At 31.8% G+C, this 115,343-nt stretch carries 99 protein-coding genes, 1 tRNA gene and 1 pseudogene (1 of these 101 running past the window's edge); 56 read left to right on the top strand and 45 right to left on the bottom strand.

The window, feature by feature from the left end:
* From GBH57_RS11665 to GBH57_RS11645, 5 genes are all read right to left on the bottom strand, one after another.
* Nucleotides 1-191, bottom strand: the 5' portion of a protein-coding gene (locus GBH57_RS11665; protein ID WP_151674667.1) for a DUF6428 family protein. Its footprint begins 277 nt before the window's first position; only the first 191 of its 468 coding nucleotides appear in the window; the start codon lies at nucleotides 189-191; the stop codon falls past the left edge of the window.
* A gap of 48 nt (nucleotides 192-239) precedes the next feature.
* Nucleotides 240-572, bottom strand: coding sequence for an ArsR/SmtB family transcription factor (locus GBH57_RS11660; protein WP_151674666.1), 333 nt, complete (start codon nucleotides 570-572; stop codon nucleotides 240-242).
* 75 nt (nucleotides 573-647) lie between these two features.
* The gene (locus GBH57_RS11655; RefSeq protein ID WP_151674665.1) at nucleotides 648-1,217 is read right to left on the bottom strand and encodes an NUDIX domain-containing protein; all 570 of its coding nucleotides are present in this window, start codon (nucleotides 1,215-1,217) and stop codon (nucleotides 648-650) included.
* A 25-nt stretch (nucleotides 1,218-1,242) separates the two neighbouring features.
* Entirely contained in the window at nucleotides 1,243-1,959 is a 717-nt protein-coding gene (locus GBH57_RS11650) for a hypothetical protein (protein ID WP_151674664.1), read from the bottom strand.
* A 91-nt stretch (nucleotides 1,960-2,050) separates the two neighbouring features.
* Entirely contained in the window at nucleotides 2,051-3,679 is a 1,629-nt protein-coding gene (locus GBH57_RS11645) for an acyl-CoA carboxylase subunit beta (RefSeq protein ID WP_151674663.1), read from the bottom strand.
* Nucleotides 3,680-3,988: 309 nt separating this feature from the next.
* Between GBH57_RS11645 and GBH57_RS11640 the strand changes: the two genes are divergently transcribed.
* From GBH57_RS11640 to GBH57_RS11610, 7 genes are all read left to right on the top strand, one after another.
* The gene (locus tag GBH57_RS11640) at nucleotides 3,989-4,525 is read left to right on the top strand and encodes an NADPH-dependent FMN reductase (RefSeq protein ID WP_151674662.1); all 537 of its coding nucleotides are present in this window, start codon (nucleotides 3,989-3,991) and stop codon (nucleotides 4,523-4,525) included.
* An 8-nt stretch (nucleotides 4,526-4,533) separates the two neighbouring features.
* A complete protein-coding gene (locus GBH57_RS11635) occupies nucleotides 4,534-4,971 on the top strand; it encodes a MarR family winged helix-turn-helix transcriptional regulator (RefSeq protein WP_151674661.1) in 438 nt (145 codons plus the stop codon).
* Between the two features lie 43 nt (nucleotides 4,972-5,014).
* On the top strand, nucleotides 5,015-5,884 hold the full coding sequence (locus GBH57_RS11630) for a pirin family protein (protein ID WP_151674660.1): 870 nt from the start codon (nucleotides 5,015-5,017) through the stop codon (nucleotides 5,882-5,884).
* A gap of 218 nt (nucleotides 5,885-6,102) precedes the next feature.
* A complete protein-coding gene (locus GBH57_RS11625) occupies nucleotides 6,103-6,279 on the top strand; it encodes a CAL67264 family membrane protein (RefSeq protein WP_235904710.1) in 177 nt (58 codons plus the stop codon).
* 75 nt (nucleotides 6,280-6,354) lie between these two features.
* Nucleotides 6,355-8,046 carry an energy-dependent translational throttle protein EttA gene (gene ettA, locus GBH57_RS11620; protein ID WP_151674658.1) on the top strand — a complete coding sequence of 564 codons (1,692 nt, stop codon included), beginning with the start codon at nucleotides 6,355-6,357 and terminating at the stop codon, nucleotides 8,044-8,046.
* 121 nt (nucleotides 8,047-8,167) lie between these two features.
* Entirely contained in the window at nucleotides 8,168-10,195 is a 2,028-nt protein-coding gene (locus GBH57_RS11615; protein ID WP_151674657.1) for a S9 family peptidase, read from the top strand.
* A gap of 22 nt (nucleotides 10,196-10,217) precedes the next feature.
* Nucleotides 10,218-10,595 carry a hypothetical protein gene (locus tag GBH57_RS11610; protein ID WP_151674656.1) on the top strand — a complete coding sequence of 126 codons (378 nt, stop codon included), beginning with the start codon at nucleotides 10,218-10,220 and terminating at the stop codon, nucleotides 10,593-10,595.
* 83 nt (nucleotides 10,596-10,678) lie between these two features.
* Here GBH57_RS11610 and GBH57_RS11605 read toward each other — a convergent pair whose 3' ends face one another.
* On the bottom strand, nucleotides 10,679-11,650 hold the full coding sequence (locus GBH57_RS11605) for an NAD(P)H-dependent flavin oxidoreductase (RefSeq protein WP_151674655.1): 972 nt from the start codon (nucleotides 11,648-11,650) through the stop codon (nucleotides 10,679-10,681).
* Nucleotides 11,651-11,781: 131 nt separating this feature from the next.
* The gene (locus GBH57_RS11600; protein ID WP_151674654.1) at nucleotides 11,782-12,267 is read right to left on the bottom strand and encodes a ferritin-like domain-containing protein; all 486 of its coding nucleotides are present in this window, start codon (nucleotides 12,265-12,267) and stop codon (nucleotides 11,782-11,784) included.
* Between the two features lie 244 nt (nucleotides 12,268-12,511).
* Between GBH57_RS11600 and GBH57_RS11595 the strand changes: the two genes are divergently transcribed.
* Nucleotides 12,512-13,108 carry a putative outer membrane beta-barrel protein gene (locus GBH57_RS11595; RefSeq protein WP_235904705.1) on the top strand — a complete coding sequence of 199 codons (597 nt, stop codon included), beginning with the start codon at nucleotides 12,512-12,514 and terminating at the stop codon, nucleotides 13,106-13,108.
* 70 nt (nucleotides 13,109-13,178) lie between these two features.
* Here the strand turns inward: GBH57_RS11595 and GBH57_RS11590 are convergent, their stop codons facing one another.
* Nucleotides 13,179-14,585, bottom strand: a complete 1,407-nt coding sequence (locus tag GBH57_RS11590; protein ID WP_235904704.1) for an exonuclease domain-containing protein — start codon at nucleotides 14,583-14,585, stop codon at nucleotides 13,179-13,181.
* Between the two features lie 155 nt (nucleotides 14,586-14,740).
* Here GBH57_RS11590 and GBH57_RS11585 point away from each other — a divergent pair, with 155 nt between their 5' ends.
* On the top strand, nucleotides 14,741-15,655 hold the full coding sequence (locus GBH57_RS11585; RefSeq protein WP_262714258.1) for a lysophospholipid acyltransferase family protein: 915 nt from the start codon (nucleotides 14,741-14,743) through the stop codon (nucleotides 15,653-15,655).
* 144 nt (nucleotides 15,656-15,799) lie between these two features.
* Here GBH57_RS11585 and GBH57_RS11580 read toward each other — a convergent pair.
* From GBH57_RS11580 to GBH57_RS11520, 13 genes are all read right to left on the bottom strand, one after another.
* Nucleotides 15,800-15,884: transfer RNA gene (locus tag GBH57_RS11580), tRNA-Ser, on the bottom strand.
* A gap of 125 nt (nucleotides 15,885-16,009) precedes the next feature.
* Nucleotides 16,010-17,011 carry an NAD(P)H-dependent glycerol-3-phosphate dehydrogenase gene (locus GBH57_RS11575; RefSeq protein ID WP_151674652.1) on the bottom strand — a complete coding sequence of 334 codons (1,002 nt, stop codon included), beginning with the start codon at nucleotides 17,009-17,011 and terminating at the stop codon, nucleotides 16,010-16,012.
* A 25-nt stretch (nucleotides 17,012-17,036) separates the two neighbouring features.
* Nucleotides 17,037-20,270, bottom strand: coding sequence for an HAD-IB family hydrolase (locus tag GBH57_RS11570; RefSeq protein WP_151674651.1), 3,234 nt, complete (start codon nucleotides 20,268-20,270; stop codon nucleotides 17,037-17,039).
* Nucleotides 20,271-20,273: 3 nt separating this feature from the next.
* Nucleotides 20,274-21,455, bottom strand: a complete 1,182-nt coding sequence (locus tag GBH57_RS11565; protein WP_151674650.1) for an alpha/beta hydrolase family protein — start codon at nucleotides 21,453-21,455, stop codon at nucleotides 20,274-20,276.
* 3 nt (nucleotides 21,456-21,458) lie between these two features.
* Complete coding sequence (locus tag GBH57_RS11560; RefSeq protein ID WP_151674649.1) at nucleotides 21,459-22,394, bottom strand: alpha/beta fold hydrolase; 936 nt, start codon at nucleotides 22,392-22,394, stop codon at nucleotides 21,459-21,461.
* Nucleotides 22,395-22,397: 3 nt separating this feature from the next.
* A complete protein-coding gene (locus tag GBH57_RS11555) occupies nucleotides 22,398-24,242 on the bottom strand; it encodes a WS/DGAT/MGAT family O-acyltransferase (RefSeq protein ID WP_151674648.1) in 1,845 nt (614 codons plus the stop codon).
* Between the two features lie 80 nt (nucleotides 24,243-24,322).
* The gene (locus GBH57_RS11550; RefSeq protein ID WP_151674647.1) at nucleotides 24,323-25,639 is read right to left on the bottom strand and encodes an ABC1 kinase family protein; all 1,317 of its coding nucleotides are present in this window, start codon (nucleotides 25,637-25,639) and stop codon (nucleotides 24,323-24,325) included.
* A 9-nt stretch (nucleotides 25,640-25,648) separates the two neighbouring features.
* Complete coding sequence (locus GBH57_RS11545; protein WP_151674646.1) at nucleotides 25,649-26,302, bottom strand: TetR family transcriptional regulator C-terminal domain-containing protein; 654 nt, start codon at nucleotides 26,300-26,302, stop codon at nucleotides 25,649-25,651.
* Between the two features lie 177 nt (nucleotides 26,303-26,479).
* Nucleotides 26,480-26,767 carry a hypothetical protein gene (locus GBH57_RS11540; RefSeq protein ID WP_151674645.1) on the bottom strand — a complete coding sequence of 96 codons (288 nt, stop codon included), beginning with the start codon at nucleotides 26,765-26,767 and terminating at the stop codon, nucleotides 26,480-26,482.
* Between the two features lie 62 nt (nucleotides 26,768-26,829).
* Nucleotides 26,830-27,882, bottom strand: a complete 1,053-nt coding sequence (locus GBH57_RS11535; RefSeq protein WP_151674644.1) for a helix-hairpin-helix domain-containing protein — start codon at nucleotides 27,880-27,882, stop codon at nucleotides 26,830-26,832.
* Nucleotides 27,883-27,971: 89 nt separating this feature from the next.
* The gene (locus GBH57_RS11530) at nucleotides 27,972-28,223 is read right to left on the bottom strand and encodes a hypothetical protein (RefSeq protein WP_151674643.1); all 252 of its coding nucleotides are present in this window, start codon (nucleotides 28,221-28,223) and stop codon (nucleotides 27,972-27,974) included.
* 267 nt (nucleotides 28,224-28,490) lie between these two features.
* Complete coding sequence (locus tag GBH57_RS11525; RefSeq protein WP_151674642.1) at nucleotides 28,491-29,294, bottom strand: AfsR/SARP family transcriptional regulator; 804 nt, start codon at nucleotides 29,292-29,294, stop codon at nucleotides 28,491-28,493.
* Between the two features lie 6 nt (nucleotides 29,295-29,300).
* On the bottom strand, nucleotides 29,301-29,909 hold the full coding sequence (locus GBH57_RS11520; RefSeq protein WP_174844035.1) for a hypothetical protein: 609 nt from the start codon (nucleotides 29,907-29,909) through the stop codon (nucleotides 29,301-29,303).
* Between the two features lie 155 nt (nucleotides 29,910-30,064).
* Between GBH57_RS11520 and glpK the strand changes: the two genes are divergently transcribed.
* The 4 genes from glpK to GBH57_RS11505 all read left to right on the top strand — a co-directional run bounded on the left by glpK (nucleotide 30,065) and on the right by GBH57_RS11505 (nucleotide 37,061).
* A complete protein-coding gene (glpK, locus tag GBH57_RS16255; RefSeq protein WP_162851993.1) occupies nucleotides 30,065-31,549 on the top strand; it encodes a glycerol kinase GlpK in 1,485 nt (494 codons plus the stop codon).
* Nucleotides 31,550-31,551: 2 nt separating this feature from the next.
* Nucleotides 31,552-33,228, top strand: coding sequence for a glycerol-3-phosphate dehydrogenase/oxidase (locus GBH57_RS16250; RefSeq protein WP_162851992.1), 1,677 nt, complete (start codon nucleotides 31,552-31,554; stop codon nucleotides 33,226-33,228).
* 244 nt (nucleotides 33,229-33,472) lie between these two features.
* Nucleotides 33,473-36,325 carry a S8 family serine peptidase gene (locus GBH57_RS11510; protein ID WP_151674641.1) on the top strand — a complete coding sequence of 951 codons (2,853 nt, stop codon included), beginning with the start codon at nucleotides 33,473-33,475 and terminating at the stop codon, nucleotides 36,323-36,325.
* A 10-nt stretch (nucleotides 36,326-36,335) separates the two neighbouring features.
* Nucleotides 36,336-37,061 carry a T9SS type A sorting domain-containing protein gene (locus GBH57_RS11505; protein ID WP_151674640.1) on the top strand — a complete coding sequence of 242 codons (726 nt, stop codon included), beginning with the start codon at nucleotides 36,336-36,338 and terminating at the stop codon, nucleotides 37,059-37,061.
* Between the two features lie 99 nt (nucleotides 37,062-37,160).
* On the opposite strand, the gene GBH57_RS11500 is transcribed toward GBH57_RS11505, so the two are convergent.
* Nucleotides 37,161-37,550: an acyl-CoA thioesterase gene (locus GBH57_RS11500; RefSeq protein ID WP_151674639.1), complete on the bottom strand. Its 390-nt coding sequence runs from the start codon at nucleotides 37,548-37,550 to the stop codon at nucleotides 37,161-37,163.
* A 98-nt stretch (nucleotides 37,551-37,648) separates the two neighbouring features.
* Between GBH57_RS11500 and GBH57_RS11495 the strand changes: the two genes are divergently transcribed.
* Nucleotides 37,649-38,284, top strand: coding sequence for an NAD(P)H-dependent oxidoreductase (locus GBH57_RS11495; RefSeq protein ID WP_151674638.1), 636 nt, complete (start codon nucleotides 37,649-37,651; stop codon nucleotides 38,282-38,284).
* A 74-nt stretch (nucleotides 38,285-38,358) separates the two neighbouring features.
* Here GBH57_RS11495 and ribB read toward each other — a convergent pair whose 3' ends face one another.
* The 5 genes from ribB to GBH57_RS11470 all read right to left on the bottom strand — a co-directional run bounded on the left by ribB (nucleotide 38,359) and on the right by GBH57_RS11470 (nucleotide 45,821).
* Nucleotides 38,359-39,507, bottom strand: coding sequence for a 3,4-dihydroxy-2-butanone-4-phosphate synthase (gene ribB / locus GBH57_RS11490; RefSeq protein ID WP_151674637.1), 1,149 nt, complete (start codon nucleotides 39,505-39,507; stop codon nucleotides 38,359-38,361).
* A 141-nt stretch (nucleotides 39,508-39,648) separates the two neighbouring features.
* A complete protein-coding gene (locus tag GBH57_RS11485; RefSeq protein WP_235904703.1) occupies nucleotides 39,649-41,202 on the bottom strand; it encodes an LptF/LptG family permease in 1,554 nt (517 codons plus the stop codon).
* Between the two features lie 78 nt (nucleotides 41,203-41,280).
* Nucleotides 41,281-41,943: an outer membrane lipoprotein periplasmic chaperone LolA1 gene (lolA1, locus tag GBH57_RS11480; protein WP_235904702.1), complete on the bottom strand. Its 663-nt coding sequence runs from the start codon at nucleotides 41,941-41,943 to the stop codon at nucleotides 41,281-41,283.
* Complete coding sequence (locus tag GBH57_RS11475) at nucleotides 41,927-44,350, bottom strand: FtsK/SpoIIIE family DNA translocase (RefSeq protein WP_151674635.1); 2,424 nt, start codon at nucleotides 44,348-44,350, stop codon at nucleotides 41,927-41,929. The genes lolA1 and GBH57_RS11475 overlap by 17 nt, the downstream gene beginning before the upstream one ends.
* A gap of 256 nt (nucleotides 44,351-44,606) precedes the next feature.
* Nucleotides 44,607-45,821 carry a Pycsar system effector family protein gene (locus GBH57_RS11470; RefSeq protein WP_151674634.1) on the bottom strand — a complete coding sequence of 405 codons (1,215 nt, stop codon included), beginning with the start codon at nucleotides 45,819-45,821 and terminating at the stop codon, nucleotides 44,607-44,609.
* Between the two features lie 125 nt (nucleotides 45,822-45,946).
* Between GBH57_RS11470 and GBH57_RS11465 the strand changes: the two genes are divergently transcribed.
* Nucleotides 45,947-49,651, top strand: coding sequence for a metallophosphoesterase (locus tag GBH57_RS11465; protein ID WP_151674633.1), 3,705 nt, complete (start codon nucleotides 45,947-45,949; stop codon nucleotides 49,649-49,651).
* Between the two features lie 4 nt (nucleotides 49,652-49,655).
* On the opposite strand, the gene GBH57_RS11460 is transcribed toward GBH57_RS11465, so the two are convergent.
* Entirely contained in the window at nucleotides 49,656-50,528 is an 873-nt protein-coding gene (locus tag GBH57_RS11460; protein ID WP_235904701.1) for a hypothetical protein, read from the bottom strand.
* A 95-nt stretch (nucleotides 50,529-50,623) separates the two neighbouring features.
* Nucleotides 50,624-51,115: a Dps family protein gene (locus GBH57_RS11455; RefSeq protein WP_151674632.1), complete on the bottom strand. Its 492-nt coding sequence runs from the start codon at nucleotides 51,113-51,115 to the stop codon at nucleotides 50,624-50,626.
* A 393-nt stretch (nucleotides 51,116-51,508) separates the two neighbouring features.
* Between GBH57_RS11455 and GBH57_RS11450 the strand changes: the two genes are divergently transcribed.
* From GBH57_RS11450 to GBH57_RS11275, 36 genes and pseudogenes are all read left to right on the top strand, one after another.
* On the top strand, nucleotides 51,509-52,948 hold the full coding sequence (locus tag GBH57_RS11450) for a lipopolysaccharide biosynthesis protein (protein ID WP_151674631.1): 1,440 nt from the start codon (nucleotides 51,509-51,511) through the stop codon (nucleotides 52,946-52,948).
* Entirely contained in the window at nucleotides 52,941-54,113 is a 1,173-nt protein-coding gene (locus tag GBH57_RS11445; protein ID WP_151674630.1) for an O-antigen ligase family protein, read from the top strand. The genes GBH57_RS11450 and GBH57_RS11445 overlap by 8 nt, the downstream gene beginning before the upstream one ends.
* 209 nt (nucleotides 54,114-54,322) lie before the next feature.
* Entirely contained in the window at nucleotides 54,323-55,372 is a 1,050-nt protein-coding gene (rfbB, locus tag GBH57_RS11440; RefSeq protein WP_151674629.1) for a dTDP-glucose 4,6-dehydratase, read from the top strand.
* 89 nt (nucleotides 55,373-55,461) lie between these two features.
* Entirely contained in the window at nucleotides 55,462-56,337 is an 876-nt protein-coding gene (gene rfbA / locus GBH57_RS11435) for a glucose-1-phosphate thymidylyltransferase RfbA (protein ID WP_151674628.1), read from the top strand.
* A gap of 253 nt (nucleotides 56,338-56,590) precedes the next feature.
* A complete protein-coding gene (gene cysQ, locus GBH57_RS11430; protein WP_151674627.1) occupies nucleotides 56,591-57,382 on the top strand; it encodes a 3'(2'),5'-bisphosphate nucleotidase CysQ in 792 nt (263 codons plus the stop codon).
* Nucleotide 57,383: 1 nt separating this feature from the next.
* Entirely contained in the window at nucleotides 57,384-57,824 is a 441-nt protein-coding gene (locus GBH57_RS11425) for a DUF2061 domain-containing protein (protein WP_151674626.1), read from the top strand.
* A 17-nt stretch (nucleotides 57,825-57,841) separates the two neighbouring features.
* The gene (gene cysC, locus GBH57_RS11420; RefSeq protein ID WP_151674625.1) at nucleotides 57,842-58,435 is read left to right on the top strand and encodes an adenylyl-sulfate kinase; all 594 of its coding nucleotides are present in this window, start codon (nucleotides 57,842-57,844) and stop codon (nucleotides 58,433-58,435) included.
* Entirely contained in the window at nucleotides 58,435-59,340 is a 906-nt protein-coding gene (cysD, locus tag GBH57_RS11415) for a sulfate adenylyltransferase subunit CysD (RefSeq protein ID WP_151674624.1), read from the top strand. The genes cysC and cysD overlap by 1 nt, the downstream gene beginning before the upstream one ends.
* Nucleotides 59,341-59,364: 24 nt before the next feature.
* Nucleotides 59,365-60,621, top strand: coding sequence for a sulfate adenylyltransferase subunit 1 (locus tag GBH57_RS11410; protein WP_151674623.1), 1,257 nt, complete (start codon nucleotides 59,365-59,367; stop codon nucleotides 60,619-60,621).
* A gap of 459 nt (nucleotides 60,622-61,080) precedes the next feature.
* A complete protein-coding gene (locus GBH57_RS11405; RefSeq protein WP_151674622.1) occupies nucleotides 61,081-63,483 on the top strand; it encodes an SLBB domain-containing protein in 2,403 nt (800 codons plus the stop codon).
* A gap of 4 nt (nucleotides 63,484-63,487) precedes the next feature.
* A complete protein-coding gene (locus GBH57_RS11400) occupies nucleotides 63,488-64,591 on the top strand; it encodes a hypothetical protein (protein WP_151674621.1) in 1,104 nt (367 codons plus the stop codon).
* Nucleotides 64,592-64,641: 50 nt separating this feature from the next.
* The gene (locus GBH57_RS11395; RefSeq protein ID WP_151674620.1) at nucleotides 64,642-65,229 is read left to right on the top strand and encodes an acyltransferase; all 588 of its coding nucleotides are present in this window, start codon (nucleotides 64,642-64,644) and stop codon (nucleotides 65,227-65,229) included.
* Nucleotides 65,226-66,194 carry a Gfo/Idh/MocA family protein gene (locus GBH57_RS11390; protein ID WP_151674619.1) on the top strand — a complete coding sequence of 323 codons (969 nt, stop codon included), beginning with the start codon at nucleotides 65,226-65,228 and terminating at the stop codon, nucleotides 66,192-66,194. Before GBH57_RS11395 ends, GBH57_RS11390 begins: the two co-directional genes overlap by 4 nt.
* Nucleotides 66,195-66,199: 5 nt before the next feature.
* On the top strand, nucleotides 66,200-67,285 hold the full coding sequence (wecB, locus tag GBH57_RS11385; RefSeq protein WP_151674618.1) for a non-hydrolyzing UDP-N-acetylglucosamine 2-epimerase: 1,086 nt from the start codon (nucleotides 66,200-66,202) through the stop codon (nucleotides 67,283-67,285).
* A 97-nt stretch (nucleotides 67,286-67,382) separates the two neighbouring features.
* Nucleotides 67,383-68,594 (top strand): polysaccharide biosynthesis protein, encoded by a 1,212-nt coding sequence (locus GBH57_RS11380; protein WP_235904700.1) that lies wholly within the window; start codon nucleotides 67,383-67,385, stop codon nucleotides 68,592-68,594.
* Nucleotides 68,595-68,596: 2 nt separating this feature from the next.
* Nucleotides 68,597-69,736, top strand: a complete 1,140-nt coding sequence (locus GBH57_RS11375) for a LegC family aminotransferase (RefSeq protein WP_151674617.1) — start codon at nucleotides 68,597-68,599, stop codon at nucleotides 69,734-69,736.
* The gene (locus tag GBH57_RS11370; protein ID WP_151674616.1) at nucleotides 69,733-70,374 is read left to right on the top strand and encodes an acetyltransferase; all 642 of its coding nucleotides are present in this window, start codon (nucleotides 69,733-69,735) and stop codon (nucleotides 70,372-70,374) included. The genes GBH57_RS11375 and GBH57_RS11370 overlap by 4 nt, the downstream gene beginning before the upstream one ends.
* 43 nt (nucleotides 70,375-70,417) lie before the next feature.
* Nucleotides 70,418-71,500 carry a nucleotidyltransferase family protein gene (locus GBH57_RS11365; protein WP_208997621.1) on the top strand — a complete coding sequence of 361 codons (1,083 nt, stop codon included), beginning with the start codon at nucleotides 70,418-70,420 and terminating at the stop codon, nucleotides 71,498-71,500.
* A gap of 159 nt (nucleotides 71,501-71,659) precedes the next feature.
* Nucleotides 71,660-73,105, top strand: a complete 1,446-nt coding sequence (locus GBH57_RS11360) for an MOP flippase family protein (RefSeq protein ID WP_151674615.1) — start codon at nucleotides 71,660-71,662, stop codon at nucleotides 73,103-73,105.
* Nucleotides 73,106-74,815 (top strand): asparagine synthase (glutamine-hydrolyzing), encoded by a 1,710-nt coding sequence (locus tag GBH57_RS11355; RefSeq protein ID WP_151674614.1) that lies wholly within the window; start codon nucleotides 73,106-73,108, stop codon nucleotides 74,813-74,815.
* Between the two features lie 89 nt (nucleotides 74,816-74,904).
* Nucleotides 74,905-76,354: pseudogene (locus tag GBH57_RS11350) on the top strand (MBOAT family O-acyltransferase).
* 10 nt (nucleotides 76,355-76,364) lie between these two features.
* On the top strand, nucleotides 76,365-77,249 hold the full coding sequence (locus GBH57_RS11345) for a hypothetical protein (protein WP_151674613.1): 885 nt from the start codon (nucleotides 76,365-76,367) through the stop codon (nucleotides 77,247-77,249).
* 166 nt (nucleotides 77,250-77,415) lie between these two features.
* The gene (locus GBH57_RS11340) at nucleotides 77,416-78,516 is read left to right on the top strand and encodes a glycosyltransferase family protein (protein WP_151674612.1); all 1,101 of its coding nucleotides are present in this window, start codon (nucleotides 77,416-77,418) and stop codon (nucleotides 78,514-78,516) included.
* Nucleotides 78,517-78,619: 103 nt separating this feature from the next.
* The gene (locus GBH57_RS11335; protein WP_151674611.1) at nucleotides 78,620-79,675 is read left to right on the top strand and encodes a GNAT family N-acetyltransferase; all 1,056 of its coding nucleotides are present in this window, start codon (nucleotides 78,620-78,622) and stop codon (nucleotides 79,673-79,675) included.
* 14 nt (nucleotides 79,676-79,689) lie between these two features.
* The gene (locus GBH57_RS11330; protein ID WP_151674610.1) at nucleotides 79,690-81,006 is read left to right on the top strand and encodes a polysaccharide deacetylase family protein; all 1,317 of its coding nucleotides are present in this window, start codon (nucleotides 79,690-79,692) and stop codon (nucleotides 81,004-81,006) included.
* Between the two features lie 228 nt (nucleotides 81,007-81,234).
* Nucleotides 81,235-82,479 (top strand): EpsG family protein, encoded by a 1,245-nt coding sequence (locus GBH57_RS11325; protein ID WP_151674609.1) that lies wholly within the window; start codon nucleotides 81,235-81,237, stop codon nucleotides 82,477-82,479.
* Nucleotides 82,480-82,583: 104 nt separating this feature from the next.
* The gene (locus tag GBH57_RS11320) at nucleotides 82,584-83,927 is read left to right on the top strand and encodes a glycosyltransferase family protein (RefSeq protein ID WP_151674608.1); all 1,344 of its coding nucleotides are present in this window, start codon (nucleotides 82,584-82,586) and stop codon (nucleotides 83,925-83,927) included.
* Between the two features lie 48 nt (nucleotides 83,928-83,975).
* Entirely contained in the window at nucleotides 83,976-85,355 is a 1,380-nt protein-coding gene (locus GBH57_RS11315; RefSeq protein WP_151674607.1) for a phenylacetate--CoA ligase family protein, read from the top strand.
* A 2-nt stretch (nucleotides 85,356-85,357) separates the two neighbouring features.
* Nucleotides 85,358-86,512 carry a glycosyltransferase family 4 protein gene (locus GBH57_RS11310; RefSeq protein ID WP_235904699.1) on the top strand — a complete coding sequence of 385 codons (1,155 nt, stop codon included), beginning with the start codon at nucleotides 85,358-85,360 and terminating at the stop codon, nucleotides 86,510-86,512.
* 12 nt (nucleotides 86,513-86,524) lie between these two features.
* Nucleotides 86,525-87,130 (top strand): sugar transferase, encoded by a 606-nt coding sequence (locus tag GBH57_RS11305; protein WP_151674606.1) that lies wholly within the window; start codon nucleotides 86,525-86,527, stop codon nucleotides 87,128-87,130.
* Nucleotides 87,127-87,726 carry an acetyltransferase gene (locus tag GBH57_RS11300; RefSeq protein ID WP_151674605.1) on the top strand — a complete coding sequence of 200 codons (600 nt, stop codon included), beginning with the start codon at nucleotides 87,127-87,129 and terminating at the stop codon, nucleotides 87,724-87,726. The genes GBH57_RS11305 and GBH57_RS11300 overlap by 4 nt, the downstream gene beginning before the upstream one ends.
* Before the next feature lies 1 nt (nucleotide 87,727).
* Entirely contained in the window at nucleotides 87,728-88,861 is a 1,134-nt protein-coding gene (locus tag GBH57_RS11295) for a DegT/DnrJ/EryC1/StrS family aminotransferase (protein WP_151674604.1), read from the top strand.
* Nucleotides 88,862-88,901: 40 nt separating this feature from the next.
* A complete protein-coding gene (locus tag GBH57_RS11290; protein WP_151674603.1) occupies nucleotides 88,902-90,836 on the top strand; it encodes a polysaccharide biosynthesis protein in 1,935 nt (644 codons plus the stop codon).
* A 114-nt stretch (nucleotides 90,837-90,950) separates the two neighbouring features.
* The gene (locus GBH57_RS11285) at nucleotides 90,951-92,315 is read left to right on the top strand and encodes a capsule assembly Wzi family protein (RefSeq protein ID WP_151674602.1); all 1,365 of its coding nucleotides are present in this window, start codon (nucleotides 90,951-90,953) and stop codon (nucleotides 92,313-92,315) included.
* A gap of 30 nt (nucleotides 92,316-92,345) precedes the next feature.
* Nucleotides 92,346-93,905 (top strand): NAD(P)/FAD-dependent oxidoreductase, encoded by a 1,560-nt coding sequence (locus GBH57_RS11280; RefSeq protein WP_151674601.1) that lies wholly within the window; start codon nucleotides 92,346-92,348, stop codon nucleotides 93,903-93,905.
* 63 nt (nucleotides 93,906-93,968) lie between these two features.
* A complete protein-coding gene (locus GBH57_RS11275) occupies nucleotides 93,969-94,427 on the top strand; it encodes a COG2426 family protein (RefSeq protein WP_151674600.1) in 459 nt (152 codons plus the stop codon).
* A gap of 23 nt (nucleotides 94,428-94,450) precedes the next feature.
* Here GBH57_RS11275 and GBH57_RS16110 read toward each other — a convergent pair whose 3' ends face one another.
* The 5 genes from GBH57_RS16110 to mnmE form a co-directional block, all read right to left on the bottom strand.
* Nucleotides 94,451-94,591 carry a hypothetical protein gene (locus GBH57_RS16110; protein WP_162851991.1) on the bottom strand — a complete coding sequence of 47 codons (141 nt, stop codon included), beginning with the start codon at nucleotides 94,589-94,591 and terminating at the stop codon, nucleotides 94,451-94,453.
* A gap of 29 nt (nucleotides 94,592-94,620) precedes the next feature.
* Entirely contained in the window at nucleotides 94,621-95,202 is a 582-nt protein-coding gene (locus GBH57_RS11270) for a Pycsar system effector family protein (protein ID WP_151674599.1), read from the bottom strand.
* A gap of 119 nt (nucleotides 95,203-95,321) precedes the next feature.
* Nucleotides 95,322-95,600: an STAS domain-containing protein gene (locus tag GBH57_RS11265; RefSeq protein ID WP_151674598.1), complete on the bottom strand. Its 279-nt coding sequence runs from the start codon at nucleotides 95,598-95,600 to the stop codon at nucleotides 95,322-95,324.
* Between the two features lie 154 nt (nucleotides 95,601-95,754).
* Nucleotides 95,755-96,114 carry a hypothetical protein gene (locus GBH57_RS11260; protein ID WP_151674597.1) on the bottom strand — a complete coding sequence of 120 codons (360 nt, stop codon included), beginning with the start codon at nucleotides 96,112-96,114 and terminating at the stop codon, nucleotides 95,755-95,757.
* A gap of 74 nt (nucleotides 96,115-96,188) precedes the next feature.
* A complete protein-coding gene (gene mnmE / locus GBH57_RS11255; RefSeq protein ID WP_151674596.1) occupies nucleotides 96,189-97,586 on the bottom strand; it encodes a tRNA uridine-5-carboxymethylaminomethyl(34) synthesis GTPase MnmE in 1,398 nt (465 codons plus the stop codon).
* 174 nt (nucleotides 97,587-97,760) lie between these two features.
* Between mnmE and GBH57_RS11250 the strand changes: the two genes are divergently transcribed.
* Nucleotides 97,761-98,126 carry a DUF4870 domain-containing protein gene (locus GBH57_RS11250; protein WP_151674595.1) on the top strand — a complete coding sequence of 122 codons (366 nt, stop codon included), beginning with the start codon at nucleotides 97,761-97,763 and terminating at the stop codon, nucleotides 98,124-98,126.
* Nucleotides 98,127-98,211: 85 nt separating this feature from the next.
* Here the strand turns inward: GBH57_RS11250 and dnaN are convergent, their stop codons facing one another.
* The 5 genes from dnaN to GBH57_RS11225 all read right to left on the bottom strand — a co-directional run bounded on the left by dnaN (nucleotide 98,212) and on the right by GBH57_RS11225 (nucleotide 103,065).
* Nucleotides 98,212-99,330 (bottom strand): DNA polymerase III subunit beta, encoded by a 1,119-nt coding sequence (dnaN, locus tag GBH57_RS11245; RefSeq protein WP_151674594.1) that lies wholly within the window; start codon nucleotides 99,328-99,330, stop codon nucleotides 98,212-98,214.
* Nucleotides 99,331-99,470: 140 nt separating this feature from the next.
* Nucleotides 99,471-101,159 carry a gliding motility-associated ABC transporter substrate-binding protein GldG gene (gene gldG, locus GBH57_RS11240; protein WP_151674593.1) on the bottom strand — a complete coding sequence of 563 codons (1,689 nt, stop codon included), beginning with the start codon at nucleotides 101,157-101,159 and terminating at the stop codon, nucleotides 99,471-99,473.
* A complete protein-coding gene (gldF, locus tag GBH57_RS11235) occupies nucleotides 101,159-101,881 on the bottom strand; it encodes a gliding motility-associated ABC transporter permease subunit GldF (protein WP_151674592.1) in 723 nt (240 codons plus the stop codon). The genes gldG and gldF overlap by 1 nt, the downstream gene beginning before the upstream one ends.
* Nucleotides 101,882-101,900: 19 nt before the next feature.
* Nucleotides 101,901-102,200, bottom strand: a complete 300-nt coding sequence (locus tag GBH57_RS11230; protein ID WP_151674591.1) for a putative quinol monooxygenase — start codon at nucleotides 102,198-102,200, stop codon at nucleotides 101,901-101,903.
* Between the two features lie 34 nt (nucleotides 102,201-102,234).
* Nucleotides 102,235-103,065: an SAM hydrolase/SAM-dependent halogenase family protein gene (locus GBH57_RS11225; protein ID WP_151674590.1), complete on the bottom strand. Its 831-nt coding sequence runs from the start codon at nucleotides 103,063-103,065 to the stop codon at nucleotides 102,235-102,237.
* A gap of 121 nt (nucleotides 103,066-103,186) precedes the next feature.
* Between GBH57_RS11225 and GBH57_RS11220 the strand changes: the two genes are divergently transcribed.
* Together GBH57_RS11220 and GBH57_RS11215 are read left to right on the top strand one after the other, a co-directional pair.
* Entirely contained in the window at nucleotides 103,187-104,140 is a 954-nt protein-coding gene (locus GBH57_RS11220) for a PhoH family protein (protein WP_151674589.1), read from the top strand.
* 115 nt (nucleotides 104,141-104,255) lie between these two features.
* The gene (locus GBH57_RS11215) at nucleotides 104,256-105,206 is read left to right on the top strand and encodes a phosphoribosylaminoimidazolesuccinocarboxamide synthase (protein ID WP_151674588.1); all 951 of its coding nucleotides are present in this window, start codon (nucleotides 104,256-104,258) and stop codon (nucleotides 105,204-105,206) included.
* A gap of 54 nt (nucleotides 105,207-105,260) precedes the next feature.
* Here GBH57_RS11215 and GBH57_RS11210 read toward each other — a convergent pair whose 3' ends face one another.
* Nucleotides 105,261-106,508, bottom strand: coding sequence for an acyloxyacyl hydrolase (locus GBH57_RS11210; RefSeq protein ID WP_151674587.1), 1,248 nt, complete (start codon nucleotides 106,506-106,508; stop codon nucleotides 105,261-105,263).
* A 91-nt stretch (nucleotides 106,509-106,599) separates the two neighbouring features.
* Here GBH57_RS11210 and GBH57_RS11205 point away from each other — a divergent pair, with 91 nt between their 5' ends.
* Entirely contained in the window at nucleotides 106,600-107,973 is a 1,374-nt protein-coding gene (locus GBH57_RS11205; RefSeq protein WP_507763217.1) for an alanine/glycine:cation symporter family protein, read from the top strand.
* A 10-nt stretch (nucleotides 107,974-107,983) separates the two neighbouring features.
* Here GBH57_RS11205 and GBH57_RS11200 read toward each other — a convergent pair whose 3' ends face one another.
* The 5 genes from GBH57_RS11200 to GBH57_RS11180 form a co-directional block, all read right to left on the bottom strand.
* Nucleotides 107,984-108,868: a hypothetical protein gene (locus GBH57_RS11200; RefSeq protein WP_151674586.1), complete on the bottom strand. Its 885-nt coding sequence runs from the start codon at nucleotides 108,866-108,868 to the stop codon at nucleotides 107,984-107,986.
* Nucleotides 108,869-108,930: 62 nt separating this feature from the next.
* Nucleotides 108,931-110,364 (bottom strand): MBOAT family O-acyltransferase, encoded by a 1,434-nt coding sequence (locus GBH57_RS11195; RefSeq protein WP_151674585.1) that lies wholly within the window; start codon nucleotides 110,362-110,364, stop codon nucleotides 108,931-108,933.
* A 73-nt stretch (nucleotides 110,365-110,437) separates the two neighbouring features.
* The gene (locus tag GBH57_RS11190) at nucleotides 110,438-111,817 is read right to left on the bottom strand and encodes a hypothetical protein (RefSeq protein ID WP_151674584.1); all 1,380 of its coding nucleotides are present in this window, start codon (nucleotides 111,815-111,817) and stop codon (nucleotides 110,438-110,440) included.
* A 75-nt stretch (nucleotides 111,818-111,892) separates the two neighbouring features.
* Nucleotides 111,893-112,969 (bottom strand): DNA topoisomerase IB, encoded by a 1,077-nt coding sequence (locus GBH57_RS11185; RefSeq protein WP_151674583.1) that lies wholly within the window; start codon nucleotides 112,967-112,969, stop codon nucleotides 111,893-111,895.
* Nucleotides 112,970-113,090: 121 nt separating this feature from the next.
* Nucleotides 113,091-114,176, bottom strand: a complete 1,086-nt coding sequence (locus GBH57_RS11180) for a M42 family metallopeptidase (protein ID WP_151674582.1) — start codon at nucleotides 114,174-114,176, stop codon at nucleotides 113,091-113,093.
* A gap of 116 nt (nucleotides 114,177-114,292) precedes the next feature.
* Here GBH57_RS11180 and GBH57_RS11175 point away from each other — a divergent pair, with 116 nt between their 5' ends.
* Complete coding sequence (locus GBH57_RS11175) at nucleotides 114,293-114,994, top strand: DUF4294 domain-containing protein (RefSeq protein WP_151674581.1); 702 nt, start codon at nucleotides 114,293-114,295, stop codon at nucleotides 114,992-114,994.
* Nucleotides 114,995-115,343: the final 349 nt, after the last annotated feature.

The raw sequence follows: 115,343 nt of genomic DNA, 5'->3' as shown, positions 1-115,343 counted from the left end.
TCATTTGCATTCCATAATTGAAAGTTTACAACTTCTTCATTACGAATAGTCCCACCGCAATCAATAAAGTGTTTCGTAATTTTTCCAACCTCGGTAACGTGAAAGTGATTAGGAACTAAGGTTCCATTTGGTAATTGAAACCCAATAGTTTCTAATTTTTCTAATGCTATTTTTACTTGAGATAGTTTCATAAAGTTATTTGTTTATTGCGATTATGCGATTAATACAGCGAAATTTTTTTAGCAACATTTGTTTTCTTGAGTTATATCTTGATTTAAAAATTGAGACATAACACTTTTCATTGCAATCCAGTTTTCTTTATGGATACAGTAACAAACACTTGTTCCTTCAACACTTCCTTTAATTAACCCTAATAGTTTTAATTCTTTTAAATGCTGTGAGATTGTAGGTTGAGCTAATCCTATTTCGTTTACTAAATCTCCACAAACACAGGAGTTAATTTTAAACAAGTGTTGTAGAATTGATACGCGTGCAGGATGACCAAACACTTTTGCAAAAAGTGCAATTTCGTTTTGTTGATCTGTAAACATTTCGGTTTTAGCTAATCCCATAATTTTCATTTATTAATCTATTGCAATATTACGATTAATATGATTGTGAACAAAGTAATTTTAGTGTTTTATTGATTATTTAATGTTATTAATTAAAAACCATTGTAAACCAATGATGGTTTTAGCATCTCTAAATTGATTGTTTTTAAGATGATTTATTACTTCTTTAGTTTTTAATTTAACAAGCTGGATATCTTCTTTTTCATATTTCATTCCACCACCTTTAAAAATTTTGTCAGCCGAATTTACTTCAGAATAATACAGTAATATTCTTTCCGAGGTTCCACCAGGGGAGACAAAAAACGAATTAATAAATGAAATTTTCGTTATGTCATATCCAATTTCTTCTTCAACTTCTTTTTTCACTCGTTCTACAGGATCTTCACCATTTTCAATTGTACCTGCAGTAAGCTCAAGAATCCAACCATCTTTATCTTTTATAGTAGGATATCTAAATTGGTTTGTGAAAAGTAAAGTGTCGGTATCTTTTTCGTAAATAAGTATTGCAACGGAATCACCTCTTTCAAAACACATTCTGTTTACTTCAATTGTTTTAGAATTAAATAATTCGTGTTCAATTGTTGCCTTCTTAATTTTGAAATAATCATCAAAAACTAATTCCTCTTTAATAATGCGATAGTTCATGTAAAATTTTATGGTACGGTGGTTTTTAGTATTGCGATGTTAAATTTTTAAACCCATTTATATTTTTCCATTGTATTAATCTTTTTGGATGTTCATTGTCATCCGGAAATTGAGATTTAATAAAATCAAATTGTTTAAAAGTTAACAACACCATTTCTCCATCATTACCACATTTTATTGGATAAAATCTGTTTTCGCTTTTTTGATTTGTTAATTCCATATTGAGCATTTTTATAAAATTAAGATATGCAATTACCCAATTATATTCAGTAAAATTACCATTGAATGCTATGTATTCAGTTCCGTTTAATTCTATTGTATGTTTCCAATAGTTTTCTATCTGCTCACTTTTTTCATTCGTATAGCTCAATTTTAAACCTAATTTTTCGAATGATAACTTGACTTTATTTAAATATTCAGTTAATCCTCCACTTTCAAATAATACTTCACAATCGACAGAATAAAAACGATTATCAGTATAATCAGTTGTCTCTCCACGCATTGTTCCAGAAAAGAAATTCCATTTATTTTTTGATTCCGCAAATCCCTTTTTAACAATTTCTAATTCAGAAGCTTCAACTAGGTTGAAAAACTCAAGGTTATCCAGTTCAGACACGATTTGTTTTCCAGATAATCTTTCTACAGTTTTGGATTCAGTTTTTAAAGATTGAATATTTTCTTTTTTCTGTTGAGAATTACAACTCAAAATTCCAATAGAAAGTAAAAAGATGAATTTTCGCATACGTTTTTTTTCAAATTATATACAACCTATTATAAAAAAAAGCCTGCTTATCTTGATATTTTCAGGACAGGCAGGCTTATTAGTATTTCAGTTAAACTTGTATTACTCCTAAGTTAAAAGGTTTTTCGATAGGAGCGTGGTTAGCAGCTTCAATACCCATACTAATCCATGTTCTAGTATCTAATGGATCAATAACAGCATCAGTCCATATTCTGCTCGCTGCATAATAAGGTGAAATTTGCTCGTCGTATCTAGCTTTAATTCTGTCGTATAATTCCTTTTCAACTTCAGGAGTAATAGCTTCACCTTTCTTTTTAAGTGAAGCAGTTTCGATTTGTAATAATACTTTAGCAGCACTATTTCCACTCATTACCGCAAGTTCCGCGCTTGGCCAAGCTGCGATTAATCTAGGATCGTAAGCTTTACCGCACATTGCGTAGTTTCCAGCTCCGTAACTGTTTCCTATAATTATAGTAAACTTAGGCACAACACTATTACTTACAGCATTTACCATTTTAGCGCCATCTTTAATTATACCACCGTGTTCACTTTTACTACCTACCATAAATCCAGTTACATCCTGTAAAAAAACTAAAGGAATTTTTTTCTGATTACAGTTGGCAATAAAGCGAGTTGCTTTGTCAGCACTGTCACTATAAATAACACCACCAAATTGCATCTCGCCGTTTTTGGTTTTGACTAGTTTACGTTGATTAGCAACAATACCAACAGCCCAGCCATCAATGCGTGCATAACCAGTAAGTATGGTTTGTCCATATCCTTCTTTATATTCTTCAAAGTCACTATCATCAACAATACGCGATATAATTTCGCGCATATCGTATTGGTCTGCTCTAGATTTTGGAAGAATCCCAAAAATATCTTTAGGATCTAATTTTGGTTTAGCAGGTTTTTCACGATTGTATCCTGCCTTATCATAATCCCCTATTTTAGAAACTATGTTCTTAATAGTGTCAAGTGCATCTTTATCGTCTTTCGCTTTATAGTCAGTAACGCCACTTATTTCGCAGTGCGTAGTTGCACCACCTAATGTTTCGTTATCAATACTTTCGCCTATGGCTGCTTTTACTAGGTAACTTCCTGCAAGGAAAATACTACCGGTTTTATCAACGATAATAGCTTCGTCACTCATTATAGGTAAGTAAGCACCGCCGGCAACACAGCTACCCATAACAGCAGATATTTGGGTAATACCCATACTACTCATTACGGCGTTATTTCTAAATATGCGTCCAAAATGTTCCTTATCAGGAAAAATTTCATCTTGCATTGGTAAATACACACCGGCACTATCAACTAAATATATTATAGGAAGTTTATTTTCAATAGAAATTTCCTGTGCGCGTAAATTTTTCTTTCCAGTAATAGGAAACCAAGCGCCAGCTTTTACAGTAGCATCATTAGCTACAACTATACATTGTTTTCCTTTTACATATCCTATTTTAACAACGACACCTCCACTAGGGCAACCGCCGTGTTCTTTATACATACCATCGCCAGCAAAAGCACCTATTTCAATACTTGATTTTTTATCGTCTAGTAAATAATCAATACGCTCTCGGGCAGTCATTTTGCCTTTCGCATGATGTTTTTCAATTCGTTTTTCACCACCTCCAAGTTTCACTTTAGTAAAGCGTTGTCGTAGGTCTGACGCTAATAATTTATTATGATCTTCGTTTTTGTTGAACTTAATATCCACGTGTATGTTGTTTTCAGCTAAAATACAAATTATCCAAAAATTACAGTAGACACAGTTGCAATTAAATGATATTATATTTTTTCTGAAATGTGCTAGAAATTTACCCTTTGACAACTAGGTAATTACCAATATTTATCTAAATAATTAACCATAAATTTTAATAAACGCATTACTTAGAAGGATACAAATTAATCATATATAGATTCCACGGAAATATATTCCTAGGAATATATTGTTTATTTTTTGTATCTTTGTAGTGTAAAATTTAAGAATAGACATCTATTGATATAGATAAAACTAGAGATAATTATGAAAAACATCATCGCATTTGCAGGAAGTAATAGTAAAGTTTCAATCAATAAGCAATTAGCTGTTTTTACAGCAGAACAGGTAGTTGATTCGAAAACAGAAGTGTTAGATTTAAACGATTTTAGTTTGCCTTTATATGGTATCGACTACGAAATAGAACACGGAATTCCAGAAGTAGCAACTCAATTTTTAGATAAAATAAAATTAGCTGATGGTATTGTACTTTCATTAGCCGAACATAATGGGGCGTATGCAACGGTGTTTAAAAATTTATTCGATTGGATGTCCCGTATTGATGGAAAATTATGGAGTAATGTGCCTATGTTTTTAATGGCAACTTCTCCAGGTGCAAGAGGTGGGGCTACTGTTTTAGATATAGCAATGGGGCGTTTCCCTTTTATGGGAGGTAATGTGGTTGCAGCTTTTTCGCTGCCAAGTTTTAACGACAATTTTTCCGAAAATGGTATTGCAGACCCTATTTTAAAGCAAAACTTTGAAGCAGAATTAGCAAAATTCTCACAAGCAATTTTTCAATAAACAGTAGTATGGGTGATCTTTCAAAAGATATAAATAGTGAGTTTCCAAACGATAAAATAAAAGCATTACTCAATATAATGTACACTGCTAGTTGGATTCAAACAAAACAAAATACATTTTTTAAACCTTTTGGTATCTCTCCACAGCAGTACAATATTCTGCGTATTCTAAGAGGTGCTGATGAAGCAATTTCTGTACAAACTATTAAAGATAGAATGTTAGAAAGAGCGCCTAATGCAACAAGGTTAATGGATAAATTGACTAATAAAAATTTTATTGAGCGTGTGGCTTGTGCTAGTGATAGGCGAGTAGTGCATATTAAAATCACGCATCAAGGGCAAGAGCTTTTATCTCAAATAGATACAGCAAACCGAAAAGATCTTTTAGAAAATCTAACACTAAAAGAGGCAGCAATATTAAGTGACTTGTTAGATAAAATAAGATAGGAAAAAGAACACGTTTTATTATTAAAACGATAAAGCAATAGTTATGAAATATAATAGCATTAAAAAATTAGGGAGAAGCGATTTTGTAAATATGGGACCCATTAAATTGCGCCAACCAATCCCTACGCAAGAAATTGAGTTACTAGATCCATTTGTGCTTTTACATCATTATGGCCCTTATCCAATTAACGAATTTAATAATCCGTTTGATCTTGGTCCACATCCACATCGTGGTTTTGAGCCCATTACATTTTTAATCCAAGGTGAGCAATTACATCGTGACTCCTTGGGTAATGAAAGTGTAGTAAAAGCAGGTGATGTTCAATGGACAACTGCTGGAAGAGGTATTATTCATGCAGAAGGACCAACAAAGGAATTTGTTAAAAAAGGAGGTGAACTTGAAGGAATACAATTATGGCTAAACCTTCCCGCTGCAAAGAAAATGATACCAGCAAATTACCAACATGTAGAAAACGAAAAATTCCTTTTGGTGAATTCTGCTGATGAGAAGGTTTCAGTTAAAGTAATCGCAGGAGAATTGGATGGATCTAATGGGCGTATTGCAACACAAACTCCCGTGAATGCTTATATGATTCACGCAAAAGAAGCTGGTTTTTTTAACCTGAAAATTTCTAAAAGTCATCAATCCCTCTTGTATTTGTTAAAAGGAAAGGTGGCAATCAATGACACAACAACTTTAGAATTGAACGAAGATCAGTTGGTTTGGTTTGAGCAAGACGGCGATGGAGCTTCTATAAAAGCTGAGCAAGATAGTATGTTGTTATTTTTATCCGGCGAACCCATCAATGAGAAAATACAAAGTTGGGGTCCTTACGTAATGAATAACCAAACTGAAATAATGGAAGCACTACGAGATTATCAGCAAGGAAAGATGGGGTATCTACCATCTTAAAAATATTTAAGTTACATGTATTTAAAGCACTCTTAGGAGTGCTTTTTTTATAGAAAAACCCGATATTTGCGACTGCTTTATTTTTTTACTGAAATACTATGTTTTTAGCTAATTATTAATTGTATTGGCATTTCAGTATATAAACATCTAAAAGCATATTTTAATATTATAACCATCGAGCGTTTATTTCTTTAAGACGCAAAACAATTAATAGTATGATGAATAAAAATACAGTCCTAGCTTGGGCAACTTTTATAATGATTTTAGTAGGCTTGGCACTTATTGCCTTAGGTGCCTTTAGATATGATGATGTAGCAGGTTGGGGTTTTGCAGCAGTAGGAATTGGTTTCTTCGCAATTGCTTGGGTTTTTAATGCCTTAAAAGGTAGAATGTAGTTCTATAAAAATAACCAGTTGCAATAAAGAGATAGAAATAAAGTAATAATAGTATTCAACTAATTTAATAATAACATGGCTGACGATAAAAAAGTGATTTTTAGCATGTCTGGATTGACTAAATCCTTTCAAAATGCACAAACACCAGTTTTAAAAAATATTTATTTAAGTTTCTTTTATGGAGCTAAAATTGGAATCCTAGGATTAAACGGTAGTGGTAAATCTACCTTATTAAAAATTATCGCTGGAGTTGATAAAAACTATCAAGGTGATGTTGTTTTTGCACCAGGATATTCTGTTGGATATTTAGAGCAAGAACCTCAATTAGATCCTGAAAAAACGGTATTAGAAATTGTAAAAGAGGGAGCTGCAGAAACAGTTGCGATTCTCGATGAATACAATAAAATTAATGACGATTTCGGTCTTGAGGAAAACTATAGCGATCCAGATAAAATGGACAAGCTAATGGCTCGTCAAGCAGATTTACAAGATAAAATAGATGCAACTAACGCTTGGGAATTAGATACCAAGTTAGAAATTGCAATGGATGCATTACGTACGCCAGAAGGTGATAAAAAAATAGGCGTATTATCTGGAGGTGAAAAACGTAGAGTTGCACTTTGTAGGTTATTATTGCAAGAGCCAGATGTATTACTATTAGATGAGCCTACTAACCACTTGGATGCTGAAAGTGTACATTGGTTAGAGCATCATTTAGCACAATACAAAGGAACTGTTATTGCTGTAACGCACGATAGATATTTCCTTGACAATGTAGCAGGATGGATTTTAGAACTAGATAGAGGTGAAGGTATTCCTTGGAAAGGAAACTACTCTTCTTGGTTAGATCAAAAATCTAAAAGAATGGCTCAAGAAAGTAAAACAGCTTCTAAACGTCAAAAAACGTTAGAGCGCGAACTTGAATGGGTACAACAGGGAGCAAAAGGAAGACAAACAAAGCAAAAAGCACGTTTGAAAAACTACGATAAATTAATGAGTCAAGATTCTAAACAACTTGATGAAAAATTAGAAATTTATATCCCTAATGGTCCTCGTTTAGGTACCAATGTTATTGAAGCAACAGGTGTTTCGAAAGCATATGGAGATAAATTGCTTTATGAGGATCTAAATTTTAGTCTTCCACAGGCAGGGATTGTAGGTGTAATAGGACCTAACGGTGCTGGTAAAACTACTATCTTTAGAATGATAATGGGTGAAGAAACTCCAGATAAAGGTAGCTTTACAACTGGAGAAACTGCAAAAATCGCGTATGTAGATCAAGCACACTCTAATATTGACCCTAATAAAACAATCTGGCAAAACTTTAGTGATGAGCAAGAACTTGTTATGATGGGTGGGAAAGAAGTAAACTCTAGAGCTTACTTAAGCCGTTTTAATTTTAGTGGAAGTGAACAAAACAAAAAAGTAAATCTTCTCTCTGGTGGTGAGCGTAATAGATTGCACCTTGCAATGACTTTAAAAGAAGAAGGTAACGTTTTGTTACTGGATGAGCCTACCAATGATCTTGATGTAAATACATTAAGAGCTTTAGAGGAAGGTCTTGAAAACTTTGCTGGTTGTGCAGTAGTAATTAGTCACGATAGATGGTTTTTAGATAGAATTTGTACACATATATTAGCTTTTGAAGGAGATAGTCAAGTGTATTTCTTTGAAGGTGGTTTTAGTGAATACGAAGAAGGTAAAAAGAAACGTCTTGGCGGAGATTTAATGCCTAAACGTATTAAGTATAAAAAATTAGTTAGATAATTGTCTAGCTAGTAATACAATATATTTTTTTTTAAAGACAGTAATCCTTAATGAGGGGTTACTGTCTTTTTTTATGCTTTATATTAATTAGTATCTTGTGATTTCATTACAAAAAACAACTATGAAACACCTATTTCTCTTAACATTATTACTAATCTATATTGATGGTAACTCACAAACAAATTTTGAACCTTTGGATGTCTTTCAGTTAGAGTATGCTGGTAGCCCTCAAATCTCGCCAGACGGAAATCAAATAGTTTATAGGCGAACTGGATTTGATATAATGAAGGATAAAAGTAAAGGGGACTTATGGATAATTAATAAAGATGGATCACAACATAGAAAGTTAACAAATAAAGAAGGAAATCAACAAAATGCAACTTGGTCTCCAAATGGTAAAAAAATAATTTTTACAACAGGTACTGATCAGGGTAGCGAAATATATTTGTATTGGGTAGATTCAAAATCATTAGCACGATTAACACAGCTAGAAGGAAGTCCTTCTAATTTAAGTTGGTCGCCAGATGGAAAACATATTGCTTTTTCAATGAAAATTTCATCTAAGCCACCTGTAATTGCTAAAATGCCAGCAAAACCAAAAGGCGCTAAATGGGCAAAATCTCCAAGAATTACTGATAGATTAAAACACGAAGCAGATGGTGCAGGTTATATCAAACCTGGTTTTCGACACATTTTCACAATTAGTGCAGAAGGGGGTACACCACGCCAACTTACATCAGGAGACTTTAATCACGGCGGAAATTTGAGTTGGAGTAAAAATGGTGCTAAAATTTATTTTTCAGCTAATAGAAATGATGATTGGGAATACGATTTCAGAAATTCTGAAATTTATAGTGTTGATACAAATACCTTAGCGATTACTGCATTGACAACATCTCCTGGTCCAGATTCAAGCCCTATTGTTTCACCAGATGGTTCTAAAATTGCATTCATAGGTTTTATAGATAAAGTACAAGCGTACCAATTGAGAGCCTTACATTTAATGGATATCAATGGAGGTAATAAAGTTAAAATTTCAGATAAACTAGATAGGAGTATCAGTAGTGTAGTATGGGATTCAAATAGTAAAGGTTTATACATTCAGTATAATGACCTAGGACTTACTAAAATTGCATATTTAGATCTTAACGGAAATATAAAAGAGATTTGCAATGATGTAGGAGGAACAAGTTTAGGTCGCCCATATGCAAGTGGAAGTTTTTCGGTTTCAAATAAGGGTGATATTGCTTACACAAAATCTAAAACCGATAGACCTGCAGATTTAGCGATTACTTCAAAAAAAGGAAGCTCAACTGTTATTACGCAGTTGAATGAAGATTTACTCACCCATAGAACTTTAGGGAAAGTAGAAGAGTTGTGGTATAAATCGTCTGTAGATCAACGAGATATTCAAGGGTATTTAGTATTTCCGCCAGACTATGATGCCACTAAAAGGTATCCTTTGTTAATTGAAAATCACGGAGGACCTATATTAAATTATGGACCACATTTTTCTGCTGAAATTCAGCTATATGCTGCTGCTGGTTATGTAGTGTTTTACCCTAACCCTAGAGGAAGTACGAGCTACGGTGAGGAATTTGGAAATTTACTCTATAACAATTATCCAGGAGAAGATTATAATGATGTAATGGATGGAGTGGATGTTACGATTGCAAATGGAATTGCAGATCCTGATCATTTATACGTTACAGGTGGTAGTGCTGGTGGGATTATGACTGCGTGGATTATTGGAAAAAATAATAGATTTAGAGCTGCTGTCGTGGCTAAACCTGTTATGAATTGGATTAGTAAAACGCTTGTTGCAGATAACTATTACGGGTATGCAAATTCAAGATATCTTGGGCAACCTTGGGAAAACTTTGAAGGCTATTGGAAATTTTCTCCATTGTCATTAGTGGGTAATGTAGAAACGCCAACGATGGTTATGGTAGGAATGAATGATTTAAGAACACCACCTAGTGAAGCAAAGCAATTGTATCACGCACTTAAACTTCGAAAAATAGAAACTGTACTTGTTGAAATTCCAGATGCCTCGCACGGTATAGCTTCAAGACCAAGTAATTTAATTACTAAAATAGCGCACACGCTTGCTTGGTTTGAAAAGTATAGAACTGAAGATAAGAAATAGTAACGATTCAAGTTAAAATATTATGAAACATATATTTGTCTTAATTTTTACACTTCTTTCAGTACATAGTTATTCTCAAAATAGAAGTTGTATTGACTTTAAAACAGGTGAATTTAGATATTTAAAAGAGGGTAGGAAAGAAAAAATTATTAGAAAAGAAAACCTACAGATTGAAACTAATCCTTATGACAATATTATCATTAAGACTTCTATTGATTGGACATCTGAGTGCAATTATACTATGACGTATATTGAAATATTAAATCATACTCAGGATGTTAGTAGTGTAATTGGGAAGAAAATTAACTGTGAAATAATAGAAACAAATGGAAATAACTTTACAGTTCACGCTAAGAGTGATGTTATGGATGAAATTCTAAATTTTATTAAAGTTAATTAGATTTACATTTGAAATACTAAAATCAAAAATGCCTAAGATTTTTATCTTAGGCATTTATTTTATATTGAAACAGTTACTTTTAACTAGGCACCATATTTATCAAGTAATGTAGCTTGTTTTGTAATTGCATCTCTGAATTGATTTTTCATAGTGTCAATTAAATCTGCCATTGAAGGGTCGTCGTGTATACTAGTTACACCTTGTCCTGCACTCCAGATAGTTTTCCAAGCTTTAGCTTCGGTATCAAGCTCTTTACCAAAATCTACTTTTTTAGTGCTTTTTAATTGCTCATCAGTTACTCCAGCTTTGTCTAGACTTTTCTGTAAAAAGTTAGCAGCAACACCGCTAATTGCTGCAGTATAAGTAACGTCGTTAGTTTCACTATCGATAATCATATCTCTATATTCATCTGTTGCAAGACTTTCTTTTGTATTTATAAAGCGAGTTCCCATATATGCTAAATCTGCACCCATTTGCATAGCACTAGCAACATCTTGTCCAGTACTTAATGTTCCTGATAATAAAATAAATCCATCAAAAATAGATTTGATTTCGTTTATAAAAGGAACTGGATTTAAAGTACCGGCGTGTCCACCAGCTCCTGCACAAACTAAAATAAGACCATCAACACCAGCTTCGATAGCTTTTTCTGCGTGACGCCTTTTAATTACGTCGTGAAATATTAATCCACCATAACTATGTACAGCATCTACAACCATAGAAATAGCTCCAAGCGATGTAATAATCAACGGAACTTTATGTTTTACACAAACTTTTAAATCGGCTTCAACACGAGGGTTCGTCATATGGACAATTAAGTTAACACCAAATGGTGCAGCTTTTTTACCAGTTTCTTTCTCCCAAGCTTCAAGTTCTGTTTTAATTTGTACAACCCATTCTTCAAAACCTTCTGTTGTACGTTGGTTTAATGCAGGGAATGTTCCTACTATACCACTTTTACAAGCAGCGATTACAAGCTCTGGTCCCGATATTAAAAACATTGGGGCAGCAACAATAGGAAGTTTTAGGTCTTTTGTAAATTTATTTTTATCCATAGGAAATTTATTATGTACGCATAGTAATTTGTACAGTAAAAATAAGGCTTTCTTTGCTTCTATTTTTAAAACAAAGAAAAAAAAATCCCTCAACAGAATTTGTTGAGGGATTTAAATACTTCGCTATCTAATTAGCTCCAAGCATCTGTTACATCTTCTAATCTTTTTACAGAAGATAGTGTTTTGTTAATTTCATCAGCTTGTTTTGTTAGTAATGATGAAATTTGAGGTGGAAAATTGTTCTCTTTTAATGTTTCTTGATAAGCATTTACACTTGCTTTCTCACCACGAATACATTCTTCTAAAACAGCTTCGTCATTTTCTCCTGTAAAAGTGTTTTTAATATCCATCCACGTGCGGTGTAAAGATCCTGTAACACTTCCAGATTCGATAGGAGTTTCGTTTAATGATCTAATTTGATTATCGAGTTCCGTTGCAAAACGCGCGCGTTGTGCACTTTGTTTTTTTAAATATGTTTTAAGTAGCGGACTTTCTGCATTAAGTAATGCATTTTTAAATCCTAATTCTGCATCATAGTTCTTTTCTAGTAACCCTTGTAAATTTGAAACTAGATTTTTATGATTTTCTTGTTTTGCTTCTTCCAATGTAGTTTTCATAGTTATATGTTTTTTTCTGAATTGATAGTTTCAGAGGATTAATAATGATATAAAATTAAGAAGTTAGTATAGTAAACTATCACATAGAAATGCTAATTGAGAAAGTCTTAACACCTAGTGTTAATGAATTTGTAACATAGCCTACACTTCGTTTAAGGTTAGGGTTACTTAATGGTAATGCCAATTTAATTAGTTTTAAATACTAATTAATTCAATTTGTAGTTTTATAAAGAAACTCATTGTTATGTATAAAATTGAAATGATTACTATGTTGAAGAAATTTGCTTTTGTTCTTTTATTTTTTCCAACTCTTATATGGAGTCAACAAGAGAGTGGTTTGGGTATTTTGGCCGGGGTTAATTTTGCGTCAAATGGTGAGCTAATTGATGAAACGACAAACGTTGCTGAAAACCCATCACGAAATGTAGGGTATCATTTGGGGCTTTTTGGAAAAGCAGATTTTGGTAAAATTTTTATAAGACCCGAACTAAAATACACGCATACTAAAAGTGAATATTCGAGAGCTAACTTAACCATAGATAAGCTAGACGCGCCTATTTTAATAGGGTTTGATTTTCTACAACATCTTTCAGTTTTTGCTGGACCTTCCTTGCAATATATTTTAGATACTGACTTTGGTGATTTCTCAATTGAGAATGCTCAAGAAGATTTTACGGTTGGTTTGCAAGTGGGTATTGGACTTAATATTGAAGCTATTGGTATCGATCTTCGATATGAGCGCGGTTTAAATGAGAATGAAGCTAATTTAAATGAGTTCACTCAAACGCGAGTTGATACTAGGCCAGATCAACTTATTTTAGCTGTTTCTTTAAGTATTTAATATTTCAGCAATATTCATTTCTGAAATATGAATGGTTTGTAATTTGTTATGTTACTTTCGAAATTAGGGTTCATTCCATAACTAATTCTTGATGTATAATTTTATTGCTTATACTATTAGTTTTTACAAAACTAGCAATCAATTTAGTAGTGTGGTAGGTGTTTTCATATCGGGTTATGTAACTTGAAAAATCATCGAAATTGTTGATTGTATTGTCATTTTCAATGAATCCAAAGCCTTTATATTCTCCTTGTTCTACTAAAATGATAGCAGTTTCATCTGGAGTCCTGCCGTCGTGTTTAATAATATAAGTTTCACGATTAGCTTCCAGATGTTTTAATGCGTTTCTAACTCGGTTATTGTAAACTTCAACTTCTTCATCTCCTGAACAGATACCATTACAATCTTTAATTTTATAATGAGAACATGGTTCATTAGTAGTTTGTAGTGAGCAGTATTTTGGGCAAAGATTAAATGTTTCACAAACTTTAATTAACGTTTCAATTCCCACAACTTGGCTGTAAATTGTAGCAACTGAATTGATAGTGCTCTTCGTTTTACCAACAGCTAATTGCATAATACCACGTTGATTTATATATGAAATAACCTGAAATGTGTTTACAGGACGCTTTTGTGCTTTATTAAATTTCGGATAATATTTCTTAATATAATCTGCTTCTAAAAGTAGGGCGCATAATTCATTTCCAGTTTCAACAAAATCTAAATGATAGGTTTCAGTACATTGATCAATAGACTTTTGAGTTTTAGAATACAAATGAGATAGTACTCTCGATTGTATGTTTTTAGCTTTACCAACATAGATAATTTTCTCTTGTTTGTCCTTAAAAAGATAAATTCCCGTGCTTGTTGGTAATTTATTAAAATCTTCTGTGCTAATATGTGGTGGGAGCGTTGCTTGTCTAGACGATTTATGTAAAAAGTTATTGAACACTTCAAACTCTTGTTCAATATCTAGATTCATTAATTTAAAAAATAGGGTAGTGGTTGCACGTGTATCAGCTTCAGCTCTGTGGGCACCATTCAAAGATATGCCAACAGATCTGCAAAGCTTCCCTAAACTATATGAAGGCAAGCCAGGAATTAGTTTTCTTGATAGCCTAACAGTACATAGTTTTTTTCTAAGAAATTTATCTCCTAAAAATTTAAACTCTTTAGCTAGAAAGCCAAAATCAAAATTAACGTTGTGTGCAACAAAAATAGCATCGCAAGTTTTCTCTTCAATAATATGGGCAATTTCATGAAACTTAGGCGCGTCTGCAACCATTTCATTAGTTATTCCTGTAAGCGCAATAATATTGCGAGGAATATATTCTTCAGGATTTATTAAAGATGAATACACATCTGTAATTTCCATATTTTCAATAGTGATAATACAAATTTCCGTCATTCGTCCATTTCGAACATTTCCGGTTGTTTCTACATCAATTACGGTATATTTTGCTGTTTTTAAATTCACATTTCAAAGATAGTGTAATTTGGATTAATTCCAAGTTGTGGGAAAATTTCCTGTTGTTTGTTGTTTTAATATTTCCGAAGTAAACATCAAGCTATTTATTATTAATAAGTAAGCAGCATCTATTTGATTAAATACTAGTTACTAGTTGTCTATATTTGCGGCTTCTGAAAAAATATAACCACATGCAATTACTCATCTTTATATTAGTGTATCCGTTAATGTGGGTGCTGTCTAAATTTCCTTTTAGAGCATTGTATATAATCTCGGACATCGCTTTTGTTTTAATTTATCACGTTATTGGATATAGAAAAAAAGTAGTTAGAAATAATATAAAAATTGCTTATCCAGATATTTCAGCTGAAAAACTAAAAACTACTGAGCGTAAATTTTATCATCATTTCTGTGATATTTTTATTGAAATGATAAAGACGATGTCTATTTCGGAAACCGAAATGAGAAAGCGTTATACCTTTACAAATATGGAAGTAGCTGGAAAGTTTATGAACCATAATAGAGATTTGATCCTTTGCTTAGGTCATTATGCTAGTTACGAATGGGTATTGTCATTGCATTCTCACTATGATAATAAAGGCTATGGAATTTACAAAAGAATAAAGAATAAGCATTTCGATAAATTAATACGAGATATACGCGGTAAGTGGAAAACGACGCTAGTAGTTAATAAAGAGGCGAAAACTAAGATTGCAGAGGTAATGAAAGGGACGCACGATAAGGCAGTGCTCTTCGGTTTTATTATGGATCAATCTCCATCTAATAATAGAAATAAACACTGGGCGAAATTTTTCAACGTAAAAACACCTTTTTTTACAGGAGTTGAAACGATTGCAAAGGAGCATAATCTTCCATTATTATTTTTAGGAACTAAGAAAATAAAGCGAGGATATTACGAATCTACTTTTACAATAATAACAGAGACCCCTCGAGAGCATAAAGATTTTGAGTTAACCGATACTTTTGCAAATCTATTGCAAAAGCAAATTGACATAGCTCCAGAGTATTATTTCTGGACGCATAAGCGTTTCAAATTTGTAAAAGGGCTTGATGAGTAGCGTGTAGATAAAAAAAAATAAAAAATGCTTCAGCCTTTGGTTGGAGCATTTTTTATTTCCATCTCCTAAAGAAAACAAAAAGAAGTAAAAAACATCTAAAACTAAAAATGCTTCACATCGTAGATGTGAAGCATTTAATTAATGCGGAGAGTAAGGGATTCGAACCCCTGGAGGTGTGACCCTCAACAGTTTTCAAGACTGCCGCATTCGACCACTCTGCCAACTCTCCAAAGTGTCTATCCAAGCTATTTGCCTGAATGCGGCTGCAAATATAAGAGTCTTTTTGAAAGAATAAAATAAATAAAGAAACTTTTTTAAAACTTTTTTAAAATTGTATCAAATAGTAATTTTAGACTAGCCCGGTTCTTGTTCACTGCCACTTTCTAATTTAATAAGACTTTTAAAAGCTTCATAAACCGTATTGCTTTCATAAAGAACTTTATACACTTCTCTAGATATAGGCATATCAACATTATAATCGCTTGCAAGTTCCATTACAGCCTTCGCAGTTTTTACACCTTCGGCAACTTCATTCATTTCTGCAATAATTTCATTTAAGCTTTTTCCTTGGCCTAATTGGAACCCAACGTGATGATTTCTACTTTTAGAACTCATACAAGTGGCTACTAAATCCCCCATTCCAGCTAATCCAGCAAAAGTTCTACGTTTTCCTCCCATAGCAGTACCTAAGCGTGTTAACTCAGACAATCCTCTAGTGATTAAAGCAGCTTTAGTGTTGTCACCTGCATCAGCACCGTCTCCCATACCTGTTGCAATGGCCATAATGTTTTTTAAAGCACCACCAAGTTCGCAGCCTATAACATCGTTGTTAGTGTATACTTTAAAAACACCCGAGTTGAAAATACCTTGTAATTTTTTAGCTATAATTTGATCTACCATTGAAATGACAGCAGCGGCAGCTTGACCACTATGAATTTCTTTAGCAAGATTTGGACCTGTTAGTACACCAGCTGGATGTCCAGGAAGTTCTTCTTCTATAATCTGGGTCATTCTCATCTTAGTGCCTAATTCAAGGCCTTTAGCTAAGCTAATAATGGGAATCCAAGGTCTAATAAATGGTTTAGCTTCTTTTAAAACGCTTCTAAAATATTGTGAAGGGATTCCCATTATCAATACATCTGAAGTGCTTACTACTTCTTCAATAGAGGTCGTCGCAGTTAATGATTTATGCAATAATGCTCCGGGTAAATATTTAGAGTTTGTGTGGTAATTATTTATTTCATTAACAGTTTCTTCATCTCTAGCCCATAAAACAGTTTCTGCATTTTTAGCAGTGAGTGATGCTACTGTAGTTCCCCAGGAACCTCCACCTAATAAACCTACTTTCATTTTCATAATCCTCGTTTTTGGTTCCTTAAATTTAGTTATTTAATTCGTCTAAATATAATTGTCTCACATCACTTATATGTTTATCAATATTTTTAGTTTTCCATAAACTAGTATCTACTGGATCTAATGCAACAACTTCAATATGTGTAGGTCTAAGTGCTTTAGTCCCTTTAGGCATTGCTTTATAAGCGTTTTTAATTACAATAGGAATTATAGGCACTCCTGCTTGCATTGCAAGATGAAATGCTCCTTTTTTAAATGGTCCTAATTCTGGAGTTCCGCTTCTGGTTCCTTCTGGCGCAATTGCTACTGAAATTCCATTTTGTAGTGCTTCAACAGCAGGTTGCATTGCTTCAATAGCTTTTTCTTTATTACTCCGGTCAATATAAATTGCTCCTAAAGCAGAAAAGATAGGGCCAATAGGGCTTTTTTCTAACTCCTTTTTCGCCACCCCTGTTATGTTATTACGCACAAGCTTCATTACAATAAAAAAATCGGCAGCACTTTGATGGTTAAAACAGAATACTGCTGGTCTAAAATCGGTAAGATTATGTTTTCCTTTAACCGAAATATCAAGGCCGGCAAGCTTAGTTCCAAGGTCACCTATACTCTTAAAAGTGGTATTAGCAGCTTCCTGTTTAGACATTGTTACTAAACCTCTTAAAGCTCCTTTAAATGCAGAAGGGTAAATACTAGCAATTGCTAGTCCAGTTCTTAAACCATTTATAACGGGTTTGGTAGTAGGTTCATCAAATCTCAATATTGGCCAATCGTTTTCGAAGGCTACTTGTGATAACGCTGTGTCTGGATTAGTTGCTATAGGATTTCCTACAATTTTAAATAGTGGATAATCTTCAAAACTATCGGAATAAAAATAGCTCTTAGCTAAATCAATTGTATGTTTTTTAGCGTGTTTTCGCGCTGCTCTTGCTTTTCCTTCACCCCAGCACATTTCGGCTACACGACCTGTAAACTTACCGTTACGTAATTCCATTTTAGTAGCATAAACATCAGTTATGCCTAACTCATTTGCAATAGGCATAATTTGATAGGAGGTAGCTGCTGAAATTATAACCACTTTGTGCCCTTTTTCTAGATGCTTCGCAATCAACTTTCGTGATTCTGGATATATTGTAGTAGCTAAAAAATCCTCAAATACTGTCTGTCCTAAGTCAACAAAGGCTTTTTCTGAAATACCTTTAACCCCTAATGCTGCTATTTTAGTTAGAATTTCAAAGTCTCTATTTCCAACAGAGAAAGCTAAGGCAGTCATAAACTGCGTTAGGTATTCTTTCACGGTTGTTTTTCCACTAAAAAGTCTTGTGGTCATAAATTTCTTGGCCGAAAAATCATTAATTAACGTTCGATCCATGTCGAAGTAGGCTGCAATATGTGGTCCTTCTTCTATAATTTCTTTTCTAGCTTTTGTATCATTTTTTGATTCAGGAACTAGGGTTTCTTTTTTAGCTTGTTGTTCGAGTACTTTGATACTAGGATCTACTTCAATGGATTTTAAGTACGCAAGACGTTCTGTAAGTTCGTCTAATTGCGTCATCCATTTATCAAGTGCCTTAAAGTTAATTTTTCTATTAGTTGGGGCCAACTTTGCATTTTCAGCAAATAGAAATGCATTTTCTAAAAATGGTTTAGAAACGCTATCAAGCCTTGTTATGCGTGACTGCCAGTGTAGTTCTTTTCCTTTGAACATACATAGTTCTAAAAACACTTCTTTTTTTAAAACATCGTCTTCATCCCAATTGTTTAGTGTATGACAAACAACTTTATCTGCTTCAAGATAGGTGAGTAGTAGTGCTCTTGAAACGTATAGGTTTTGTTTTTTTAATATTTCGGATACATCTTTTTTAGGGTCGCTTATAATTGCACGCCAGTTTTTGTCAAATCTATTTAACTCTTCTTCAATCTCACTACTAAATTTAGCTTTGTTAGTATAGAAAAATTCAAATTTAAAAAGATTGCGCAACTCCATTATTTCTTCCCAAAAATGTACAATACGATTTTTAGAAGTGTCGTCTTTAATTTTGACTAAAGCCATCTCAACGAAAGCGGCGTGGTATAAATGTCCCGCAGCCATATTTGCATAATAACTTGCAGGTAAGTATTCTTGTGAACTAAGGCTATATTGTGCTCTTTGACCAGCTCGGCTTTTTTGAACAATTCTGGCTCCTTGTAATAAATTTAATGATTTTTGGATACTAACCGCAATAGGATTACCACGGTCAAGTAAAATATTTTCGCGTTTATTACCAATAAATTCCATCAATTTATTGACTTTAAATTCAATTTCTTGTTTAGTGAGTGCAAAGTCATTTAACAATACGTGACAAACTAATGAAACAGTTGTCACAGGAGTAATCATCGAAGCTTGATTAATTAACTCAAATGCAAAACGAGGTAAGTTATTTTTATCTTTATAGGTACTTTCTTCTAGTTGAGGTACTACAACGCTATTAGTTTCGTCCATAGCAACGGGGTCTCCAAAACGGATTGCTGCACGGCCAAAATCGTTTCCAAGACTACGAATGTAATTAAGTCCTTCTTGCACGTTTTCACTCTTTTTATTTTTGGTTCCCTTTGCTTGTTCTGTCATTTCCTTAACATCAGGAATTAGATCGTACACAATAGAAACTGGAACATATTTTATATCCTTGGTGCTTTGTGTTTCAGCATCCATAATGTATTTTAAAATTCCCATTTGTGGATGAAGAATTTTTCCAGTTCTAGATCTTGTTCCTTCAATATTCCACGTTAAGTGATCTCCTTTGTCGATTATGGTAGAGATATAATGCCGTAATGAAGCTTTGTAAATAGGGTTGTCTTTGAAGCTACGTCTAATAAATATTAATCCTGCGCTATTACCTATTTGTTTAAGTCCTGGGAATGCTAGATTTTTCCCGCCAAAAGAGTAGGGTACTGGCATCCCATAACGCGCTAATGTTGAAATTAAAACAAGTGTATCAAGATACGTTTTATGTGTCATAATAAATGCCACAGAATGCTTACGCATAAGTTTCATTAACTTTTTAATCCCATTAGGGTCTACGTCAATTTTTTCTTGATATGCTCTAGAAAGAATATAATCAAAACCACGAACCGCAAGCATTTTAGTGATAGGCTGATGCTGTGCGTACAATTCTTTAATATACTTGCTCGCTTTTTTTTGGACTTCTTTATAGTCCATTTTTTGCTCCTTCGCAATGCGCTTAAGTATTTGTTTAAATTTTGGGTGATTAATGATCTCTTCCATGTGTTAAGATGTTTGCACTAGGTTAGACTTTTTTTTAAATAGTTTCCATTTTTTATGGCTCCAATAAAAAGGATATAAAATTCTTTCAATATGCGGAGTTGCATCTTCAATGGTCACGCCATTTATGTTAGCACTTAAGGCGTTAGCTGTAATCATTAATACACTTGCATTTGCTCCTAATCCTGAGTGGCTTCCAAAAACTTCAATATTTTTAATCCCTTTTCTGTATGATTCTGCTTCCATACAATGTTTCCAAGGAACAAGGCCATCTGTTTTTGTGTAGATACAAGTTACAGGAACATTTGGAATAGGTTCTAATTCTTGTAAAAAACGTTTATTCCGTTCTTTTAAAGATTTACCTTGGAAAAATTCTAATAACCCATAAACTGGAGTTTTCATGTCCATAACTCCCCATACAGGTGAAGCAATAGTGATAATTTGCTCTACTTGATTAGGATGTCTATTTGCCATTATTTTAGCAAATATTCCACCGCCACTCCATCCTACAATACTTACTTTTTCTTTATGCATCTCATAGATGTCATCTAGTTTTTCTTCTAAACGCGGAATGTAATGTGACTTTACCATATTAAAGCCCATTTCCCATTTATACGTTTTGAAACCTAATGAATCTAAGTATCTACGAACAAATGAGGTTGAGTAATCATCACCTAAATAAGGTGGTATTAATAAAACTGGGCGTCCATTACCTTCAATTCGTTTGGGAATAAAAGGATAAATAGCATAAATAGAACCCCACTCTAAAAGTGATCTTGATTCTAATAGCATATTGAATAATGGAGGTTTTGGTATTTTTTGATTTATGAGTTCAATTTCTTTTTTAAACTTAAGTACTATTTCGTGAACTAATTGATTTTGCTCTAGAGTTTTATTTTCCCCGGCTTCGTTAGCAATTGTTGTAAGTATGGATAAAAGTGTTATGTATTCTCGACTTGGTCCAAGCTCATCACAAATACGAACACATTCATTAAACAGAAATTTGAAATCTTCAATATCTTTTTCGTGTATATTTTCTAAAGCACCCAGCATAAACTCTGCGTGAGGATGCCTTTCATAACTATTTTTTAATACCGTATTGATCTCATCAATTGATAGACCGTTAAGTCTACCAAGTGACATAGCAAATTGTGTAAATTTATTATATAATTGAATTCTAACTTCCATAAATTAATTGGGGATGTGTACATTGAGCCATTCCATAATATCGTGTTCAACTTCCTGGCTGTTCTTCTCATTTATCATTTCGTGACGCCCTCCTTTGTATAAATAAAAGGTTAAATCGTCATTTCCGTTACACTTATAATTTTCGGCAACTTTAGTTACTCCTACGCCCATATCTCCTACAGGGTCTTCGTCTCCTGAAAAAATTAATATGGGGATATTATTAGGTGTTTTTTTAAAAGCGGTTGTTTTATTTAGCGTCTTTAAATTAGATACAAAATCTGCAAAAACTCCCATTGAAAAATTTTCAATTCTATAAGGATCTGCTTCAAATGCATCTACTGCGGCATTGTTTGAACTTATCCAGTCTAGTTTAGTTCTATTTGGTTTAAATTTTTCATTAAACTTATCAAAAAAGAACGAACGCAATGTTTCATTACCTCGTTCACGTCCTCTAATAGTTGTTACGGCTTTAGTCGCTAAAAGTCCAATGTTACCAAGTCCTTTAATAAAATTAGCCGTTCCAGATAGCATTAATGCATCTATGTCTTCGCCATAATTTAGTACATATTTTCTACTCAACAATGATCCCATACTATGTCCAAATAGGACAAATTTAGTATCAGGATAATCACGTTTCATTATTAATGTAAGTGAGTGCATATCATCAACGACATCTTCAAAATATTCTTCACCATCATAAAAGCCATACATTCTTTTAATTTCTGCTGTTTTGCCGTGAGCACGATGATCATTAGCATAAACTACAAAACCATTTTTTTGAAATAGATGCGCAATATGGTCATATCTACCAGCGTGTTCTCCAAGACCGTGGGCTATTTGCATAATCCCTCTCAATGGAATTCCTTTAGGAAGATCCCATTTGTAATAGCATATTTTCTCACCATCTGTAGCAGTGAATGTATGTGTTTTATAATGCATTGATTATCGTTCTAAAAACGCTCTTAATAAGTTTGTAAACTTGTTTTTATTAGTTGCGGAACCCAACATTACAATTCGTTGTTGAATTTTAAGTTCGTCAAGTAACAAGTTCCCTTTATAGAGTGCGTGTAAATTGGCATCCTCAATTTCTATTAAAATTGCAGGGTCTAAATTTTTAGTTTTCTTTACAACTACCGCATCTTCAGAAAGGTTTATTTCCCAGCATTCTGAGGTGATACCCATGTCTACATTTATATGATAGACTCCTTTGTATTTTTTAGCAAGTGCAGTTTCTTTTTTATAATAACGTTTTATAGCATTAAAGAAAACAGTGCTTTTGCTTTTTTCCTTTGCAGCTTTTTTGTCATCTGCAGTTTTCTTTTTAGAAACTTTTTTTATTAATGTTTCAAGCTCATTTGCAGATGCTCTAATGTGTCTTGAAAACAAATCTGCATCAGGCATTGTTTTAGCGTCTGATGTTGTTGTAATAGTTATGGAACCATTATAACTAAAGGCAGCAATTATTAATCCAAAACCATCGACAACAGGAGTAAGTCCAAACATTGAAACAACTTTGTGACCATTTAAATACAATAAGTCTCTTGGGCCAGGAACATTAGTAATTGTAACATTAAAAGGAGGCCTATGAAGGTCTTTAATATTGTATTTGCTATACAATCCTGCAGCTAGATTAGCAAGTCCAAAAGGTACAGCATCTGCCATTTTAGTTAAGGTTTTTGCGCCCATTGTTTTATGGCGAGATTTCCCTAACATAGTTTGTTCTTGTATATATTCTAATCGCTCTAATGGATTTTCTATATGTGTTGCTAACTGTATCATCATATTAGCAATTTTATTTCCTGTAGTAGTATCTTCATTGTGTCTAATTGAAATGGGAACATTCGCAACTAGCGGTTGTAATGGAAGCTTTTCCTTTTCTTGTAAATATTGACGAATAGCTCCAGCACAAATTGCTAGAATCACATCATTTACACTTCCGCCAGAAAGTTTCCGAAGATTATTAACTCTTTCAAAATTAAGTATTGCTGTACCCCAAGTTCTTTTTGCCGAAATTTTACCATTGAAAATAGTGATTGGTACAGGGTAACGAGCTGCTGCAAATTCCTTCTGAATACTTAACGATTTAGATGCTTTATTCTTTACAAAAGCAAAAGCAGTTTCAGCAATCGTTTTAGGAATTTTAAAAGGGTTTTTCAAAAAACCATATCCGCTTTTTAATAATAAACTAATATCATCGGGCAGTGGATCTGGATCAAAATGAACAGGTTTAACAAGCTTCGTTTTTTTAGGGATTTTCTCGTTATCAAATAACACGCTCAATAATCCAACACCAGATTTCCCATCTATCATCACGTGATGGACTTTGCTTACAATAGCAACAGACCCTTTAGGAACTTGCGCTATTTCATCAATACCTTCAATAAAATCAATAGACCATAAAGGTCGTCGTAAATCTAGAGGCGCACTAAAAATACTAGAAGTCATATTACGTAGCGTTTTCCAATTAGACGGATCTGGTAATTTAGATCTATGTAAATGTAAGTCGATATCAAAATTAGGGTCGTTTACCCAATATGGATAATCAAGATCCATTGGCACTCGCTTTAAACGCTGTCTAAACTTTGGCATTAAATGCAACTTTGAGGCAACCGTTTGTTTAAAATCTTCAAAATCGATAGAGCCTTCTACAATAATCAGCGTTGCAATATGCATGGGACTCGTAGGAGATTCAGCATACAAAAAGGCGGCGTCATAGCCAGAAATTTGCTTTATAGAACCATCTAATGCATCTTGCACTATATCTTTAATATCTAATTTTGTTGCCATGTAACATTCATTTGTCAGCCGTTAATATTTGGTATTTTAGTATTTCCGAAATTTTAAGAACCGAATAATTAATTAAACTATTATTTTAAATAGGTCTCGTAATTTCTAATTTTTATATGCTTTGCTTTTAAATCAAACATCAGACTAAATAAGCCGAAAAATGTTCTATTCATATAAATAATATGTCTAGATCCTCTATTTCCGTTGAGGTCCCTAACATTTGTATTTTTCATATATCGCTCTCCTAATGATGATATTTCATCAAAAAATGTAGCGCTAGAAAAATCAAAAGTATCTTCTTGAAAAGGAGTGGTAAATAACTCTAAAACCTCATAAAACATTTGAGTAAAAAATTCTAATTCTTTCTCTGAGTCATCCGCTCTTAAAACTTCAAGAGCTCTTAGGTTTTTTCTGAAACTCTCAGGATTGTTTACAACCTCCATTTTAAAAAGTTCAAAATAAGGAATGTAGAAATCATCCGGAATTTCCTTCATACATCCAAAATCTAAAGCAATTAATTCTTTTTCCTCACTAATTAAAAAGTTTCCAGGATGAGGATCTGCGTGTACTTTTTTTAACACATGAAGTTGATACATGTAGAAATCCCATAATGCTTGCCCAATTTTGGTTGCTATTTCTTCGTCAGTATTAATTGCTGTAAACTCAGATAAGTGAATACCTTTCATCCAGTCCATCGTTAAAATCTGTTCCGATGAATATTGAGGATAATACTTCGGAAATTTTAAATTCGGAATATGGCTACAGGCTTTTTCTACTTCTTGACTTTGTTCTAATTCGAGAACATAATTTGTTTCTTCTACAAGTTTATCTTCAACTTCCTTAAAGTACATTTCAGAATGTTCTCCCTTTATGTTGAACATTTTCATTGCAATTGGTTTTACAATAGCAAGATCACTTTGGATACTATGTGCAACACCTGGATATTGAATTTTAACGGCTAGAGTTTTACCATCTTTCTTAGCTTGGTGAACTTGGCCTATACTTGCAGCATTAATTGCCTCAGGATTAAACGCATCAAATAATTGATCTGGAAACTTTCCGAAGGACTTTTTAAATGTTTTTAAAACAAGTGGAGCGGAGAGAGGAGGTACGGAAAATTGTGATAAAGAAAACTTTTCTACAAATGCCTTGGGCATAATGTTTTTTTCCATACTCATCATTTGCGCCATTTTAAGTGCGCTACCCTTGAGTGTTTTTAAACTATCATAAATATCATTCGCATTATTTTCGTGCAAACGACCTTTAGCTTCTTCTTCAGAATTCACCATTTTGTCGCCAAAATACTTAAGATAATTTACGCCCACTTTTGCTCCAGTTGAAACTAGTTTTGAAGCACGATGAATTTTAGATAAAGGAATATTTTTTGCGGTTTTCATGTGCAGTGTTTAAGAGTTGAATTTTTCACTGTACAGAAACTTTCCGAGGTCAATTATATTATGTAAGGATTGAGTGTTTAATAGCTCAACACTTGTATTAATAGATTTTTCAATAAATACATCTGTTTTCTCACAAGCCTCAGAATGGTCTGCTGTCCAGAATTTTATAGTGAGCAAAAGTTGTACCCAAGCAGTCTCTTTTATGGACTTTTTTTGGATATTTTCTAAGGTATCTATATTTAAACTAAGTGTTTCTAACTTAAGGCTATCAATAAATTGTGTAAAACTAGATTTAAGTGTTTTAAATAGGGAGATAGTGCTAAAAATAGTACCATAACTATCAATAGTAATGAGTATGAAATCTCTATTTAATGTAAGGTTTTCAAAAAACGTATAGTACAAACTAAGTAACTTGTCTTTTTTACTAAACGACACATAGTCTGCACTTTCTGCCAAGGTGGCAACCGAGGTATCAAAAAGGATTTTTATTATTTCTTGGTCTAGCTCTTCAAAGCTATCAAAATGCTCTAAGAATTGAGCTGAATCAATTTTCAAAGTAGAAGTAAAAGCCTCAATTGAGTCAGGTTTTGCTTTTAAGGAAACGATCATATCCATGTAATGATCAATTATATAAGCTGCTGTTATCTTTTTAGTTTTCGCCATTTAAGAAGGTATCATATAGCTGCACATTTTAGAATATTCTAAAAAAAGCAGGCGGTATTTGTTAAAAATAATGATTTTCCCTTTGTTTTTCTCACCAGATTATATAAAACTGAAAAACCGAGCTGTATATTCATACAACTCGGTCATTTTCAAAACTTAAACTAATCTATCTAATTACTATGCTACTAACTTTTTAAACCTTTTTTTACCATCCTTTAATTGACCTTTAACAATTGTTAAAGCATCAAATACGAGGTTTTGTTGGTTTGCTGCTAGCTTAAGTCCACCTTTTAAAGCTTTATCAGCAACAGTTTGCCATTGTGCAGTTGCATCTATTGCTTCTGTTACAACAGTTTCAGTAGTGTTTAAAGCGATGTCATTTGCCTTAGTAGCTATTGTTTTAGTTGTAGACATTGCTTTAGAGATCATACCTTTAGCGTCTTTTTTATTTACTGTCTTTTTCATAATATATTGTTTTAATAAGCAGAGTTACCTTTGCTTAATAGTTATAATTATTGCCTTTAAGCTTATGCTGTTCTGTAACGAGCAACCCAAGTTTTTAAAGCATCTTCACCACCTTCAGCACCTACTTCAGCTTGTTTTTGCCAGTCTGTAGTATTAGTATTTTTAAAAATTGGCCCTGCTTCTGCAAGAATTTCTTCAATTTTACTACTTTCAACTTTCGCTAAATCAGCATACGTTTTTATACCGTTTTTATTGAAAACACCTTCTAATTTAGGTCCAATTCCGTGAATGATTTTTAAATCGTCCTGAGCAGTATTCTTAATGGCTTTTTTAGTTTCTTTTTTTACGGCTGCTACTTTTTGTTTTCCAGCTACTATAACATCAGCAACTTTTTCAGTTCCTTCGTTTTTGATTTCTTTTACTGTTTCTTCAGCAGTTGCTTTGACAGCTGCTACTTTTTTAGCGGTTGTTTTTCTTACAGTTGTAGCTTTTTTAGCTGTTGTCTTTTTAGCAGTTTTTACTTTTGCTGTACCTTTAGCTTTTACTTGCTTAGTTGTTTTTTTTGGAGTTTTAGCTTCTTCAACTAACTCTTCACCTTTATGAAGTATTTTTTGAGCTTGTTCTAAAACATCTTCTTTAACGTCATTAAATTTAGCAACGCTCATTTTTTTGATGTCTTCAGTAGTTTTTTCAACTTTCTTCACCATTGGGTTTTTCTGAACCTTATCTGCGATACCTCCAGCAACATCCATTACTTTTTTGCTCACTGGATTTTTCTTAGCAAAGTTCATTGCCTTATCTATAACTGATGCGTCATAACCTACAAGATCCATCATTCTTTCAGCTCCAGAATTTACTTGGCTTTTTACAGCAGTTGCCGTTTCAAAAACCATATTCATTTGCTTAGTTCTAACTGGCTCAGACTTCTTCATTAACTTAGAAGCTAATTTTTGCCATTTCTCACCATTTTCAACAGTTGTATTAATTGCTTCCATAGATGCATTAACTAATCCTTTATTTACTTTAGAAACTGTAGATATTTTATTTGAAACTTTAGGAGTTACTTTCTTCGATATCTTTTTAGTTACTTTTTTTGCTTTTGTTGTAGTTGCCATATTATATAAACTTTAATGTTGTGTTATTGATTTTGATACAAACATACAATCAGTGAGTTACAGATGAGTTGCAGTTGTTTGATTTTTAATTATTTACGGATAATTTTTTTCTTAACGCTTTCTAATACGTCAAATACTAAATCTTGTTGCGATGCACTTATCTGTAAACTTCTCTTAATAATGTTACTAGAAAAACCGATACATTTTTCTGCCATTGAAAATGATTTAGTAAATGCTTTTTCAGTTGTATTTAAAGCGACATTATTTGCTTTTGTGGCTATGCCTAATACCGTTGAAGTTGTGGTTTCTACGATTGATTTATTTGCTTTTTTAGTTGCCATTATAAATTGAATTTAAATACTTGTTATTTTGTTTGTTGCAAACTTACTTTGAGTTAGTTGCAGTTGAGTTGCAGTTAAAATTTACATCAAAAACCAATTTCACGGTTCTTTTATTTTAATTACGATACAAACATACTATCAGGTAGTTACAGATGAGTTACACAATTAAAAATAGAAGTAGATACTATTAAATGAATATTTGAAACTCCCTTATATTAAGGATGTTTTAGAAGAAATGTATATGTAAAGTCTTAATAGAAATATTAATTAGGCAATCGTTTCAATTTCTTTCAGTAGTTTCTTGGTAGCAGGAAGTGGAGAAATCCCGAATTCTTCATCAAGTACATTGACACATTTTTGATATGTTTTAAGTGCTTGTGGCCTATTTCCCTTATGAATGTAGGCTTGCATTTGTATGCGGTACGCATCTTCCCAAGTTGCGTCAATTGAAATGGCCTGTTGTGCTAGGCGAACACTCTCCATTGGGTTTTCTTCAACTAAAAGTTCAGCTAGATTTACAAGTCCTCCTAAGATTAAAATTTGGACTTTTTCTCTTTCTTCTGTAGACCAATCTTCAAATATTCTATTTGGTAAATAAGAGCCTTGATATAATTTAATAGCGCATTTATAAGCTTCTTTAGCAATGTCTAGATCTTTTGCTAAAGCTTCGTTTCCAAGAATGATATACTTATCGAGTACATCAACATCAATACAAATTTCATTTAAATCTAATTGATAGGTAACGCCTTGTCGTTGTAAATAAATGGGTTCAGTCCTTGATGGTCTGTTGGGTTCAAGTGCTTTGTTTACGCCGTGTAATGCAACTTTAAAATCACGGTCGTCAGCATCTTCCCATAATTGCTCCATAATATGTTCCTTGTGGAGTGCGTGTCTATTACGATAAGAAATAAGGTATTGTATTAACTGCAAGGTTTTATCCCGTCCCCATTCCTTATTGCTCACTTTCTCGCCATTACGCCACAACACAAACTGCCCTAAGGTTTGAAACCTTATAGGAGCTGTTTCTTCAAAGTGTTTAAGTGCCGCCAATTGCGAAACGAGATCAGCCATTGAAAATTATTTCTTGGTTGTTTTAGTTGTTTTTGCCTTAGCTGTAGTTTTCTTTACTACTGCAGGAGGTTTTTTTATTGCTGTTTTTCTTTGAGCGGTAGGCTTAGGAGCTGGTTTAGTAACGTCCATTTCGTCTACTTTTTTAGATAAAGCAGCAACCGATTTGGTTAAGGAACTTAAAGATTCTTTAATTTCTTGAAAATCAGATTTTGAAGCGCTACGCCATTCGTCAAGAGGTACTTTTTCCATTAACTCTTCACCATATTCACTTATTTGATCTTGAATAAATGCAACTTGCTTTCGCGGATCTTTTAAGGTGTCCTTTAATAATTGTGGACCCGTTGCTGCAAATGTTTTAAAAAGGGAAAAACTTTTAGATAAAATCCCCTCTTGCTGTTCTCGAGATTTATGTTTGGTAGCTTCTTTAGTCAGTCCTTCTAAATGTTGCTGTATAAAAAGCACAGCATCGTTAAAATCAGTAAAATTGGTGTCTTCACCACCTTGTACGTGTGAGACGTTACCGCGCCATTGCACTTTAGATTCCCCTTTCTCTTCGTAAATTTTTTGATTAAACCGAACCATAAAGGATGCGGTTTGAGCTGCTTTTTTTGTCATAATGTAACGCTATCTAATTTTATATAAAGATATAAATTTTTAGCTTGTTTAGTTTCTCTTCAAAAATGTCACTTAAAATAATTTAACACAGCCTTAAAGTACTATGCGTGCATAATAAATAGTATCTTGTAGCTTTGCACTCATTTTACACACCAATGGAGAATAAATATATCATTGCATTAGATCAAGGCACTACAAGCACTCGCAGTATTCTGTTTGATGAAGAAGGTAATATTGTGAAAATTTCGCAAAAGGAACTTACACAGCATTATCCACAATCTGGATGGGTAGAACACGATCCCGAGGAAATTTTTCAGCATCAAAAAGAAACATTACACGAGTTATTTGAGACTTCTGAAATCCATCCCAGTAAAATAAAAGCAATTGGAATAACCAATCAACGTGAGACAACTGTAGTTTGGGATAAAAATACAGGAGTTCCTATTTATAATGCAATAGTTTGGTTAGATAACCGTACAAAAATGTTCTGCGGAAATTTGAAATCCGAAAAACTTGACCAATATATTCAGGAGAACACTGGGCTTGTTTTAGATGCTTATTTTTCAGCAACAAAAGTTCATTGGATTTTAAATAATGTGTCAGGCGCCAAAGATAAAGCAGAAGCCGGTGACTTGTTATTTGGAACAATTGATAGTTGGTTAATCTATAAATTCACTAATGGAAAAAGGCACGTAACTGACCATACTAATGCGTCACGAACTTTATTATATAATTGTAAAAAGTTGCAATGGGACGATTATTTATTGTCGGTTTTTGATATCCCTAAGTCGATGTTGCCAGTGGTGCAATCTTCATCATCAAATTTTGGGAGTATAGAAATACAAGATGTTTCAATTCCTATTTATGGAGTAGCGGGTGATCAACAAGCGGCACTTTTTGGGCAAGGCGGATTTGAAAAAGGCATTGCAAAAAACACCTATGGGACAGGATGTTTTATGCTTTTAAACACTGGAACTAATTTTATAAAGTCTACCCACGGATTATTAACAACCATAGCGTGCAGTATTGAAGAAGAAGAAATTCAATATGCATTAGAGGGGAGTATTTTTATTGGAGGGGCTTCCATTCAATGGCTGCGTGACCAAATGAAGCTTATTTCAGAAGCAAAACAAACCGAAGCTATTTGTAATAGTATTGAGCCATTAGAGGATGTTTATGTAGTTCCGGCATTTGCAGGATTGGGTGCTCCACATTGGGATGGCCAAGCTAAAGGAGCAATTTATGGATTGACATTAGATACTGGGAAAGAGCACATAATCAAAGCAACTGTTGAGGCGCTTGCTTACCAAACAATGGATGTGCTAAAAGCGATGGAGCAGGATGGAAAAATTGCTCTTAAAAAATTATTAGTGGATGGCGGTGCAAGTGAAAATGGCTACTTAATGCAGTTTCAAGCTGATATTCTTAACGTGTTAGTGGATAAGCCAAAAATGATTGAAGTGACTGCTCTTGGTGCTGCTTTACTAGCAGGAATAAAAGCAAGAGTTTGGACAAAAATGGATATTCAAAAACTACGCAATAACGATGTAATTTATGCTCCTAGTATGGAAGCTAAACAACGAAATAATAAGATTGCAGGATGGCAAGATGCTATTTCTAGAACTAAAACAACGCGCTAAATATGAATGCTTCACGTACATTTTCTAGCCTTCAAAGAGAAGCGCAATTACAGCGGTTGCAATCCGCTAAATATGATTTAATTATAATTGGTGGCGGTGTCACGGGTGCAGGAATTGCACTTGACGCAGCTTCACGCGGACTCAAAACCTGCTTAGTGGAGAAGAACGATTTTGCGTCTGGGACAAGTAATAAATCTACAAAGCTTATTCACGGCGGACTTCGGTATTTAAAACAATTTGAAATTGGATTAGTTAAAGAATCTGGTCGTGAGCGTGCAACGGTTCATAAGTTAGCGCCACATTTAGTGATTCCAGAAAAGATGTTATTACCACTCACAAAGGATGGTGTGTATGGAGCATTTTTAACTTCAATAGGTTTAAAAGTGTATGATATCCTTGCAAATGTAGAAGGAGATGATCGTCGTAAAATGCTTGATAAATCCGAAACGTTATTAAAGGAACCTTTATTAGAGGAATCAACATTGTTAGGTGGTGGCTATTACTCAGAATATAGAACGGATGATGCGAGATTGACCATAGAATTATTAAAAACGGCTCATACCTATGGTGCTGAAATTATCAATTACTGTGAAATGACTGATTTCATTTACAGTGAGAAAAACAAAGTAAAAGGAATCACCTGTGTTGATCATAATACGGGAGCTAAATTTATTATTAATTCCCGAAGGATAGTTTCGGCAGCTGGACCTTGGGTAGATAAATTGAGAAAGAAAGATGGTCCTTTAAACAATAAGCATTTATACTTAACAAAAGGGGTGCATTTAGTGTTTCCGAATAAAAAATTACCCGTAAAACAATCCGTTTATTTTGATGCTCCGGATGGTCGAATGTTATTTGCAATCCCTCGTGGAAAAGTCACGTATGTTGGTACAACGGATACACCTTATAATGGCTCACTAAATAGAGTTGTAAGCACAAAACAAGATGTAGCCTATATTTTGCAAGCAATAAATGCCACTTTTAAAACCTGTAATGTTACAATAGACGATGTTCAATCTTCTTGGGCAGGATTGCGCCCTTTGATCCATGAAGATGCCGCATCACCGTCAGAATTATCAAGAAAAGATGAAATTTTTGTGAGTGATAGCGGGTTGATTTCAATAGCAGGAGGGAAGTTAACCGGATACCGAAAAATGGCACAAAGAGTGAATGCGAAGGTTTTGAATACCATGAAAAAGAAGCATAAATTGAATGTAACGGGGTCAATTACAAGAAATATCCCGCTTACACCGCTCGCCTTTAAATCACTAGAGGATGTGGACGCATTTAAAAAGGTGTTAAGAAAAAAACTATTGATTGAAGGCTATGACAGTGCTTATACCATAGAATATTTAACATCAACCTATGGAAGTCAGGCTAATAAAATTATTGAAAAGCTATCTGACTTTAAAGGGGTGCAATTAGAAGAAAAGCTGCTTCTTGCAGAGTTATGGTACAGTATTAATTTTGAAATGATGAATAGTCTTCCTGATTTTTTTGTTCGTAGAACTGGACGTTTGTTTTTTGATATTAGCAGTATTTATGACTATAAAATAACGGTATTAAATTATTGCATTGACCAATTACAATGGGATTCAAAGAGAGCAAAACAAGAAATGAAAGCGCTCGAGCTTTTAATAACCGATGCGACTACTTTTTATGAAAAAGAGATACTATAGTGGTCTTATTAGTTGTGCAGTATATTTATTTTTTTTATTTTTAAAAAACTTAAAGGACAGCACCGCTTTATTTTAAGGTTATGACTCCCCTCTTAGTATACTGCTAAACAAAAACATCTTTAATTATGAGGACACCATTCGCGCACCATTCGCGCACCATTCGCGCACCATTCGCGCACCATTCGCGCACCATTCGCGCACCATTCAAAAAACATTTAATATACTTTTTATCGCTTTCTGCGGTATGACGGTTAATGCACAAGATACGGTAACATATAAAGTAGAATTTAAAGAAGGGCAAAATATACAACTTCTTAATTCAACAACTAATAATGATAATACACTAAGTATTACAACTGATAGGTCAAACTTAAATACTTTTTTAGCCGGTAAGCCTTTATATAGATTTGAAAAAGCCTACCCGCTATTTACAACCCCTAGGTTACAACGTATTTATTTAATGGAGGTGCCTGTAAGTTATAATATTACCTCTTTTAGCCAACGGAGTGATGTTACACAATTAACTCCTTATGAAGAATCCATTCCATTATTACTGTCAAATACAGAACCTAATGATTATATTGAGAATATGCAGGAGGATAGGCCTAATCCTTCACTCGATCTAATTAAAGCACCACTCGCTTGGTCTATTACTACCGGAGATCCAAATATTTATATAGGTATTGTAGATGCAGGATTTTTAGAAACACACGAAGATTTACAAAACAAAATTATTAGTAATATTGATGATGTTTCAAACTCTAATTTATCATGGTTAAAACATGGTACCCAAGTTGCAAGTGTTGCCGCTGGAGATACTAATAACGGTTTAGGAATGGCAAGTATTGGTTATAGTTCTAGTCTTATTACAGCAGATATGCATTTTGGTTTTTTGAATAGAGTAAAGGAAATTTCATTGATACCTGGAGTTAAAGTAATTAATTGCAGTTGGATTGAAAGTTGTACTTTTGATGCTGATAATGCTTTAGGATATCAAGAAATTTTAGATAGTGGGGTATTAGTTGTAGCAGGTGCTGGAAACGGTACGCAGGGGAATAGTTGTGGAACAGATAGCCACGGTTATGCTTATCCAGCCTCTTATGATGCTGTTATTTCAGTAACTAGCGTAGGTTCTCGAAATGATATTGATGAGTATCATAATTTATTAATACCTGGAACAGATGATAATTATTGGGCACAATCGTGGAAAGATCATCATTTATATAAACCTGCACAACATCCAGATGAATCTGCCACACATAATGATAAAGTTAATGTAAGTGCCCCTGGTATTTTAGTTCAATTAGCCTCAATAGCTCCGGACGGGATAACAAATATTTATGAATATGGCGCAGGTACCTCAATGGCCGCACCATTCGTTTCTGGTTTAGCAGCTTTAGTTTTTGCTGCAAACCCTAGCTTAACCGCTGCTGAAGTTAAAGCTATTATTGAAAGTACTACAGATGATATATATCACATTCCTTTAAATCGTAATACAAATCCTGACTTAGACTTATTAGGTAAATTAGGCACAGGACGTATAAATGCTTTTAGAGCGGTGAAGACTGCAAAATGTTCTGAGTATAGTCCACCAGAAAAAGATTGGGCGATGCAAAACTCACGGTATGATATGTTTTTAGAGCCAGATACCTATACTGATGAAATATTACATCAAAGCGAGGATATTTGGGTTAGAAATAGTAATGATGGACAATTAATACAAACGCATCAAAATCCAGAATATGATGCCGTCGATCCCAATTATGCATATGTAGAAATTACTAATAATAGTTGCTGGGAAACAGAAGAAGATACAAAAACACAAGTAACATTGTATTGGGCAAAAGCAAGTACATCATTAGCTTGGCCTGATAATTGGGATGGGACTACAACAATGACTGATCCAGTAACAGGAGCTACTATAGAGATGGGCGGTGTTGTTGGTACTATGACGATACCTAGTTTAAAAATAGGACAATCAAAAATAGTAGAATTTCCATGGATGATTCCTAATCCTGATGACTATGTAAATATTAATCCACATCCTTGGCATTTTTGTCTATTAGCTAGAATTACCTCGACTGATGATCCTATACTATTTTCAGAAACTTCTTATATACCTGGTAATGTAAGAGAAAATAATAATATTGTTTGGAAAAATACGAGCATTGTAGATTTAAAAACAATGACCAATGCTACTACAGGAGGAGTCATTGCTATTGCAAACACTGATAATGTATCTAGAAATTATATTTTAGAATTTAGACCAAAAGCAAATGAACTAGGGAAACCTTTACATGAAGAGGCTGAAATAACGATCACTATGGATTCAAGTTTAAATACTGCTTGGGAAAATGGAGGAGAATTATCACAACAAATTACTTCTCAAGGGTTTACCAATAAAAAAATAGTTTCAGGGTCACTAGCGCAATTTCAAAATATACAATTGGCTCCTGGTGAAATTACTACAGCGTACATAAGCTTCAATTTTTTAACAGAAGAACTCACTAATAAGAGAAAGTTTGTCTATGATGTATTGCAACGAGATGCAATAACCAATGAAATCATAGGAGGAGAAACTTTTGAAATACGTAAAGATGATCGACCTATTTTTGCTGCAGATGCAGGGGAGGATAAGGAGATTGAAAAAAATGAAAGCGTTACCTTAAGTGCTGCTGAAATAGATGATAGTGCTACCTATAATTGGTATGATCCAGAAGGTAATCTTATTTATACAGGGAGTAATTTTACAATATCACCAGATGTTACTAAAAAATACAAACTAGAAATAATAAGTGATGTAGATGGATTAAAAGATTATGATGAGGTAGAGGTAAAAGTAAATCCATATAAATTAGAGTCTATAAGCCCGAACCCTGTAAGTGCTAATGCAACTGTCATTTATGATGCAGAATTAGCAAACTCTGCTTATTTACGTATAGTCCATACCAACTCAGGCACTGAATACAACTATATTTTAGACATATTAGAAACTTCACTTACTATAGATACTAGTTTATTTGCAACAGGCTCCTATGTTGTTGCCCTAATTTGCAACGGAGAATTCCAGACGTCTAAAATTTTAGTTAAACAATAAATCAAGCCTCATGAGAAATTTAATCTTATTAATATTTATAGTCATTTTTTCTACAACAATAAAAGCTCAAGAGTCAGATTTAGTTGATACATTCTGGTATTTAAGAGAAATAAGTATAGATGGAACAGTTATTACTCCGCCAAATAATGATGAATTAGAAACACCTTTTTTGGAGTTTTTATCAGTAACTAACGGTTATACGTTAGTTACTTGTGTTTGTTATTGTGGTGCAACCAATTTTGTTCAATTTGGAAATGATTTTATTCAATTTGATGGCATGTCTTTCCTCATTACTGATGATTGTGATATGTCTGAAAATAATATCTTCCAAGATATATATTTTGTTGAATTTTTTCAAAGTGAAATGGCAGCTGTTAGTGACCCTATTGGTTTCGATATACTAACAGACAGTGACGGTAACAAACAACTCACGCTCACCAACAGTAATGGTGATATTGCCGTCTATGGCGATCAGTTATTAGGTATTGATACGGCTACGGTAAACTCTTTTTCAATTGCAACAAACCCAGTAAATGAAACATTGAGATTAATACTGCCAGATTCAATGAAGAAAGGCACAATCAAAATTTATGATTTGAATGGAAAGTTGCATTTTTCTGCTACTACTTCTAGTCTTAAATTTTCAACAGATGTATCTAGTTTGAATAGTGGGATGTATTTAGTAGAAGTAGCTGATGGAGATAGGAAAAGTATTAAAAAGTTTATAAAGATCTAGCTAGAATATTATATAAACTGAGGGTGGTCTTATTAATTTAAATATAAGAAAACACTAAAGCCTAATCACTGTTTAGATGATTAGGCTTTATTAATATTGTTAATCAATTATAGCAATTGGTTTTTTATCATCGCCAATCGCAACAAAAGTAAAGAAACCAGTTACTGCTTTACTACGCTCATAGCTGTACATATCTTCCATAAAAATATCTACTTGTACAACGCAGCTAGTACGACCTACTTTTGTGACTTTTGCAACTAACTCAACAATAGATCCTTGTGGAATAGGGCAGGTAAAATCTATTTTATCTGTAGAAACGGTAACTACTTTTTTACGGCTAAAACGAGTTGCGCAAATAAACGATGCTTCGTCCATCATGTGCAATGCAGTACCGCCAAATAGAGTGTCGTAGTGGTTTGTAGTATTAGGAAATACCGCTTTAAAGATGCGAGTTTCACTACGTTTTATTAAAAGCTCTAATTTTTCCATCACGTATTCTTGTTGGTAATTATGGTGTATTTATTACACAAATTCGGATAAAGGTTTAAAGTATTAAGCCGTATTTTTGCATTTCAAAGATACTATTTATGGCTTCGGAAATATTACAAAAATTACAATGGCGATATGCGACGAAAAAATTTGATTCGTCTCGTAAAATTTCTGATGAAAAGCTGAACATTTTAAAAGAGGCTTTCAACTTAACGGCAACCTCTTATGGATTACAACCACTTAAAATGGTGGTAGTTTCAGACAGTGAATTGAAAAAGAACTTAGTGCCATTAACGATGAATCAAGTTCAGGTGGAAGATTGCTCGCATGTTTTAGTGCTTTGTACTGAAACTAAAATGAACTCCGCTTTCATTAAAAAATATTTCGATAACGTGGTGAAAACTAGAAATACACCTCGCGAAATCTTGCAGCCATTTGAAACATTTTTAACTACTGATTTTGATTCTAAAGATGCTTTAGAAATTAATACTTGGATGGCAAAACAAGCATATTTAGCTTTAGGGAATCTTTTAACTGTTTGTGCACTAGAGGAAATAGATGCTTGCCCTATTGAAGGATTTAGCCCATTAGAATACGATTCTTTTCTAGGATTATCTAAAATAGGGTTACAGTCGGTTTTAGTGCTAACAGTAGGTCATCGTGCTGATGATGATATGTTTGCAACTATGAAAAAAGTACGTCGTGGTGTTGAAGACGTAATTATTTCAATGTAGTGCGATATTATTTTTAGCTAAACTAATTTTTGGATAGCTATTGACTCAATAATATAAAACGAAATTATTTTTAATTAATAATTTACGTAGTCGATAATCTCAAGACCATAGCCTATCATTCCTACGCGTTTTTCTTGAACGCTATTAGATACCAATCTAATTTTGTGAATACCTAAATCATGAAGAATTTGTGCTCCAATTCCAAAATCTTTCGCATCCATAGCAATTGATGGTGCTTTTGAAATTGAATCTGCTTTTTGCGACTCTCTAAGTTGGCGAAGTCTCGCTAAAAGATTGAAGGATTGACTTTGTTGATTGATAAATACTAAAGCGCCTTTTCCTTCGTCATTAATAACCTTAAACATTTGATCTAATTTAGCATCATTGTTTTTTGTCAACGTTCCTAAAATATCATTATTCACTAAGGTAGAATTTACACGAACCATCACTGGCTCATCAGCTTTCCAAGACCCTTGTGTTAAGGCAATATGGATTTGGTCGTTAGTAGTTTGCTTGTAAGCTCTAAGTCTAAACGGACCAAAGTTTGTATTTATATTAAAGTCTTCTTTTTTCTCTATTAATGAATCGTGTTCCATTCTGTAAGCTACAAGCGCTTCGATAGAAACTAGTTTTAAATCGAATTTTTGTGCAACTTCAACAAGGTGTGGAAGTCTTGCCATTGTTCCATCTTCATTCATTATTTCAACAATAACACCTGCGGGTTGGAAACCAGCTAAACGTGCAAAGTCAATTGCAGCTTCAGTATGGCCTGTTCTTCTTAAAACTCCACCATCTTTAGCTTTCAATGGAAAAATATGCCCAGGTCTGCTTAAATCATAAGGTTTTACTGTTGGGTCAATTAATGCTTTAACTGTTTTTGCTCTATCTCCTGCAGATATACCAGTTGTAACACCATTTCCTTTTAAGTCAATAGAAATTGTAAAGGCAGTTTCCATAGGATCAGTATTGTTACCTACCATCATTTCTAACTGAAGTTCTTTACATCTACTTTCGGTAATAGGAGTACAGATTAATCCACGACCATGTGTTGCCATGAAGTTAATCATTTCAGGGGTTACCATTTCGGCTGCTGCTACAAAGTCACCTTCATTTTCACGGTCTTCATCATCGACAACGATAATTACCTTTCCCATCTTTATATCCTCAATGGCTTCTTCAATGGTATTTAATTTTATTTGAGTCCCGTTTGCAGTAGTTAGCATAGTTATTCTTTTTTTTGCAAAGATACGGAAATTGTGATTTTATATCACGAGATTTTAAGAAGAGCTTAGTCGTATTTAAGTCTTAAAATATCTCAATAGTAGGGTAGAGGTTAAGTTGAAATTTTACAGTATTAAAACGGTTTAAAGTTTATTTAAATCGTAACCCTTTTTAAGAAGTTCTTGTTTAGCTGCAACAATGACTTCATTTGAGTAGGTATCGCCATCAGTTTTATTTACAATTGCTATTAACTGTTGCTCATTACGAGATAAAACCATCGCTTTTTCTTGCTGAGTCAATAAAACAGCTTTATCGCCATCAACAATTGCAGCATCTGTTGCTTTTTTTCCAAAAAGTCGTGCAATACGTTGAAAGAAAGCATCCATGTCAAATATACCTTGATCTGTTGTTGCTCTATAAGTTAGCCATATACTTAAAGGTAGCATTATTGCTGTACTCAACCACGTTGCAATAAATGGATGTAAAGTGCCATCTTCTGCACTGTTTTTAGCAAATATTCCAATAAAGTGGTACGTTAAAAATAGTAAGATTGCAACAACCATAGGTAATCCCATTCCTCCTTTACGTATAATAGCACCCAATGGAGCTCCTACAAAAAATAAAATAATACAAGCCGCAGCAAGTACATATTTATCGTGTAGCGCCATTTCAAACTTGTTAAGTCTTTTAGTTTTAACTTTAAATTCGTTTTTCTTTGCGTCAATAGATTGAATCGTGCTTTTTACATTGCTGACTGCCATTTTAGCAATTTCTGGACGACGACGCTCGGGTAATAATTCTATAAATGATTCAATGGTGTCATTTATAGGTTTTGCTTTTATTTTATCACTCTCAAACTTTGAGATACCAGTACGATAGTAAGTATTATCTGAGAATGAAATAATGTCCTTAGTATAGCTTTTAGACAGCGAATCGATTTCAACAAAAAGCTCACTCATGTTAAACATGTTGTGATTACTTAAGTTATTATCTGCATCAATGTCTGTATCATTAAGTGCCGTCAAATCTATGTTAATGGTGTATTGTTCGAATGCTGTTTTAACAAAAGGCATTCTTTTTTGTTTAATGGGATCTTTTTCTTGAATCTCATCATAATAATTACCATCAAATAATATTAGTGATAGGGTATTACTTCCTTCTTCACTAGCTAGTTCTCCTCTTTCAGCAATGATTACGGTGTAATTTCCACCAGGTTTATCTGGATTTTTTTTATGAATAATTACGTCACGTAATAATTCCTCTCGTTCACCAGATTTTTCTTCTACTTTAATATTGAAGTCATCACCAATTTGCGAAAATTGTCCTTCGCTTATTACCATGGACGGGCTTAGTTGTGCGATATTTCGGCGTAAATTTTGCCATTTATATTCTGACCAAGGAATAACATTGTTTGCAAAGAGAAATGCAACAAATGATAATCCTAATATAAAGAAAGTCAAACTACGCATAGCACGTTGTAGTGAAATACCAGTCGATTTCATTGCTGCGAATTCGTATTTTTCAGAGAAACTTCCAAAAACCATCAAGGAAGTAACTAGGATTGTAAGAGGTAATACTAGTGGAATTAATCGCGGAGATACAAACCATAGAAATTTAAGTACAATCCAGATATCTAAATCTTTACCTGCAAGTTCGCTTATGTAAAGCCAAATTGTTTGTAGGACAAAAATGAACATTAAAATAATGAAGACGCTAAAAAACGTCTTCAAATAGGATACTAAAATGTACTTGTCCAGTAACTTCACAAGAAATTCTTAATCTAGTTTATTGATGTAATAGCCATCGTTTGTGTACTTAGCCTCGTCAAAGGTAAACAACGTTTTTGAGATGGGTTGATTTGTCTTGAAACTTTGTACAGTAATTGTGTACTTTGTTCCTTTTGAATCAGTTTGTATTACTTTGTAGATATGGTTTGTTTGCTTGTCAATTCCTAAAAGAATGTCTTTGATTTCAGCGTTTGTATCGATTGGAGATAGTTTAACGTATTGAATTTTACGACCATTTACGTTTTGAACAATATCTAGTTTTGCATTATAGCCAGATTCGTAAAAAGTCAACATTTTAGATGGAGTAATATCTTTATCGTCCTTAGCATTGAATTTAGAAATTGTTACTTCTTCATCTTCTGGAACAATAGTATATATTTTAGCTCCGTCAAAAATACGTGTGGTACCTAACATGTTAAGCACATAGTTTTCACCTTGTAAAGCAACATCACCACGTGTGTCTTGGTTTACACCTTCTTTTTTATTGTTTAAATTGTATTTAAAGTCAATAGCAATATTGTCGTAACTGCGAACTTTAGCAGATACTTCTTTAAGTAAAGAGTTTGCGTCTTGCGCAGTTGCAGCTACTGTAGTGAAAAGAACTACAGCAATAATCATTAATTTTTGTACCATTTTAATTGTTACCTTCATCGTTAAATAATTGATTTAATGCTTCTAATGTGGGAACGTAAACTTGTCTTGCTTTACTTCCTTCAAAAGGTCCAACGATTCCTGCGGCTTCTAATTGATCGATAATTCTACCAGCTCTATTATAACCTAATTTCAGTTTACGTTGCAGTAAAGAAGCAGAACCTTGTTGTGCTATTACTAGAACTTCAGCAGCTTCTCTAAACAGTTTATCTCGTTCACTAACATTGTTATCAATTGTTGTGCCACCATCTTCTCCTACGTACTCTGGAAGAATAAGTGCTTCAGGATATGCTTTTTGGCTACCTATAAAATCAGTAATATCAGCAACTTCTGGAGTGTCAACAAATGCACATTGAATTCTTACAAGATCGTTTCCTTGAGTGTATAGCATATCTCCACGACCTATAAGTTGGTCTGCACCACCACTGTCAAGTATCGTTCTAGAATCTATTTTACTTGTTACTCTAAAAGCGATTCGTGCTGGGAAGTTTGCTTTAATAATACCTGTAATAACGTTTACAGATGGACGCTGTGTTGCAACAATTAAATGAATACCAATTGCACGTGCTAACTGTGCTAAACGAGCAATAGGTGTCTCAACTTCCTTTCCGGCGGTCATTATTAAATCTGCAAATTCATCAATTACTAAAACAATATATGGCAGGTATCTATGACCATCGTTAGGGTTTAATTTACGAGCTTTAAATTTAGTATTGTATTCTTTTATGTTACGTACGTATGCTTCTTTTAATAGATCATAACGTTGATCCATTTCAATACAAAGTGAATTTAAGGTGGTAATTACTTTGTTAGTATCTGTAATAATAGCATCCTCATCGCCAGGAAGTTTAGCTAAGAAATGACGTTCTATTTTATTGAATAATGTTAATTCTACTTTTTTAGGATCTACTAGTACAAACTTAACCTCTGCGGGATGTTTTTTATAAAGCAGGGATGTTAAGATGGCATTTAAACCAACCGACTTACCTTGTCCTGTAGCACCTGCCATTAGTAAGTGGGGCATTTTAGCTAAATCAACTACAAAAGTTTCATTACTAATTGTTTTTCCTAACCCTAATGGAAGTTCCATTTCTGCACTCTGAAACTTAGGTGATGCAATGGTAGAACGCATAGAAACCGTTTTAGGATTCTTGTTTGGTACTTCAATACCAATTGTTCCTCTACCTGGAATAGGAGCAATAATTCTAATTCCTAATGCAGCTAATGAAAGGGCAATATCATCTTCAAGATTTTTAATTTTTGAAATTCTAATACCTGCATCAGGTACAATTTCATACAACGTAACCGTTGGTCCTACCGTTGCTTTAATACTTGCAATACCAATTTTGTAATTGTTGAGAGTATCTACAATTCGGTTTTTATTATTTTCTAATTCTTCTTGGTTTATAGTGATACCTTGCCCAGCGGTGTAGTCTTTAAGCAAGTCAATAGTAGGAAACTTATAATTACTTAATTCTAAAGTAGGATCAAACTCGCCAAAATCTTCAACTAGTTTGTCGCTTAGATTTTTCTTCTCACTTTTTTCTTCAACTATTTTAGCAACTTCTATCGTTACTTCTTCCTCTTGAGCTATTTCAACTTTAAAATCTCCTGTATCAATAATAGTCTCTTTTACTTCTGAAATTTTCTCCACTTGATTACTGATGCTTTCATTTAAAGGAATTTCGGTTGTTGTAATTGGTGAAGTAGGAGTTTTAACTTCTGAAATTGTTTCGGTGTTCGATATTTCAGAAGTAGTTGTATCATCAATATTAGCTGTTGATGGTGCTTTATTAAAGTCTTCTGAAATTTCTGATTTTTTCTTGTTAAAAGCAGCAATAACTTTTTCAGGAGTTAGCTTTAAACGAAGTACTAAATATACAATTGCAAGAAATACCATTAAAAGGACAGTACCTGCAAGTCCTGTGTAGTCTTGAAGCCAATCGTTAATTTCAAAACCAATCACACCACTTAAAAGGGAATTTGTTTTAGAGAAAAACCCAAAAAATACAGAAAGCCAAATCATTAACAAGATACCCCAAAACCAGAATTTTTTCAATTGTGTTTTTGCGTAGTCAAAAAATAAGTAAACTCCCGTAAGTGTTGTTAATATGGCAATCGCGAAAGCTGCTATACCAAAACCTTGATACACAAAAAAGTGCCCTAAGCCACTACCTAATTTGCTTAAAAGATTTTTAGCCTCTACTTCTCGTTCCGTTATAGTACCTATAAGGCTTTGGTCTTCTTGCCAAGTAAAAAAGAAAGAGGTAAATGAAATTAATAAACCTACACCAACAAGCATTAATAAACTTCCTAATATTATTTTCTGCTGCTTAGAAAGGACCACCTTCAATGGTGTTTTTGCAGTTTTAGTTTTGGTTGATTTAACTTTCTTTTTTGTAGCCATTTATAGGGTTGTATTGTAACAAAAATACAAATAGTTAGTGTATGTGAGAGGGGGTTTGTTTTAAAAAGTTAACGAACTTATTAAGATGAAAGTTAAATAAAGTATTTGTTTGGCAAATAACTGTCTGTTAGTACTTTGGCAGTTCTTTTTGATTATAAAATTTGAAATGCATTTAAAAACTCCACTTTTAGATTACAAATCTGGAGTGGAATTCTGTTTTATTAACAATGTTACGGTTGTTTATCTTTAAGTTGAATTAATTGATCTCAACTTGTGGAATTTCAATAGGAATTTCTGAAATATAAAACGATAAACCAAAGGCAACAATTGATATAATAGTGCCAATTACAAAAATAGTGTAGGTGTATCTTAAAATTCTATATTTTCTATCGAGCACTTTTCCTAAAAAGTACAAATCCTTAGTTAGTGAGGAATAAATATAATCGCGATCTTTTAATAATTCCTCTACAGCCCATTCAAATTCGGAAAGTTCCATTTTATGAAAATTTCCGAAGAAAGTTAAGTTCACACTTTTATTTGCAACATCTTCTTTTGTAAATTCTCCACGAGTTACATTAGGTCTCGTAGCAATTACTGAAAGAATCATTGTGGTAGCACTAGAGATTACGAAAATTGCTGTTGGAATTACTAAAAAGTCGTTTGAATCTAACTTAGATAAAAGGTTAGAAAGGACTAATGAAATGATGATGGCATTTACAGAAAGTAAAATGTTTGCTTTAGTATCTGCAATGTCACTAAGTTTTATGTGGTTTTTTAAGGCTACTCTAAAAAATGACTGAATACCACGTTCTGGACTTGCATCTTTATACTTGGCTTTTAATTCGGCCTTAAGCTCTTCTTTTTTTAGTTTTTCTTTAGTTTTCTTTTTGTCTTTTATAAGTTTAGATAGGTTTTGTTCTTTTTGTGGTTGCCAGTTCTTCATAGCATAATCACTATAAAACTGATGCTTTTTTACTAAAACTTCAATGTTTTCGTCACGCCATTCTGCTGGAGAATAATCTCTAATACCTTGCGATTTATATTCTTGTCTTAGAAAATTACTTGCTTCTTGAAAATATTCTTTACCAAAGTGAGAAGAGTCTGCATCTCGCATTATTTCTTCAAGTTTTCCGTTTGGTTCTCCTTTAAACTTAGTCGCCATTATGCATTTATTCACACCGTCAATGATGTCTTGATCAACATTTTTTGATTTAAGAAAATCTGTTGCAATTAATACGCTTTCTTCTTCGTGCCCTTCACGTTTATTTATGTAACCTGTATCATGTAAAAGACCAGCTAACTTTAATATCGTTTTATCTTTAACATTAATTTGTGAATCTTCGATAATTTCCATGATACTTTTATACACCCGTTTAGAATGGGTATAATTGTGGTATACAAAGGTGTTAGGTAACTTCTCCTTGAAAAGGTGTAAGATAAAATCATCTGTTTCTTGAATAATGTCGCTCATAAGTTAATTTTACATATCAATATTACTAAAAAAAAACAAGGCGTTATTCCCCGATTATTAATTAACAACAATATAACGTTTATATTATTATTTCAAATCTAACAAAAGTGCTTCCGTACAGAAAAATGATTAAGAGAATCTTTATATTATTAGGGCTATTTACATTTATTTCTTGTGCTTTATACGAACCTCAATACAGGAACCCTGATGTAGTTGCGGTATATCCTACAGCTAAAAAAAATGAGAAATCTTTTTTTCTAATAGGTGATGGAGGAAAATCTCCAGATGGATTGTTGAGTGAAGGACTTGAAGTGGTTCAAAAATATTTAAAAGCGAACCCATCAAAAAATGACTACGCAATTTTTTTAGGAGATAATATTTATCCAGACGGTATGCCTCCTAAAGGTGCTGATGATAGAAGACATTCGGAATACCAATTAGAAGCGCAACTAAAATCGCTAGAAAACTTTGATGGAACCTACTATTTTATTCCTGGTAATCACGATTGGTATAATGATGGTTTAGAGGGTTTAAAAAGAGAGGAAGAATATTTGTTGAAAATTGCAGGTAAAAATTTATTACAACCCGCAAATGGTTGTCCTATTGCTAGTGAAGCTGTTACAGATAATATACAGTTAATAATGATTGATACACAATGGTATCTGGAAGACTGGAATAAACACCCAACGGTAAATGAAAATTGCGACATTAAAACACGTGAAAAGTTTTTTATTGAATTAGAAATCGAATTAGAAAAACACCGTAATAAAACAATTGTTTTTACAATGCATCATCCAATGTTTACGAATGGTACACACGGTGGTTATTTTGCTCTAGAGAAACATTTGTATCCAACTCAAAAAAAGATTCCACTACCTATATTATCTTCATTAGTAACTCAAATTAGAGCACAAGGAGGTGTGTCTATTCAAGATAGATATAATGAGCTGTATAATAATTTAATGAAGAAGTTAGGTGCGCTCGCAAAAAAGTATGAGCGTGTAGTTTTTGCTTCAGGACACGAACACACGTTACAATATCACGAAAGTGATGGTTTAAAACAAATAGTAAGTGGTAGTGCCTCGAAAGAGTCAGCAGCTTCACTAGGTAAAACAGCATTATTTGTGTCAGGAGCGCAAGGTTTTGCAAAAATGGATGTGTTTGAAGATGGTTCGTCATGGGTGCAATATTTTATAGCTGATGCATCTTTAAAGCCTAAATTGGTTTTTCAGAAAGAATTGTTTGCTGCTAATAAAATATTTAGACCAATTGATGAAGTTACTGCATTCCCGGAAGAGATTGAAACTTCTATATTTCAACAAGATAGTTTAAGGGAAACGTTATTTTTTAATACAATTTATGGTCGAAAGTTTAAAGATGAAATTGTAACTGATGTGACTACAAGGGTAGCAATGTTAGATACGCTATATGGAGGTTTAACGGTTGAAAGAGCTGCTGGTAAAAAGAATTATAAGGCATTGCGATTACGGGATAAAAAAGGAAGAATTTACAGAATGAGAGCGCTGAAGAAAAATGCCCTAGCTTACGATATACCATTTGCTTATGATGATGCAACTATTGAGACTACTGAAGAAGGACAGTTAAATGAAATTACCGTTCCGGATAATTTTACGGCTGAATTTTATACAGCTTCACATCCATATGCTTTAATGGCTGTTCCAAAATTGGCGCAAGCTGCAGATATCTTTTATACTGCGCCTGATTTATATTACGTACCAAAACAAAATACCTTAGGATTATATAATGAAGACTTTGGTGATGAGCTTTATTATATTTCAATAGAGCCATCTGTAGCTAATGAAGGGGAGCGAATATTTAGTTACCCAATTGATATTGAAACTACAGATGATATTTTAATAAAAATTAGAGAACAAAAAGATATTCAAATCGATGAGGAAAGTTATATCACATCTCGTTTGTTCGATATGATGATAGGAGATTGGGATAGAGAACCTGACCATTGGCGATGGGCAGAATATTTCAGAAATGGTAAAAATTTATATGTTCCAATTCCAAAAAATAGGGATGATGCTTTTGCAAGTTTCGATGGTAATATTCTTGATGTTGCTCGCTCACTTTTTACAAGTTCAAGGCAAACACACACTTATAAACAGAATTTTAATGATTTGCAGTGGTTTAATGAAGAAGGAATTATTCTTGATAGAGCTGTTTTACAACGTTCAGGGCGTTTGCAATGGAAGTTTGCCGCAGAAAAACTGCAAGCTGTAATAACTGATGAAGTAATAGCGCAAGCTTTTAATGACGTCCCAGAGGAGGTGCAAAGTAAATCTTTGGAAGAAATAAAAACAGTTCTAAAAACAAGAAGAGATAATATTGCAACTATCGCAAATACTTACTATGACTACCTTTCAAATCTACAAACAATTACTGGTACAGATGATGCTGATTATTTTGAAGTAACTCGTTTAAAAGGAGGTTTAACAAATATTAAAGTATATCGATTAGAAGGTGAAAAAAGAGGAGAGAAAATAGTAGATAGAACCTTAGAGCATTCTAATACTAGGGAGGTTTGGATCTATGGACTTGACGGAAATGATACGTTTATCACTAAAGGGGAGGATAATGATTTAATTTTTGTGCGAATTATAGGAGGGAAGGGTATTGATACCTTCGATATAGTTGAGGGTAGAAGAGTGAAGTTTTATGATACTGAGGAGCAAAATACTATAATTGATACTAAAAATGATGGTGAATTGATATTTACAAGCCTCTACGATTTAAATACGTATGATTATCGTAAAAATCTAGAACGTAATTATCGATATGCTCCAGCGATAGGTTATAATCCTGATGATGGTTTTAGATTAGGGTTACAAACGGTGTACACTGTAAATAGTTTTAAACGAAATCCATTTTCAAAAAGGCACATAGTTCAAGCGGGATATTATTCAGATACGCAAAGTTATGATGTTGAGTATAAAGGTGAATTTGCAAATTCAATAGGAGATAGTAATTTAAGTATAGGGGCACGTTTTACAAGTCCTAATTTTACAGTAAATTATTTTGGCTACGGAAATGAGACAATTAATAGCGAAGAGGCTATTGATTATGATTATAATCGTATTCAATTACAACAAATAACTGCTAAAGCTGGATTAATACGTAATTCAAATTTTGGTAGTGTATTTAGTCTATTTTTAATGGCAGACTCCTATCGATTACAGTCAGTTGAAAATAATTTATATCAAGAAAAAGGGGACGTTGAAATTGAGGATACCAATTATTTTTCAACTTTAGAAGGAAAGTATGATTATCGAAGTTTTGATGATCCATTAAATCCTAAGCGTGGGATGGTGTTCAATTTAACTGCAGGGCTTACAGATAATTTAGTTGATGTTTCACGTGTGTTTGGATATTTAAAATCGAAAATAACCTTTTACAATAGTCTAGTTAGAAGTGAATCTTTTGTATTGAAAACTAATGTTCAAGCTCAGTTTAATTTTGGTAATAAGTTTGAATTTTATCAAGGGGTGCAAATAGGAGCTAATAATGGCTTACGCGGTTTTAGAGAAGAACGTTTTACGGGTAAAAGTTCCTTAACAGCAAGTGCTGATGTAAGATATAGTTTTCCAGAATTTCAAATTGAATTATTGCCCATTCAATTAGGTGTTTTTGGGGGAGTTGATGTAGGTCGCGTTTGGACACCTACTGGAAATTCAGAAAGATGGCATAACTCGCGAGGTGTTGGTCTTTGGGTTAATGGCTCTGGAGGATTAGGTGGTACATTTAGTGTGTTTAATTCTATTGAAGGAACAAGAGTGTCATTTGGTCTAGGTTTTAATTTTTAATCCTTTAAAATTCATTTGTAAAATCAAATTCATAAAGGTTTCCTCCATCTGGTCCATTTCGTTCATCTGCAAAATATAGCGTAGTTTCATTCTTGAATGTAATACTCTCTTTTTGTGATTTATGACCAAGTTCAATTTCTTTAATATTTCCGCTTAAATAGTTATCCTGTTTAAAATCCTTAATAATCCATATTTTATTATAGCTAAGTAGAGCAATTGTTTTGCTTTGTTTATGATATGCTGCACCTGTAATTTGACATTCTTTATTATCATTACAAGTTTTATACGAAGCGACTAATTCAGCCACGTGAGTACCTGGAGTTGCTGGTAGTTTATACATTTTAGTCGTGCCGTCAAAATCTTTACTTCTATTGCGGGTAAAAAGGTATAGATTGTTATTTGCGTGAAAAAAAGCTTCAATATCGTAATTCAGGTTCTTTTTTTTAGGAGGAAATTCGGTTTGATCGCTTAGGGTGAAATTTATTTCACTTGTAGCATTTTGATCAGGTTTGGCATTTTTAATATTGTTTATTTTGTAGATTTTTAAATCTTCACGTTTACTCTTATTGTTTCCAAAATCTCCAATATAAAGATTGCCATTAGAGTCGCTAGTTAAATCTTCCCAATCAATATTAGTGGCTTTGTTTATTTTGTATTCGGCTCCTATTTTTTTCTTCTGAATATTGTAAGTGTAAACGGACGCAGCATTACCTCCGTCTGTAATCATCCACAATAAATTATTGTCGCCAGTCATTAATTCAATACCACTTATTTCGGTAAAACTATCAGGCAACGAAGCGATAATCTTCAGCTTTCCAAAATCTTGTTGGCAACTTGCAAATGTGATTGAAAATAAAGCAATGATTAATAGTCTCATAATTGTGGTTCTAATTATAGAAAAAAATCTGTTTGTAAATTAGAGGTTTCCCTCATATTCACAAACAGATTCAAGTTGTAATTTTATAAATATAATTAAGCTTCTGGGTGATTGTCACCAGTGTTCATTGTCCAAGCATCTAACATCCAACTTACTTTTTCTAAGTTAGCGATATAACCTCCCATTAAGTCAATAGTACCTTCGTCCTCTGCTTCGTTAGCTGTTTCGGTCACTGTTCTCAATTGTTTAAGGAGTGTTGCGTGGTCTTCAAGTAGTATTTTAACCATTTCTAAATCTTTTAATTCAGATTTAGACTCTTTCAAGTTTGAAAGTTCTAGATAATCTGAAAAATTACTTACAGGTTGAAATCTTAAAGTTAAAATACGTTCAGCAATTTCGTCAACTTTTAATTTTGCATCGTCATACATTTCTTCAAACTTAATGTGAAGATCGAAGAAATTTCTACCAACTACGTTCCAATGGAAATTGCGTAGTTTTTGATAATACATATGGTAATCTGCCAATAGCACGTTAAGTTCTTTTGCAGTTTTAGAAATTTTATTTTTGTCTAAGTCTAGATAGTTCATAATGATAATTTTAACCAAAACTACAACTGCATTTTAAGCCAGCCAATTTATAGCCTTCAATTAGCTTATTTTTAACTCCAACTCTTAAATATTAGTGAAAATAATGAAGCATAGTAGCGTCTAATTTAATTTTGAATTAATATATTTTGTAAGAATTACAATTAATACTTTTAAGTTATCGGATTTGTATAACTAATAAGTTTAATGTTTCTTTATTAATAACATTAGATTTGTGAGAATGTTTCTTATAAAGTACATTAGCTTAAATTTCGATTATTTCAGTACTTAACAGATTTTTTCTAAATGTTAATATCAAGTTTTGAATTCTATTTTTAAAACTAATTTTTAACCAATTAATTAGTCGATTTGCATTTTTAAATATGGTGATAAATAATGGTAAATAGATTAGAATCTAGACTTCTAAAGGGTTTGTTTTGGAGTGTTGCTCAGGTTTTAATTAAACGAGTTTTCGATTTATTTATTAAGCTTGTACTTGTTAACATATTACTTCCGGAAGATTTTGGTATTGTAGGTGTAGCTGTTGCAATAACTAGTGTTGTATATGTAATATCTGACTTTGGATTACAATCAGCTTTAATTCAAAGAAGAAAAACAACTACGTTAGATGTTCATTTTCAATCGGTTTATTGGTGGTCTCTTTGTTGGTCAATAATTGTATTTCTATTAATGGTTTTTGTAGGAGCGCCTTACTTTTCTTATTTCTATGAAGAGCCACAACTAAAATTGATTATTACAATTTTATGTATTCCGGTAATCTTTAATGCACTTTCAATAATATATAAGGTAAAAATGCTGCGATGTCTTGATTTTAAAAGAATAGGGGTTATCAATAGTATTGCTGCTGTTGTATCAAGTTTTATAGCACTTTTTATTGCATTAAAAGATGGAGGACTTTGGTCTTTAGTGGTGTATACTGTTCTACCTTTTGTAATTACATATCCATTTTATGTTAATTGGGTTTCTTGGAAACCAAAGTTTATTTATAAAATTGAATATCTCTTGCAAAATTTTAATTTTGGAGGTTTCACATTTATTTCATCGTTAGTTTTAGTGCTCTCATTGAACATCTACCATTTTTTTATTGGTAAAATTATAGATGCTACAGCTGTTGGTATTTATAGTTTGGCATTTATGTTAACTATATTGGTTAGCAGTCAAGTAACAAGTATGATTGATAGAGTGATGTTTCCGTTTTATAGTAAAATTCAAACAAATGTTACTACAATTAAAAAGTATTATTTATTGAGCTTAACCTACTATTCACTTTTTTTATATCCTATAATGCTAACGCTCATAATTTTAAGTCCTTCTGTAATAAAATTTTTCTTTGGGGTTAAATGGATAGATGCAAAAAATCCTATTCGAATATTAGCAATAGTGGTTTTGATAAATTTGTTCACACACGGCTGTCACTTGGTTTTTAGAAGTATGGGTAAACCAAAGTTAGAAATGAAAATGCTTGTTTTTATTTTGATATTTGTGACTGTTCCTTCAGCATACATAGGGAGTCATTATGGAATAGTGGGCGTTTCAATAGGTGTTCTAATAGCAGCAGTTATAAATTTTTTATTCTCTTTCTATTTTATAAAAAGTCAATTAGATGTGAGTTTATTAGACATTTTGATTCGATTAAAACCTTCTATAATTAGTTTTTCAGTTACCTTCTTAGTAATTTTTCCATTGTATCTTTTTACATCAATAAATTTTATCGTGTTACTTGTATTATTATGGGTAATCTACATTTTAATTATAGAGAGATTTTATAAAGCTGAAATACGATTTTTAAAAAAGAAATATCTGCTTAATGATTAGTACGACATTTATAAATAATAATGCGATACAACAATTTTATAAATGGAGTGTTTTTATTTATTTAATTTTTAAGCCATTATATTTTTTTGACAGCGGAATACCACAGATTGCAGATTTCCTACTTTTAATTCCTTTTACACTTTTTGCTTTTTCAATAAATTTTAAAAAACTGTTTAGAAACAGAGGGATTTTATATTTATTGTTGTTTTTTTCTGTTGTTAGCGCTGTAAATTTGACCTATCATTTTATAGATAGTGATAGTGTTTATTCTACTTCATATATTTTTGCTATTTTATATTTCGGCTTTAATATTTACTTTTTTGTTTTTTGTTTTACAGTATTTAAAAGCTTTATTAAAAAAGATTTTGAGTACTTAGTTTATGTGATTTTTATTGCGCTAGCAATGGAATATGTCTTGTTAATTACTGGATATGATAAAGGCATAGATAATGACTTTAAAAACAGAGCGTATTTAAGTTTTAATAACCCTAACCAGCTTTCGTACTATTGTTTAATTTTGAGTGGAATAACACTCTTTGTCGTTAAAAAAATACCAATTAAAAGATATCTCGTTTCGTTAATACTATCCTTATCTTTTGTTTTAATAGTTTGTGCTACCTCTAGACCTGCAATTATTGGGGCATTGATATTAATTTCTTTATATTATTTTGTTGTGTGTAAAAAGCATGTTTTTAAAGAGTTATTAGTATTTATCATTCCTATATTATTGTTTTTGGTATTTAATACAGAACAAATGCAAGAAGATTTTAAAAGAATAGACAAGCGTTTTGCAAAGGTGGAATATGCAGGTAAAACTGATTTAGTTGAAAGAGGGTTTATGAGGGTGGTAGATAATCCTAATATGTTAATTTATGGTGCAGGGGAAGGAAATTATGAGCGTTTTGTTAAGAATGAAAGTCTGTTGTCAAGTGAGTTTCATTCAGCTATTGGTTCGGTTTGGTTTAGTTATGGTTTAGCTGGCATCACCTCTTTCGGATTATTTCTTTTTTATATATTTAAAAAATTAAGGGTGTTTGATTTAATAACATTTCTTCCAATTCTTCTATATAATTTATTTCATAACGGAATGCGTTTCTCGTTGCTTTGTTTTTTTTTAGCGTTATTATTTGCAATTAGCACTAACGTAAAACAAAATATTCCATAATAAAACTTCAATTGTAGTGGGTTTATTTACATTACATAAAATGACTCTCAAAAAATCATATCTTTGACTTTTAAACACAGATAAATTTGTAGTGTATTTTTTTTATTCAATTAAAAAAGTACATTATTACTAACTTTTTATAGATATTTCTTTTTAATATAAGAAATTCTAAGCTATTATTAACTATTCAATTTGATAATCTATTATTAATGAAAAAGAAGATATTAATTACTGGTGGAGCTGGATTTATAGGCTCTCATGTAACAAGATTATTTGTCACTAAATATCCAGAATACGATATCTATAATCTGGATGCACTTACATATGCAGGAAATTTAGAAAACCTTAAAGACATAAGTGAGAGTCCTAATTATTTTTTTATAAAAGCTGATATAGTAGATGAAAAAAATATTTTAAATCTTTTCAATACGTATAAATTTGATAGCGTTATACATCTTGCTGCTGAATCTCATGTAGATAGATCAATTAATGACCCGCTAGCATTTGCTAAAACAAATATTTTAGGGACAATGAATTTATTAAATGCCTTTAGACATCTGTGGGCCACTAATTGGGAAGGAAAACTTTTTTATCATATTAGTACAGACGAAGTCTATGGTAGTTTAGGCGAAACAGGTTTGTTTGAAGAAACAACACCTTATAGTCCTAACTCTCCGTATTCTGCTTCAAAAGCAAGTTCAGACCATTTTGTTAGAGCGTATGGTGAAACTTATAATTTACCATATGTAATCACTAATTGTTCTAATAATTATGGTAGTTATCAATTTCCTGAAAAACTAATCCCGTTATTTATTAATAATATAATCAATAAGCGTCCTTTACCTGTTTATGGTGATGGTAATTATACTAGAGATTGGTTATTTGTTGAAGACCACGCAAAAGCTATAGATCTTGTGTTTCATAAAGGTAACAATAATGAAACGTACAATATAGGAGGTTTTAATGAGTGGAAGAATATAGATTTAGTCAAACAACTATGTAAGCAAATGGATGCTAAACTTGGAAGAGAAAGTGGTGATTCAGAAAAACTAATAACTTTCGTAAAAGATAGGCCTGGACACGATTTAAGATACGCAATTGATGCTTCAAAAATAAATAAAGAATTAGGGTGGAAACCTTCAGTAACTTTTGAACAAGGTTTAGAGAAAACAATCGATTGGTACTTAAATAATGATGAGTGGTTAAATAATGTAACTTCTGGAAATTATCAAAAATATTACAGTCAACAATATAAATAGGCAACTATTAGCCTATTTGCAAATTATAATCAATATAAAGATGTAAGCAAAAGCTATTTATCTATATATTTTAATATTATCAACTAGAGATGAAAGGAATAATACTAGCGGGAGGTTCAGGTACTAGATTGCATCCATTAACTAAAGTGGTTTCAAAGCAATTATTACCTATTTATGATAAACCAATGATATACTATCCTCTTTCGGTATTAATGCTTGCTGGTATAAGAGAAATATTAATAATTTCAACTCCTGAAGACTTACCAAATTTTAAAAAGTTATTTGGTGATGGAAGCCGAATTGGTTTAAAACTTTTCTATGCAGAACAACCTTCTCCCGATGGATTAGCTCAAGCATTTATAATTGGCGAGGATTTCATAGGAGATGATGATGTGTGTTTAATATTAGGAGATAATATTTTTTATGGAGCAGGATTAATTCAGCTTTTAAAGGAGTCTGTAAATACAGTTACTAATAAAAAAGAAGCCGTTGTTTTTGGCTATTATGTTAATGACCCAGAGCGATATGGAGTTGCTGAATTCTCAGAAGATGGAAAGGTTATCAGTATCGTAGAAAAACCTGAAAATCCGAAATCTGATTATGCAGTTGTAGGCTTATATTTTTATCCAAATTCTGTAGTAGAAATAGCAAAGGAAGTTGCCCCTTCTAGTAGGGGTGAGCTTGAAATCACTTCCGTAAATCAAGCATATTTAGATCAAGACGCCTTATTGCTCAAAAAAATGAGTAGAGGTTTTGCTTGGTTAGATACAGGAACGCACGAATCTCTAACAGAAGCGACTGAATTTGTAAAAGCAGTTGAAAAACGGACTAGTTTAAAAATAGCCTGTTTAGAAGAGATTGCTGTTAATTCTAAATGGATTTCTCGTGAAAAGATTTATGAAGATATCAAAGACTCTAAAGGTGATTATTTTGAATATCTCAAAAAAATTATTAAAATAGCATAATTTCATTAATTACCTTAAGTAAAAATAATTTACAAATTGATTTAATGTTAGCAATAACTATAGGCTCTTTTTTGAATGTTAGAACGATTTATCTATAATTTACTCATTGCAGATTGTTAATTCATAAAGCAATATATCCCTTAAATATTCTTAGAACTCTGTGTGTGTTATAAACTTAAGAGTTTCTGTTACTTAAAAAAAGAGGATTAAACACATTTATTATTTTAATATCTCAAAAAATCACAATCACTATATGAGAGAGTTACTACAAACTGCAATTGAAGCATCTATAAAAAGTGGAAAAGAGATATTAAAGATTTACTCAACTGATTTTGAAGTAGTGTCTAAAGATGATGATTCGCCTCTTACCATGGCAGATAAAAATGCAAATGATGTTATTAATACTTTTTTAGAACCTACAGGAATTCCTATAATTAGTGAAGAAAATAAACAGGCAGATTACAATGTTCGCAAAGAATGGGACACTTGTTGGATAGTAGATCCACTTGATGGAACAAAAGAGTTTATCAAGAGAAATGGAGAATTTACAGTAAATATAGCATTAGTAAAAAATGGATCCCCAGTACTTGGAGTAATATATGTGCCGGTAAGCAAGAGCTTGTATTTTACAGCTGCAGATGGTTCAAGTGCTTATAAAATAGAAATTGAATCGGAAGATCAGTTTGATGTGGCTGAAATTTTAAAGAATGCAAGTATAATTGGTCCATCATCAATTCCTAATAAAATTAGAGTAGTAGGAAGTAGATCTCACTTAAATGAGGCGACGCAAAGTTTTATAGACCAATTGCCAACACAAAATGAAGTTGAAATAGTTTCAAAAGGGAGTTCTTTAAAATTTTGCTTAGTAGCCGAAGGTGCTGCAGATGTTTACCCAAGGTTTGCTCCAACAATGGAATGGGATACAGCGGCAGGACACGCTATATGCCAGGCAGCTGGAGTAAAGGTTATTGACCAAAATACACAAAAGCCAATGCAGTACAACAAAGAAAACTTATTGAACGCCTATTTTTTAGTTACCAAATAATATGGCATGTTATGTTAAGGCATCACATATTAGAAGTCTCTTAAAAGGTGTTTCTTGGCGAATAGTAGCAACAACTGATACGATATTAGTTGTATTGCTAGTTACCTGTTTAAGTGGACATTGTAGTATTGAAAACGCATTGAAAATAGGAGCTGCTGAGTTTTTAGTTAAACTAGCAGTTTATTATGTTCACGAACGAATTTGGGAGCATTACAGAAAAGAGGGTGATACTTCGACAAAAAGAACAATGAGAAAAACTGTTTCGTGGCGAATTATAGCGACAAACATGACATTTTTTATTTCTAGTGTTGTTTTTGATAGCTTTAATGAAATAGCGCTTTTTATAGCATCGACAGAATTAATAACTAAATTTATACTTTATTACTTCCATGAGAGATTATGGTTGCGTTTACCACTAGGAAGAATTAGAAATTATTTTTAAAGTAAATTTAAGCATTAATGCAAGAAAATGTTATTAAGCACACTTTTGATGTAACCGTTGAGCAGAGAAGCCAGATGAAAAATCAAAAACCACTATTATTGTGGTTTACGGGTTTGTCTGGTTCTGGGAAATCAACAATAGCAAATGCTGTTGAAAAAGCATTGTTTGAAAAAGGAGTACATACATATTCTCTTGATGGAGATAATGTAAGATTAGGATTGAATAGTAATTTATCCTTTTCCGCAGAAGATAGAACTGAAAATATTAGACGTATTGGTGAGGTTGCTAATTTAATGATTGACGCTGGGTTGGTTGTTATAGCATCATTTGTCTCTCCATACGAAAAAGATAGAGCAGCAGTAAAGAATATTGTTGGGGCATCTAAATTTGTAGAAGTATTTGTCAATACCTCTGTCGAAGAATGTGAAAAAAGAGATGTCAAAGGTCTTTATAAAAAAGCAAGAGCAGGTGAGATAAAGAATTTCACAGGCATTAATGCACCTTATGAAGCACCAACTAATGCAGATATAGAAATTGATACAATTAATACAACAGTTGTAGAAGCTGTAAGTATTATTATTAAAAATATAGAAAATAAAATAGCATACTAATGAGCAAGTATTATCTTAATTATTTAGGTGAATTAGAAAGCGAAGCTATCTACATCCTTAGAGAAGTTTGGGCACAATTTAATAATCCAGTAATTCTTTTTTCTGGTGGGAAAGATTCAATTTTAGTCGCACATTTAGCTAAAAAAGCCTTTTACCCTTCTAAAATACCATTTCCATTTATGCATGTTGATACAGGGCATAATTTTCCTGAAACCATAAAATTTAGAGATGATTTAGTTAAAGAGCTTGGAGTTGAGCTAATTGTGGGTTCTGTTCAGGAAGCTATTAATGATGGTCGTGTTGCTGAAGAAAAAGGTAAAAATGCTACAAGAAATGTGTTGCAGATTACAACACTATTAGACGCAATTGAATCTAACAAGGTGGATTGCGCCATTGGTGGAGGAAGAAGAGATGAAGAAAAAGCAAGAGCTAAAGAACGTTTTTTCTCACATAGAGATGATTTTGGTCAATGGGATCCAAAAAATCAACGTCCAGAATTGTGGAATATATTAAATGGTAAGCATTTCGAGGGTGAACATTTTAGAGCATTTCCTATTAGTAACTGGACTGAAATGGATGTTTGGAATTATATTTTAAGAGAAAGCATAGAAATACCATCACTTTATCTAGCGCATCAAAGAGACGTGGTTTGGAGAAGTAATAGTTGGATTCCTGTTTCAGAACATTTAAAGCTTGAAGAAGGAGAAAAAATTGAATCTAAAAAAATTAGATTTAGAACCTTAGGAGATATTACTATTACTGGAGGAATGGAAAGCGAAGCAGACACTCTTGAGAAAATTGTAGATGAGGTCTCTTCAATGAAGCAAACCGAAAGAGGAAATAGGACAGATGATAAACGTAGCGAAAGCGCTATGGAGGATAGAAAGAGACAAGGGTATTTTTAGAAATAAGTTCAGAAAAAATAAGATATGGCTATAGATAATAACCAATTATTAAGATTCACAACTGCAGGAAGTGTTGATGACGGAAAAAGTACATTAATAGGAAGATTGTTGTATGATAGTAAAGCTATTTTTGAAGATCAGTTAGATGCTGTTACAGCAACGAGTAAGCGTAAAGGTTATGATGGTGTTGATCTTGCTTTATTTACAGACGGATTGAGAGATGAGAGAGAACAGGGTATCACCATTGATGTGGCGTACCGTTACTTTACAAGTCCAAAACGTAAGTTTATTATTGCTGATACACCGGGGCATATACAGTATACTCGTAATATGGTTACTGGTGCTTCAACAGCAAATGCTGCGTTAATTTTAATTGATGCGAGACATGGAGTTATTGAACAAACTAAAAGACACGCATTTATTGCTTCTTTGTTGCAAATTCCTCACGTGATTGTTTGTGTTAATAAAATGGATCTAGTTGAGTATTCTGAAACAGTCTACAACAATATTCTTTTACAGTTTGAAGAATTTTCATCTAAGTTGTATGTGAAAGATGTTCGTTTCTTACCAATGAGTGCACTTGATGGAGATAATGTTGTAAATAGAAGTACTAATATGCCTTGGTTTAAAGGTGCTCCATTATTGCATACACTTGAAACGCTTCACATTAGTAGTGATTTAAATAAAATTGATGCGCGTTTCCCGGTACAAACGGTATTACGTCCTCAACGTGAAGGTTTCATAGATTATAGAGGTTATGCTGGTAGACTAGCAAGCGGAATATTAAGACCAGGAGATGAGGTTGTGGTACTTCCGTCTGGATTTAATTCTAAAATTAAAACCATTGATACGGATAAAGGGCCATTAGAAGAAGCTTACGCGCCTATGTCAATTTCAGTTACTTTAGAGGATGATATTGATGTAAGTAGAGGGGATATGATTGTGAAGAAAAATAATCAGCCTGAGCCTAAGCAAGAGTTTGATGCAATGATCTGTTGGTTACACAATGATTCTGCAAAGACAAGAACAAAATATACAATTTTACATACATCCAACGAGCAAATAGCAATGATTAAAGACGTTGTCTATAAGGTTGATATAAATTCATATTCACGAATTAAAGATGATAAAGAATTGCAAATGAACTCTATTGCAAGAGTAACAATTAAAACTACTAGGCCTTTAATGATTGATGAATATAGAGATAACAGGGTGACGGGTAGTTTTACTTTAATTAATAATGCAACCCATGAGACTGTTGCTGCAGGTATGATAGTTTAAAGGGCAACTTTTTCACTCATTTTTTGTCATATTGTAAATTATACTTTCTAATTTTGACCTACAAAGCCATTAGAATAGAAAAACTGCAAACATTATTTATAATTGCAGTTTTTCTACTTTATAATTTCAATTGTTGTTTAATAAATAGTTTGTTTTTGTTAGTGTATTAATAACCTTTTATCTTCTTAAAAATATATGTTGATCAATTACATGAATAGTAGTTTGTAGATGATAACTGATTTGCAAATTATCACAGTACATTATTTCAGATTATAGAGACCCATTTGCTTGTTTGTACTATGGTTTTCAAGCTTATTAAACCCTTACTTTAATTACATAATTACTAATTTTGTTATTAAAATTTATATATTTGTAAATCGTGTTTGCGATTTTTGTCACACACGATTTTTTATAGCTATCATTATTTATTTTAACCTACGTTTTGAATTTTTAAAGCCAATGTTTTACTCAAAAAAGTCGAGTGTCCTTGTATTGTTATTTTTACTAATAATAGGTTCTGGTCAATCAGTATGTGCAACTACGTCACAAGTTAGTACAATGTCAAGTGATGAAATTAAGGCATTTGTGACAACTCAACAGCAAAAAGGTCTTTCCAATGAGCAAATAAAATCTTTAGCTAAGTCGAATGGTGTTTCAGATTCTGAAATTTCATCTATTGAAGATAAATTAGGTGGAACACCTAAAGTAGAAACCGGAGTAGATACTTCATTGAACGTTAAGCCTTCTGCAATTGCTTCTAACCCAAATACGTTAATACAGCAAGAAGTGAAGAATGATCCTTTATTTGGATATGATTTTTTTAATAATCCTAATATTAGTTTCCAGCCTAATCTGAACCTTGCAACTCCTACTAATTACCAATTAGGTCCTGGAGATGCATTAGTGATTAGTTTGTGGGGAGCTGCAGAAAACACGTATGATGTCGAAGTAAATAGAAATGGATTGGTAAAGCTTCCTAATATAGGGCCTGTGGTTGTTAGTGGCTTAAGTATAGAGGTTGCAACTCAGAAAATTAAGAGTGCATTAAAAAGAATTTATGCAGGTATTTCTGCTCCAGATTCGAGTCCTTATAAAATTTTTACTAGTGTTTCATTGTCAAATGTAAGATCTGTCCAAGTTGATATTATTGGTCAGGTAAAAGTTCCTGGTACATATTCATTAAGTGCATTGTCAACTGTTCTAAACGGACTTTATGCTAGTGGAGGTCCTACTAAAAATGGTACGTTTAGAGAAATTAAGCTAGTTAGAAACGGTAAAGAAATTTCTTATTTTGATATCTATAAATATTTAATTGATGGATCTCAGGAGGGGAATAAAACCTTACAAGATCAAGATGTTATAATCGTAGGGGCTTATACTTCTAAAATAACTATTGGTGGTGCAGTCAAACGCCCAGGTGTTTATGAAATTAAGGATTCTGAAACCTTAGAAGATTTATTAGAATTTGTGAGTGGTTTTAAATCAAATGCTTATCGTGATAATATTAAATTAACACGTATTGATGGCGATAGAAAGAAAATAAAAGAAATTGATTACAATAATTTTAGATCATTTAGATTATTCGATGGTGATATCATTAATGTGGGTTCTATAATTGATAAAATAGAGAATAGTGTAACAATTAATGGTTCAGTATATAGACCAGGTAACTTTGAATACACGCCTAATATTTCACTGTTACAATTGCTAGAGAAAGCCTCTGGTATTACAGAGACCGCATATCTTGAACGTGGTATCGTGAAGCGACAAGAAAAAGAAGGAGATGTCAAAACAATTATTTCATTTTCTGTTTCAGATATATTGAATGGAAAAGAAACTATTTTATTAAAGCCAAATGATATAGTTCAAATATTTAATAAATCTGTAGTTGAGGATAGGGGTAAAATTAGTATTTCTGGAGCAGTGAATAATGGTACTTCCATACAGTTTATTGAAGGAATAACGTTAGAAGATCTTGTGATAACAGCTGGAGGATATAAAAAAAATGCTAACTCAGAAGTGATAGATGTTATTAGAGAAGTAATTGATGAAGATTATAAAACGTTAAATAAGGTATTTAATATTTCAGCAGACAAATCATTAGATTTAAGCAACAATACACCTTTTGTTTTTGAACCTAATGATCAAATTGTAGTGAGATCATTGATGGGCTCTGGAGAACAATTGTATGCATTTATTGAAGGAGAGGTAAGTTATCCTGGACAGTACTTTTCAGAAAGTAAAAATGAAAAATTATTAGATTTGTTAGATAAAGCAGGTGGTTTATCACCATATGCATTTCAAGAAGGAGCAACACTTATTCGTCAAAATCCATATTTTAATGAGAAGGCGTTAAGTATCACAACTAAATCTATTAATGTAGATGATGAGGATACTGAAGTTAATGTTGATTTAAATAACCAGAAAGAATTTCGTGTTGGAATTAACTTAAAGAAACTTTTAAAAGAAGGTGAAAATTCTAAACAAAATTTAGTTTTGAATAATGGAGATCGTTTAGTAATTCCTTCGGTTAAACAAACAGTAAAAGTGGAAGGGGAAGTATTATTACCTACATTAATTAGATTTGATAAGGGGGACAATTTGAAAGACTATATAAATAAATCTGGCGGTTTTTCTTCTGAAGCTAAAAAAGGCAAGGTTTATGTAATACATCCAAACGGAGATATAGCTTCTACGAAACACTTTTTATTTTTTAGGACATATCCTGATATTAAACCAGGATCAATTGTATTAGTCCCTAAAAAACAAGAAAATGTAAGTAGGCTCTCAACCCAAGAGGTTATAGGTATTTCAACAGGTTTTACTACGTTAGCTCTATTAATTGAGCGTTTATTTAATTAGAAAAATGAATAATACATCTATCGATACTTCTGAAGATAACTATAAAGAAATTTTAAGTTATGTTAAAGACTTCTTTACAACACGTAAATTTATATTCTTGTGTTTGTTAGTGGCTTTAATACTAGCTCTTATTAAAACCTCTTCAACGCCTAACACCTATACTTCTAAAGTAACTTTTATTGTGCAGGGATCCAGTAACCCTAAGTCGAGTGGAGGGATTGGTGGAATTGTTAGTTTACTAAATGGAGGAGGAGGAAGTTCTTCAAACGCTCCATCAGATATGCCTACGTTTTTGTATCCTCAAATTATCAATAGCTTAAATTTTCAGCGTCAATTATGCGAAACACCTTTAAAGTTACGAGGTGTTGATTCTGCTGTCACTTATAAAAACTATGTTTTAGAATTTGAAAAACCATCTATTACTGCTACAATTTCTAAATATACTATAGGATTACCTAGTTTACTTTTTAAGTCCTCTACTAGAAATGCTACTACTCCCAAACAAATTGATACCTTAGTATATGTAAGTAATGTTGAAAAGAAAATATTTCATTCCTTACAGGAAAAAATTTCTCTTGAAATAAAAGATGAGGATGGAACACTTGAAATAATTACAACATTCCCGAACGAACCTATTGCTGCGGCTCAATTAACGCAAAGTGTAAAGAAAATTTTACAAGATGAAATAATTCGTTACCGAATCGCAAAGGCCAAGGAAAAGTATGAGTTCATAGATAAACAATATGAAGATAAAAAAATACTTTTCAATGAGTCTCAAGTAAGTTTAGCAAGGTATAATGATAGAAATTTATTCAATGCTACGAATTCTTCATTAATTAGAAAACAACAATTACAAGATGAGAGCTTGTTGTTGTACACTATATTTTCAGATTTAGAACAACAGCGTTTGGCTCAAAGTATTAAAATACAGGAAGACACACCTACTTTTACTGTGATAAATCCTGCTGTAGTACCAACTGCTCCAGATTCTAAAAATACTATGAAAACGATCATTATATTTTTAATGGTAGGTTTTATGGTTTCAGTTTTTAGATACATTTATATTGTAACTAAAAAGTATCTCAAAAACTTATGGAGTGAAGTATAGTTTGTTAATATATTAAATAGCTTAATAATTTGATAAATAACGATTAGTATATGGTTAATAAAGATCCCTATTTTGCTCACAATACTGCTTTAGTAGATGCAAATTGTAAAATTGGAAATGGTACAAAAATTTGGCATTTTTCTCATATTATGTCTAATTCAACTATAGGCGATAGATGTAATATTGGTCAAAATGTGGTAGTTTCTCCAGATGTTATTTTAGGGACAAATGTAAAAGTTCAAAACAACGTTTCTATTTACACTGGTGTAATTTGTGAAGATGATGTTTTCTTAGGTCCTTCAATGGTTTTTACAAATGTGATCAACCCACGTAGTGCTGTAAATAGAAAAAGTGAATACGCAGTTACAATCGTGAAAAAAGGTGCTTCTATTGGTGCTAATGCAACAATTATATGCGGCAATAATATAGGCGAATATGCTTTAATAGGTGCCGGAGCTGTCATAACAAAAGAAGTAAAGGATTTTGCTTTAGTTGTAGGTAATCCAGCTAAACAAATAGGATGGGTTAGTGAATATGGACATAGACTTGAATTTGATAGTACTGGGAATGCTATCTGTCCTGAAACTAAAGACAAATACCAACTAATTAATAACCAAGTACAGAAAATAAACTCATGAAGAATTTCGCATTGATTGGAGCCTCAGGATATATTGCACCGCGACATATGCAGGCCATAAAGGATACACATAATAACTTAGTTGCAGCTTTAGATAAGTTTGATAGCGTTGGTATTATTGATAGTTATTTTCCAAATGCTGCTTTTTTTACTGAATTTGAACGTTTTGATCGTGAAGTCTCAAAATTGAAATATGAAAAGAATACGCAGTTAGATTACGTAAGTATTTGCACACCTAACTATTTGCATGATTCACACATTAGATTTGCATTACGTCATGGGGCAGATGCTATATGTGAAAAACCATTAGTATTGAACCCTTGGAGTGTTGATTCTTTAGTAAATATTGAAGCCGAAACAGGAAAAAAGATATACAATATTCTTCAATTAAGAGTGCACGAAAGTATTATTGCTCTTAAAAAGAAAATAGATGAAGGTCCAAAGGATAAAATATATGATGTAGATCTCACCTATTTAACCTCACGTGGTAGTTGGTACTATACTTCTTGGAAAGGTCAAGAAGATAAATCTGGAGGTATTGCTACAAATATTGGAGTACATTTTTATGATATGCTTTCTTGGATTTTTGGAGGAGTTAAAGAGAATATTACTCACGTGTACACACACGATAGAGCTTCGGGTTATTTAGAGTTAGAAAGAGCACGCGTACGTTGGTTTTTATCTATTAATGATGAAGTATTACCGGAAGATGTTGTTGCGAAAGGACAACGTACTTATAGAAGTATTACAGTAGACGGTGAAGAGCTTGAGTTTAGTGGCGGATTTACAGATTTGCATACTACAAGTTACAAGGAAATTTTAAAAGGAAATGGGTACGGTATTGAAGATGCACGACAAGCCATTGAAATTGTGTATAATATTAGGAATTCTACGCCAATAGGTTTAAAAGGGGACTATCATCCTTTTGCTAAAAAGCCATTATCTAAGCACCCTTTTAAAAAATAAGATAAATGAAGATTGTTACAGTTATAGGGGCTAGACCTCAATTTATTAAAGCGGCTGCTGTTAGTGACGCAATTATTAGAAGTGCAGCTAGTGGGAATGCTATTGAAGAAGTGGTTATACATACAGGGCAACATTATGATCCGAATATGAGTGATGTATTTTTCAATGAGATGAATTTGCCAAAACCTAAATATTTTTTGAATATTAATGGTCTTTCTCACGGAGCGATGACAGGACAAATGCTTGAAGAAGTTGAAAAGGTTCTTCTTGAAGAAAAGCCTGATTGGGTGCTTGTTTATGGAGATACTAATTCAACATTAGCAGGAGCATTAGCAGCTAGTAAATTGCATATTAAAATTGCACACGTAGAAGCTGGGTTAAGATCCTTCAATATGAGAATGCCTGAAGAGGTAAATAGAATTTTAACAGACCGAATTAGTACTTTATTACTGTGTCCTACTCAAACAGCTGTAGATAACTTGGTGAAGGAAGGGTATGATAATCTTGATATAAAAGTGGAAGTATCTGGAGATGTGATGCTAGATGCTAGTAACCTTTTTGTTAATCATGCGTGTAAACCATCTTTTGATATTCCTGATACGTTTATCCTAAGTACTATTCACCGTGCAGAGAATACTAATGATGCGTCTAAGCTTAAAGATGTTTTCAAAGCAATAAATGAAGTTGCAGAACAAACAGCTGTTGTTTTACCATTACACCCAAGAACAAAAAGTTTTATAGCCAAATACGATATTAAAATTGGAAATAACGTACACATCATTGATCCTGTTGGATATTTAGAAATGATTTATTTGTTGCAAAACTGTGCTATGGTTTTTACAGATAGTGGTGGACTTCAGAAAGAAGCTTATTTCTTCAAAAAATTCTGTGTGACTATGCGTGAAGAAACGGAGTGGGTTGAATTAGTAGAACATGGAGCTAATATATTAGTTGGCTCTGACTATAATAAAATAAAAGAAGCGTATTCTAAAGGAACTAATGCCAAAGTAGATTTTGAAAAAAATCTTTACGGTAATGGTAATGCAAGTGATTTGATTGTAAAATCTATATTAGACTTTACTATAAAATAGAATTTCTAAATGCGTTTGTTTTAGTTAATAATACTATTTGCAAAATTGCAAAACAATGATGTCTCCTAAATTAAATATTTACATTAAATAGATACAAATGCTTATAAATATTCAGGATTTTATTTCTAGAAACATCACTAAAAGAGATGTTTCTATGTTTTCAGAAGATATAAAATCTAACGCTGAAAAATTAAATCTAGAAATTAATAATAAAACTGTATTAGTCATTGGTGGTGCTGGTTCTATAGGAAGTTCGTTTATCAAAGCATTACTTCCATTTAAACCTAAATCTTTAGTAGTAGTTGATATAAATGAAAATGGCTTAACAGAGTTAACTAGAGATTTAAGAAGCTCTGTAGATTTTGAAATACCTGAGGATTATGTTACATATCCTATAAATTATTCAGATGCTGTTTTTACAAAAATGTTTATGAGTAGAAATGGCTTCGATATTGTAGCTAATTTTTCAGCTCACAAGCATGTTCGTAGTGAAAAAGATCGATATTCAGTAGAAGCATTAATAAATAATAACGTTTTTAATGCAAGAACGTTATTAGACTTATTAGTTGATCATAAACCGAGTCACTTTTTCTGTGTTTCTACAGACAAAGCTGCTAACCCAGTTAATATTATGGGTGGTAGTAAAAAGGTTATGGAAGATTTAATAATGTCCTACACAGATAAATTTCCTGTTACTACTGCTAGATTTGCTAACGTTGCTTTTTCTAATGGTTCTTTACCTGCAGGTTTTATTGAACGTATTTTTAAAAACCAACCTATATCTGCACCTAGCGATGTTACAAGGTATTTTGTATCACCACAGGAAAGTGGACAAATTTGCTTACTAGCGTGTATATTAGGTGAAACGGGAGATATCTTCTTCCCTAAGTTGCAGAAAGAACAAATGCTCACATTCTCTAAGATAGCAACCTCTTTTTTAAATGAATTAGGGTACGAAGTAGAAGAATGTACCTCTGAAGAAGAGGCTTTAAATAAAGCTAGCCAGCTAACTAGTGATGGCAAGAAATATCCAGTTTATTTTTCTTCAAGCAATACAACAGGTGAAAAACCGTACGAAGAATTTTACACTGCAGGAGAAATTACCGACTTAGAACGTTTTAACGCATTAGGAGTCATTATCAAGCAATCTGAAATTGATACGGATAATTTAAAGCAGTTCTTAAATGATATTAGCGTTGCTTTTGATAATGTAAATACTAAGAAAGAAGATATCGTTACAATTATGAAGAGGTATCTTGTTAATTTTGATCATAAAGAAGAAGGTAAAAACTTAGACTCTAAAATGTAATTATGAATATCAAAGTTATAAACGATTTTATTAAAAATATCTTCAAGGGTCAAGATTTCATTCCTCTTCATGCTCCAACTTTTGGTGGAAATGAAAAAAAATATTTAAATAACTGTATAGACTCAACTTTCGTTTCAAGCGTTGGAGAGTATGTAGATTCGTTTGAAAGAAAAATTGAAGAATTCACAAAATCGAAACATGCTATTGTTTGTGTAAATGGAACAAACTCTTTACACATAGCACTATTATTAGCAGGTGTTAAAAATGATGACGAAGTAATAACACAGCCTTTAACTTTCATAGCAACTACAAACGCAATAGTTTACGCAAATGCAACTCCAGTTTTTGTTGACGTAGATAAAGATACTATGGGATTGTCCCCAATTGCATTAAAAAACTTTTTAGAGAATAATTGTTTTATTAAAGATTCATCTTGTTTTAATAAAATAACAAATAGAAGAATAAAGGCTTGTATGCCAATGCATACATTTGGTCATGCCTGTAGAATTGAAGAGATTATCACAATTTGTAAGGAATATCATATTGAAGTTGTAGAAGATGCAGCAGAAGCAATGGGAAGTTTTTACAAAGGGAAGCATTTAGGTACCTATAGTAAAATTTCAGCTATTTCATTTAATGGAAATAAAGTGATGACTACTGGTGGTGGTGGAGTGATTTTAACGAATGAAAGTGAGATAGCAAAACAAGCTAAACACCTTACTACGCAAGCTAAAATACCTCATAAGTGGGAGTATAATCATGATGAAATTGGATATAATTATAGAATGCCTAATTTAAATGCAGCATTAGGTCTCGCACAATTAGAGCAATTACCTGAGTTTCTTAAAAAGAAAAGAACATTAACAGCTAAATACATACCATTTTTTAAAGATCAAGGAATCTCATTTTTTAATGAAAGGGAAGAAGAGGAATGTAATTTTTGGTTAAATGCAGTGATACTTGATAATAAAGAGGACAGAGATTTATTTTTAACCGAAACAAATAGTAATAGTGTAATGACTAGGCCTATTTGGACATTAATGAATAAATTACCAATGTTTAAAAACTCTCCCAAAGGTGATTTAACAAACTCTGAATGGTTAGAAGAACGAGTAGTTAATATTCCAAGTAGTGTAGTATGATAGATATATACATAGTTGGGGCTGGAGGCGCAGCAAAAGAAATATATCATTTAATAAATTCCATTAATATTGAAACCCCTACATATATTGTTAAGGGGTTTGTTGATATATCAAAAGCTGATACGCTAAATGTAGCAGGTAAGGAATTTGAAATCATAAATGAAAAGTCATTTTTGAGTAATTTTTCTGAAAAAGTACATGTTGTTTTTGCTATCGCAGATACCAAAAGGCTTAAGCAGATAGTTTCTGAATATATTTCTCACGAAAACTTTATTTTTCCTAATTTAATTCACCCAAAGGTTCATATTGATGAGTCTGTGAAAATGTCTAAAGCAAACATTATTAGTGAAACTTGTGTGTTTACGGTTGATATATCTATTGGTTCATATAACTATTTTAATAGAGGAGTGCACGTAGGTCATGATTGTAACATAGAGTCATATAATGTAATTAATCCTTGTGCAGTAATTTCTGGATCAGTTAAAATTGATGATGAAGTTTTTATTGGAACTAATGCAACGGTCTTACAAAACTTGAATATTGGTAAGAAAGCTACTATAGGCGCAGGAGCTGTTGTTGTAAAAGATGTAAAAGAAAATACACTAGTAGTTGGAGTTCCAGCTAAAGAGATAGCTTAATTCTTTTAATTAAGTTTATATCACTATTTAAAATTAAAAAACAATGTCAGATAACAGAGTTAATTCAATTTCAATACAGAGTCAAAATGATTTGATTTCAGCTATGAAACAGATGGATGTTATTGATAAAAAATCATTATTAGTTTTTAATGATAATAATGAATTTGTAAATATCATTACAATAGGGGATATCCAAAGAGCTATATTAAATGATTTTGATTTAAAAACTCCAATTCAAGATATATTAAGGCAAAATACACGTTTATCTTCTCCTGAAATTACTGAAGAGGAAATTAAGAATACAATGCGTGAGTTTAGAATGGAAATAATGCCCGTTGTTGATTCTAACAAAAAGCTTATCAAAGTATACTTTTGGGAAGATTTTTTTGCAACCTCTAAGCGTTTAGATAATGTAAATTTAGGTTTGCCAGTTGTAATTATGGCAGGAGGATTTGGAACAAGAATGCAACCGCTTACAAGTGTTATACCTAAGCCATTAATACCTATGGGAAACCAAAGTATGTTAGAACATATTATTGGAAATTTTCAAAAAGTAGGTTGTAATGATTTTTTTATATCGGTAAACTATAAGGCCGAATTAATAAAATTTTACTTTGATGATATTAAAGATAAAACCTATAACATTAACTTTTTTAAAGAACCTAAGCCTTTAGGAACAGCGGGAAGTCTTTCTTTACTAAAGGGAAAGTTTAATTCACCTTTTTTTGTGTCAAATTGCGATATTTTAATTAATGATGATTATGAGGCAATTTATAAATACCATAAGGAGAATAAAAATGAACTAACAATTGTTTCGGCATTGAAAGCATACCAAATACCTTATGGTACTTTAAAAACAACCACTAAGGGTGTGCTAAAAGAAATTACAGAAAAGCCAGAATTAAATTATCAAATTAACACAGGTTTTTATTTAATTGAACCTCATTTGCTTGATGAAATCCCTGAAAATGAATTTTTTCATATTACTCATTTAATGGAAAAACTATTAAAAGAAGGGCGCAAAGTAGGTGCTTTTCCTATTAGTGAAGGTTCCTGGCTTGATGTAGGGCAGTGGGATGAATATAATAAAACAGCCTCAAAACTAGGGTTTAAGGGATTTGATTAATTTTATTTAATTGTAATAGACTTTATAGACAAGTTTAATAGTCATATTAATTAGAATAAAGTTAAAAGTAAAATAATTATATAGTATTAAAAATGAATAATTTATCATAATGGAAAACACTTATGAATAATTTGATTAAAAACATATTTTCTTTACTAGATGAGCTTTTTTAAAATAGCACTAAATGGTGTAAAATGGACAGCCTTTTCTTCAGTAGTGGGGAGTATAGTCAAACTACTTCAGGTAGCAATACTCACGCGATTTTTGACCAAAGAAGATTTTGGTACAATTGCGATAGCTATTTTGTTTATTGGTTTTACAAGTATTTTTTTAGATATGGGGTTGTCAACTGCTATTATGCATAAACAAAATATATCTAAAAAGGAATATAGTTCATTGTTTTGGCTCAATATAATATCGGGAACAGTACTTACAATATTACTTGCACTTTCAGCACCATTAATTGCTAGTTACTATGATGATGAAGCATTGATACCTATTATACAATTATTGAGTTTAAATATTTTTTTCTCATCAGTTGGTAGGCAAAGTAGAACTATTAGGCATAAAAAGTTGAATTTTAAGTTAATGTCTAATGTTGAGAACATAACGTCTGTTTTAACCTTATTAATTGTAGTTTTCTTAGCTGTAAATGATTTTGGTGTTTACAGCCTAGTGTATTCAACAATGTTTAATATTGCATTTTCAAATAGTATCTATTTAGTATATGCGTTGAAAATTGATAAAAACATAATGCTCCATTATAAGTTTTCAGAAACATATGCTTATTTAAAAATAGGAGTATACCAATTAGGCTCTGGAGTATTAGATTATTTTTCTAGGGAATTAGATGTCTTTATAATTAGTTCGGCTTTTGGTAGAGAAACGTTAGGGGCTTATAGTTTATGTAAGCGTATTGGTATAATGTTATTTTCCATTATTACACCAATAGTATTGAAAGTTACAACACCACTATTTGCCAAGATGCAAAACTCTAAAAATAAAATGACTACCTCATTTTTACAGTTATTTAAATTTACAGCCTTATTTAATATTCCTATTTTTTCATTGGTAGCATTATTAGCTCCACTATTACTAAATGTATTGTATGGAGCTAGTTATGTGGAGCACAATTTAATTTTAAGCTTTTCAGTATTTATATATGCTCTTTCATCTGTTAATGTATTAGTATCATCAGTACAAATTGCTTTAGGAAGAACAGATTTAGGGTTTTACTGGACAATTTATAGAATTATTTCGACCTCTATTTTTCTTTTTGTAGGAGTCTTTTTTACTCCAGAAATTTTAACACTTATTTTATTGATTGGTATAGTTATAAATCTTTATCCTTTTTGGAAAATACAAATAAAACCTCAACTTAATATCAGTTTTAAAGAATATGCAACAAAATTACTTGTTCCTTTTGGTATATCAGTTATTTTAGTATTTGGAATACGCTATGTTATTGGAGTAAGTGTTAATATTGGCGTTATGGTATTAAGTTCTATAGTTTATTTGATGATGTATATGGCTTTAACTTTTTTATTAAATCCAACATTGCTTAAAGAAATAAAGTTATTTACTGAAAAAATTAAAAATAAATAGATGGGAAGATTCGTGTTTAGTTACGGCAATATAGAAGTTAATAAAAAAACCATTTTATTGGACAGTAGTATTTCTAATGATAATTTTTTTATTGGAAGAGAAAACCCTCAAAAATTTAAAAATGATAAAATTTTTGAGGAAAATGAAAATTTTATCATACTTATTGATGGAGTTATTTTAAATATAAAAGAATTGAAATTCAATAAAAATGACTTTTTCAATCAAATTATAGCACTTTATGAATTAGAAGGTGATTTTTTCTTTGAAAAATTTAGAGGTCCTTTTAGTGGGGTATTTTATGATAAGAAAGCAAAAAAATGGATACTATTTACTGATCATACAGGGAGTAAAATCATTTATTATTCAAGACTTGAAACAAATAAACTGATAGCTTCATCTAGTTTACAGGATTTATTAAAAATAAGAGTTGGTAGTAAACTAGACAATACAATTAATGAAAATTCTGCTTACATGCTTTTGTCTTATGGCTTTTTAGTAAGTGAAAACACTTTGATTAATGGAGTTAATAAAATATTGCCTGGTCAATGTATTGTTATACAAGATGATAGCATTGATTTGAAGCAATTTTATAAATTTAATAATAAAGAAAATCATTCCTTAACGGATACTGAAATTATTGAAAATGTAGATTTATTGTTTAAAAAAGCTATTCATAGGCAATTTGAAAAAGATAAAGAGTATGGATATAATCACTTAGTCGGATTAAGTGGTGGATTAGATTCTAGAATGACCACTGTAGTAGCAAATGATGTAGGGTATAAAAACCAAATAAATTACACTTTTTCTCAAACAGATTATTTAGATGAGACTATACCCAAAAAGATAGCAGAAACTTTAAGACATGAATGGTTGTTTAAGTCATTGGATAATGGAATATTCATGAAGAAACTTGATGAAGTTTCTGCCATTACCGAGGGGAACGTAAATTATTATGGCGTGGCGCACGGTCACAGTATGTTGAAGTTGATTAATTTTAATTCTCTTGGTATTATCCATACAGGACAGTTAGGTGATGTTATATTGGGGACATTTAGTAGTAGTAAATCACATAAAAAAACCTTCAATATATCAGGAGGGGCTTTCTCAAAAAAGTATGTTTCAAAAATCGATTTTTCTAACATTAAGATGAAATTTGATAATGAAGAAATGTTTAAGTTATATTTACGAGGTTTTTCTGCTACGAATGCAGGACTACTAGGTATTCAGCACTTTTCTGAAACAATGTCTCCATTTTACGATATTGATTTTATGGAATATTGCTTTTCTATCCCAGCAAATAAGAGGTATGGTCATAAAATTTATAAAAAATGGCTAAACCAGAAACATCCTATAGCATCAAATTTTATTTGGGAAAAAACACGTTCCAAACCTAAAAATAAAAAATTTAATTTTACTTTTAAATATAAGGGCAGAATCATTAGTTTGAATACAGTTTTATTTAAACTTAAAATTCTAAAATATGGTTTAGATAATAGATACCATATGAACCCTTTGCAATACTGGATTAACAATAATGAAGATTTAAGAGTATATTTAGATAATTATTACAGTGAAAATATTGTGGATACAAATTTAAGTATGGAGTTAGAAAAAGATATTAGAGATCTTTATAATTCAGGTAATATTATGGAAAAAGGATTAGTATTAAGTTTATTATCATTTATTAAATTAAATAAAACAATACAATAAACTTTTTCCTAGTTAAAAAAATATATACTAATTAGCTTTTATTAGAACGTAGTAAACAACGTGATTCTATAAAAAAAATGAAATTTTAAATGCTTTTTAATTCAATAGATTTTGCGATTTTTTTACCAATAATGTTTATATTATATTGGTTTATTACGAATAAAAACTTGAAACTTCAAAATCTTTTGATTGTTGTTGCGAGTTATGTCTTTTATGGCTGGTGGGATTGGCGTTTTTTATCACTAATTTTATTTAGTACCGTAATCGACTATTCAATTGGTCTGAAATTACTAAAAGAAGAAAGCATATCTAAAAGAAAAATCTTACTTTGGATAAGTATTTGTGTGAATTTGGGTTTTTTAGGTTTTTTTTAAATATTACAATTTTTTTCTTGAGAATTTCATTACGGCTTTTTCATTTTTGGGAACACCTATAAGTTCTCAAGGATTAAATATTATTTTACCAGTTGGGATTAGTTTTTATACATTTCAAACATTGAGTTATACAATTGATGTTTATAAAAGGAAACTTGAACCTACCAAAGACTTTATTGTATTTACTGCATTTGTAAGTTTTTTTCCTCAGTTAGTTGCTGGGCCAATTGAAAGAGCTACAAATTTACTGCCTCAATTCTATACGAAACGAACTTTTGATTATAATAAAGCTGTAGATGGGTTAAAGCAAATTTTATGGGGCTTATTTAAAAAAATAGTAATTGCAGATAATTCAGCAAAAATTGCAAATGAGATATTCAATAATTCAGCTGATTATTCTGGAAGTACATTGGTTTTAGGAGCAATATTTTTTACGTTTCAAATTTATGGAGATTTCTCAGGTTATTCTGATATTGCAATTGGAACATCAAGACTTTTTGGGTTTAATTTAAAGCAAAATTTCGCATTTCCTTATTTTTCAAGAGATATCGCAGAATTTTGGAGGCGATGGCATATTTCACTTTCAACTTGGTTTAGAGATTATTTATATATTCCATTAGGGGGAAGTAGAGGAGGGACTTGGATGAAAGTTAGAAATACGTTTATTATATTTATTGTAAGTGGTTTTTGGCACGGTGCAAATTGGACTTTTATTGTTTGGGGTGCTTTAAATGCCTTGTACTTCATGCCTTTGCTTTTACTTAATAAAAATAGGTCAAATACTAACATCGTAGCGCAAGACAAGTATTTGCCAAGTATTAAAGAGTTTTTTCAAATTGGATTTACATTTAGTTTAACTGTTTTAGCTTGGGTGTTTTTTCGCGCTGAAAATATAGAACACGCTTTTAATTATTTAAATACAATCTTTTCAAAATCCTTTTTTACATTTCCTCAATTTGTGGGAGTTAGAGATGCATTAATAACCTTGATATTAATATTTTCATTTATTATTATTGAATGGATAGGAAGACGTGAACAATTTGCAATATCAAAATTAGGTGTTAGATGGAAGAGTCCAATTAGATATGTTATATATTATTCAATAATATTTGCTATTTTTTGGTTTATGGGTGAGGAGCAACAATTTATATATTTTCAATTTTAGCTTATTTTAAATGGAACACTTTTTAAAAAAAGTAGGTGTATTTTTTCTTATACTAGTCATATTTGTTACAGTTTTAAGTTTTATACTAATACCGCTTATAAAAAAATCAAACTACTACAAAATAGAATCCGATATTACTGATATTTATATCGGGGATTCCCATATTAGACAAGCTGTTGTTGATAGCTTATTGAGTAATAGTCAAAACATAGCCCTTGATTCAGAGTCTTTATATTTTACCTATTATAGATTAAAAAAGATATTTGAATCTGAAAATGATATTGAGACGGTATATTTAGGATTCAGTTATCACACTTTAAGTGATTATTATGATGATTATATTTACGGAGAATTTTCAAATTCTACTTCTCCTAAATACTTTTTCTTGCTTCCATTTAGTGAGCAAAAAAAAATGTTATATCTCAATAGAAAAAATAATTATGTTAAGGGTCTAATAAAAAATGTATACAAGCCTATTTTGAATAACTCAAAATTTGGAGGATATTCTAATGTATTCATGAATACTAAGTCTATAAAATCATCAATGGATAAACGTATTAATTTACAGTATTATACAGAAAATAAGATTAATCAATTCTCACAAATAAATTTATTGTATTTAGAGAAAATAATAAACCTTAGCATAATAAATAATTTTAAATTAATCATTGTTAATACTCCTTTAGATTCATATTATAAAGCTAAAATTCCTATTGAATATATAGACAAATACGATAGTGTAATTTCTAAATACGATTTACCGCTCATTGATTTTTGCAATATTACTTTTGACGAAAACCAATTTATTCCTGATGGAGATCATCTTTCGAAAGAAGGAGCTTTAAAAATGACAAAAGAGCTTATTAACTTACAAAAACAGAACGTTGCATTTTAATATTAGCTAATTATATTAAAAATTTAGTGTAGTATTGAATTCATATATGATTAAGTTGACTAAGCCAGTTCATGTTTTACGAAAACTAAATTTATATAAAAAGATTTCCTTAATATATTGTAGCTATTTTTGCAAAAAATTGTAATTACGTTTTTATATAATTGAAATGGCTAAAATATTATTTATATCTACAATTAAAATAAATGATTTTGATAATTTTCTAGGCGATATTTCTAGAAAGTTATCTAAACAACATGAAATTTGGAGGTACTCTATATTAGATTGTACACTTACAGATTATTCTTCAGGTAAAGAGATAATATTTTCGAATAGCAGTTCTAATTTTGCTATGTTAAAATCTATATTTAAATTAAAATCGAATTTGAAGGATGTTGATTATATACATTATCATTTTATAAATTTTTATGTTGTTTTAGTTCATATTTTAATTTTTAAGTATTATAATGCTATTAAGTATGCTACTTTCTGGGGTTCAGATTTTGCTATAGCTAATAAGAAGAATTATTTATTAGGTATTTTTTTTAAAGGAATGAATAAAATAATTTTTTCAAATAAAGTATCCTTGAACTCTTTCTCAGAAATTTATCCTAATTTAAAAAATAACTTAGGTATAGTTAAATGGCCATTAGGTCAATTAGAACTTCAAAAAAATATAGTAAAAGTAGATAGAGATATTTTTGAATTTGATGTTCCAAAAGGTAAGCAGATTGTTTGTGTTGGTACAAATGGAGGTAAAAATCAAAATCATTTAAAGATAATTGATGAACTAAGTAAACTTAACCTAGCGATTACTGAAAACTTTTTCTTCCTATTTCCAATTGGGTATCCAAGGAATAATGAAATTTATATATCTGAAATTTTATCAAAACTTAAGGAGTCTTCCTTGCCTCATTATCAATTAGATTACACGTTTCATGAAAATACAAGTTTAGCTCATTATAGAAAAATGACTGATGTTATGATTCAAGTGCAAAATAATGATATGTTTTCCGGTGCCATGCAAGAAGCTATTTTTGGTGGTGCTAAAATTATAACTGGATCTTGGTTACCTTATGATATATTAGATGATAACAATGTTTTGTTTTTTAAAATAAAGGATTTTTCTGAGATGTGTTCCGTATTTATAAGGGCAATTAATTATGAAATTTCTAACCTTGAAAAGCAACATAATGCTGAAGTTATCTATTCATTATCTGGATGGGGAGCTATTAAAGAACAATGGTTTGGATTATATAAAAATGGTTAATAGATTTTTTTTGAGTTGGTTTACGTTAATAAAATAATAAGTATCATTTTTATTATCGTAACTATTTATTAATATTATATTGAAAAATCACTAATACTTAAAGATGATTACATATAGATTAGCAATAGAAAATGATTACAATAATATTGTAGTATTCTATAATAGAGTAAATAAAACAAATAGAACAATTAAGGAGTTTTGTTGGCTATTTAATGACGGACCTTTTGGTAAAGCAGTGTATGTGTTAGCTGAGGATGGTGAAAAAATAATTGGAACAAATTGTGTAATTCCATTCCATTTTATTTTAAATGGTAAGATAATAAAAACAGGTAAAAGTGAGGATACATTAGTTGATTCAGATTACAGAGGTCAAGGAGTTTTCTATAAAATTTATGATGTTTTATTTGAAGAATGTAAAAAAGCCAATATTGAGATAATATGGGGATTTACTTCCGCATTAAAACCATTTAAAAAATTAGGTTTCTCAATACCTTTTCATATAAAACAAAGTACTGCTGTAGGTAATGTTTTTAAAGGATATACATTTTTTACTAATAAAAATAGTTCATTTACTCAAAAGAGTAAGTATTTGGGTTTTGTAATAGCTTCTAAAGCTAAAAATTATTTAAAGTCAAAATCAAAATTAAGTCACTATAAAATCATTGAAAATGAGGATATTACTAACGAAATTGATGAAATAATAGCATCTTACTTTTCATCAAATAAAAATCATTTTGCGATACTTCAAAATTCTGATTTTCAAAATTGGAGAGTTTATGATAACCCTTATTACAAAGAAATCAAAACATTTGGTTTCTATGATCACACTGTAAAATTAATGGCATTAATTGTTGTTAATATTAATTCAAAAGTAGGCTATGTTATACAAAGTACTTTTCATAAAGCTGTAACTCAAAAAGATAAATCTGAAATGATTAAGTATACAACATCTAAATTATTTAAGAAAGGAGTAACCTTAGTGAAAAATTGGGTATTTGATAATAATGATGTCAATGAAAGTGAATTAAATGCATACAATGATGCGGGGCATATAATAACAAATAATGGAATGGGATTTGTTTGGAAAAATTTATCAGACAATACTTATGACCCTAATAAATTTATTGTTTCCAAAATTTCATCACAAGGAACTATTTAATAAAATAATCATATATGAATATTTATATAAATGAGGCTTGTCCAGAAAAAGAGTACATTGTTGATGTTTTTTTTAAAACTTTTTTTGGTATTGAATTTAATGTGATTCTAAATAGAAATATTAATAATCAGGACTATATTATTGAATTTGAAGGAAAGACCATCATACTAAAAAATACTTTATTCAAAAAAGAAGATTATTTAAAGAAAAGTAATTTACCTAAAGATGTTAAATATTTATGTAGTCCTTTTACAAGTGAACCTATTCCAATTTTATACGGCGAAAATAAAATAGATATATCAAAAAATTTAGTAGTTATACATGCAGATATATTTGCGACAGCCTTTTTTATGTTAACTAGGTGGGAGGAATATGTAATCGATATTAGGGATGAACATAATAGATTTCCTGCTAGAGAATCTATTGCCTACAAGAATAATTTTTTAAATAGGCCAATCGTAAATGAATGTTTAGATTTACTTTGGGGCGTTTTTGAATATTTAGGTTATCAAGGAGTACGGAAAGACCGCGATTTTGAAATGGTAATTACTCATGATGTAGACTTACCTAGATTATGGTGGAATACTAAGGATTTTATTAAATCTATTGGAGGTGCTTTAATAAAACGTAAAAGCTTAAAAGAGTTTATTTTATTGTTTAAATTTAAATTAAAAAAGGAAGACCCTTTCAATACCTTTAACTTTTTAATGAAAGTATCTGAAGATAATAATCTTAAGTCTCATTTTTTCTTTATGAGTGGAGGTACATCAAATAAGGATAACTACTACAGAATTGATCATCCAACCATTATTAAATTACTAACAGAGATTAAGAGCCGTGGCCATTTTATTGGTTTCCATCCTTCTTATAATGCTTACAATGATAATGCGCAATTTCAAAAAGAGTTAATTAAACTTAAAGAAGTAGCCAATACAGTAATAACTACTGGTAGACAACACTTTTTACGTTTTGAAAACCCTACAACTTGGCAAATTTGGGAAGACAATAATATGAAATGGGATAGTACTATGTCTTATCATGATATTCCTGGTTTTAGATGCGGTGTTTGTTATGAATTCCCAGTTTTTAATATTTTAACTAAAAAGCAGTTAAAACTTATAGAAAAACCACTAATTGTGATGGAAGGTAGTTTTATTACTTATCAAAATAAAAATCCATCACAGGTTTCTCAAGAAATTAATTATTTGATTAAAACAGTAAAAAAATACAATGGAACATTTGTTTTTCTATGGCATAATTCAGCATTTAACATAGGGAAGTCTATGTCATATCAACATCTATACAAACAAATAGTAGATGAGAATACTTAAAGAATATTTGAATTAAATAGGTTTTTTTAGATAATCCTGTTTAATATATCTCTAATTAATTACGGAGTGATATTTTAGATAGTTTTGACTGTAAGAAAATCACTAAAAAAAGTGAGTTTCTTATTTTGATAATTAAGTTTGCTTAACTTGCTTATTATTAACTAAATTTTATAATTGTGATTTATGTATTGAGACTAAACGGTCAATATATTCAATATAGTTCAACGAATGAAGAAAACAAAAATAGATTTAAGAATACCGTTATTCTTTATTTGGCCATTTGGTGCATTTTTAGTGTCTTTTAATACTATTGCTTCTAGAAAGAGTCAAATAATCTACATTTTTTTTAATACACTGTTTGGGTACTCTTTTGCTTTCACTGACGTGTCAGCAGATTCGTACAGAGTAGCTTTTGGTTTTAATGAGTTTTATTATAGGAATCTATCAACCATTTTTAATGAATATTTAAATGGATATCATACTGATTTATATAGATATTCAGCTATTAGTCTGGTTAAAAACTTTACGAATAACCCAAAATTACTCTTCGCATTCTTGGGTTTTGTCTTTGGAGTTTTTTCATATAAATCTGTAAAGCTTTTTTTGAAAGTTAAGGGCATCGAAAAAAGTTTTTCCATATTTATACTTTGTCTTGTTTTTATCTCTTTAAATTCTGTTGTAAGTATAAATGGAGCTAGATTTTACACTGCTGCAATTATTTGTTTGTGTTCTGTTATTAATTTGATGGTTTATAATAATAGGTTATGGTTATTGGGCTTATTATCCACTTTTTTATTCCACTTTTCATTTTTAATGATCATACCCTTTTTATTAATATTCTATCTGTTTAGAAAACGATTATTTAAAACAGAGCAAACGTCATCTTGGATTTTTACAATATTTATAATTACATTTTTTTCTTCCTTTATTTTAGAAAGTAATATTATTAATTTGGGAGGTATTTCTTCAATGCTTTTACCTAGTATTGCTTCTAAGGTAGATATGTATAACAGTAGTGAAATGACAGAGTTATACAGCGAAAGGACTAAATCATTTTTTCATACAGTTACAGCTACATTTAACTATTTTTCTCGTTTTTATATTTTCTTTCTTATTTTTAAAATAAAGAAAATGTTGAAGGATTGTAGTGTTGAAACTCCAGAATTAAACAGTTTATTTAATTTTGTTTTATTGTTTTTCTCCATTACGTTTATGCTAACACTATTCCCATCCGGTGGTAGGTTTATGACAATATCTACTCAAATGTTTTTCTTTTTTCTAATACGTTTTTATGTGCATTTTAAGTCTAACACACTACAAAAATATATTTTAGGTTTTGTTCCAGTTTATTCGTTTTTTATTTTATTTAATGTGGTTTATTTAGGTTTTATACTAACAAGCAGTAAAATATGGTATGGAAATATCTTTTGGATAATTTATGAAGGAATGGGGTATAAATTTATATATTTCTAATTGAATAGCTTAAATATATTACCTAGTAAATATTATTTTGTAGAAATACTAAACTTGAGTTAACTATAATCATATTAGAATACGATTATATTTTAAAATGTTTTATGAAAAAAAAAATACTAATAATTACAACTGCTTTTGCTCCTAAAAATGTGATTGGCGCCATACGCATTACTAAATTAGTAAAATATCTAGAACGGTTAGATTATGATATTACAGTTATATCGCCAGAATTAGATGAATATACAAAAATTGATAAATCTCTATTGAGTAAAGAAATTGATGTTGTAAAAAAACATACTATTTCACAAAGTGATTGGTTCGTTAAAATGTTTTTAAAGAAGCGAAATGTTATGTTGCAAAAACAGAGTGCTTCTAATTACATGACAAAAAAGCAAAATGAAAATATTTTAAAATCCTTAAAAGCACTCTTATTTACTTACTTGCAATTTATATATACAATTATTAGGAACTTAGATTGGAAGAAAAATGTAATTTCATTTATAAAAGAAAATTATGTCGAAGGAGAATTTGATTTTGTACTATCGAGTTATCCTGCATTAGGAGATCATTGGGCTGCAAATTGGGTTAGAAAAAATAAATTTGCTAACACCTGGTTTGCAGATTTTAGAGACCCAATAAATTATGAAACTAATTCAACTTGGTTAAAACTTAAAATAAATACAAGTTTTCAAAATAGAATTTTGTCTCAAACAGATTACGCAACTTGTATTTCTAAAGATTTGTTTAAAAAGTTTAATTCTAAATATCATTACAAATTAAAATTTTTACCTAATGGTTTTGATACAGATGATTTAGATAAAGATTTGTTGGTTAATAATTCTGTGCCAAGTAATGTACTTACCTTTTGTTATGTAGGAAGTTTATATGGAGGAACTCGCAGTTTAAAATCTTTTTTTAAAGGACTGAAGTATTTGATAGAACAAGAAGATAATATCGATGTTAATTCATTCAAACTAGTTTATGCTGGTAGTGAATTTAATGAACTTTACAAGCAAGCTTCTCAATTTAACTTAACTGAAATTTTAGAGGATAGAGGTAGAGTAAGTAGAACTGAATCTATTAGTATTCAGAACACTTCTGATATGATAATTGTTGTAACTTGGAATACTATTAAAGATCAGGGAATATTAACAGGAAAATTATTTGAATGTTTTTTAACTCAAAAAACAATTTTGGGAATAGTAAATGGAAATTTACCTAATAGTGAGTTCAAAAATATAATTCACGAAGTAGATGGAGGTTTTGCCTTTGAAGATGCTAGCTTAGATTATGATTTAGATTTTAAAAAATTAACTAATTTCATATATGACAAATTCAAAGAAAAAAACGAGTTTGGTATTTTGAAAAATAGCTACAATAATAAATTAGAAAATTTCGATTATAAGAATATAACTAAAAAATTAGTTTCTTTTATTAATGATTAAATATATTTCAAACATTAACTTGAATATACGAGATAAAAGTTTATTAATATGAAAGAAAAATTATACAAGGTATTACCGCATATATTTCAAAATTCACTTATAACACTTTATAATTACAAGAGTAATAGAATTAGGTATCGTGGGAATTATAAACATTATAGAACTCTGTTTAATGAAAATAAAAATTTAAGTCTCGTTGAGTTAAAGAAACTTCAACAAGAAAAGTATGGCTCATTTATTTCATTTGCAATAAAAAATTCAACATATTTCAATGAAAGACTAAGTTTAGATCCACAATTTAAAGAGATAAAGAACATTTCTAAGCTACCAATTTTATCTAAAGAAAACATTAGAACTAACCTTGATACAATTTACACCATTCCTAAAACAGAAGCTGTTGTTTCTAAAACTGGAGGTACAACAGGGAAGTCACTTGAAGTATATTTCACGCATGAAGATTTTCAGGAACGTTTTGCGATGTTAGATAACTTTAGATCAAATTTTGGATACGAACTAGGGAAAAGAACAGCTTGGTTTTCAGGAAAAAATATTCTTACTAATCGTGATATTAAAAGCAACCGTTTTTGGAAGAAAGATTATTTATACAATGTAAAATATTATTCAACTTTTCATATCAAGAAAGATTATTTACCATATTATATTAAAGATCTTATTAAATTTCAACCAGAATATTTAGTTGGTTTCCCTTCAAATATTCTTGAAATAGCTAAATATGGTTTGAACAATGATTTAGCATTTCCCAAAGGAGTTGTAAAAGCTATTTTTCCCACAGCAGAGAGTATTTCACCTATGAATAAAGGACTAATTGAATCTTATTTTCATTGTGGTGTTTATGATCAATACGCCTCTTCTGAAGGGGCTCCATTTATTATAGAGTGCGCTAATAAAAAATTACATTTAGAATTGCAAAGTGGTGTTTTTGAAGTTTTAGATTCCAACAATAAACCCACAAATTCAGGTAAATTGGTGGTGACAAGTTTTACAACACATGGGACGCCATTAATTAGATATGATATTGGTGATTCTATAGAGCTAAGTAGCGAAACCTGTAGTTGTGGTAATAATAATCCACTAGTTAAGGAGATATTAGGGAGGATTGATGATTACGTTTTTTCTCCAGAAACAGGGAAGATTAATCTTGGAAATGTCTCAAACACTTTAAAGGACACACAAGGAATTGTGAAATTTCAAGCCACACAAAATGAATTGGATAAGATTATTATTAAGCTAATTATCGACGACGAAAATTTTAATGAAAAGAGTAAAAAGAGATTCATTGATAATTGGACAGATAGAGTGGGTAAAAAAATGCAATTAGAATTTGAATACGTCTCTTCAATTCCCGTTGAGAAAAGCGGAAAATTTCGACTTGTGAAAAACAATATTAAACATTTGATAGATAATTAATTTTGAGAAAACTCATAAGAATTACCACCATTCCATTATCATTAGAAAAGCTTCTTGAAGGACAATTAACCTTTATGAAGGACCATTTTGATGTGACTGCAATTTCAGCAGAAAAAGAACGTCTAGAAGTGTATGGTAAGTATAACGGGGTTGCTACTAAACATATTGAGCTAACAAGAAAGATAACACCCATAAAGGATTTAAAAGCTGTTTATGAGCTTTACCGTTATCTAAAGAAAGAGAAGCCTTTAATAGTACATACGCATACACCTAAAGCAGGAATAGTAGGGATTATGGCTGCTTATTTTGCTAGAGTGCCTTTGCGATTACATACTGTAGCAGGACTTCCACTTATGGAAGCCACTGGAATGAAAAGAAAAGTATTAGATTTTGTAGAAAAGCTAACATATAAATTTTCCACAAATGTGTATCCAAACTCTAAAGGACTTTATGATTTTATACTTTCAGAAAAGTTTACTAAACCAAGTAAACTAAAAGTTTTAGGAAAGGGAAGTTCTAATGGTATTGACACTTCTTATTTTGATCCATCGTTATATTCTGAAGAGTTTATAGCCCGACAAAAGCGTCAATGGAACATTCCATTAACCGATTTTGTTTTTGTTTTTGTTGGCAGAATGGTTGCAGATAAAGGTGTAAATGAAATGGTAGGAGCATTTCAGCAGTTATTAAAAGAAAATAGTGCGTGCACTTTGCTACTAGTTGGACCATTTGAAGAAGAATTAGATCCATTAAATCCATCAGTTGTTGAGGCAATTAAAACAAACAATAAAATAGTACACGCGGGATATCAAAATGACGTAAGACCGTTTTTTGCAATGAGTGATGGTTTGGTTTTTCCAAGTTATCGTGAAGGTTTTCCTAATGTTGTTTTGCAAGCAGGAGCAATGGGATTACCTGCAATTGTGTCAAATATTAATGGATGTAACGAGATTGTAACCTCTGGAGAAAATGGAATAATAATTCCTGTAAAAGATGAAGCTGCCACGCTAGAGGCAATGAGAGATCTTTCTATTAATAAAGAATTTCAGTCAACACTTAAAAAAAATGCACGAAAGATAATTGTAGAAAATTACGATCGTCAAGAGATGTTCCAATATTTATTAAACGAATACAAACTATTACAATCAAACCTTTGATATATTTGCACTGTGTATAGAAAAATAATCAAACCTTTTTTGGATTTTTTAGTTGCCTTTACGGTGTTTTTGGCGATTAGTCCTATTTTTTTATTAATAACGCTTTTTTTAGCGATTGCTAATAATGGGAAGCCCTTCTTTTTTCAAAAAAGACCAGGCGCTAAGGAGAAAATATTTACGATCATTAAGTTTAAAACAATGAACGATAAAAAGGATAAAGAAGGTAATTTATTACCAGATGCAAATAGATTAACAAAAATAGGATCCTTTGTTAGAGCTACTTCTTTAGATGAAATCCCACAACTATTAAACGTTATTAAAGGTGATATGAGTTTTGTAGGGCCAAGACCATTATTACCACATTATATACCTCTTTATTCTGAAACGCAACGAAAACGACATAAAGTTAAACCTGGTATAACTGGCTGGGCTCAAGTAATGGGACGTAATGCGATTAGTTGGGAACAAAAATTTGAATACGATGTTTGGTATGTTGAAAATCAATCATTCATTTTAGATTTGAAAATATTAATTAAGACAGTTAAGAAGGTTATCTTTAAAGAAGATATTAATACAGAGGGAGTTGCTACAACGACTCCTTTTACAGGCAGCAAATGAAAGAAATACAAATTTACGGTTCAGGTGGGCATAGTTATGCTGTTATTGAGTTGATTAGGTCTTTAAATGAATATACTCCTGTGAGAGTTATTGATGATAGTCCTAAAATAGATGCAATATTAGATGTTCCTGTTTGTAAATTCTCCGAATCGTTTATCAATCAATCAACAGTTATTAGTATTGGAAGTAATAAAGCAAGAAAGAAAATATCAAAAAAAATAAAAGGAAATTTCCCTACATTTACTCATAAATCGGCTGTGGTATATCCATCTGCTAGAATAGGTGTTGGATGTGTTGTTTTTCCAAATAGTGTTGTAGATGCAGATGTTTCTATTGGAGATTTTTGTATAATAAATAACAATGCTACGGTATCTCATAATGCTAGAATAGGCGACTTTGTTCATATAGCGATCCAAGCAAGTGTCGCTGGTGGTGTTCAAATAGGTGAGGGGACAATAGTAGGAGCAGGTAGTGTAATTTTACCTGAAATTAAAATAGGAAAATGGGCAACCATTGGTGCTGGAGCAATTGTAACGAAGGATGTTCCAGACAACGCAATGGTGTATGGTAATCCCGCTAAAATAATTAGAAATTGAAATGAATAAAACTAAAATTTGGTTATCATCTCCACATATGGGTGGTACAGAACGAGATTTTGTAAACGAAGCTTTTGATACTAACTGGGTAGCACCTTTAGGTCCCAATGTGAATAATTTCGAAGTTGATATTCAAGAATATTTAAAAGAAGATGTTCACGTAGCTGCTTTAAGTAGCGGTACTGCTGCACTACACTTGGGGTTAATTTTACTTGGTGTTACTGCAGGTGATGAAGTGATATGTCAAAGTATGACTTTTTCTGCATCAGCTAACCCTATTGTATATCAAGGTGCAACTCCTGTTTTTGTAGATAGTGAAGAAGACACTTGGAATATTTGTCCAATTCATCTTGAAACGGCTATTAAAGATCGAATTGCAAAGGGTAAAAAACCTAAAGCGATTGTAGCAGTACATTTGTACGGAATGCCTTTTAAAGTAGACGAGATAACAGCAATTTCTAAAAAATATGATATTCCTATTTTAGAAGATAGTGCAGAGTCATTTGGAAGTGAATACAAAGGAAGAAAATGTGGAACCTTTGGAGCGATTAGTATTCTATCATTTAACGGTAATAAAATTATCACTACTTCAGGCGGTGGGGCTTTAATTTCAAAGGATAAAGAGATTAGAGATAAGGCTATCTTTTTAGCCACTCAAGCAAGAGATGATGCTCCTCATTACCAACATAGTCATATTGGGTACAATTATCGATTGAGTAATATTTCAGCAGGTATTGGTCGTGGACAAATGCAAGTATTGCAAAAGCACGTAGGGTATCGACAAGATATGAATGCCTTCTACAAAAAAATATTTAAAGACATTAAGGGAGCAACGGTATTTGTAGAACCTTCTTCAGATTATGTTTCAAACCATTGGCTTTCGTGTGTGGTTATAAATAGTAACGAAGCTTCATTTACAACTGAGGAACTTCGTTTAGCTTTATTAGAAGAAAATATAGAGTCAAGGCCACTTTGGAAACCAATGCATATGCAACCGGTGTTTAAAGAATCACCTTTCTATGGCACACATGTTGCTCAGTCTCTTTTTGAAAACGGACTTTGTTTACCATCAGGTAGTAACCTAACTAATGAAGATCGAGTTAGATTAACAAACGTTATTCAAAAATTCTTGTAAATATCAGTACCTTCGCGGTATACGAATAATATTATAAAATTTGAAAATACTACTACATCTAAAACAACTTTACTCAGGAAATAACAGATTAAATATACTTGATCAGCGTTATTTACCTAGGTGGATAGTTGTAGTTATTGATTTGCTAATATGCGCTTGTTCCTTATCAATGGTATATTTATTACTGTTAGGGACACCTGTATTTTTCAGTGATTATGTATCAATACCTACTCAAGCAATACTTTTACTCATTGTAAATTTATTGTACTTCTTCATATTTAAAACATATTCAGGTATTATAAGGCATTCAACTTTTAACGATATTCTGAAGTTGGCATTAGCAGTATTAAGTTCTTATATCACATTAGTCCTCTTCAATGTAATTTATAATAGTATTACAGGGCATAAAGTTTATTCATACGCGGTATTATTACTTTATCTTCTAATTTCATTTGTTTTACTCTTATTTTTTAGAATAGTTGTGAAGGAATCTTATTTCTTTTTGAAGAAAGGAATGAAAGGTATTTTGAAAAAAAGAGTAGCCATAGTTGGAGCAAATGACCAAACAATATCAATAGGTAGAGCACTCACACAAGAGTCTAGTTTACCATACAAGCTTGTTGGGTTCTTAACTGAAAAATTTGATTCTAAAAGATATAAGTTACTTGGTAAGCCCGTAATACCCATCAATGATAATTTTACTGAAATGTTAATTAAGTATGACATTCAGGGAGTTTTATTAGTAAGCGAAGCATTAGAAGTAAAAGATAAAAACCGAATTGTTGAAGTTTGTCTTGATAATAATATTGAAATATTAAATGTCCCAATACTTGAAAAATGGAATCAAAAATCTGATATCCATAGCCAGATTAAACCTATTCAAATTGAAGATCTACTAGAAAGAGATCCTATTGCTATTGAAACAGATACCATTAGTAAGGATTTAATTGGCAAAACAATTTTAGTAACAGGTGGAGCCGGATCTATTGGTAGCGAAATAGTACGCCAAATAGCAAATTTTAATCCTAAGCTAGTTGTAATTTTAGATCAAGCAGAATCTGCCTTACATGAACTTGAATTATATTTAAACGTAACATATCCTGAATTTAATTTTATTACTGAATTAGCAAATATCAGTAATATGTATAGATTGGAGTTACTTTTCAAAAAGTATAAGTTCAATATGGTATATCATGCGGCAGCATACAAACACGTACCATTAATAGAAAGAAATCCACACGAAGCTATATACGTAAATATATTAGGTACAGCTAACCTTGCAGTACAAGCGGTAAGTAATGATATTGAACGTTTTGTTATGATATCGACAGATAAAGCTGTTAACCCTACAAATGTGATGGGGGCTTCTAAACGTGTTGCTGAAATGTACGTTCAGTCATTACAGAAGAAAAAAGATATTAAAACGAGATTTATTACTACGCGTTTCGGAAACGTTTTAGGAAGTAATGGATCAGTTATTCCGCATTTTAGAAGGCAAATTGCAGCTGGTGGTCCTGTAACAGTTACACATAAAGATATTATTAGATATTTTATGACAATCCCAGAAGCTTGTCAATTGGTTTTACAAGCTGGTACAATTGGTGCTGGTGGTGAAATATTTGTTTTTGATATGGGACAACCAATCAGAATATATGATATGGCTGAGCGCATGATACGCCTTTCAGGCTTAGAACCTCACGAGGATATTAAAATAAAGATTACTGGACTTCGACCTGGAGAAAAGTTGTATGAAGAATTACTGAATGATACTTCAACATCATTACCTACGCACCACCCTAAAATTATGATATCAGAAGTTCCAACGGTGGATTTTGATGATCTTAATATTAAGATTAAAAAGATTGTAAAAGTTGCAACTAGATACAAGGATAAAGAAGTTGTAATGTTATTGAAAGAATTGGTGCCTGAATATAAAAGTGAAAACTCAGAGTTTGAAGCACTAGATAATAAGTAACCTATTTTATTACATATCTAATATTTCTTTTTTCTGAAATTTTACTTCTTAATTTAATTAAGTTGTTTTAATTTCATATGTTCCTAGAGTATTAATAGAATTATCTAAAAGAAAATGAATCAATGCATTTTATTTAGACTTATTGCTGCTTACTTTTTTTTAAGCACAATAGGAACTTATGCCCAAAATTCTAACTATAAAGCTGAAATATCATCTACGGCCATACGCTCTTCACAAGATGAAATTCCATTTTGGTTGCAAGCAAATACTGGAACTGAATTTAGTGAATTAACTAATTTCTCTGGTGCAATTAATGGTTTCTATTCCTACGATTTCTCAAATTTCTCTTTAGAAACAGGTGCATATGTGTTTGCCAGAGATGGAGTTGAAGACAATATTCAACGTAGAGATTTATACTTGCAATTAAAAAATAGTTGGCTTAAAATAACTCTCGGCTCAAAACAATGGGATGAAGCATTTTTTGGCTTGTCAACTACAAACCAAAATTATTTGTATTCTAATAACGCAAGGCCACTTCCAGGATTACTTATTGAAGCTAATGAGCCATTAAAATTGTTCAAAGGTTTTGAACTTGATTGGGGAATAGCACATTATCAACTCAATGATGAGCGCTTTGTTGACAATACAAGACTTCATTATAAAAGAGTTAATCTAATAGTTCAATTATCTGAAAAGAGTAGAGTAACCGCAGGTATACAACATTTTGTTCAATGGGCCGGTACATCACCTCGTTTTGGCGAATTAAAAAGTGATATTGGTGCTTACTGGAATGTTTTTATTGCAAATAAGACAACCGAACTTGGAGTAGAAGGAGAAATACAAAATGCAGTTGGTAATCACTTAGGTTCGTTTTTATTTAAATATGATTTTACTTCAACTTCTGGAGACTTTTCATTTTATCACGAACATCCTTTTGAGGATGGTTCAGGTACCAGATTTCAAAACTTCCCTGATGGAGTTTGGGGACTTACATATAAACCTAATTCAAATAGGTTTATCAAAGCTATATTGTATGAATATGTAGATACACGTAGCCAAAGTAATACTAGAACTAATAATAGAACCGATGGTTATTTTGGTAATTTAGTGTATAATAGTGGTTGGAGTTATGAGCAAAATATTATAGGAAATCCTTTTTTTAAGAGAGTTCGAAATAATGATGGAGTATTATCGACTGGATCATTTGAAGGTACTAGATTTCAGGTTCACCATCTTGGTGTAACAGGGGAAATCAATTCTATAACTTGGAATTTAAAGGCTAGTTATTCTAAAAATCTTGGGAGATTTGGAGAAGCAGAGTTTGAGACTCCCAAAAAAGATTTTTACGCTGCAGCCCATTTAGGTTATACTTATAGAAAGTTTCATAATATAAAACTGCTAGCAGGATTAGATTTGCCATCATACACTTACAATACCGTAGCGGTAGGGATTTCTTATTGTTATACTTTTTCAAAGTAATACTAGTTTTAAAACGTACAAATAAATTAAATGAGCGTACTTGTTCAAATTTCAATATTACCTAGGCAACAAGAAGATGAAAGGTTCATCTTGGAAACAGCCTTAGAAAAAGCTAAATTAAGACGAATTGATATTAGTGATTGGCGAATTAGAAAACGTTCAATAGATGCTAGAAATAAGCGGATTAAAATCAATCTTCAAATAGAATTTTGGAAAGAAGGGGAGGTTCGTGAGGAACTGCCTGTTTTTACACCCAAGAAAATTTCAGCAGGGAAAGAAGTTGCAATTATTGGTGCAGGTCCTGCAGGGTTATATGCTGCCTTGAGAGCTATTGAAGCAGGAATTAAGCCAATAGTTTATGAAAGAGGAAAGGATGTGCGTACAAGACGTAGAGATCTTGCATTGTTGAATAAAGATCATATTGTAAATCCAGAAAGTAACTATTGTTTTGGAGAAGGAGGTGCAGGTACGTATTCCGATGGAAAACTTTATACGCGTTCTAAAAAAAGGGGTAATGTGCTAAAGGCATTGCAGTGGTTTGTTCATTTTGGAGCTGATGCTGATATTCTTGTAGATTCACATCCACATATAGGAACCAACAAATTACCGAAAATTATTACAGCAATGCGAGAAGCTATTGAGGATAATGGAGGTGAAGTTCATTTTAATACAAAATTGACAGATCTTAAAGTTGAAGAATCAGCTATTAAAGAACTTCAGTTTAATGATGATAAATGGGTGTCTTATTCTAATGTTATTTTAGCGACAGGACATTCTGCAAGAGATATTTTTGAATTGCTTTATAGCCGAAATATTAAAATTGAAGCAAAGCCCTTTGCTATTGGAGTTCGTGTAGAACATCAACAGGAATTAATTGATTCAATTCAATATCACGGCGATTGTGACAATCCTAATTTGCCGCCAGCATCGTATGCTTTAGTGCATCAAGTTGATGGTTTAGGTGTGTATTCGTTTTGTATGTGTCCTGGAGGTATTATAGCTCCTTGTGCTACGGATACTGACGAGGTGGTTACAAACGGATGGAGCCCTAGTAAACGAAATAACCCTTATGCTAATTCAGGTATTGTAGTAAGTGTTGCTCCTAAGGATTTACCAAATTATAAAGAAAATGATCCTTTTGTGTGTTTAAACTTTCAGAAGAAAGTAGAGCATGATTGTTGGGTTGCTGCTGGAAAAACTCAGAATGTTCCAGCGCAGCGAATGGTTGATTTTGTTGAAGGTAAAATTTCAGAAGATTTTCCAAAAACATCATATCAACCAGGTATAACTAGTGTTGATTTAAACAAAGTATTGCCTCCAATGCTAGCAAATAGATTAAAGAAAGCATTTGTAGTGTATGGAAACAAAATGAAGGGATTCTATACTAATGATGCCGTACTACACGCTCCAGAAAGCAGAACCTCCTCTCCAATATTGATACCTCGTAATCCAGATACGTTAGAACATGTTGAAATTTCGGGACTTTATCCTTGCGCTGAAGGAGCAGGCTATGCAGGCGGAATAATATCTGCAGCAATTGATGGAATTAATTGTATTGATGCAATCGAATTAAAATTAAATAATTCTTAAAATTGTTCACTTTACGCATAATTAATTTAAAGTAGCGTTACCTTTGTATAACGACAAAACGCAGTGATTAAAGACAGCATTATATCTTTTTTATGGAGTATTTCACCCTTTGGAGAAGCAAAGGTAGGAATCCCTTACGGAATATTTCACGACTTAAATATTTACTGGGTTCTCTTAATTTGTCTGGTTGCCAATATATTAGTATTCCCTATAATGATGTTTTTTCTTGATAATATTAATCGTAGATTATTACAATGGAGAAAGTATAAGAAAACGGCAATTTGGATTGCTAAGAGAGCAAAAGTAGGTTCAGGAGATAAAATTCAGCGTTATGGATTTTGGGGACTTATCTTTTTTGTAATGATACCTCTTCCTGGAACTGGGGTTTATGCGGGTAGTATTGCGACGTATCTTTTTAAAATAGAGCGTAAATCGGCTTTTGTAGCAAATTGTATTGGAATTACGTTTTCATCCATTATAGTTTGGGTAACAACTATATTAGCCTATAATGGCGTTAATTAGCAGCTAATACTTGTTAAAAAAACTTATTTAGACTTAGCAATTATTTCTTTGAGTCTTATTTTTCTTAACTCTTTTTCTGAAACTAATCTATTCTTTTTTTGGGCCATTAGCTTGGAGTGCTTAGCCTTATTTTTTGTGTTTTTTGCTTTTCCTTTTTTAGCCATATTATTATGTCTAATTTTTATAATAGAAATTATCCTACTTGAGTTAAACTATAAGCTACCGCAAAAAAGCCACAGCTAATAAGTAATCCGCATATAAATACCGTATAAGTAGTTTTTAGTAATCTGTACTTTTTATCTAAAACTACTCCTTGAAAATAGAGGTCTTTAGTAAGCATACCGTAAATTTTTTCTTTGGACTTTAAACTTTTTTTCACTGCATCTTCATAAACATCAAGATCCATTTTATAGAAATTTCCGAAGAACATTAAATTTACATTATTACTTTCAATATCTTCTATTGTAAATTTACCACTGGAAACCTTAGGGTTTGTTACTAAAACAGATAGATATATAACAATTAAGCTAAATGTTAAAAGTACTAATGATGGAATAATTAAATATTTGTTTGATTCAACATCAAACTTTGAAAATAATGAAGCTGCAAATAATGAAATGAGAATAGCATTGATATATAAAAGGGTATTTGCTTTAGAATCAGCAAGGTCACTAAGCCTAAGGTGATTATCTAGCACTTGCCTATAAAATGACTGTATAGCTCTCTCTGGGCTATTGTCCTCAATCATTTGTTTAAGTTTCGCACTGTTATCCATTAGATATAATTAACCAATAAGGTAATGCGAAAGATACTGAGATTTTTTCTATTAGTTAGAATTAAAGTAGGTGATACAGCTTAATTTTAGCTAAAGCTTAAAATCTATAGAAAAATAGACTAAGCAGCTATTGTGCTATAAAAATCTTCATAAATGTCTTTACTTCCTTTTCCTATAATTGAAAATTCGCTGTTGTTTTGTAATGCAATAGCCATTAATGTTTTGAAAGCCTCAACACCGCAATTATCAATAAAACTAACTTGATCAGTACTTATAGTTATTTTATGACCTTTTTGTACTAGATGTTCAAACTGAATAATTAATGATCTAGTTGTGCTCTCATTTATTATTCCTCTTAATTGAAATGTACCGTTTTGTTCGATTATTTGTAAAGCCATAATGATAGTTTTAATGATTCTATTTTTCTTATACAAATATCACTAATAACTAAGCTTTTTTATTTTATAATTCGATGAGTTGCATTTAAGTGTAGTTCAAAGTAATTGTTAATGGGGTCAATTATTGAGTAGGAGTGTAGAATGTTGGTATAGGTTAATTAACCATATTATTGGTGACACTTATTCTAAAACAACGTTCCTCGCCAAGAAAACGTGGATCTCCGTGTTTTTCTGACCAAAAACCATCTAATATATCTTTTGTAATACATGTATACACTACGACCCCTTTGTAAGTTAAATCGTTGTTGCCTAAATAATTAAAATTAATAACTAAGATGTCATTTTTAAAAAAGCCTGTTCCGGACTGTTTTTGGTTTTCGTTTATAAGCCATTCAGCTGTTATTCTGTTATGTTCATCCAAAGTCAATTCTAGAGTACCTTTGTAATTTTCTCCATCCGCATCTTGATTGCTTCCAAGTATATTAAAACTACCAACTAAATCTTCAACATTCATTTTTAGTAATGTTTTTTATTATTTGTATTTAGTTATAGTTAACTATTCTTTTTTTACAAAATGTTCAATTGAATTTACTTCCCAATACAGAAATTAGCAAAAATATTTCCAAGTAAATCATCATTTGTAATTTCACCGGTAATCTCTCCAAAATAATATAAGGCCTGCCTAATATCAATAGCCATTAAATCTCCAGAAAGACCTATGTCGATTCCTTCTTGTACTTTGTTTATTTCTTCTAATGCTTTTAATAATGCGTCGTAATGGCGTGTATTAGTAACAATTGTTTCGTTGTTTCTTAAAGCACCAGTATTTACAAAATCGAGAAGCGTGTTTTTAAGATCTTCAACACCTTGTCCGGTCTTAGCTGAAATTAAATGTAAATTCTCAACTTCAGAACGCATAAGCTGACTAGTTTCATCTGAAATTTTATCGGCTTTATTACCTATCACTACTAATGCTTTTTGTGGATATTGGTTTTTGATTTTGCTAATTTCAATTTTTAGATTTTCTAATTTTTTATTATTCTGAATAAATTGAGAACTGTCAATCAAATACAAAACTACTTGTGCTTGTTCTATTTTCTCAAATGTTTTTTTAATTCCTAATCCTTCAATGGTATCTGTAGTATCTCTAATTCCTGCTGTATCAATAAATCGAAATCCAATTCCTCCAATGTTTAACTCGTCCTCAATCGTATCTCTAGTTGTTCCGGCTATATCACTAACAATGGCGCGCTCTTCATTTAAAAGGGCATTGAGTAATGTTGATTTACCAACGTTTGGTTCGCCTACAATTGCCACAGGAATACCATTTTTTAATACATTTCCAGTTGCAAAACTGTCAATTAACCTTTTTAATACTAAAGAAATTTTTGAAATTAGTTTTTGAAAATCATCTCTATTTGCAAATTCGACATCTTCTTCAGCAAAGTCTAATTCTAATTCTATAAGGGAGGCAAAATTTAAAAGCTCTTCTCGAAGCCTAGATATTTCGGTTGAAAAACCACCTCGCATTTGCTGTATGGCAAGTTGATGACTTGCTTCACTATCACTAGCAATAAGGTCTGCAACGGCTTCTGCTTGACTTAAATCCATTTTACCATTAAGGAATGCTCTCAGTGTAAACTCACCAGCAGTAGCCATTCGCGCCCCTGTTCTAAGGCATAATTGTATTATTTCTTGCTGTATAAACGGACTTCCATGGCATGACATTTCAATAACATCTTCACCAGTATAACTATGTGGGTTTTTAAAAATAGTAGCAAGTACTTCATCGATTACACGGTTTCCATCTTTTATATGTCCTAAATGTACTGTGTGTGATTTTTGCTTTTTTAATTGCTTATTTGATATCGAATGGAATATTTCCGAAGCAATTGTAATAGCTTTCTCTCCTGAAAGTCTAATTACTGCGATGGCTCCTGCGCCAGAAGGTGTTGCTAATGCTACAATGGTGTCATTATGTGTCATATGGCAAAAATAGCTATTTATAAAGTATAAACTAGGGGAGTTTTCCAATTGAAAAATTGAATTTTCAATTCTATTTAAAAAAATAAGTGTAACAATATTTTAACTATTAAGACAGATAAAGTGAACACAAAGAAGGATACTAAAGTTAGTATTTAAACTAAAACCAATCTCGCTATGGAAGTTATAAATCACACTGCTAAAAAGAAAGACACAAACTTATTAATGGTAACTCATTTGTTACAATTAGCAACAGTATTTACTGGTTTTGGAGGATTAATAGCGCCATTAATTGTTTGGGCCACTAAAAAAGATGATATTCAAGGAATGGATTACCATGGGAAAACAATTATCAATTTTCAGATATCTATAATACTTTTGGCTCTTGTTAGTATTCCATTAATATTTGCATTAGGATTAGGGATACTAATGTTAATAGTTATAGGAGTTGTTTCAGTCGTATTACCTATAATAAATGCATTGAGGGCTACTAATGGAGAAGATCCATTGCTTTGGTTAACATTTGAATTTCTAAAATATTAGTCAATTAATACATTGGTATTTTATTTAATAAAAATCCCCACAATTATATAATTGTGGGGATTTTTTAAATTTATGTGTGTGTTCTTTATGCGTTCAACATTACTGGCATAACAAGCATTGTAACAACTTCACCTTCATCAAGACCATCAACTGGAGTCAAAATTCCTGCTCTGTTAGGTAAGCTCATTTCTAATGAAACTTCATCACTTGAAAGGTTATTTAACATTTCAGTTAAAAAACGAGAGTTAAATCCTATTTGCATATCGTCTCCTTGATAATCACAAGTTAAACGCTCCTCTGCTTTATTACTGTAATCAATGTCTTCAGCTGAAATATTCAACTCAGCACCCGCAATTTTTAATCTAATTTGATGTGTTGTTTTATTACTGAAAATAGATACACGACGTACACTATTTAAAAATTGATTACGGTCAATACTTAATTGGTTTGGGTTTTCTTTAGGGATAACCGCTTCGTAATTAGGATATTTTCCATCAATTAATCTACTAATAAGTACAGTATTGTCAAATGAGAACTTTGCATTACTTTCGTTATATTCAATTGTAACTTCATCCTCGCTACCTGCAAGAATGCTTTTAAGCAAGTTTAATGGTTTTTTAGGCATTATAAATTCTGCCGTTTCAGTTGCTTTTACATCATTACGAGTGTACTTCACTAATTTGTGAGCATCAGTCGCAACAAATGTCAAACTCTCTGTAGAGAACTGAAAAAACACACCACTCATTACAGGGCGTAAATCATCGTTTCCACTAGCGAAAATAGTTTTACTAATTGCCGTTGCAAGAATATCACCTTGCATAACAGTAGATGAAGGATCCTTTAGGTCTACAGCACTTGGAAACTCTTCTCCAGATGCATATGCAAGAGCATACTTACCATGGTTAGAGCTAATCTCTACAGTATTATTATCTTCAACTGTAAAGGTAAGCGGTTGCTCAGGAAATGTTTTTAACGTGTCTAATAACAAACGAGCAGGAATACAAACTTTTCCGTGTTCGCTACTTTCTACATCAAGATGAGAAGAAACAGTAGTCTCCAAATCTGAAGCTGAAACGGTAAGTGATTTTCCATCTAAATCAAACAAGAAATTGTCTAAAATAGGCAGTGTGTTATTATTATTAATAATACCACCTAAAACTTGTAATTGTTTTAATAGGTACGAACTAGATACGATAAATTTCATCTGTTTATTTTCTATAAAATTAAGTCTAAAAACTACAAGCTAGGCACTAAAACTTATCAAATTCTTCATTAATAATAGGGCATAGCCGAAATACAAATATATCTCAATTACTACGCAATATAAAACCAACTTATTAACACTTATTGCTGGTATTTGCGTTTGCGGATATAACTAAAAATAACTCCTAAAATTGCCAATAATCCTAGTGGAAGCAGCAAGTTTATTGCCTGCCAGCGCGTCCGTTCTGTAATCACTTTCTGTTGATCTAGAAATGGAATTGCAATTTCCTTGGTTCGTATGTTTATAAGTCCGTTTTCGTCAAGCAAGTAATTAACGCTATTGAGTAAAAAATCGCTATTACCATACATAGTTTGCGTCAACTTGTCAAAGCCAGTAGGTAGTGGACGGCCTTTGTCCATATCATTTGCAATAACATCGCCGTCACTAATAACAATCATTTTAGTAGCAATGCTTTCATCTTTAGGTAGTTGTTTATCTGAAATTTTAAAGGGTTTAATTCTGTTCTTTAAAGCCGAAGTAAAGGTGCCTTCTAATAAAACAGCCAAAGGTTGCTCTCCAGCCGAAAATTCTTCAGGGTTAGGTCCCTCATTTACTGTTTGTAAAAAGTGAGGGATATCAACATCAAAGTTTAAAGCCGCAGGATAGGAAACTAATCCCGTAATTGGCGAACTGCTTAATAAAACCGTCTTGTTATTTGTAGATTCTAATAATTCTAAAGCTGATGCATAGCTAAATCTAACCGCTTCAAGGTTTGTAACTATTGGGTGTGCATTTGCACTTGCAGTTAATGGGTAATAAAAATAGGGATAGCTATTATATTGCGAATCATCTTCTGTGCCTTGTGCTAGTACAATAGGAGCACTATACATATCTTTTACAAGCTTAGATGAAATACGCAATCCATATTTAAAAAACAAATTGTTTAACCCTAAATCCTCTTGAACTAAATAGGGAACACCAGTTTCAGGAAATATTTGCTGAAAGGCATTATCAACTAAAAATAGTGAAGCACCACCGTTCATAATATATTGATCGAGTACATAAATTTCCGCTTCGCTAAATGGTTCGGTTGGTTTAGCAACTACAATTAAATCATAGTTTAATAATTGCTTTAAGGTACGTTCTGGATTAATAGAAACACTATCTAATACAAATGGAGCGATACCATAATAGCCTTTAATATTTTTTAAAAAACTAGCCAGCTTTGTATCATCTAATTCACCATTACCTTTTAATATAGCAACACTTTTCTTTTTAGTTGAAATAAGTTTCTGAAACCCATTAGCAAAAGCATATTCTAAATTTTGAATGGAATTATTCACACGTTCTTGAGAAGTAGCTCCTAAAGTGTTTTTAAGCAAAGGGATTTTTACAGATTTCCCAGCATATGATGCTAATGCCCAAGGATAAACTTGCTCAATAGTAATTTTTCCATTGTCTCTTATTTCAACTTCGGCAGGAGTAACTCCCATTGAAAAAAGTTGTTCTTGTACTTTTATTGGGTCATTTTCACCATCCAATGGATTTAGAAATGTAAAAGCTATGTTTTTATTTTCTGATTGAAATTCAGCCAATAGTTGTTTAGTTTCTGTTTGAAGTTTTCTAAATTCAGACGGAAGGGTTCCTTCTAAAAAAACATCAATGACTAAAGGAGAATCGATAGGTTCAATTAGATCTTTAGTTGCTTGCGAAACTGTATATCGTTTGTCTTGCGTTAAATCGAAACGAGCATATATATAATTTCCAATCACATTTACAGTAATGAGAATGACAATAAAACCGATAATATTTTTTATGTTGCTGTTCATTACGATTGAGTTTTCTTAAGTTGAACAGAAGTGAGTGCTACAAATAAAGCTGCAATACTAATAAAGTATATTAGGTTTCTTGTGTCAATTACGCCACGTGCAATACTATCGTAATGGTGCTTTAATCCAATTGCAGCAATATTTGTTGATGTGTTGAATATTTCGGCAATAGCTTCAAAACCGTAATACAATAAAAAGCAGGCTAGTACAGCACTAATAAAAGCAACAATTTGGTTGCTAGTAAGTGCAGAAGTAAATACACCAATTGCTGTATAGGACGCAACTAAAAAAAATAAGCCTAAATAGGAGCCAAAAATGCTACCCATGTCTACAATACTTTCTTCACTTTTTAAACTACTAATGGTGTAAATATAGAGTAGAGTAGGTATTAGCGCAATAAGTACTAATAGAAAAGCGCCTACGTATTTACCTAATACTAGTTGTAATGTCGAGATTGGTTTAGTAAGTAATAACTCTAAGGTTCCCATTTTTAACTCGTCACTAAAGCTACGCATTGTAATGGCAGGTATTAGGAATAATAATATCCAAGGGGCTAATTCGAAATAGGCATTTAAATCTGCGAAACCAGCATTAAAGACATTAAAGTTTCCGTCAAAAACCCAAAGAAACAGTCCATTAATAAGTAGAAATACCCCTATTACCAAATAACCAATGGGGCTGGTAAAAAACGTGTTTAATTCTTTTTTTATAAGTGCAAGCATTAGTTGTTTTTTCCTTTTTTTAGATTGGTAAAACTTCCATAGTTGAAACACTCCAAGCTTCTGCTTTAGAACGAAACATAGGCTTCGTTGTTGCCCAAACGCCTTTAAACAATTCGCTTTTACGATATTTTTCTAAATCGTTTGGGTGTTCCCATTTACTATATGTGAAAAAAATGGTGTCATTTGCTTTATCTTGTAAAAGGTCAAGATGACAACAACCCGGGAATTCTCTAATTTTATGTTTTACAAGTTCAAAATTAGCTAAAAATGCTGATACATTTTCGGCTTCAAATTCCATTTTTACAATTCTAGTAAACATATAATGTATTGGTTTTTTTAATAGATAAAGCGTGTTATTTAAAATTGATAGTAATTACTTCTCTATATTCAAGTCCAAAGAGAGAAGCAGCGCTACCCACTGTAGCAGGATTACTTTTGTAAATAGCAAGTTCGAGATAATTACTAGAATTCCACAATGCTATTTTTTTACCTGCTTCATCTCGTTTATCTGCAGGTGTACCAAAATCAATTGCATCACTATAATTATTATATATTGTGTTAAAACTTGCAGTGCGCGATGTTATTGAAAAAGGCCGGCCTTTACCCACTTTTTCAAAGTGTGCTTTTTTAATATTTGTAATAACATTTCCGTAGTTATCAATATAGATTACGCTCCCCACTATTTGCGTTTCATCATTATTAATATGAGGGTCTATACCTCTAATTTCTTTAATGGTTTCAATAGTTTTACCAATTACTTCTAACGTTCCACCTCTAGCAATGTGACAAGCAACTTTAACAAATACGTCTAAAACTGGGAAATTGGTAAGAATACGATCGTGAATATTGATTTCAACAATTTTCTCCGGTCGTATCTCGTTTGCGAGCATAGAAATAATTCCATTGTTTGCACAAATAAAATAATGGCCATCTAGTAAAACGGCAATATGCTTATTTTCTGGATTGAGTTCACTGTCAATACCCACAATATGTATAGTTCCTGGAGGGAAACTACTGTAAGCATTTTGTATAATATAAGCAGCCTCAGTAATATGAAACGGAGCTACAGAATGTGAGATATCAACAATTTTAATATCGCTAAGTTCACTATAGATTGCGCCTTTAACCGCACCTGCAAAGTGATCTTTCTCACCAAAATCTGTAGTAAGGGTAATTATGGGCATAAAGGATTGTTGATATTTTGTTGAAACTAGTAAGACAAATTTAAACTACTTTTAGGAGTAGAAAAACTATATTTACCTATATAAATAGAATATTATAAACAGCTTTTTAATAAACACGCTTTTGAACGAACTTATTATAGAACTAACGGAAATTAGTCCAAGAGATTTTTTTGGAAATCAAAACTCAAATATTGATATTCTAAAAAAATATTTTCCAAAACTTAAAATTGTAGCACGAGGCAATAAAGTGAAAGCTTATGGTGACCAAGATGTATTAGAAGAGTTTGATAGGCGAATAACAATGTTGTTAGATCACTTTGCTAAGTATAATAAAATTGACGAAAACGTAATTGAACGTGTACTTTTAAGTCGAAGCAAAGACGACTATGAAAGTACTCCCAAAAGTGGCGAAGTACTTGTGCACGGTGTTAGTGGTAAACTAATCAAAGCACAAACTGCAAACCAACGAAAGCTTGTTGAGTTAATGAATAAAAATGATATGGTTTTTGCTGTTGGACCAGCAGGTACAGGTAAAACCTATACAGGAGTTGCTCTCGCAGTAAAAGCCTTAAAGGAAAAACAAGTAAAACGAATAATACTAACTAGGCCAGCAGTGGAAGCAGGAGAAAATTTAGGGTTTTTGCCAGGAGATTTAAAAGACAAACTAGATCCATATATGCAGCCATTATATGATGCGCTTCGCGATATGATACCTCACGAAAAACTAGAATCGTATGTAGAAAAAGGAGTTATCCAGATTGCCCCTATGGCATTTATGCGTGGACGTACTTTAGACAATGCTTTTGTAATACTTGATGAAGCTCAAAATACCACACACGCACAAATGAAAATGTTTTTAACGCGTATGGGTAAAAGTGCTAAGTTTATGATTACAGGAGACCCTGGCCAAATAGATTTACCACGTCGTGTAATTTCGGGACTTAAGGAAGCACTTTTAGTATTAAACGATGTAAAAGGAGTGGGAATTGTTCATCTTGATGATAAAGATGTTATTAGACACCGCCTTGTAAAAGAAGTAATTGCTGCCTATAAAAAAATTGAAAATTTAGACTAGCATCAATTTTTCTTCCGAAATTTTAAATAACTTCAATAACACCTATACTAAATATTAATAGCAATTGAATTAGCATCGAATCGTTCGATATTCAATTTCAACTTAGATTTCAAAAATGAGTAATACCATCATAGAAACCAATTTCAATTTCCCAGGGCAAAAAAATGTATACCATGGAAAAGTACGTTCAGTTTACACATTAGAAAATGACCAACTATTAATGGTCGCAACAGATAGACTAAGCGCCTTCGATGTTGTAATGCCTAAAGGAATTCCATACAAAGGACAAATATTAAACCAAATAGCGACAAAAATGATGCGCGACACGGAAGATATTGTGCCTAATTGGTTAACAGCAATTCCAGATCCTAACGTCGCTATAGGTGTAGCCTGCGATCCATTTAAAGTAGAAATGGTTATTAGAGGTTATATGAGTGGTCACGCTGCAAGAGAATACAAAGCAGGTAAGCGTATTTTGTGTGGAGTGGAAATGCCAGAAGGAATGAAGGAAAATGATAAATTTCCCTCACCTATAATTACTCCAGCAACTAAAGCTGAAATGGGTGATCATGATGAAGACATTAGCAGCGCCGAAATTTTAAAGCGTAACATTGTCTCTGAAGAAGATTATCTAGTTCTAGAAGATTATACTCGGAAACTTTTTAAACGCGGAACTGAAATAGCAGCCTCAAGAGGGTTAATTTTAGTGGATACTAAATATGAGTTCGGTAAAACGAAAGATGGTAAAATTGTATTAATTGATGAAATACATACGCCAGATTCTTCACGTTATTTTTACGCTGAAGGTTATGAAGAACGCCAAGCAGCAAACGAACCTCAAAAACAATTATCAAAAGAGTTTGTACGCCAATGGTTAATCAAAAATGATTTTCAAGGTCTTGAAGGACAAACTGTGCCTTTTATGAGTGATGAATATATTGAAACAGTTTCAGAAAGATATATCGAACTTTATGAAAATATTACTGGTGAGAAATTTATAAAAGCAGATGTTTCAGATATTAATGATAGGATAGAAAAAAATGTAGCTGCTTATTTCAGTAAGTAGTCTATATTAAAATCAATTTCTTAAAGTCCTTTTCGAATTTTTCGAGAGGGACTTTTATTTTAACCTAAAGTTGTAAGTGTAGCCTATACTAACTTCAGTAAAATCTGCCTGACCTAAATTAGAGTTGAGGTGTGCACCTATATAGTAATTCTGTTTTCTGTATGTGTGTGTACCAAAAAGATAATATTTAAGCCCCATTCTTGTAGAAATAGATTTCTTTAAATGATATTTAGAATTAAACTCACCCAACATCCAAGTGTCTGTAATTTCTCTTGGAGTATTGTCCCACCCTTCATTAATACGCCAATCAATTTGATATCCGGGTTTGTAAATATTGTATCCCACAGTGATATCAATTCCAAAATGATTTAGTAAAAACTCAGTATTAACATGTATTCCTAAATTACTTGCATAATAAAAAGGTCGTTCTCTAAAATTTTCAAATTCTTTACCATCTCTTACAAGCGATTCATTGTCTTGTATATAATCGTAGTAGTTTTGATAAAACCTGTAATGAGCTCCAACACCAATCTTTAAAGAATTGTTATATACATTCCCAAATGTAATTGCTCCTGTATAAACAGGTTTATTTTTATTAAAAGCTAATCCCAATACTTGGAAACCTTGCCCATAACGCGCATCAATAAATTTATACCTAGATTTTTTAAGACTATTAATTCGTTTCCTTTCTGAAACTTTAGGAGCCTGATGTACTTCGCCAGAAACTGAAAAGAGGATAGAATTATAACCTTGGTTTAATAACTTGGTATGTCCATTAGAATGATGAGAGTATCCAGCACCTATACGCCAATCTATGCTATTTCCTTTATAAAATTTATAATGTAGAAATAACCTAAACGCCCAAGTATAGTCTGTAGTTACAGCTTGGTTATTTGGGTTTGTTATAGGATCATAGTTTTTTGTAAAGTAGGATGCACCTAAACCTACAACAGTACTAAAACGTTTAGATCCAAAAGCATTAAACTCAACTTGAGGTATTATTGTAAAAGCAACTCCTAAACTGTCTAAGTTTCCAAAATCGGTTATACCAAAACCTACTCCAGTTTTGATTCCTTTATAACGTTGTGCCCATTCTTGTGGATTATTTTGATGATTTCTCCCAAATTGAAAAAGCAATTGTTTATGTTTACCGCGATCTGGAAAACCATCATTTGAAGCAAAAGTTTGTCCTAAGAGTATTTCTGGAGTGTAAATACGTGCTTGCTTTTTCCAAAGGGAATCTTGTTGTGCTAAAACACTAAAAGATAAAGAGATTAAAAGGAGTGTAAACAGTTTGTTCATTATAATGCAAATAAAACGATTCGGCTCAAATATCAAAATTTATTACTCTTAGATTTGCAAAAACAATTTTTCACCCTTTAAAATTTCAGCTTTGCTTAAAACTATTGATTCGTTTATTTCTGAGATGGCTTCAAATGCTTGGGGTTTACCATTACTAATATTATTAGTAGGTGGAGGAGTAGGATTGCTTTTTTATATCAGGTTTTTACCTTTTAGATATTTAGGCCACGCTATTTCTGTATTAAGAGGTACATATGATGATGAAAAAGATGTTGGCGAGATAAGTCATTTTCAAGCTTTAACTACTGCATTGTCTGCTACTATAGGTATGGGAAATGTTGCAGGAGTTGCTGTAGCGATATCAATAGGAGGTCCGGGAGCTGTTTTCTGGATGTGGGTAAGTGCTGTTATTGGGATGTCTACAAAGTTTTTTACAGGGACATTAGCGGTATTATATAGGGGTAAGGATGATAAAGGTGATGTGCAAGGAGGTCCTATGTATGTTATTATGGAAGGTTTGGGGAAACGATGGAAACCTTTAGCTATTATATTTAGTACCGCAGGCTTAGTTGGAGCACTTCCTGTATTTAATGTGAACCAACTTACGCAAGCTTTAAATGATATTGTAGTTAAACCATTAGGGATTTACACAGGTTTTCAAAGTAATTTGGTTATTGGAATTGTGCTATGCATTATTACAGGGATAGTTATTCTTGGAGGGATTTCTAGAATAAGTAAAACCGCAAGTAAAATTGTACCTGCAATGGTGGTTTTATATGTTATTATGATTTTTATTATTTTGGGTAATAATATAGCTGAATTACCAAAATACTTTTCATTGATTTTTACAGATGCGTTTTCAGCAAACTTCTATAAGGGTGATGTTTTTTTAGGAGGTGTTGTAGGGGGTCTAATTCTATTAGGAATTCGTCGTGGAGCATTTTCTAACGAAGCAGGAATAGGAACAGCGCCTATGGCTCATGGAGCAGCTAAAACAAATGAACCAATACGCGAAGGGTTAGTAGCAATGCTAGGGCCAGCAATCGATACATTAATAATTTGCACCTTAACGGCACTTGCTATTTTAGTAACTGGTGTATGGCAGGAAACTAGTGATAGTGGTGTTAGTTTAACAGTAAATGCTTTTGAAGCAGGTATTTTAAGTTATGGTAAATATGCACTTTTACTTTGTATAGTTGTTTTTAGTGTTTCGTCTTTATTTTCATATTCTTATTATGGAACAAAATGTATGGCATTTCTCTTTGGGACCAAATATAAAAACCTTTATAATTACATCTATTTAGGAAGTATTATTGTTGGGGCGACAACTTCGTTAAGTATGATGATTAATCTAATTGATACTTTTTTTGCTATAATGGCCATACCAACTATGCTAAGTACTTTTATCCTCGCGCCAAAGGTTAAAGAAGCAGCGATTACATACTTTAATACATTGAAAAACTAATTCTGAAATATTACTTCGGGAAGTTTTGTGCTATAAAGTTGTCAAGTAACGTACTAAATTTATTTGCACCTGAAGGGTTGAGGTGGTTTTGATTATCAAAATCTCTAATGTTGAAATGTAATGTATCTTCCTCTTTTCTTAAAACTTTTAAATTTGGATATTTCAGTTCTATATCTTTTAAAACACTATCTCTTCTTCTAAGGATATTTGGGTTTCTAGCTTTTAGATAGTCCTTATACAAAGGAACAGTTGTTACAACAATCTGCATGTTATTTTTACTAGCGTGATCAAGCATTTTATAAAAGTAAGCAGTATTGTGTTTAAATACTTGTGGTAGCTCTTTCGTTCTTATTTCAAGGTCAGCATTTTTAATTATATCAGGACTATACTTTACACTTTCGAAAAAACCTTTTCTTTTAGAAATATCAACGCCATATTGATTAAAGTTGAAGTGGTCCTTTTTTTTAATATAGTAATTCACTAATAATCTAGAAAATATGTGCGGATTTGAAAGATACATTAGTTCGTCTTTAAAATATGTTTTACGTTCAAAAGCATTAACGTCGTAGTATTTTAAATACACTGAATTCTTCCAAAAGTAATTTCCGTTGTGCGGTATTTCAAGATGTGAATAAGAAAGTTCGAAAACCACAGTTTTAAGTTTACTCATTTTAGGAGCAAGTTGAGCATAAATAGGAAAGTCAAGGTCGTGATGTTGGGACTTTGAAGCAAGCGAAATTGTTTTATGTTTAAAATAGGTAGGGTCAATAGCAGATTCCATTTGGCTAGAGCCTAAAGTCATTACCGTTATTTCATCTTTTTCATTATTGAAATAGTCACTATTATTTTTATAGCTAGCGGGCATTTGAATCACAAGAAATTCTAATACAGCCATTATTAAAATAATAGGTATCAAAAAAAAATAAAGCACCTTTAATAAACTTTAACTGCATAGAATTAAAACTGAAAATAGATAAATTGTTCTTTTGGGCCTGCATAGCGTATGATCAAAAATATTATTAAATAATAGATAACCCAACGCATAGGCTTACTAAAGTATTTGTCTAGATTGTAAAGAGGATATGGTTTGTTTCTTGTGAATACTTCGGCAATCACTAATATTGGTATTACTAATACTTTCAAGCCTATTTCAAGACTAAAATTATCTGAGGGAATAAAGGTAAAAATACGTTTAAAAATATGTAATGCCGTAGGTATATCATGAGCTCTAAAAAAAACACTTGAACCTAAAATGATAGCACTAGTATAAATAAAATTAACAATTAATGGAGCCTTGTTTAATGCTATTGGTAAAGAGTAGGTTTTCTTCTTTGTAGTAATTCTAACTCTTTCTAAAGCTATAAATATTGCTTGTATCAAGCCAAAAATAACAAAGGTCCATTTAGCTCCGTGCCATAAACCTATAAGTATCATAGTAAGTATGAGTACTAAAGTCTTTATAAAATAACTTCTACTAGTATTTTTTACAATAGGAATATAAACATAATCTGTAAACCATTTTGTTAATGTAATATGCCATCGTTTCCAATAGTCTATTACAGTTTTAGCTAAATATGGGATATTAAAATTCTTGCTTAATTTAAACCCGAAAAGTTTAGCAGTACCAATTGCCACATCGCTGTATCCTGAAAAATCACAATAGATTTGAAAAAAGAAAAGGGTAGTGGCATATACTAATGAAAGACTCCCATAATCATCTGGAGAAGCGTAGATAGTATTTACAACAACAGCAACATTATCTGCTACAACAATCTTTTTAAAAAGTCCCCATAGAATCTGGCGTAAGCCTTCTTTTGAGTTTTGATAGTCGAAGGTACGTTTCTTTTGAAATTGAGGTAATAAGGATGTTGCCCTTTCTATTGGTCCCGCAACTAGTTGTGGAAAAAAGCTAACAAAACATAAAAACGCTATTAAGTTTTTAGAAGGCTTTATGGTTTTTCGGTAAACATCAATACTATAACTCATTGTCTGGAACGTGTAGAAACTTAAACCAACAGGAATAATGAACTTCCAGAATATTTCATCAGTACCATTTAGACCATCATAAAAGGAGGACATAAATGAATCAACAAAAAAGCCAAAATATTTAAACAGAAACAGGACCCCTAAATTCCAGGTTAAGCTAATCCATAAAAAGGTGAGCTTGGTAGCTTTATTGGAAGATTTATCAATTTTTAAAGCTGCTATATAATCAATTAACGAACTGGCAAATAATAAACCTAAAAAGCGCCAATCCCATAGACCATAAAAAAAGTAACTAGCTAAAAGTAGCAGTACGTTTTGTGCAACTCGTTTATTTCTGCCAAGCGCCCAATAAAGCGAATAGACTATGATAAGAAATAATCCAAAATCAAAAGAGTTGAAAAGCACATGCTATATTTAAGTTACAAATATAAAAAAGGCTGCCAATGGGCAGCCTTTTATTAATTAGATTTTAAAAAGTTTATCGCAAACCTTCAATCTTGAAATTATCGAATCCAGCATAATCTGAACCTCCATTTTGTTTTACTGATAATATGAGTCCAACAGTTGATGTTCCATCAGGAATCATCACACTTTCGTTATTTTCTATAGAAAAATTTGAAGAACCATTAACTAATTCAACTGGAGTTTGATTAACACCGTCCAGTACAATTGTATAGACTACATCATCTCCATTGTCAAAACCAAATACATCATAATCAAAACTAACTGTAATCCCTGTAGCAGTTGAAACATCTACATCATCAAACGTCAATGTAGCAGGATCTCCTACATTAGTTCCTCCATTACCATTAGCTAAATCTTGAACAAATAAAAAGTTCCCAGTAATGTTTGCAAAGTTCACATCGTCAGAGTTTCCACCAGTCATTCCATCTGAAGGACCAAAAAAATCATCACCATTTCCATTTGTGAAATAAGCAATGCTAGGGGTGCTACTCCAAGCAGGTAAACCTCCATCAAAATCTTCAATTGCAATTACTTGCTGTGTAGGCACACAAGCAGAAACAGTACTTGAATACGTACCAGAAATTGTACCATAATTTAAAGTTGTCCAAGACCATGTTCCATCAAAATCAGAACAGTCACTTGGGCTAGACGTTTGGTTGTTGTATACATGTGTTCCATCCCAAGAAATAGATGTTCCATCTACAACATCAAAAAATCCAAGTGTATCACAAGTATTTAAACTACCAGCAACAGTACAATTTCCGTCTTGAAGCCCGTCACCTAAAAACTCAGTAGAACCTAATAGTACCTGAGTAGAAATATCAAATAAGCCATCCATATCTACTTCTGAAACCACAACGTTGAATGTTTGTGTGTTTCCTGCATTTAAATTCGGGTGATCTCCACAAGCAACACAAACGTATGTTCCTGTAATAGGAGTAATTGGTGCTTTGTTAGTGTGTTTTTTTATTAAAACAGCACTTGGTTTGTTATTGTAAATTACGTTTGAAAGTTTAGGATTAGTTCCATCATCATTTACTGAGAAACTAAAAGACATTTCGTTAGATGTAAATTCTAAATCCTGTATTCCTTCTCCTAGTTCTAATGATCTTGTGGCAATAGCAGAAATAATACTCCCATCTTCAAATGTAAATTTACCAGTGGCTCTGTTACCTAAAGTAGCAACAAAAGTAGTTGCGTCTGTGATAGTTATCTCAACAGTAGCTCTGCTATCAGAATCTAGCGTTGTAAATACCCCTTTGTATTTACCAATATTATTGTTTTCGGATAAAGAATCAAAAGTCAAATTTTGATTAATATTTAATGTTTCATTGTCAGTTTCACAGGCTAAAAGAGCAAATGAAAGAGCAAATAGGAAGGCAATTTTTCTCATGAGGTTATTTTTGATTTGAACCAAAAATAAAAGGTTTTTTTGAGCTTTAGGTTAAGATAGCATTAAATATTTTTATTATGATTTAATATTTATTGTGTAGGTATTCAATAACTTAAGCATAGATTCTTCTGTAACGGATAATAATGTTGATGCATTAGAGTTTCCAATGGTTTCTATATATGGTCTTATACTCTTATTTGTATAACTTTCTGATATTATGGGATGAATGTAACTAGACTTGCAAACTGCTCTAGTGTTATTTAATCCTTTTGCGGCAGCATCGTAAGCTTTGATGAGGTTTTTATTAGCTTCTTTTTCTGTTTTGGCTATTCCACATTCTGCTAGAGTTTCAAAGAATATTTTGCTTCCAGCCCAAGTTCTAAAATCTTTAGCTGAAAAAAGTTCTCCACTAACTTCATGTATGTAGTCATTTAACATTCCGCTATCTATTGTTTGGTGGTTTCCTTTTTCGTCATAATATTTAAATAATTCCCAGCCAGGAATCTCTTCACATTGTAGAATAAGTTTACGTAGTTTCTTGCTTTTTACTTTAACCTCATTAGGCTTTCCTTTTTTACCAATAAATTTAAACTTTACTTTATCCTCTAGTATCTCAATATGTTTTGTTCGCATAGTTGAGAGTCCGTAAGTTTTATTTTTTTTAGCATAGTATTTGTTACCTATTCTAATGTGTGTTTCTTCCATTAAGTTAATTACTAAAGCTAGGCATTTGCGTTTAGTCATTTCCTTTTCCTTTAAATCTATTTCAATCTGTTTTCTAATTTTAGGTAATGCTGCACCAAAGGCACTCATTTTATAAAACTTAGTTTTATTTCTAATCTCAGACCATTTATTGTGATATAGATATTGTTTTCTATTTTTTTCGTCCCGACCAACGGCTTGTAGATGTCCATTAGTGAGGTTTGTGATTTTTACATCTTCCCATGCGGGTGGAATTATCAATTTCTTTAGACGGTCAATTTCTAAAGGATCAGTAATTTTTTGATTAGTATTTTTAAAATAAAACCCTCTTCCTTTTCTGTGGCGGGTTATAGGCATTTGCTCTTCGGTTACATAAAACAAGTTTGCATATTCCGCAGCTTGTTCTGGATCTTTAATAATAGCTAATGCATCTTGAGGGTTTAATTTCATATGATAAAATTACATTACCTTTTCTTTAAATAATCCTAAGTAAAACATAAAACCTTCAAAAAATTAGCTTTTTTGAAGGTTTTAAAATTTCGGCGTAAGCCTTAAAATTTAAGAAAATATTTTAGTCAAAATAACTAAAAGTATCACCATTTTCTATGTTTAGTAATGTTTCATAAATCAATTTAATTACATTTTCTACGTCATCTCTATGTACCATCTCAACGGTAGTATGCATATAGCGTAATGGTAAAGAAATTAATGCTGAAGCAACACCGCTTCCACTATATGCAAAGGCATCAGTATCAGTTCCAGTAGCTCTCGATAAAGCGGCACGTTGAAAAGGAATGTTTTTCTTTTCAGCAGTTTCTGTTATTAAATCACGAAGCTTTTGCTGTACAGCTGGAGCATAAGCAATAACGGGACCGTCACCTATTTCAGCTTTCCCTTGTTTTTTCATATCAATCATTGGGGTTGACGTATCGTGAGTTACATCGGTAACAATAGCAACATCTGGCTTGATGCGTTCTGCAATCATTTGTGCACCTCTTAAACCTATTTCTTCTTGTACACTATTAGTAATGTATAGTCCAAAAGGTAATTTCTTTTTGTTCTCTTTTAATAAACGAGCAACTTCAGCAATCATAAAACCACCCATTCTATTATCTAATGCGCGGCAAACAAATTTATCTTCGTTTAAAATATGAAATTGATCTGGGTAGGTAATTACACAACCAATATGAATTCCCATTTTTTCAACTTCGTCTTTATCTTTTGCACCAACATCAATAAATATATTATCTGGCTTAGGAGCTTCTTCTTTAGATTTATTTCTAGTATGTATAGCTGGCCAACCAAAAACACCTTTAACAATTCCTTCTTTAGTATGAATGTTTACAATTTTAGAAGGAGCAATTTGATGATCACTTCCACCGTTTCTAATAACGTATAACAAACCATTATCACTAATATAGTTCACATACCAAGAAATTTCATCAGCGTGACCTTCAATAACAACCTTATATTTTGCGTCTGGATTAATAACTGCTACGGCAGTTCCATAAGTATCTGTAATAAATTCATCAACATATGGTTTTAAGTAATCCATCCATATTTTTTGACCTTCCCACTCATAACCCGTGGGAGCGGCGTTATTTAAATAGGATTCCAAAAAGGTTAATGATTTTTTTGTTAATATAGATTTTGACATATGTATATAGTTTTTTATTCCTTTCAAAATTAGGGATTTCTTATGAAGAGGGCTTCAGTATTTTACTATTTTTGGAATGGTTTTAGCACAAATTTTTTAAACCGAAATTTTAATCAATGAAGTCTCGTTATATTTTCATTATACTTTTTGCCATACTAGTAAGCGGAACTGTCAATGCTCAAGACAGTTTGAGCTCTGGTATTAATGTTAAGGTTGCACCAGAAACCTTCTACTATATAATTGATGGAGACACTATTCCTAGAGAGTTTATAGATTTACAAGAAGTTGTATTGTTAAACAAACTATCATTTAATAATAAAAAAGACCGTCGTCGATACTTAATTTTACGTCGCAAAACAAGAAAGGTGTATCCATACGCAAAACTAGCAGCTGAGAGATTAATAACAATGTCTAATAGATTAGAAGGAATTACTAAAAAGAGTGATAGAAGAAAGTATACTAAACGAATCCAAAAGTACATTGAAGAAGAGTTTTCCGAAAAACTTAAAAAGCTAACCCGTACCGAAGGCCAGATTTTAGTTAAACTAATTCATAGACAAACAGGTCGCACAGCATTTGATTTAGTTAAAGAACTTAGAACAGGGTGGAGGGCTTTTTGGTATAACACAACAGCGAATCTGTTTGATATATCTATAAAGGAAGAATATAGGCCCTTTAGTGTTAAAGAAGATTATTTAATTGAGGATATATTAGAGCGATCTTTTCAAGCCGAAATATTAGAACGTCAAGCCCCATCCTTTCCTATTGATTACTTTGAACTCTCTTCTCATTGGGATAGTATAAATACGGAAGAATAAAATAAAACACTTAAGACTTGTGTAGTTTGTTGAGAAGCAGTAATTTAGTCGTCCGCTCTTTTTTTTTAGCAATTTATTTTTCTAGTTAATTGGTCAAATTAGTGGTGTCTGTAATTTTTTATTGTCACGAGAGGCGCCTTCATAACCGTATTTACGTTAGTGTAAGAGTGATTTGTAAAACTCATTAGATTTATTTTCACATCCAACAAATGGGTTATCAGTGAGTTGGGATTTGGATGTAAATTAAATAGTATTTTCTTTAGAAATTGTTTGGTTGCTAAGAATAAACGGTGGTATATTTGCAGCCGCTAAGAAAACGAAAGTTATTGTTTTTAGTGATTAAAATAAA

It is taken from the genome of Patiriisocius marinus, from assembly GCF_008974325.1.
Taxonomy (GTDB): Bacteria; Bacteroidota; Bacteroidia; order Flavobacteriales; family Flavobacteriaceae; genus Patiriisocius; species Patiriisocius marinus.
The sequence above is the reverse complement of the archived record's forward strand: the minus strand, read 5'-3'. Positions and strand labels throughout refer to the sequence as shown.

Bases quoted from the DNA above. Each gene is read 5' to 3' on its own strand.
- GBH57_RS11660 (WP_151674666.1), bottom strand. From the start codon at position 572: ATGGGATTAGCTAAAACCGAAATGTTTACAGATCAACAAAACGAAATT.
- GBH57_RS11655 (WP_151674665.1), bottom strand. From the start codon at position 1,217: ATGAACTATCGCATTATTAAAGAGGAATTAGTTTTTGATGATTATTTC.
- GBH57_RS11650 (WP_151674664.1), bottom strand. From the start codon at position 1,959: ATGCGAAAATTCATCTTTTTACTTTCTATTGGAATTTTGAGTTGTAAT.
- GBH57_RS11640 (WP_151674662.1), top strand. From the start codon at position 3,989: ATGAAAAACATCATCGCATTTGCAGGAAGTAATAGTAAAGTTTCAATC.
- GBH57_RS11635 (WP_151674661.1), top strand. From the start codon at position 4,534: ATGGGTGATCTTTCAAAAGATATAAATAGTGAGTTTCCAAACGATAAA.
- GBH57_RS11630 (WP_151674660.1), top strand. From the start codon at position 5,015: ATGAAATATAATAGCATTAAAAAATTAGGGAGAAGCGATTTTGTAAAT.
- GBH57_RS11625 (WP_235904710.1), top strand. From the start codon at position 6,103: ATGAATAAAAATACAGTCCTAGCTTGGGCAACTTTTATAATGATTTTA.
- ettA (WP_151674658.1), top strand. From the start codon at position 6,355: ATGGCTGACGATAAAAAAGTGATTTTTAGCATGTCTGGATTGACTAAA.
- GBH57_RS11615 (WP_151674657.1), top strand. From the start codon at position 8,168: ATGAAACACCTATTTCTCTTAACATTATTACTAATCTATATTGATGGT.
- GBH57_RS11610 (WP_151674656.1), top strand. From the start codon at position 10,218: ATGAAACATATATTTGTCTTAATTTTTACACTTCTTTCAGTACATAGT.
- GBH57_RS11605 (WP_151674655.1), bottom strand. From the start codon at position 11,650: ATGGATAAAAATAAATTTACAAAAGACCTAAAACTTCCTATTGTTGCT.
- GBH57_RS11600 (WP_151674654.1), bottom strand. From the start codon at position 12,267: ATGAAAACTACATTGGAAGAAGCAAAACAAGAAAATCATAAAAATCTA.
- GBH57_RS11595 (WP_235904705.1), top strand. From the start codon at position 12,512: ATGTATAAAATTGAAATGATTACTATGTTGAAGAAATTTGCTTTTGTT.
- GBH57_RS11575 (WP_151674652.1), bottom strand. From the start codon at position 17,011: ATGAAAATGAAAGTAGGTTTATTAGGTGGAGGTTCCTGGGGAACTACA.
- GBH57_RS11570 (WP_151674651.1), bottom strand. From the start codon at position 20,270: ATGGAAGAGATCATTAATCACCCAAAATTTAAACAAATACTTAAGCGC.
- GBH57_RS11565 (WP_151674650.1), bottom strand. From the start codon at position 21,455: ATGGAAGTTAGAATTCAATTATATAATAAATTTACACAATTTGCTATG.
- GBH57_RS11560 (WP_151674649.1), bottom strand. From the start codon at position 22,394: ATGCATTATAAAACACATACATTCACTGCTACAGATGGTGAGAAAATA.
- GBH57_RS11555 (WP_151674648.1), bottom strand. From the start codon at position 24,242: ATGGCAACAAAATTAGATATTAAAGATATAGTGCAAGATGCATTAGAT.
- GBH57_RS11550 (WP_151674647.1), bottom strand. From the start codon at position 25,639: ATGAAAACCGCAAAAAATATTCCTTTATCTAAAATTCATCGTGCTTCA.
- GBH57_RS11545 (WP_151674646.1), bottom strand. From the start codon at position 26,302: ATGGCGAAAACTAAAAAGATAACAGCAGCTTATATAATTGATCATTAC.
- GBH57_RS11540 (WP_151674645.1), bottom strand. From the start codon at position 26,767: ATGAAAAAGACAGTAAATAAAAAAGACGCTAAAGGTATGATCTCTAAA.
- GBH57_RS11535 (WP_151674644.1), bottom strand. From the start codon at position 27,882: ATGGCAACTACAACAAAAGCAAAAAAAGTAACTAAAAAGATATCGAAG.
- GBH57_RS11530 (WP_151674643.1), bottom strand. From the start codon at position 28,223: ATGGCAACTAAAAAAGCAAATAAATCAATCGTAGAAACCACAACTTCA.
- GBH57_RS11525 (WP_151674642.1), bottom strand. From the start codon at position 29,294: ATGGCTGATCTCGTTTCGCAATTGGCGGCACTTAAACACTTTGAAGAA.
- GBH57_RS11520 (WP_174844035.1), bottom strand. From the start codon at position 29,909: ATGACAAAAAAAGCAGCTCAAACCGCATCCTTTATGGTTCGGTTTAAT.
- glpK (WP_162851993.1), top strand. From the start codon at position 30,065: ATGGAGAATAAATATATCATTGCATTAGATCAAGGCACTACAAGCACT.
- GBH57_RS16250 (WP_162851992.1), top strand. From the start codon at position 31,552: ATGAATGCTTCACGTACATTTTCTAGCCTTCAAAGAGAAGCGCAATTA.
- GBH57_RS11510 (WP_151674641.1), top strand. From the start codon at position 33,473: ATGACGGTTAATGCACAAGATACGGTAACATATAAAGTAGAATTTAAA.
- GBH57_RS11505 (WP_151674640.1), top strand. From the start codon at position 36,336: ATGAGAAATTTAATCTTATTAATATTTATAGTCATTTTTTCTACAACA.
- GBH57_RS11500 (WP_151674639.1), bottom strand. From the start codon at position 37,550: ATGGAAAAATTAGAGCTTTTAATAAAACGTAGTGAAACTCGCATCTTT.
- GBH57_RS11495 (WP_151674638.1), top strand. From the start codon at position 37,649: ATGGCTTCGGAAATATTACAAAAATTACAATGGCGATATGCGACGAAA.
- ribB (WP_151674637.1), bottom strand. From the start codon at position 39,507: ATGCTAACTACTGCAAACGGGACTCAAATAAAATTAAATACCATTGAA.
- GBH57_RS11485 (WP_235904703.1), bottom strand. From the start codon at position 41,202: ATGTTCATTTTTGTCCTACAAACAATTTGGCTTTACATAAGCGAACTT.
- lolA1 (WP_235904702.1), bottom strand. From the start codon at position 41,943: ATGAAGGTAACAATTAAAATGGTACAAAAATTAATGATTATTGCTGTA.
- GBH57_RS11475 (WP_151674635.1), bottom strand. From the start codon at position 44,350: ATGGCTACAAAAAAGAAAGTTAAATCAACCAAAACTAAAACTGCAAAA.
- GBH57_RS11470 (WP_151674634.1), bottom strand. From the start codon at position 45,821: ATGAGCGACATTATTCAAGAAACAGATGATTTTATCTTACACCTTTTC.
- GBH57_RS11465 (WP_151674633.1), top strand. From the start codon at position 45,947: ATGATTAAGAGAATCTTTATATTATTAGGGCTATTTACATTTATTTCT.
- GBH57_RS11460 (WP_235904701.1), bottom strand. From the start codon at position 50,528: ATGAGACTATTAATCATTGCTTTATTTTCAATCACATTTGCAAGTTGC.
- GBH57_RS11455 (WP_151674632.1), bottom strand. From the start codon at position 51,115: ATGAACTATCTAGACTTAGACAAAAATAAAATTTCTAAAACTGCAAAA.
- GBH57_RS11450 (WP_151674631.1), top strand. From the start codon at position 51,509: ATGGTAAATAGATTAGAATCTAGACTTCTAAAGGGTTTGTTTTGGAGT.
- GBH57_RS11445 (WP_151674630.1), top strand. From the start codon at position 52,941: ATGATTAGTACGACATTTATAAATAATAATGCGATACAACAATTTTAT.
- rfbB (WP_151674629.1), top strand. From the start codon at position 54,323: ATGAAAAAGAAGATATTAATTACTGGTGGAGCTGGATTTATAGGCTCT.
- rfbA (WP_151674628.1), top strand. From the start codon at position 55,462: ATGAAAGGAATAATACTAGCGGGAGGTTCAGGTACTAGATTGCATCCA.
- cysQ (WP_151674627.1), top strand. From the start codon at position 56,591: ATGAGAGAGTTACTACAAACTGCAATTGAAGCATCTATAAAAAGTGGA.
- GBH57_RS11425 (WP_151674626.1), top strand. From the start codon at position 57,384: ATGGCATGTTATGTTAAGGCATCACATATTAGAAGTCTCTTAAAAGGT.
- cysC (WP_151674625.1), top strand. From the start codon at position 57,842: ATGCAAGAAAATGTTATTAAGCACACTTTTGATGTAACCGTTGAGCAG.
- cysD (WP_151674624.1), top strand. From the start codon at position 58,435: ATGAGCAAGTATTATCTTAATTATTTAGGTGAATTAGAAAGCGAAGCT.
- GBH57_RS11410 (WP_151674623.1), top strand. From the start codon at position 59,365: ATGGCTATAGATAATAACCAATTATTAAGATTCACAACTGCAGGAAGT.
- GBH57_RS11405 (WP_151674622.1), top strand. From the start codon at position 61,081: ATGTTTTACTCAAAAAAGTCGAGTGTCCTTGTATTGTTATTTTTACTA.
- GBH57_RS11400 (WP_151674621.1), top strand. From the start codon at position 63,488: ATGAATAATACATCTATCGATACTTCTGAAGATAACTATAAAGAAATT.
- GBH57_RS11395 (WP_151674620.1), top strand. From the start codon at position 64,642: ATGGTTAATAAAGATCCCTATTTTGCTCACAATACTGCTTTAGTAGAT.
- GBH57_RS11390 (WP_151674619.1), top strand. From the start codon at position 65,226: ATGAAGAATTTCGCATTGATTGGAGCCTCAGGATATATTGCACCGCGA.
- wecB (WP_151674618.1), top strand. From the start codon at position 66,200: ATGAAGATTGTTACAGTTATAGGGGCTAGACCTCAATTTATTAAAGCG.
- GBH57_RS11380 (WP_235904700.1), top strand. From the start codon at position 67,383: ATGCTTATAAATATTCAGGATTTTATTTCTAGAAACATCACTAAAAGA.
- GBH57_RS11375 (WP_151674617.1), top strand. From the start codon at position 68,597: ATGAATATCAAAGTTATAAACGATTTTATTAAAAATATCTTCAAGGGT.
- GBH57_RS11370 (WP_151674616.1), top strand. From the start codon at position 69,733: ATGATAGATATATACATAGTTGGGGCTGGAGGCGCAGCAAAAGAAATA.
- GBH57_RS11365 (WP_208997621.1), top strand. From the start codon at position 70,418: ATGTCAGATAACAGAGTTAATTCAATTTCAATACAGAGTCAAAATGAT.
- GBH57_RS11360 (WP_151674615.1), top strand. From the start codon at position 71,660: ATGAGCTTTTTTAAAATAGCACTAAATGGTGTAAAATGGACAGCCTTT.
- GBH57_RS11355 (WP_151674614.1), top strand. From the start codon at position 73,106: ATGGGAAGATTCGTGTTTAGTTACGGCAATATAGAAGTTAATAAAAAA.
- GBH57_RS11345 (WP_151674613.1), top strand. From the start codon at position 76,365: ATGGAACACTTTTTAAAAAAAGTAGGTGTATTTTTTCTTATACTAGTC.
- GBH57_RS11340 (WP_151674612.1), top strand. From the start codon at position 77,416: ATGGCTAAAATATTATTTATATCTACAATTAAAATAAATGATTTTGAT.
- GBH57_RS11335 (WP_151674611.1), top strand. From the start codon at position 78,620: ATGATTACATATAGATTAGCAATAGAAAATGATTACAATAATATTGTA.
- GBH57_RS11330 (WP_151674610.1), top strand. From the start codon at position 79,690: ATGAATATTTATATAAATGAGGCTTGTCCAGAAAAAGAGTACATTGTT.
- GBH57_RS11325 (WP_151674609.1), top strand. From the start codon at position 81,235: ATGAAGAAAACAAAAATAGATTTAAGAATACCGTTATTCTTTATTTGG.
- GBH57_RS11320 (WP_151674608.1), top strand. From the start codon at position 82,584: ATGAAAAAAAAAATACTAATAATTACAACTGCTTTTGCTCCTAAAAAT.
- GBH57_RS11315 (WP_151674607.1), top strand. From the start codon at position 83,976: ATGAAAGAAAAATTATACAAGGTATTACCGCATATATTTCAAAATTCA.
- GBH57_RS11300 (WP_151674605.1), top strand. From the start codon at position 87,127: ATGAAAGAAATACAAATTTACGGTTCAGGTGGGCATAGTTATGCTGTT.
- GBH57_RS11295 (WP_151674604.1), top strand. From the start codon at position 87,728: ATGAATAAAACTAAAATTTGGTTATCATCTCCACATATGGGTGGTACA.
- GBH57_RS11285 (WP_151674602.1), top strand. From the start codon at position 90,951: ATGAATCAATGCATTTTATTTAGACTTATTGCTGCTTACTTTTTTTTA.
- GBH57_RS11280 (WP_151674601.1), top strand. From the start codon at position 92,346: ATGAGCGTACTTGTTCAAATTTCAATATTACCTAGGCAACAAGAAGAT.
- GBH57_RS16110 (WP_162851991.1), bottom strand. From the start codon at position 94,591: ATGGCTAAAAAAGGAAAAGCAAAAAACACAAAAAATAAGGCTAAGCAC.
- GBH57_RS11270 (WP_151674599.1), bottom strand. From the start codon at position 95,202: ATGGATAACAGTGCGAAACTTAAACAAATGATTGAGGACAATAGCCCA.
- GBH57_RS11265 (WP_151674598.1), bottom strand. From the start codon at position 95,600: ATGGCTTTACAAATAATCGAACAAAACGGTACATTTCAATTAAGAGGA.
- GBH57_RS11260 (WP_151674597.1), bottom strand. From the start codon at position 96,114: ATGAATGTTGAAGATTTAGTTGGTAGTTTTAATATACTTGGAAGCAAT.
- mnmE (WP_151674596.1), bottom strand. From the start codon at position 97,586: ATGACACATAATGACACCATTGTAGCATTAGCAACACCTTCTGGCGCA.
- GBH57_RS11250 (WP_151674595.1), top strand. From the start codon at position 97,761: ATGGAAGTTATAAATCACACTGCTAAAAAGAAAGACACAAACTTATTA.
- dnaN (WP_151674594.1), bottom strand. From the start codon at position 99,330: ATGAAATTTATCGTATCTAGTTCGTACCTATTAAAACAATTACAAGTT.
- gldG (WP_151674593.1), bottom strand. From the start codon at position 101,159: ATGAACAGCAACATAAAAAATATTATCGGTTTTATTGTCATTCTCATT.
- gldF (WP_151674592.1), bottom strand. From the start codon at position 101,881: ATGCTTGCACTTATAAAAAAAGAATTAAACACGTTTTTTACCAGCCCC.
- GBH57_RS11230 (WP_151674591.1), bottom strand. From the start codon at position 102,200: ATGTTTACTAGAATTGTAAAAATGGAATTTGAAGCCGAAAATGTATCA.
- GBH57_RS11225 (WP_151674590.1), bottom strand. From the start codon at position 103,065: ATGCCCATAATTACCCTTACTACAGATTTTGGTGAGAAAGATCACTTT.
- GBH57_RS11215 (WP_151674588.1), top strand. From the start codon at position 104,256: ATGAGTAATACCATCATAGAAACCAATTTCAATTTCCCAGGGCAAAAA.
- GBH57_RS11210 (WP_151674587.1), bottom strand. From the start codon at position 106,508: ATGAACAAACTGTTTACACTCCTTTTAATCTCTTTATCTTTTAGTGTT.
- GBH57_RS11200 (WP_151674586.1), bottom strand. From the start codon at position 108,868: ATGGCTGTATTAGAATTTCTTGTGATTCAAATGCCCGCTAGCTATAAA.
- GBH57_RS11190 (WP_151674584.1), bottom strand. From the start codon at position 111,817: ATGAGAAAAATTGCCTTCCTATTTGCTCTTTCATTTGCTCTTTTAGCC.
- GBH57_RS11185 (WP_151674583.1), bottom strand. From the start codon at position 112,969: ATGAAATTAAACCCTCAAGATGCATTAGCTATTATTAAAGATCCAGAA.
- GBH57_RS11180 (WP_151674582.1), bottom strand. From the start codon at position 114,176: ATGTCAAAATCTATATTAACAAAAAAATCATTAACCTTTTTGGAATCC.
- GBH57_RS11175 (WP_151674581.1), top strand. From the start codon at position 114,293: ATGAAGTCTCGTTATATTTTCATTATACTTTTTGCCATACTAGTAAGC.